This window comes from Moorella humiferrea (assembly GCF_039233145.1).
Taxonomy (GTDB): domain Bacteria; phylum Bacillota; class DSM-521; order Neomoorellales; family Neomoorellaceae; genus Neomoorella; species Neomoorella humiferrea.
This window is the reverse complement of the sequence record NZ_CP136419.1, coordinates 2,096,226-2,211,568: the sequence shown is the minus strand read 5'-3', so window position 1 is coordinate 2,211,568 and position 115,343 is coordinate 2,096,226. Positions and strand designations below refer to the sequence as shown.

104 protein-coding genes, 2 pseudogenes and 2 riboswitches (2 of these 108 cut by a window edge) are annotated in these 115,343 nt (G+C 54.4%); of the genes and pseudogenes, 87 read left to right on the top strand and 19 right to left on the bottom strand.

Annotated elements, in window-relative coordinates:
- The 4 genes and pseudogenes from MHFGQ_RS11400 to MHFGQ_RS11385 form a co-directional block, all read right to left on the bottom strand.
- Positions 1-111 carry the 5' portion of a GmrSD restriction endonuclease domain-containing protein gene (locus tag MHFGQ_RS11400; RefSeq protein WP_106004845.1) on the bottom strand. The gene continues 1,653 nt to the left of window position 1, outside the view, so only the first 111 of its 1,764 coding nucleotides appear in the window; the start codon lies at positions 109-111; its stop codon lies beyond the left edge, outside the window.
- Positions 108-1,631 (bottom strand): annotated as a pseudogene (locus MHFGQ_RS11395) (type I restriction-modification enzyme R subunit C-terminal domain-containing protein); the annotation flags it as partial. The pseudogene MHFGQ_RS11395 and the gene MHFGQ_RS11400, both read right to left, overlap by 4 nt.
- 131 nt (positions 1,632-1,762) lie before the next feature.
- Positions 1,763-2,888, bottom strand: a protein-coding gene (locus tag MHFGQ_RS11390) for an IS3 family transposase (RefSeq protein ID WP_106004846.1) whose coding sequence is annotated in 2 segments (ribosomal slippage) — positions 1,763-2,620 and positions 2,622-2,888 — 1,125 coding nt in all. Because the reading frame shifts where the segments join, the coding sequence is not laid out codon by codon here.
- 53 nt (positions 2,889-2,941) lie between these two features.
- Positions 2,942-4,099, bottom strand: a pseudogene (locus tag MHFGQ_RS11385) (DEAD/DEAH box helicase family protein); the annotation flags it as partial.
- A gap of 621 nt (positions 4,100-4,720) precedes the next feature.
- Between MHFGQ_RS11385 and istA the strand changes: the two are divergent.
- Both istA and istB read left to right on the top strand, forming a co-directional pair.
- Complete coding sequence (istA, locus tag MHFGQ_RS11380) at positions 4,721-6,208, top strand: IS21 family transposase (protein ID WP_106006222.1); 1,488 nt, start codon at positions 4,721-4,723, stop codon at positions 6,206-6,208.
- On the top strand, positions 6,205-6,963 hold the full coding sequence (gene istB / locus MHFGQ_RS11375) for an IS21-like element helper ATPase IstB (RefSeq protein ID WP_106006221.1): 759 nt from the start codon (positions 6,205-6,207) through the stop codon (positions 6,961-6,963). The genes istA and istB overlap by 4 nt, the downstream gene beginning before the upstream one ends.
- A gap of 617 nt (positions 6,964-7,580) precedes the next feature.
- On the opposite strand, the gene MHFGQ_RS11370 is transcribed toward istB, so the two are convergent.
- Complete coding sequence (locus MHFGQ_RS11370) at positions 7,581-7,760, bottom strand: MerR family transcriptional regulator (RefSeq protein WP_343105557.1); 180 nt, start codon at positions 7,758-7,760, stop codon at positions 7,581-7,583.
- A 916-nt stretch (positions 7,761-8,676) separates the two neighbouring features.
- On the opposite strand from MHFGQ_RS11370, the gene MHFGQ_RS11365 reads away from it, so the two are divergent.
- The 11 genes from MHFGQ_RS11365 to MHFGQ_RS11315 all read left to right on the top strand — a co-directional run bounded on the left by MHFGQ_RS11365 (position 8,677) and on the right by MHFGQ_RS11315 (position 20,553).
- Complete coding sequence (locus tag MHFGQ_RS11365; RefSeq protein WP_106006206.1) at positions 8,677-8,886, top strand: hypothetical protein; 210 nt, start codon at positions 8,677-8,679, stop codon at positions 8,884-8,886.
- 51 nt (positions 8,887-8,937) lie between these two features.
- The gene (locus MHFGQ_RS11360) at positions 8,938-12,057 is read left to right on the top strand and encodes a S8 family serine peptidase (RefSeq protein WP_146127173.1); all 3,120 of its coding nucleotides are present in this window, start codon (positions 8,938-8,940) and stop codon (positions 12,055-12,057) included.
- 596 nt (positions 12,058-12,653) lie between these two features.
- On the top strand, positions 12,654-13,481 hold the full coding sequence (locus MHFGQ_RS11355) for a GGDEF domain-containing protein (RefSeq protein ID WP_106006204.1): 828 nt from the start codon (positions 12,654-12,656) through the stop codon (positions 13,479-13,481).
- Positions 13,482-13,514: 33 nt separating this feature from the next.
- Positions 13,515-13,616, top strand: coding sequence for a sigma 54 modulation/S30EA ribosomal C-terminal domain-containing protein (locus MHFGQ_RS11350; protein ID WP_245907900.1), 102 nt, complete (start codon positions 13,515-13,517; stop codon positions 13,614-13,616).
- A gap of 153 nt (positions 13,617-13,769) precedes the next feature.
- A complete protein-coding gene (locus MHFGQ_RS11345; RefSeq protein WP_211292939.1) occupies positions 13,770-14,648 on the top strand; it encodes a tyrosine-type recombinase/integrase in 879 nt (292 codons plus the stop codon).
- Complete coding sequence (locus tag MHFGQ_RS11340; RefSeq protein WP_343105508.1) at positions 14,645-15,040, top strand: hypothetical protein; 396 nt, start codon at positions 14,645-14,647, stop codon at positions 15,038-15,040. Before MHFGQ_RS11345 ends, MHFGQ_RS11340 begins: the two co-directional genes overlap by 4 nt.
- Before the next feature lie 306 nt (positions 15,041-15,346).
- The gene (locus tag MHFGQ_RS11335; RefSeq protein ID WP_245907898.1) at positions 15,347-15,679 is read left to right on the top strand and encodes a hypothetical protein; all 333 of its coding nucleotides are present in this window, start codon (positions 15,347-15,349) and stop codon (positions 15,677-15,679) included.
- A gap of 233 nt (positions 15,680-15,912) precedes the next feature.
- Complete coding sequence (locus tag MHFGQ_RS11330; protein ID WP_106006203.1) at positions 15,913-16,476, top strand: Uma2 family endonuclease; 564 nt, start codon at positions 15,913-15,915, stop codon at positions 16,474-16,476.
- 203 nt (positions 16,477-16,679) lie between these two features.
- Positions 16,680-17,513, top strand: a complete 834-nt coding sequence (locus MHFGQ_RS11325) for a Ku protein (protein WP_106006202.1) — start codon at positions 16,680-16,682, stop codon at positions 17,511-17,513.
- The gene (gene ligD, locus MHFGQ_RS11320) at positions 17,510-18,463 is read left to right on the top strand and encodes a non-homologous end-joining DNA ligase (protein WP_211292938.1); all 954 of its coding nucleotides are present in this window, start codon (positions 17,510-17,512) and stop codon (positions 18,461-18,463) included. The genes MHFGQ_RS11325 and ligD overlap by 4 nt, the downstream gene beginning before the upstream one ends.
- An 83-nt stretch (positions 18,464-18,546) precedes the next feature.
- Entirely contained in the window at positions 18,547-20,553 is a 2,007-nt protein-coding gene (locus MHFGQ_RS11315) for an FAD-dependent oxidoreductase (RefSeq protein WP_106006201.1), read from the top strand.
- A 60-nt stretch (positions 20,554-20,613) separates the two neighbouring features.
- Here the strand turns inward: MHFGQ_RS11315 and MHFGQ_RS11310 are convergent, their stop codons facing one another.
- Complete coding sequence (locus MHFGQ_RS11310; RefSeq protein WP_106006200.1) at positions 20,614-21,606, bottom strand: serine hydrolase; 993 nt, start codon at positions 21,604-21,606, stop codon at positions 20,614-20,616.
- Between the two features lie 168 nt (positions 21,607-21,774).
- A riboswitch (purine riboswitch) is annotated at positions 21,775-21,877 on the top strand.
- Between the two features lie 191 nt (positions 21,878-22,068).
- On the opposite strand from MHFGQ_RS11310, the gene purE reads away from it, so the two are divergent.
- From purE to MHFGQ_RS11175, 27 genes are all read left to right on the top strand, one after another.
- The gene (gene purE, locus MHFGQ_RS11305; RefSeq protein ID WP_106006199.1) at positions 22,069-22,593 is read left to right on the top strand and encodes a 5-(carboxyamino)imidazole ribonucleotide mutase; all 525 of its coding nucleotides are present in this window, start codon (positions 22,069-22,071) and stop codon (positions 22,591-22,593) included.
- Positions 22,590-23,885: an adenylosuccinate lyase gene (gene purB / locus MHFGQ_RS11300; RefSeq protein ID WP_106006198.1), complete on the top strand. Its 1,296-nt coding sequence runs from the start codon at positions 22,590-22,592 to the stop codon at positions 23,883-23,885. The genes purE and purB overlap by 4 nt, the downstream gene beginning before the upstream one ends.
- A gap of 27 nt (positions 23,886-23,912) precedes the next feature.
- Complete coding sequence (gene purC / locus MHFGQ_RS11295) at positions 23,913-24,638, top strand: phosphoribosylaminoimidazolesuccinocarboxamide synthase (RefSeq protein ID WP_106006197.1); 726 nt, start codon at positions 23,913-23,915, stop codon at positions 24,636-24,638.
- A 27-nt stretch (positions 24,639-24,665) separates the two neighbouring features.
- Positions 24,666-24,941 carry a phosphoribosylformylglycinamidine synthase subunit PurS gene (gene purS / locus MHFGQ_RS11290; protein WP_106006196.1) on the top strand — a complete coding sequence of 92 codons (276 nt, stop codon included), beginning with the start codon at positions 24,666-24,668 and terminating at the stop codon, positions 24,939-24,941.
- A gap of 60 nt (positions 24,942-25,001) precedes the next feature.
- Positions 25,002-25,712 carry a phosphoribosylformylglycinamidine synthase subunit PurQ gene (purQ, locus tag MHFGQ_RS11285; protein ID WP_106006195.1) on the top strand — a complete coding sequence of 237 codons (711 nt, stop codon included), beginning with the start codon at positions 25,002-25,004 and terminating at the stop codon, positions 25,710-25,712.
- Positions 25,702-27,903, top strand: a complete 2,202-nt coding sequence (purL, locus tag MHFGQ_RS11280; protein ID WP_106006194.1) for a phosphoribosylformylglycinamidine synthase subunit PurL — start codon at positions 25,702-25,704, stop codon at positions 27,901-27,903. Before purQ ends, purL begins: the two co-directional genes overlap by 11 nt.
- Complete coding sequence (gene purF, locus MHFGQ_RS11275) at positions 27,867-29,324, top strand: amidophosphoribosyltransferase (RefSeq protein WP_106006193.1); 1,458 nt, start codon at positions 27,867-27,869, stop codon at positions 29,322-29,324. Before purL ends, purF begins: the two co-directional genes overlap by 37 nt.
- A 28-nt stretch (positions 29,325-29,352) precedes the next feature.
- Entirely contained in the window at positions 29,353-30,402 is a 1,050-nt protein-coding gene (gene purM / locus MHFGQ_RS11270; RefSeq protein WP_106006192.1) for a phosphoribosylformylglycinamidine cyclo-ligase, read from the top strand.
- Positions 30,403-30,417: 15 nt separating this feature from the next.
- A complete protein-coding gene (gene purN / locus MHFGQ_RS11265; RefSeq protein WP_106006191.1) occupies positions 30,418-31,035 on the top strand; it encodes a phosphoribosylglycinamide formyltransferase in 618 nt (205 codons plus the stop codon).
- Between the two features lie 262 nt (positions 31,036-31,297).
- Positions 31,298-32,839, top strand: coding sequence for a bifunctional phosphoribosylaminoimidazolecarboxamide formyltransferase/IMP cyclohydrolase (gene purH, locus MHFGQ_RS11260; protein WP_106006190.1), 1,542 nt, complete (start codon positions 31,298-31,300; stop codon positions 32,837-32,839).
- Between the two features lie 15 nt (positions 32,840-32,854).
- A complete protein-coding gene (purD, locus tag MHFGQ_RS11255; RefSeq protein ID WP_106006189.1) occupies positions 32,855-34,123 on the top strand; it encodes a phosphoribosylamine--glycine ligase in 1,269 nt (422 codons plus the stop codon).
- A 141-nt stretch (positions 34,124-34,264) separates the two neighbouring features.
- Positions 34,265-35,938, top strand: a complete 1,674-nt coding sequence (locus MHFGQ_RS11250; RefSeq protein WP_106006188.1) for a spore germination protein — start codon at positions 34,265-34,267, stop codon at positions 35,936-35,938.
- A 1-nt stretch (position 35,939) separates the two neighbouring features.
- Complete coding sequence (locus MHFGQ_RS11245; RefSeq protein ID WP_106006187.1) at positions 35,940-37,037, top strand: GerAB/ArcD/ProY family transporter; 1,098 nt, start codon at positions 35,940-35,942, stop codon at positions 37,035-37,037.
- Complete coding sequence (locus tag MHFGQ_RS11240; RefSeq protein ID WP_106006186.1) at positions 37,034-38,335, top strand: Ger(x)C family spore germination protein; 1,302 nt, start codon at positions 37,034-37,036, stop codon at positions 38,333-38,335. Before MHFGQ_RS11245 ends, MHFGQ_RS11240 begins: the two co-directional genes overlap by 4 nt.
- Positions 38,336-38,347: 12 nt before the next feature.
- Positions 38,348-38,575: a hypothetical protein gene (locus MHFGQ_RS11235; protein ID WP_106006185.1), complete on the top strand. Its 228-nt coding sequence runs from the start codon at positions 38,348-38,350 to the stop codon at positions 38,573-38,575.
- 78 nt (positions 38,576-38,653) lie between these two features.
- Complete coding sequence (locus tag MHFGQ_RS11230; RefSeq protein WP_106006184.1) at positions 38,654-38,950, top strand: YerC/YecD family TrpR-related protein; 297 nt, start codon at positions 38,654-38,656, stop codon at positions 38,948-38,950.
- A gap of 149 nt (positions 38,951-39,099) precedes the next feature.
- A complete protein-coding gene (gene hisZ, locus MHFGQ_RS11225) occupies positions 39,100-40,269 on the top strand; it encodes an ATP phosphoribosyltransferase regulatory subunit (RefSeq protein WP_106006183.1) in 1,170 nt (389 codons plus the stop codon).
- 15 nt (positions 40,270-40,284) lie between these two features.
- Positions 40,285-40,968, top strand: coding sequence for an ATP phosphoribosyltransferase (gene hisG, locus MHFGQ_RS11220; protein WP_106006182.1), 684 nt, complete (start codon positions 40,285-40,287; stop codon positions 40,966-40,968).
- A gap of 10 nt (positions 40,969-40,978) precedes the next feature.
- Entirely contained in the window at positions 40,979-42,259 is a 1,281-nt protein-coding gene (gene hisD / locus MHFGQ_RS11215) for a histidinol dehydrogenase (RefSeq protein WP_343105556.1), read from the top strand.
- The gene (gene hisB, locus MHFGQ_RS11210) at positions 42,237-42,827 is read left to right on the top strand and encodes an imidazoleglycerol-phosphate dehydratase HisB (RefSeq protein WP_106006180.1); all 591 of its coding nucleotides are present in this window, start codon (positions 42,237-42,239) and stop codon (positions 42,825-42,827) included. Before hisD ends, hisB begins: the two co-directional genes overlap by 23 nt.
- A 293-nt stretch (positions 42,828-43,120) precedes the next feature.
- Positions 43,121-43,753, top strand: coding sequence for an imidazole glycerol phosphate synthase subunit HisH (gene hisH, locus MHFGQ_RS11205; protein ID WP_106006179.1), 633 nt, complete (start codon positions 43,121-43,123; stop codon positions 43,751-43,753).
- Positions 43,731-44,462: a 1-(5-phosphoribosyl)-5-[(5-phosphoribosylamino)methylideneamino]imidazole-4-carboxamide isomerase gene (gene hisA / locus MHFGQ_RS11200; protein WP_106006178.1), complete on the top strand. Its 732-nt coding sequence runs from the start codon at positions 43,731-43,733 to the stop codon at positions 44,460-44,462. Before hisH ends, hisA begins: the two co-directional genes overlap by 23 nt.
- Before the next feature lies 1 nt (position 44,463).
- Positions 44,464-45,228, top strand: coding sequence for an imidazole glycerol phosphate synthase subunit HisF (gene hisF / locus MHFGQ_RS11195; protein WP_106006177.1), 765 nt, complete (start codon positions 44,464-44,466; stop codon positions 45,226-45,228).
- Positions 45,229-45,231: 3 nt separating this feature from the next.
- A complete protein-coding gene (gene hisI / locus MHFGQ_RS11190) occupies positions 45,232-46,053 on the top strand; it encodes a phosphoribosyl-AMP cyclohydrolase (RefSeq protein WP_106006176.1) in 822 nt (273 codons plus the stop codon).
- Positions 46,054-46,204: 151 nt separating this feature from the next.
- On the top strand, positions 46,205-47,863 hold the full coding sequence (locus tag MHFGQ_RS11185) for a methyl-accepting chemotaxis protein (protein WP_106006175.1): 1,659 nt from the start codon (positions 46,205-46,207) through the stop codon (positions 47,861-47,863).
- A gap of 72 nt (positions 47,864-47,935) precedes the next feature.
- Positions 47,936-48,271, top strand: a complete 336-nt coding sequence (locus tag MHFGQ_RS11180) for a hypothetical protein (RefSeq protein WP_106006174.1) — start codon at positions 47,936-47,938, stop codon at positions 48,269-48,271.
- Between the two features lie 502 nt (positions 48,272-48,773).
- Positions 48,774-49,997 (top strand): S8 family peptidase, encoded by a 1,224-nt coding sequence (locus MHFGQ_RS11175; protein WP_106006173.1) that lies wholly within the window; start codon positions 48,774-48,776, stop codon positions 49,995-49,997.
- A 115-nt stretch (positions 49,998-50,112) separates the two neighbouring features.
- On the opposite strand, the gene queF is transcribed toward MHFGQ_RS11175, so the two are convergent.
- The 3 genes from queF to MHFGQ_RS11160 all read right to left on the bottom strand — a co-directional run bounded on the left by queF (position 50,113) and on the right by MHFGQ_RS11160 (position 52,102).
- Positions 50,113-50,493, bottom strand: coding sequence for a preQ(1) synthase (gene queF / locus MHFGQ_RS11170; protein ID WP_106006172.1), 381 nt, complete (start codon positions 50,491-50,493; stop codon positions 50,113-50,115).
- A complete protein-coding gene (locus tag MHFGQ_RS11165; protein WP_211292937.1) occupies positions 50,490-51,170 on the bottom strand; it encodes a queuosine precursor transporter in 681 nt (226 codons plus the stop codon). Before MHFGQ_RS11165 ends, queF begins: the two co-directional genes overlap by 4 nt.
- A 134-nt stretch (positions 51,171-51,304) precedes the next feature.
- Positions 51,305-52,102, bottom strand: coding sequence for a DUF5714 domain-containing protein (locus tag MHFGQ_RS11160; RefSeq protein ID WP_422879855.1), 798 nt, complete (start codon positions 52,100-52,102; stop codon positions 51,305-51,307).
- 307 nt (positions 52,103-52,409) lie between these two features.
- Between MHFGQ_RS11160 and MHFGQ_RS11155 the strand changes: the two genes are divergently transcribed.
- The gene (locus tag MHFGQ_RS11155; RefSeq protein ID WP_211292936.1) at positions 52,410-53,543 is read left to right on the top strand and encodes an amidohydrolase; all 1,134 of its coding nucleotides are present in this window, start codon (positions 52,410-52,412) and stop codon (positions 53,541-53,543) included.
- Here MHFGQ_RS11155 and hepT read toward each other — a convergent pair.
- The 3 genes from hepT to MHFGQ_RS11140 all read right to left on the bottom strand — a co-directional run bounded on the left by hepT (position 53,516) and on the right by MHFGQ_RS11140 (position 54,813).
- Entirely contained in the window at positions 53,516-53,947 is a 432-nt protein-coding gene (hepT, locus tag MHFGQ_RS11150) for a type VII toxin-antitoxin system HepT family RNase toxin (protein ID WP_106006170.1), read from the bottom strand. The two genes, MHFGQ_RS11155 and hepT, sit on opposite strands and share 28 nt — an antisense overlap.
- Positions 53,937-54,359: a type VII toxin-antitoxin system MntA family adenylyltransferase antitoxin gene (mntA, locus tag MHFGQ_RS11145; RefSeq protein ID WP_062284302.1), complete on the bottom strand. Its 423-nt coding sequence runs from the start codon at positions 54,357-54,359 to the stop codon at positions 53,937-53,939. Before mntA ends, hepT begins: the two co-directional genes overlap by 11 nt.
- A gap of 106 nt (positions 54,360-54,465) precedes the next feature.
- Positions 54,466-54,813: a cupin domain-containing protein gene (locus MHFGQ_RS11140; protein WP_106006169.1), complete on the bottom strand. Its 348-nt coding sequence runs from the start codon at positions 54,811-54,813 to the stop codon at positions 54,466-54,468.
- A gap of 204 nt (positions 54,814-55,017) precedes the next feature.
- On the opposite strand from MHFGQ_RS11140, the gene MHFGQ_RS11135 reads away from it, so the two are divergent.
- Positions 55,018-56,241, top strand: a complete 1,224-nt coding sequence (locus MHFGQ_RS11135) for a DUF438 domain-containing protein (RefSeq protein ID WP_170066379.1) — start codon at positions 55,018-55,020, stop codon at positions 56,239-56,241.
- A 121-nt stretch (positions 56,242-56,362) separates the two neighbouring features.
- Here the strand turns inward: MHFGQ_RS11135 and MHFGQ_RS11130 are convergent, their stop codons facing one another.
- The gene (locus MHFGQ_RS11130) at positions 56,363-56,935 is read right to left on the bottom strand and encodes a hypothetical protein (RefSeq protein ID WP_106006167.1); all 573 of its coding nucleotides are present in this window, start codon (positions 56,933-56,935) and stop codon (positions 56,363-56,365) included.
- Between the two features lie 117 nt (positions 56,936-57,052).
- On the opposite strand from MHFGQ_RS11130, the gene pcrA reads away from it, so the two are divergent.
- The 35 genes from pcrA (at position 57,053) to argF (ending at position 97,636) form a co-directional block, all read left to right on the top strand.
- Positions 57,053-59,239 (top strand): DNA helicase PcrA, encoded by a 2,187-nt coding sequence (gene pcrA / locus MHFGQ_RS11125; protein WP_170066378.1) that lies wholly within the window; start codon positions 57,053-57,055, stop codon positions 59,237-59,239.
- A gap of 46 nt (positions 59,240-59,285) precedes the next feature.
- Positions 59,286-61,289 (top strand): NAD-dependent DNA ligase LigA, encoded by a 2,004-nt coding sequence (gene ligA, locus MHFGQ_RS11120; protein ID WP_106006166.1) that lies wholly within the window; start codon positions 59,286-59,288, stop codon positions 61,287-61,289.
- 55 nt (positions 61,290-61,344) lie between these two features.
- Positions 61,345-61,602 (top strand): CopG family transcriptional regulator, encoded by a 258-nt coding sequence (locus MHFGQ_RS11115; RefSeq protein WP_106006165.1) that lies wholly within the window; start codon positions 61,345-61,347, stop codon positions 61,600-61,602.
- Complete coding sequence (locus MHFGQ_RS11110) at positions 61,592-62,041, top strand: PIN domain-containing protein (RefSeq protein WP_106006164.1); 450 nt, start codon at positions 61,592-61,594, stop codon at positions 62,039-62,041. Before MHFGQ_RS11115 ends, MHFGQ_RS11110 begins: the two co-directional genes overlap by 11 nt.
- An 80-nt stretch (positions 62,042-62,121) precedes the next feature.
- Positions 62,122-62,406, top strand: coding sequence for an Asp-tRNA(Asn)/Glu-tRNA(Gln) amidotransferase subunit GatC (gatC, locus tag MHFGQ_RS11105; protein WP_106006163.1), 285 nt, complete (start codon positions 62,122-62,124; stop codon positions 62,404-62,406).
- A 17-nt stretch (positions 62,407-62,423) separates the two neighbouring features.
- Complete coding sequence (gene gatA / locus MHFGQ_RS11100; RefSeq protein ID WP_106006162.1) at positions 62,424-63,887, top strand: Asp-tRNA(Asn)/Glu-tRNA(Gln) amidotransferase subunit GatA; 1,464 nt, start codon at positions 62,424-62,426, stop codon at positions 63,885-63,887.
- Position 63,888: 1 nt separating this feature from the next.
- Entirely contained in the window at positions 63,889-65,319 is a 1,431-nt protein-coding gene (gatB, locus tag MHFGQ_RS11095; RefSeq protein WP_106006211.1) for an Asp-tRNA(Asn)/Glu-tRNA(Gln) amidotransferase subunit GatB, read from the top strand.
- Positions 65,320-65,356: 37 nt separating this feature from the next.
- Complete coding sequence (locus MHFGQ_RS11090; protein WP_170066377.1) at positions 65,357-66,034, top strand: HAD family hydrolase; 678 nt, start codon at positions 65,357-65,359, stop codon at positions 66,032-66,034.
- Between the two features lie 54 nt (positions 66,035-66,088).
- Positions 66,089-66,844, top strand: coding sequence for an XdhC family protein (locus tag MHFGQ_RS11085; RefSeq protein ID WP_106006161.1), 756 nt, complete (start codon positions 66,089-66,091; stop codon positions 66,842-66,844).
- Between the two features lie 136 nt (positions 66,845-66,980).
- Positions 66,981-67,307 (top strand): XdhC family protein, encoded by a 327-nt coding sequence (locus MHFGQ_RS11080; protein ID WP_106006160.1) that lies wholly within the window; start codon positions 66,981-66,983, stop codon positions 67,305-67,307.
- Positions 67,301-67,837: a cupin domain-containing protein gene (locus tag MHFGQ_RS11075; RefSeq protein WP_106006159.1), complete on the top strand. Its 537-nt coding sequence runs from the start codon at positions 67,301-67,303 to the stop codon at positions 67,835-67,837. The genes MHFGQ_RS11080 and MHFGQ_RS11075 overlap by 7 nt, the downstream gene beginning before the upstream one ends.
- A 239-nt stretch (positions 67,838-68,076) precedes the next feature.
- Positions 68,077-68,928, top strand: coding sequence for an FAD binding domain-containing protein (locus MHFGQ_RS11070; RefSeq protein WP_106006157.1), 852 nt, complete (start codon positions 68,077-68,079; stop codon positions 68,926-68,928).
- A gap of 10 nt (positions 68,929-68,938) precedes the next feature.
- On the top strand, positions 68,939-69,433 hold the full coding sequence (locus MHFGQ_RS11065; protein WP_343105507.1) for a (2Fe-2S)-binding protein: 495 nt from the start codon (positions 68,939-68,941) through the stop codon (positions 69,431-69,433).
- A 14-nt stretch (positions 69,434-69,447) separates the two neighbouring features.
- Entirely contained in the window at positions 69,448-71,760 is a 2,313-nt protein-coding gene (locus MHFGQ_RS11060; RefSeq protein ID WP_106006155.1) for a xanthine dehydrogenase family protein molybdopterin-binding subunit, read from the top strand.
- A gap of 56 nt (positions 71,761-71,816) precedes the next feature.
- A complete protein-coding gene (locus MHFGQ_RS11055) occupies positions 71,817-73,031 on the top strand; it encodes a branched-chain amino acid ABC transporter substrate-binding protein (protein WP_106006154.1) in 1,215 nt (404 codons plus the stop codon).
- Positions 72,973-74,031, top strand: a complete 1,059-nt coding sequence (locus tag MHFGQ_RS11050) for a branched-chain amino acid ABC transporter permease (protein WP_170066376.1) — start codon at positions 72,973-72,975, stop codon at positions 74,029-74,031. The genes MHFGQ_RS11055 and MHFGQ_RS11050 overlap by 59 nt, the downstream gene beginning before the upstream one ends.
- Positions 74,032-75,264 carry a branched-chain amino acid ABC transporter permease gene (locus MHFGQ_RS11045; protein WP_106006152.1) on the top strand — a complete coding sequence of 411 codons (1,233 nt, stop codon included), beginning with the start codon at positions 74,032-74,034 and terminating at the stop codon, positions 75,262-75,264.
- A 3-nt stretch (positions 75,265-75,267) separates the two neighbouring features.
- On the top strand, positions 75,268-76,032 hold the full coding sequence (locus tag MHFGQ_RS11040) for an ABC transporter ATP-binding protein (RefSeq protein ID WP_106006209.1): 765 nt from the start codon (positions 75,268-75,270) through the stop codon (positions 76,030-76,032).
- A 4-nt stretch (positions 76,033-76,036) separates the two neighbouring features.
- Positions 76,037-76,747 carry an ABC transporter ATP-binding protein gene (locus tag MHFGQ_RS11035; protein ID WP_106006151.1) on the top strand — a complete coding sequence of 237 codons (711 nt, stop codon included), beginning with the start codon at positions 76,037-76,039 and terminating at the stop codon, positions 76,745-76,747.
- Between the two features lie 140 nt (positions 76,748-76,887).
- Positions 76,888-78,186: a dihydroorotase gene (locus tag MHFGQ_RS11030; protein WP_343105506.1), complete on the top strand. Its 1,299-nt coding sequence runs from the start codon at positions 76,888-76,890 to the stop codon at positions 78,184-78,186.
- A gap of 62 nt (positions 78,187-78,248) precedes the next feature.
- Positions 78,249-79,217, top strand: coding sequence for an aspartate carbamoyltransferase (gene pyrB, locus MHFGQ_RS11025; RefSeq protein ID WP_211292904.1), 969 nt, complete (start codon positions 78,249-78,251; stop codon positions 79,215-79,217).
- A 51-nt stretch (positions 79,218-79,268) separates the two neighbouring features.
- A complete protein-coding gene (arcC, locus tag MHFGQ_RS11020) occupies positions 79,269-80,207 on the top strand; it encodes a carbamate kinase (protein ID WP_343105505.1) in 939 nt (312 codons plus the stop codon).
- A 52-nt stretch (positions 80,208-80,259) separates the two neighbouring features.
- Positions 80,260-82,605, top strand: a complete 2,346-nt coding sequence (locus MHFGQ_RS11015) for a xanthine dehydrogenase family protein molybdopterin-binding subunit (RefSeq protein WP_106006223.1) — start codon at positions 80,260-80,262, stop codon at positions 82,603-82,605.
- Positions 82,595-83,485, top strand: coding sequence for an FAD binding domain-containing protein (locus MHFGQ_RS11010; protein WP_106006224.1), 891 nt, complete (start codon positions 82,595-82,597; stop codon positions 83,483-83,485). The genes MHFGQ_RS11015 and MHFGQ_RS11010 overlap by 11 nt, the downstream gene beginning before the upstream one ends.
- 2 nt (positions 83,486-83,487) lie before the next feature.
- Entirely contained in the window at positions 83,488-83,961 is a 474-nt protein-coding gene (locus MHFGQ_RS11005) for a (2Fe-2S)-binding protein (protein ID WP_106006225.1), read from the top strand.
- Between the two features lie 166 nt (positions 83,962-84,127).
- Entirely contained in the window at positions 84,128-85,747 is a 1,620-nt protein-coding gene (locus tag MHFGQ_RS11000) for a PucR family transcriptional regulator (RefSeq protein ID WP_106006226.1), read from the top strand.
- A 37-nt stretch (positions 85,748-85,784) separates the two neighbouring features.
- On the top strand, positions 85,785-86,819 hold the full coding sequence (locus tag MHFGQ_RS10995; RefSeq protein WP_106006227.1) for a molybdopterin-binding protein: 1,035 nt from the start codon (positions 85,785-85,787) through the stop codon (positions 86,817-86,819).
- An 85-nt stretch (positions 86,820-86,904) separates the two neighbouring features.
- Complete coding sequence (gene yqeC / locus MHFGQ_RS10990) at positions 86,905-88,284, top strand: selenium cofactor biosynthesis protein YqeC (protein ID WP_106006228.1); 1,380 nt, start codon at positions 86,905-86,907, stop codon at positions 88,282-88,284.
- A 79-nt stretch (positions 88,285-88,363) separates the two neighbouring features.
- Positions 88,364-89,155: a selenium-dependent molybdenum cofactor biosynthesis protein YqeB gene (gene yqeB / locus MHFGQ_RS10985; protein WP_106006229.1), complete on the top strand. Its 792-nt coding sequence runs from the start codon at positions 88,364-88,366 to the stop codon at positions 89,153-89,155.
- A 97-nt stretch (positions 89,156-89,252) separates the two neighbouring features.
- Positions 89,253-89,720: a phosphatidylglycerophosphatase A family protein gene (locus MHFGQ_RS10980; protein ID WP_422393066.1), complete on the top strand. Its 468-nt coding sequence runs from the start codon at positions 89,253-89,255 to the stop codon at positions 89,718-89,720.
- 139 nt (positions 89,721-89,859) lie between these two features.
- Entirely contained in the window at positions 89,860-91,215 is a 1,356-nt protein-coding gene (locus MHFGQ_RS10975; protein WP_170066384.1) for a PLP-dependent cysteine synthase family protein, read from the top strand.
- 83 nt (positions 91,216-91,298) lie between these two features.
- Positions 91,299-93,860, top strand: a complete 2,562-nt coding sequence (gene xdh / locus MHFGQ_RS10970; protein WP_106006231.1) for a selenium-dependent xanthine dehydrogenase — start codon at positions 91,299-91,301, stop codon at positions 93,858-93,860.
- Positions 93,861-93,932: 72 nt separating this feature from the next.
- The gene (locus MHFGQ_RS10965) at positions 93,933-95,183 is read left to right on the top strand and encodes a threonine synthase (RefSeq protein ID WP_106006232.1); all 1,251 of its coding nucleotides are present in this window, start codon (positions 93,933-93,935) and stop codon (positions 95,181-95,183) included.
- Positions 95,184-95,208: 25 nt separating this feature from the next.
- Positions 95,209-96,564, top strand: coding sequence for a dihydropyrimidinase (hydA, locus tag MHFGQ_RS10960; RefSeq protein WP_106006233.1), 1,356 nt, complete (start codon positions 95,209-95,211; stop codon positions 96,562-96,564).
- A 91-nt stretch (positions 96,565-96,655) separates the two neighbouring features.
- Entirely contained in the window at positions 96,656-97,636 is a 981-nt protein-coding gene (gene argF / locus MHFGQ_RS10955; protein ID WP_106006234.1) for an ornithine carbamoyltransferase, read from the top strand.
- A gap of 65 nt (positions 97,637-97,701) precedes the next feature.
- Here argF and MHFGQ_RS10950 read toward each other — a convergent pair whose 3' ends face one another.
- The 4 genes from MHFGQ_RS10950 to MHFGQ_RS10935 form a co-directional block, all read right to left on the bottom strand.
- Positions 97,702-99,531, bottom strand: coding sequence for a hypothetical protein (locus MHFGQ_RS10950; protein WP_106006235.1), 1,830 nt, complete (start codon positions 99,529-99,531; stop codon positions 97,702-97,704).
- Positions 99,532-99,579: 48 nt separating this feature from the next.
- Positions 99,580-100,482, bottom strand: coding sequence for a decaprenyl-phosphate phosphoribosyltransferase (locus MHFGQ_RS10945; protein ID WP_106006236.1), 903 nt, complete (start codon positions 100,480-100,482; stop codon positions 99,580-99,582).
- 113 nt (positions 100,483-100,595) lie between these two features.
- Positions 100,596-100,814, bottom strand: coding sequence for a hypothetical protein (locus MHFGQ_RS10940; RefSeq protein ID WP_106006237.1), 219 nt, complete (start codon positions 100,812-100,814; stop codon positions 100,596-100,598).
- A 17-nt stretch (positions 100,815-100,831) separates the two neighbouring features.
- Entirely contained in the window at positions 100,832-103,408 is a 2,577-nt protein-coding gene (locus tag MHFGQ_RS10935; RefSeq protein WP_106006238.1) for a heavy metal translocating P-type ATPase, read from the bottom strand.
- Positions 103,409-103,906: 498 nt separating this feature from the next.
- Here MHFGQ_RS10935 and MHFGQ_RS10930 point away from each other — a divergent pair, with 498 nt between their 5' ends.
- From MHFGQ_RS10930 to MHFGQ_RS10920, 3 genes are all read left to right on the top strand, one after another.
- On the top strand, positions 103,907-104,716 hold the full coding sequence (locus MHFGQ_RS10930; protein WP_106006239.1) for a HesA/MoeB/ThiF family protein: 810 nt from the start codon (positions 103,907-103,909) through the stop codon (positions 104,714-104,716).
- A gap of 6 nt (positions 104,717-104,722) precedes the next feature.
- Complete coding sequence (locus MHFGQ_RS10925; RefSeq protein ID WP_106006240.1) at positions 104,723-104,887, top strand: hypothetical protein; 165 nt, start codon at positions 104,723-104,725, stop codon at positions 104,885-104,887.
- Between the two features lie 81 nt (positions 104,888-104,968).
- Positions 104,969-106,159, top strand: a complete 1,191-nt coding sequence (locus tag MHFGQ_RS10920; RefSeq protein ID WP_106006241.1) for a M20 metallopeptidase family protein — start codon at positions 104,969-104,971, stop codon at positions 106,157-106,159.
- A 73-nt stretch (positions 106,160-106,232) separates the two neighbouring features.
- Here MHFGQ_RS10920 and MHFGQ_RS10915 read toward each other — a convergent pair whose 3' ends face one another.
- The gene (locus MHFGQ_RS10915; RefSeq protein ID WP_071522710.1) at positions 106,233-106,472 is read right to left on the bottom strand and encodes a DUF2933 domain-containing protein; all 240 of its coding nucleotides are present in this window, start codon (positions 106,470-106,472) and stop codon (positions 106,233-106,235) included.
- Positions 106,473-106,704: 232 nt separating this feature from the next.
- On the opposite strand from MHFGQ_RS10915, the gene MHFGQ_RS10910 reads away from it, so the two are divergent.
- From MHFGQ_RS10910 to MHFGQ_RS10880, 7 genes are all read left to right on the top strand, one after another.
- Positions 106,705-107,982 carry a double-cubane-cluster-containing anaerobic reductase gene (locus MHFGQ_RS10910; protein ID WP_245907901.1) on the top strand — a complete coding sequence of 426 codons (1,278 nt, stop codon included), beginning with the start codon at positions 106,705-106,707 and terminating at the stop codon, positions 107,980-107,982.
- A gap of 80 nt (positions 107,983-108,062) precedes the next feature.
- A riboswitch (purine riboswitch) is annotated at positions 108,063-108,163 on the top strand.
- A gap of 29 nt (positions 108,164-108,192) precedes the next feature.
- Complete coding sequence (locus tag MHFGQ_RS10905) at positions 108,193-108,741, top strand: (2Fe-2S)-binding protein (protein WP_106006243.1); 549 nt, start codon at positions 108,193-108,195, stop codon at positions 108,739-108,741.
- A 1-nt stretch (position 108,742) separates the two neighbouring features.
- Entirely contained in the window at positions 108,743-111,034 is a 2,292-nt protein-coding gene (gene xdhA, locus MHFGQ_RS10900) for a xanthine dehydrogenase molybdenum-binding subunit XdhA (RefSeq protein WP_106006244.1), read from the top strand.
- An 18-nt stretch (positions 111,035-111,052) separates the two neighbouring features.
- Positions 111,053-111,937 carry a xanthine dehydrogenase FAD-binding subunit XdhB gene (gene xdhB, locus MHFGQ_RS10895; RefSeq protein WP_106006245.1) on the top strand — a complete coding sequence of 295 codons (885 nt, stop codon included), beginning with the start codon at positions 111,053-111,055 and terminating at the stop codon, positions 111,935-111,937.
- Positions 111,930-112,391 carry a xanthine dehydrogenase subunit XdhC gene (xdhC, locus tag MHFGQ_RS10890; RefSeq protein ID WP_106006246.1) on the top strand — a complete coding sequence of 154 codons (462 nt, stop codon included), beginning with the start codon at positions 111,930-111,932 and terminating at the stop codon, positions 112,389-112,391. The genes xdhB and xdhC overlap by 8 nt, the downstream gene beginning before the upstream one ends.
- Positions 112,392-112,426: 35 nt before the next feature.
- Entirely contained in the window at positions 112,427-113,752 is a 1,326-nt protein-coding gene (ssnA, locus tag MHFGQ_RS10885; RefSeq protein WP_106006247.1) for a putative aminohydrolase SsnA, read from the top strand.
- A 19-nt stretch (positions 113,753-113,771) separates the two neighbouring features.
- Positions 113,772-114,662, top strand: a complete 891-nt coding sequence (locus MHFGQ_RS10880; protein ID WP_106006248.1) for an FAD binding domain-containing protein — start codon at positions 113,772-113,774, stop codon at positions 114,660-114,662.
- A gap of 641 nt (positions 114,663-115,303) precedes the next feature.
- On the opposite strand, the gene MHFGQ_RS10875 is transcribed toward MHFGQ_RS10880, so the two are convergent.
- On the bottom strand, positions 115,304-115,343 hold the 3' end of the coding sequence (locus MHFGQ_RS10875; RefSeq protein ID WP_211292901.1) for a transposase. Its footprint extends 1,301 nt past the window's final position; the window shows 40 of its 1,341 coding nt (coding positions 1,302-1,341); the start codon falls outside the window, past its right edge; it ends in the stop codon at positions 115,304-115,306.

Here is a 115,343-nt window from a genome sequence, read left to right as displayed (position 1 = left end):
TGGCCAGACAAACGGTCTCTGAATCTCCGGCAGCCCGATATCTCCCTGCTCGACGTAAGCGATTAAATTCCCCAGCGTGTAGTCCACTTTTTTGAAAACCATCTCGCTCATACAGCCACTTCCTCCGGATAAATTTTCTGCTGCATCGTGAGCAGGGTGGAACGCAAGCGCTCAGTTCCGCCAAACCAGCGGCTGATAGTAAAGGCCCCACCCCATTCCCGGAAGGGCGAGACACTGAAAACCTCGGGTTGCAATTGCTCAATGCCGCCGGCACGGTATTTTTCCAAAAGCTCGAGGATGACCCGGCGAGCATTTTCCCCAAAGGCTTGAATGAAGGCTTGCTCCCGGTTGCGAAAAGCGCTGGCCCGCTCGCTGCGCGTGCGAATGGGAACACCAAAGGCCAGGTGAGCGAGGAGATCGAAGGTGTCCGCTTCGGATTGATCCATGATCTCTGCTAACACTTCAGGGTGGATGCTTTGGCGGCGCAAATCCTCCAGGAAAGCGCGGCGCCTGGGTGGATCCACCCAAATCGCCCGCAGGGTCTTGAGGGTGGGAGCAGTTTGGGTAATGTGCCGCCGCGTGTAGTCCTTGTACTCGCTCAACGTCAACTGCTGCCCAGTCTCTTCGATGAGGAAGACCGCCTCATCGGCAATGGTAACTTCCAGCCCTTCTACACGGATCTTGCCAGCGCTTTTGGCTTGAGGCTTAAGCGGCACTTCTACGACGACCGTTTCATCGGCGAGAGTTTCAACGCGCAGTTCGCGAGGGGTAAAGCCCGGCGCGTTGCAAATTAAAGTGAGAGTGCCTACAGGCAAATTACTGAAGGTAAAGGTGCCATCTTTGTCTGTAAGGATCGGACCCTGCTGGGTGTTGGGGCCGGTGCGCACCGCAACCCGTGCTCCGACGATGCGTTCTCCGGTCTGAGCGTGGAAGACGTAACCGGTCAAGGTGGCGGTGAATGGTCCAACAGGTGGCTGCGGCGGTGGCCCTGCAGGGCGGTCCCATTGGTCGAAGAGGCGCGTAGCCCCGGTAAAGTCAATGATCCGGAACCAGTATTTCTCCGTTGCTTGGTCAACGCGGCTGCCCCGTCCAATGATTTGCTTAAAAAGAATTGGCGAAGAAAGAGTCTTCATAAAAACGATGTTTTTGCAGGCGGGGATATCTACGCCGGTGGAGAGAAGTTCTGCTGTAGTGGCAACCACAGGTGTCTTTTTGTCAGAGTCCGCAAAATCCTCCAGCCAACGACGTGCCTGTTCGCCTTCCTCGGAAACAATGGGTACGGCATAGTTATCTAGTCCGGTTTCCGGGCCAAATTCATCCTGCAGGAGGCGCGCCACCAGCCGGGCATGCTCGGTGTCCACGCAAAAAACCATGGTTTTATCCATAGGACCGAAACGGCGCATGAGTTTGGCCAGGTGCTGGACCATGGCGCGGGTACGGTCCGGAAGGGTAATCTCGCGTTCGAACTGGGGGGTAGTATAAAACTCGCGTGGCTCAACTTCTGCGGGAATAAAAACCTCGGCTCCTTGCTCGATGGCGTCTTGCAGGTGCAAACCAGTTTTATCCACCGTGGTGCGGACGCGGTGGACCTTATAAGTGGCGAGGAAGCCGTCTTCGATGCCCCGCCCTATAAGGTGGACCCCTTTGTCAAGACACGATTTTTAAAATTTTAAGCGTGGAAAGATAAACCTAGTATAGTGAATAGTGGTATGGTATAGTTTATGAACAAATTTTTTAGATTCCATATTTGGCATAAAATGTATTAATTCTTTCCATAATAAACTTCTGCCGGCGTTTTATATCTTAAGGACTGGTGAGGCCGGCGGTAGTTGTAAAACTCTAGATATCGAGAGATACCCTGCCTGGCTTCCCGGGGACTTTGATATTCGTTGAGATAGACTTCTTCGTATTTCAGGCTCCGCCAAAGGCGTTCGGTGAAAATGTTGTCGGTAGCCCGGCCTTTGCCGTCCATGCTAATCCTTATGCCCGCTCCTTCCAGGAGCTTTATGTAGTCCGGGTCAGTAAACTGAGCTCCCTGGTCGCTATTCATTATCTCCGGCTTGGCCAGGGAAAAGGCTGCTTCCACTGCCCTAAGGACAAAGGTTGTTTCCAGGCACTGGTCCAGGGCCCAACTTACCACAAAGCGCGAGTACCAGTCCATGATGGCGACTAGGTACATCCATCCCCGGATTAGCCTGATGTAGGTGATGTCTATACCCCAGACCTGGTTGGGGTAACTAATAGAAAGGCTTCGCAGCAAGTAGGGATATACTCGATGCTCATGGTTTCTTTTGCTTAAGTTAGACTTAGGATAGATGGCGGCTATACCCATTTCTCGCATATGGCGCTGGACGGCTTTGCGGTTGACCTGGAATCCCTCCCTTCGAAGCTGGGCCGTAATGCGCCTGGAACCATAAAAGGGAAATTCGGTATATATTTCGTCAATGCGGTGTTTTATGGTTATTTCTTCTGGGGAAGGGGGCACTGGGTGGTAGTACAAGCTAGAGCGGTTTAGGCTTAAGAGCTCCGCTTGCTTCTTGATAGATAGTTCTGGATGACCCCACTCCACAAGAAGAATACGTTCGTCCCGGCTAAGCTCAGAGGCCACTCTTTTTTTTAAGCCAGGTCAGTTCTGTAGTTAAACGACCGACTTCCGCGTAGAGGTCTTGGATTTTTTTCTCGTATTCGGATTTCATGTTCTCCAGATTTTTCGTTTCATCGGTGAAGAGGGAAGGCAGTTTCTCTACTGCCGTATTTCTCCACCGGTTTAGGACAGAGGGGTGGATACCATATTCGGAGGCGATTTGGGCGATGGATTTTTCTTCCTTGAAAATTTCCAGTACGATTTTAGCCTTAAGCTCGGCTGGATAATGTTTCCTAGTACCCATGTTGACGCTTAGGACCCCCATTTTTCGTGTCTAAAATCCTGGGTCCATTATACTAGGCTATACTGGTAGGCCGGCGGGCGCCAAGTACCGCGCTCCGGATGCTCAGGATCAATAGCTACTTCCGGTTCCTCAGCGCAGAAGTAGGCGTAGGTGTCTACATTCTCATCTTGCTTGGGTGTTGCCGTCATTCCAAGGTGGATGGCGCTACCGAAGTGATCGAGGATCTCCCGCCACGTGCCCCAACCCGAACGGTGGCACTCATCAATGATGACCAGGTCGAAAAAGTCGCGCGGGAAGCGCTCGAATAGACGCACACCTTTTTCATCTGGACTCCACAGCGTCTGATAGATGCCGAAGTAGAGGTCGCGGTTGAGGTTGGGTGGGTGGCCTTCAATGCGGTAGCGTGGGTCGCTTGTGCCGTCAGCAAAGGGGGAAAAAACATTGTAAGCCTGGTCGCGCAAGACCACCCGGTCGGCCAAGAAGAGAACCCGGGCGGGGCGGTCGGGGTGGCGGAGTTTCAGCCAGCCGGATTTAATGAGTTTCCACACGATTTGGAAGGCGACAAACGTTTTTCCCGTCCCGGTCGCCATGGCCAAAAGCACGCGGCGTTGCCCGCGCATCAGTCGCTTAATAACTTCTCGGATAGCCACTTCCTGAAAATAGAAAGGCCCCCGACCACAAACGGATTCGGGGCAATAAGGATATAAAAGCGGGTTACCCTTCCACCGCTCTCCCGAAACGCTATAAGCTGCTCTCTCCTCCGCAACCTGGTATGGTTGTTGTGGCGATGTTAAACCGGTATTGAGGCTCCACCGTTGCCAAAGTTCCTCTGGTCGGGGAAAATTTGTTAGCATCCTGCTTGAGTAGGTGAAAAAATCGTACTCAATAACGGAGCGACCGTTCGTCGAGTAGGCGAATGCTAAGCCCAAATCTCTCGCGTATTCTTTAGCTTGTTCCAGCCCCGCTTCAGCCGGTTCACTTTCGGCCTTCGCCTCCACCACGGCAATGGGAAAACTTTCACTGATGCGAAGAAGATAATCTACTTTACGTGGTTTGCCGCGGTGAACCCGGTCACCAACGAGAATGATGCGTCCCTTTGTGTACTGGTAATCTCGATTATAGTAAAACTCGCGGGTGACTTTCTGATCTGTCCAACCGGCAGCTTTGAGTTTGGGTTCGACCAGCGTTGCCAGTGTATCCGCTTCGTTCATACCTTCACCCCCTCTTCCAGTGCATATCCCATCCCATATTGCGGGATCGCGGAGTCTATACGGTGCCCTCCAAAGGTGGTCTTCAAGACTCGAAAAATCCGATGTGTATCCCAGTCACACGTAACCCCGTTTTCGCTTAAATTTCACTCAAACAATTCTTCTAGTATCCTGCCTACGGATTTCCCCACAGACCCGCCGCCCACCTTCTTTGCAAGGGCCTATGGTACTCGGCTCGCGGCTTGGAATCGTCTAGTGGGCGGGTGAATGCGTGAAGAAATTTTGTCACTACAAGTTCTTACGCAATGCTTATAAAAACCTAGCCTGGTGAGAACGGCATAACTTTCAGGTTTAACTTTCGGAGAAACTTCTCCTCTTCAGATAAGGAAATGGGTTTGAACCTGAGAACGGTCCCTTCTGGCAAGTCAAGGTCGTATTTTCTCTTTTGAAGTCTAATTACAAATGGACACGATGCTTTATACCTCTGTCTGAGACTATCCGTATAAAAAATCCTTACTTGTAGATCGTAAAATAGAATTGACCCTAGATCGTCAAATAAAACTGACCCACCTAATCTTGTGATAAAATCCCCCCTGAGAGGGGGAGGAACAAGAGGTGGTCAGCATGTACAAATGGCAGCGCATCAAGGCACTGCATGCTCAAGGGGTCGGCATCAGGCAAATAGCCAGGGATGTTGGGGTGTCCAGGAATACCGTCAGGAAGTACCTGAAAGAAGCCGGCCCGCCCCAGTTTAAAGCTAGGGAGTACGTTAAAGAACTGGACAAGTTTCTGGAAGAAATCAAGATTATGCTTGCCAAGGGATATATCGGCACAAGGATTTACAAAGAACTGAAAGATAAGGGCTATCAAGGCTCCCTAGCCAGCGTCCACCGTTATCTTAGGTCCATAAAGGCAGAAGATAATGCAGCTAAATTAGCTACCACCCGGGTGGAAACCGGCCCGGGTAAGCAGATGCAGTACGATTGGAAGGTGTGGACGTTACCGGTAGACGGGAAGCCCCTGAAAATATATCTCCACGAGGTGGTCTTATCCTTTAGCCGGATGAAATTTTATACCTTCTCTTTAAGCATCACCACCGCCGACGTGATCCGGGTTCTGGTTGAGGCCATTGACTTCTTCGGCGGTTATGCCCCGGAGTTGGTGATAGACAACGGCAAGCAAATGGTCATCACCCACCAAAAAGACGGTATCGTCCGGTACAATGATGAGTTCCTCAAATTCTGCGGGCTATATGGCATCCAGCCTTCGGCTTGCGCCAACTACCGTGCCCGGACCAAGGGAAAGGTGGAACGCCCCTTTTACTATGTCCAGGAACACCTGCTACGGGGCCTGGAGGTGGGGGACTTGAACGAATTCGCTGTAAAGCTTTCCGAGTTCCAGGAAGCCTACAACAAGAGGCCCCACAGCAGCTTAGGCCGACCGCCGGAGGAGATGTTTGCCGAGGAAAAAGGATGCCTTCTCCAAATACCTGCTGTCGAACCGGCCTTCTTACACCATAAAGAACCCCGGAAGGTGAGCAATGACGGCTATATATCCCATGACGGCAATCTCTACCCCGTACCTATGCGCTACTGCTTAAGGAGGGTGTGGGTCGAAAACATCTACGGCCGGCGCCTGAAGGTATATGACGAGGCAGGTGCGCTTTTAGGGGAGTTCGACCTTGACCTTAAAAAACAAACCGCCCGTCCCCTTCACCCCGAACACGAAACCATCAACCGTCAATACCAGGAAAAGAAACTGAAACTGCGCTCGGCCCTGGTGGAGAAGTTTATCAGCGCCTTCGGCGAAGACGGCCAAAGGTATCTGGAAGGCCTGCGTGATAAGAACGGGGCCAACCTGTACTGGCACCTGGCAGAAATCTTAAGCTACCAAGACATATACAACCGGGAAGATATCATAGCAGCCATCAAAGAATGCTTGAAAATCGGCTCTTATCACAAAAACAGCGTAAAAAGGCTCTTAGAGCAGAAAGCAGTCGCCCCGCTTTCTTATACTTGTGACCCCGCAAGTGTCAATATGCCGCCAGGTAAAATCAAACGGGACCTCTCCTGTTATGCCCTAAAGGAGAGCGAGGTGGCGGCAGTATCATGAGCAACAAATTAACCTGTTATCTGGAAAATCAGATGCAGGCCTTAAAACTAAAGGGGATGCTCGCCCATTACCAGGAGGTAACAGAGAAGGCTTCGCAAAACAACCTCTCTTATACCGAATACCTCTCCCTCCTCTTTGAAGAGGAGTTAAAAAGGAAAAACGAAGGCACGGTCAAGACGAAAATCAATAAAGCACGTTTCCCCTTTATCAAAACCCTGGAGGAATTTGACTTTAGCTTTCAACCATCCATCCGGGAAAAAGAAATTATCGCTTTAGGCTCCCTGGATTTTGTGGAGAAAAAGGAGAATATCATCTTCCTGGGTCCCCCTGGGGTCGGCAAGACGCATCTGTCAGTGGCCTTAGGTATCAAGGCCTGCATGGCTAAATATCGGGTAGCATTTATCACGGCCCAGAAGCTTTTAGAAGAACTACTTTTGAGCGCCAAAGACGGCAGCCTCCTCGACAAGCTGCTGAGTTACTCCCGGCTGAACCTTTTAATCATCGACGAACTCGGCTACATGCCCGTAACTAAAGAACAGGCCAACCTCCTCTTCCGCCTGGTCTCCATGCGTTACGAGAAGGGGAGCATTATCCTGACCAGCAACTATAACTTCAACGAATGGGGGGAGATATTTTCCGACCAAGTGGTGGCTGCGGCCATAATTGACCGGCTTGTGCATCACGCCCGCATTTTCTATATTAACGGCACTAGCTACCGGCTCAAAGGTAAACTGAAAGCAGCCAACGACCGTTAATTCGGCAGCGAGACTATACCTTCATTCCCTTTGGCGCATGACTTGAAGCTTATTATTTTTGTTCCCAAGTGGGTCAATTTTATTTGCACATAGTGGGTCAATTCTATTGACAATCAACACTTACTTGGCCCTTCAATTGTTCTATACTAGGGAGAAACCGGAGGTTGAACCTCTTAGAACCCGGAAAATTCTTTTCATAAGATACTTCATCTGCGTTAGGCCAATACGGTATTTCTACCCAAGGGTTTGGTCCGTTACTTATGATTAGGGTAAAAAGATTTCTTTCTTCCCTGCCGTCCACCCACCGTATATATTCACTTCCGACCCATACCTTTACATCGAAAGCTCTGCCGAGGCCAACATTGTGGATTGTTAACGCAATTTCCGTACTAGAGCCATAGGTTATCGTGTGTTGGAGTAGAAAAGCCGGAGCCCACCTATGCGTTCGCTCTTCGCGTTGTAGGCGAACCATCTCGGCTGTTTCTCGGGCAAGCATATAAGTGTAGAAAGCTACTACAAATGAAGCAAAAACACTCCCCGCAGTAACGAATCCGAACCAATCCACAAAAGCCCGCCTCTTTTCCTTGCTTCGCAATTTTTGTAGTTTAGTCTACCACTTACCCCTGCAACGGCCCTTTTCTGAACGAGCACGCTCCTAGCAACGCCTCCACTTCTTCCCTCCTGTACCGCTTGTGGCCCGAGGGGAGGCGGACGGGGACTAGAACGCCCTTCCGCTCCCAGTTCCGGAGGGTACGAACGGTGACCCGGAAGATGTTGGCAACTTCGCGCGGCAGCAAGAGGTCTGCCTGGCTAGCAACCAAACCACATCCCTCCCGAAATTACTTTTATTCTACATTTTTCCTCGTCCTTCCTCCTTGACATGGGAAACTTTGAAGCACAAAAGCAAAAGGCAACTTATCGAGGCAATGTGCCTTGCCTTGATGAAAAAAGGCGTTCAAAAGGCAAAACTAGACCCGAAAAGTAGTGCTAAAGCCTAAAAAATAATCAAGGCAACACGAAAGGTTTATCCGCAGACTTAAAAGAATTAAAGGAAATTGTCGGTGGTATACGAGTTCGACAAATTTCCCCTTGACCTTTTTTTGCAATCCAATTATCTAATAAGAGAATAAGAGAATAAGAGAATAAGAGAAAGTACAAAACCCTAGAAGGGTACTAGGATTAAAGGTTAGTGTTTTACATGCCAATTTTAACTTTAATCGATATCAACCAGAAACTGCTTTAGCAACTCCTTTTTCAACCAGCCTTTCAATCTCGAGGGGTGTTAAAAACGTAAAGTTCTTCAGCGGGATCATTGTGGGAGAAACCACATTAGTGGCAGATCCTGTATCAACTGGGACGAAAGTGGTTGTCCACAATACCACGTCCTTTACTGTAGGAACAGCAAACCAAAATTGAGATGTTCTTAGGAACCTGACGTAACAGCAAGCTTGCTGAGCAAGCACCAATCTTTAAAAGGTTGGTGTGCAACTCCTTGCTGAAGGGAGAAACCCTAAAAGGCGTGCAGCCCGCGCGTAAGCGGTTGCCGTCAGGAACGGGGAGTAATCCAATTAACACTGAGGAGGTGTGGAAGGAATAGGATTGTCTCGTCTTCGGTTCTGCCGTACTTGTTCCAGAGGATACCTCAAGTTTTAGAACCCCAAATAAGTAGCCGCAACTTATTTACTGGGTATGTCGCATGGGGAGGCGTCGAAATTGAAGAAGAGGGTATATTGGGGGATTATAACAATCCTGGTGATATTGGCCTTACTTGGAACACAGGCATTTCCTGCTTTTGCAGCGGTGAGGGGGAGCGGGCCGCTTAACGGCGGTACTTTAAAAGACTACATTTTTGCGAACGAGAGGCTGAATTATGTTTCGGATGAAGTGGTCGTCAAGTTCAAAGAAGATGAAGTAAAAAAGTAAAGCTTTACAGCCGCAGCAGCGGATATTGCTTCAAAATACGGAGTGCTGGGCTTGAGAGTAGCACAAGAATTGCCCCAGAACGCCGCTTTATTCAAAGTGACATCAGGAGTACCACAGGCTATTGAGACACTTAAAAGCGACCCGCGAGTGGAATACGTTCAGCCTAATTTTATCTACCATTGCCGTACCAACGATCCCCTGTACTCCCAGCAGTGGGGCTTGGTTGACGCGGTCTACGGGGTGGGCGTTGAGGACGCCTGGCATTACACCCAAGGCTCATCAGAAATTATTGTCGCCGTGCTGGATACCGGCGTGGATTTCCACCACCCTGACCTCAAGGACAGCATGTGGTACGACCCCGCGACCGGAGCTGTAGGCTACGACTTCGCTTACAACGACCCCAACCCCATGGACTATAACGGCCACGGAACGCACGTGGCGGGCATCATCGCCGCAGCGGCCAACAACGGCTTGGGCGTGGCCGGAGTGGCCCCGGGGGTAAAAATTATGGCGGTGAAAGTCCTTTGGGATACGGGGCAAGGGGATACCGCTGCTGTGGTTCAGGGCATCAATTACGCCGTTGCGCACGGGGCGAAGGTCATCAACATGAGCCTCGGTTATGCGGGCCAGCCTGATCGTTTGCTTTACGATACAATTAAGGCTTACCCGAACGTATTGTTCGTCGTTGCCGCGGGCAATGAAGGGGCGAATAACGATGATACCTTTAATAACCCGGCCAGCTTTACCAAAGATTGGCCGAGCTACGGGATAACCGCTTTGCCAAATGTGGTGAGCGTGGCCGCGGTGGCCAGCCCCGATAGCCCAAACAAAGGAATGCTGGCGCAGTTCTCTAACTTTGGCCCCTCGTCAGTTACGCTGGGTGCACCGGGAGAAAGTATTTGGAGCACGGTGCCCGCTCCACCCGCGGGCGGCGGCGTCGCGCTGGCTGTTTACGGCGAAAGCGGGGACAAGGTTATGTTCTGGGGGTTCGGAGCAGAGGACATGGACGATCCTTCCGAGGGCAAGAGTACAGCTGGCGCAGTGTACGATAGCATCGTCCGGGTAGTTTACGGCTTTTTCGGCCTCACCCCGGCTGAAACCCAGACCAGGCCGCTCCTGGTGGTGGATGACGACCAGGCGGGGAGCTACCCTGTGGATAACGAGCACAAGCTGGTATTCCCTGAGGTCAGCACTTGGTACATGAACGCCCTCAGTACCGCCGGATACGTTTACCGCCTTTACACAGTGCCAAACGACGCTGACGGCCCGGCGGTTGACAGCAGCGTCTACAGCGGGGTCATTTGGTTTACGGGATACGCTTTCCTTAGCAACCCCGCTACGGCAAACTTCTTTGATCCAAACACATGGCACCCTAATCTTACGCAAAGTGACCGGAGCAACCTGACTCAGTATCTGCAGGCTGGCGGGAAGCTCTTCTTGGCAGGCCGCAGTGCTGGTTTCCTCATCGAGCAGGACAACTTTTATCACACCTTCCTGGGTGCAAACTTTGTCTACGCATGGGAAGGCCCCAGCGTCCTGGAGGGCGTGTACGATCCCATGACGGGGAAGCAGTACCCGCTAAACCGCGCTGTGGTGGGACGCTTTATAGACGTTTTGTTGCCCGCCAGTAACCAGGCAAAGGTTGTTCTAACCTACACTCCGTACGAGGCGTGGTCGGGTACTTCTATGGCAACCCCCTTTGTATCGGGTGGAGCGGCCTTGGGTTATAGTTTACGGCCCGACCTTTCCCCCGAACAGATAATAAGCTTTTTGAAGCAAGGAGTTACTCATCTGTCTGGCCTTGAAGGTAAAGTGGCCTCCGGTGGCACCCTTAACCTGGGCCAACTGCTGGCTGCAGTCAGCGCTCTGCCTGCACCGGGGAGCGGTAGCGGTACCGGTAGCGGAGGTAGTAGTGGAGGCACCGGAGACGGTGGAACTGGCGGTGCTGGAGGGGGTGGAGGCGGAGGTGCTCCGCCTCAGAGCAAAGGAGAAACCCCTGGCCTGGCCGAGATCACGGTGACCGGAGAAAAGCAGGAGGTCTCAACACACGATGGCAAGGTAGTTATGGAAATACCGGCTGGAGCTCTTCCGATAGACGCAAAGGTGTCGGTGAAACTTCTAGCCGATACTCCGGATAAGGTGCCGGCTGGTGCAGTTCCTTTAAGCCCGGTAGTTAGTATCGAAAGTAGCGCTGAGATTTCCGCACCGGTGGTCCTGTCGCTAAAGTTCGACCCGGCCAAGCTTGAAGGGCTCGACCCGCGTTGTGCGATGTTGTTCCGCCAGGAGCAAAACGGTTCGTGGGTACCCGTGGGCGGGAAACTCGACCGGAGGAACAACGCCATCGTTGTAGAACTCAATCACTTTTCCAACTATGCAGTCATGGGCCTCGCACAAACTTTCGGGGATATAAAAGGGCACTGGGCTAAAAACTCTATCGAACTTCTGGCGGCGCGAGGCATAGTACACGGTGTAGCGCCCGACCGTTTCGCGCCCGAAGAGCCGGTAACCCGCGCTCAGATGGCGGCTCTTCTGGCCAATCTCAAGGGCCTGGCACCGGTGACGCCGGCTGCACCTACCTTCCGTGATGTTGATCCTGCTTCCTGGTACTACGGCGTAGTGGAGGCAGCAGCCATGGCGGGCCTTATGAAGGGCTACCCGGACGGCACCTTCCGGCCTGAAGATACCATTACCCGGGAAGAAATGGCAGCCCTGGCGGTACGTCTGGCGGGATTAAAAGAGGTTGCCGAAGAGGTGCCGTTTGAGGATAAGGAGAGTATTTCTCCTTGGGCGCGGGCAGCAGTGTCCACCGCTTATGCCCGGGGGCTGCTCAGAGGAGTGTCTGCTAATCTCTTTGCACCTCAGGGTGAAGTAACCCGGGCACAGGCGGCGGCTCTGTTAGTCCGGTTGGCGGAGAGGCTCAGGCTTTTTGAAGTAACAGTTGAAGTTACGGGGACTCTCACCTGGAGCACCGTGGAAAAACCTCACTGGGAGATTCAGACAGAAAAAGAAAATTACGTACTGTTGATTGACCCGGGGGACAAAACTGTAGTGAGATTGCTCAAATCCTTAGAGGGCCAGAAGGTGAGCGTGACCGGTTACCTGGTTGAGGAACCGAACATCTACATGCGCGGTCCGGTTCTCAAAGTCTTAGAACTAAGACTTGGGGAATAAAGGAAGCCTATAAGAGGGCTCGGGGTCTAAAGCCTCGGGCTCTTTCTCTTGTTAAGGACAATGTCTTCCAATATTGCTACTTAGTTCTCCCCCAGGAAAAGGCCTCTGAAAACATCGCGCGGTCCTAAGTCATAAGAAAACTAAGTCGCTACGGGGTAAGATACTCTCGCCGGATTACTGGAAAATGTCGCGCCCGCCGTCAAAAACCGTGCTCCTGGTGGAAGGGTCGACCCTCGACAGGCTGACCTACAAGGCCGTGCTGGAGGAAAGGGGCTACTCCGTGGAGGAGGTCGCTACGGGCCGCGAGGCCCTGGTAAAGCCGTCTCCGCGGTGTACGCCGTCGTGGGCTGAATCTCCGCCTCCGGGAGATGAGCGGCCTGGGGCTGCTGGAGACCCTCAGAACCCTCCCCGGTTAACGGGCGGTGCCGATCGTCGTCCCAGCCGGAGGGGGTGACGCCGCCCTGGGCAGGTGGGCCGCGGAGCGGGAGAACACGAGCTGCCTGCTCGAACCCTTCGGGGCTGAAGACCTGGCACTTTGGTGGACAGCATTATCCGTCACGACCCAGAACGATAAAGCACGGTTGAGGAGATAAATAATGGCACTCGAAAGGATCCAGGTTGTAGACTGGCTGCGCGTGGCCTGCAAGGCCAGCAAGCTCGTTATCTATTTAGCTTCCATGATCTGGCTGGCTTGGTTCTCCCGTAGGCCGAGGCCCGGCTGCCAGGGAACGATGCTCGCAGGCATGATGACCGGTCTTGCACTCGCCCTGACCGGGCTGTCGGTAGACCTCCTGGGCGAATTTTTCGCAATCCCCTACATTGTAAAGAGAGTGGTCGGAGAGCTTATACTGTTCAATTTGGGCACCTTCCTCATCGCGTGGTCGGCGGCTACAATGCTCACGGAGCTGGCCCGGGCCTCGTGCAGGTACCAGCACGAGGCCGAGCGGGACCCGCTCACCAGCCTGTACAACAGGAGGGCATTCTTCAGTGCCGCGGAGCGCGCGTTTGCAAAGGCCCGGTCGTCGGGCCGCATCCCCGCCGTGGCCGTCCTCGACCTGGACGGGATGAAGGCGATCAACGACACCTTCGGCCACCAGTGCGGCGACGAGGCACTGAAGCAGGCCGCAAGGGCGATCCAGAAGAGCGTCAGGGAGGGCAACGTGGTGGCCCGCTACGGCGGCGACGAGTTCGTCGTCCTCTTCCCCAGCAAGGGGCCGCGGGAGGAGACCTTGCGGTCCAGGCTGGACAAACACCTGAAGGCGGTGTGCTTCTCGGGTGAGGAGATACCCTTAAGCCTCTCGGTGAGGCTGGCCCGGTTCCCGGCGGACGGGGAGAGCGTGGACGCCCTGCTCGCCGTGGCCGACGCCAGGATGTACGCTGATAAAGAGGCCAAGAAGAACAGTAAGGGAGGCTATCGGGTGTAAGGGAAGCCGTACCGTAGAAGAACCTGTGTGGACATGATTTCCTTGTTTTTTGCCAATGCCGAGACGGAAAAGGTGAATGTCCTCTACCGCCGCAAAGACGGCCAGTACAGACTTATTGAACCAGAGTTCGATTAAAGGGAGAGTCCCGAACCCTACCCCTACGAATTTACTGTCGGCAGCCCCCGGGAAGAGCAAACAGCTCTCACGGGGGCTCCTGCGTTTTAAAGACTGGAAAGGCCAACTCCAAAGCCCCAAAAACGTAATTCCGCACAGAAAGGAGTGATTGCCGTGACCGAAATCTTCGACCGCTACCTTTCCTACCTCAAAGAAACCGACGCATCCACCCACACCGTCTCCGGCTACCGCAAAGACCTGCGGGCTTTCTCTGAGTGGTACCGGGACACTTACGGGGAGGAACCGGAGCCAGAGAAGATGACCAGCATCGACCTCCGCGAGTACCAGTCCTGGATGCGGAACGTAAAGGGCCTCAAGCCCAACACCGTCAACCGCCGCATGAAGGCCGTAAAGTCCTGGCTCTCCTGGTGCGTGGACCGTGGCCTGGCCCCCAGGCTGCCGGACTTCCCCAGGGGCGTGCCGGAAGCCAAGGGCGCGCCGGAGGCCCTGGACAGGGTCGAAGTAAACAGGCTTCTGCGGGAGGTGGAAAAGGAAGGGAACGCCAGGGACGCCGCCCTGGTGAGGCTCATGCTTTCCTGCGGGCTGAGGGTGTCCGAAGCCGTAACCTTGCAGGTTGAAGACGTGGACGTGGGGGAAAGGCACGGGGTGATAGTGGTAAGAAACGGTAAAGGCGGCAAGTACCGGGAAGCACCGGTTCCTCCGGCCGCCAGGAAAGCCATCAGGGAATGGCTGGCCGTTCGAGAGAAAAAGCACCCCGGTTCGCCCTGGCTCTTCCCGGGGGCTTGCCCGGAAAAACACCTTACCGCCTGCGCCGCCTGGCGGGTGGTGAAAAAGTACGCCTGGAAAGCGAGGATACCCGATTTGCACCCCCACACCTTAAGGCACACCTGCGCCACCAACATGCTGCGGGCCGGGGCGAACCTGGTGGAAGTGGCATCTGTCCTGGGGCACGCCAGGCTGGACACCACGGCGGTCTACACGAAGCCGTCCATGGCCGAGCTGGCCCGGGCGGCGGAAAGGGGGGAAGTATGATGTATGGCAAGCCGACCGCCATCGAAAGGCTCCTGAACGCGGTCATCGCAGGGAGCTTCTCCCTGGCCGGGAGCTTCTTCATGGTGGACTTCAAGGCGTTCAAGTCCTTGCCCCTGAGCGTGCGGCAGCTTGCGGCCCTGGCCCTGGTTGTCGTCCTCTCCCTCGTGCTGGCGGGCGCGCCGGCCGGGTGGCTGGCGAGAGGCTTCGCCTGGAGGACCATGCTCCCCTTCGGGCTGGCCTGCGCCGGGGCCTACCTCACACCGGCGCTGGCGTGGTTCGCGGGCCTGGAGCCGGCCTGGCCGATATGCTGGCCGGCGGCGTTCGCCCTGGCCTTCGCGGGGAGCTGGGCCGGGCTGGGGCTGCTCCTGGGGCGGAGGCGCGGAGAATCATAAAAAAGTCCTGCCGAAAGGCGTGCTTTAACGGTCTGAGAAAAACTTTCACACACACTTCCTGGATGGCTGCAGCGTTGGCGGCCGGCGGAACGTGGGCGCGGGAAAAAATTTTTTCCTGCGCCTTTTTTTATTTTTTAGGGGAAGGGAAAGCCCCAAAAAAATCGAAATAAAGGGGGACGGAGATGTACACTGAAAGAAAGCGCCCAGGGGAGAATGGTCCCCGGGGAACGAAGGGGGTAACGGAGGTGCGCGTAGTGTACGCCCAGCCTTTATCCCCGCTGGACCTTCCTGGAAGTCACGGCTGCCATGGGATACCTGGCGCAGCTCATTGTCCAGGTTTACCCCCGCAAAGCCACCACCGAACACCTTATCCAAAAGCGCCGGGACAAAGTCTACCTGGATTACCTGCAGAATGTGCGGGGGCGGTCCATGGCCTTTCCCTACAGCCTGCGGCCCCTGCCCGGGGCCCCGGTTTCCACCCCGCTGACCTGGGAAGAAGTGGCGGAGAAGAAGATTGCCCCCGGAGATTTTAACATCCATACCATCCGGGGCCGGCTGGAGAGGTACGGCGACCTGTACCGGGACCTCCTGGAGCGCCCCAATGATTTAACACCTTTGTTAGAATTAATAGAGGATTGATGGGCCGAGCCCTGCTAAACTTTGGCCAACGGGCAGTTTATGTTGTATTTTAGCGACATCGTAGGCGGTAAAAGAATGGCAAACCGAACTTAATCCTATGGGGAAAAAGCGATCTTAGCTAACCGAGCTGCCGGAAGCGGGTACCCTTATGCTTGTTTACGTGGCAATTTTCGGATAGAATAAAGAAAAAACTGCCAGTAAAAAGGACGCCAAGGGAACGGAGGTGCAGGAAAATGAGCGCAATTCTGGCGGAACTGGCGGCGGGCCGGGGACGGTACACTTATGAAGATTATTGCCGCCTCCCGGAGGGGTCACCCTATCAGCTTATCGGGGGGGAACTGGTAAGGACACCTTCGCCGACACCCTATCATCAAATGGTATCAATGAAACTGGAATTAAAAATGGCGGGTTTTGTCCTGGAAAAAGGGCTGGGCATTGTTTTAGATGCACCCCTGGACGTCTACCTGGATGAAACAGAGACCTATCAACCGGATATAATTTTTATTTCCAAGGAAAGGTTATCAATTATAGAGGAAAAACGTATCAACGGCGCCCCGGACCTGGTGGCGGAGATACTCTCCCCCAGTACGGGTTATTACGACCTGCGCAGCAAGTACAAGGTTTATGAAAAGAAAGGCGTCAGGGAATATTGGATTGTCGATCCCCAGCATAAATCGGTGCAGGTTTTTTTAAGGCAGGAAGGAAAATTTGTCCTCGATCAGGAAGCCGAGCAGCAGGGGACGGTAAAGTCGTGGGTGATAGCTGGCTTTGAAGTCCAGGTAGAAAGTATCTTCTAAAATTTATCCTCAGTACAGCCTTCATATACCGGCCCGGGGGCCGGATTTTTATTTTAAGCACGGTGGGGCGGCAATGGAACTGGCTCACACCGGCGTATTGCCTGCCTACCGGGCGGAGATACTACAGGCAAAGCCCGGGGCGCCAAGGATGCTGGTGCCGGGAGCGGCCCGGGTTACCGCTGGACAACCTCGAGGTGAGAGCCGTGCGCCCCCTCTGGAAAGGCGCCATCAGCTTCGGCCTGGTCAACGTGCCGGTAAAACTATACAAAGCCACCGAAAGCAGCGATCTCAAATTCAACTACCTGCACGCCAGGTGCAGGACGCCCATCCAGTACCGCAAATACTGCCCCTACTGCCAGGTAGAGGTTCCCCCGGAGGAGATCGTCCGGGGCTACGAATACGAAAAGGGCAAGTATGTAATTTTGCAGGAGGAAGACCTGGAAGGAATTCCTCAAGAGGCGACCAGGAGTATTAACATCCTCGACTTTGTCGACCTGGAGGAGATTGACCCCATTTATTTTGACAGGGCTTATTACCTGGTACCAGGCGAGATGGGGCAGAAAGCCTATGCCCTGCTGCGGCAGGCCATGGAGGCTACAGGGAAAATTGCCATAGCCAGGGTAAGTTTAAGGACCAGGGAATCCCTGGCGGCGGTAAGGGTTTCCGGCAGGACCCTGGTAATGCACACCATGTTTTACCCCCGGGAGGTCAGGGCGGCAGAGCAACTGCCGGAATTAAACTTTGATGTCAAGCTCCATGAAAATGAGGTCAAAATGGCCGTCACCCTGATTAACAACCTGGCGGCCCGGTTTGAGCCGGAAAAATATACCGACGCCTACCGGCAGGCCCTCCTGGAGATTATCGAAGCTAAGGTCGCTGGTGAAGAGGTGGCGGTACCGGCGCGGCCCGCAGCAGGGAAAGTGGTCGATCTGATGGAGGCCCTGAAGGCCAGCATCGAACTGGCCAAAAAGGAAAAGGCCGCCGGTGCCGGGGATGAAGAAGCCAAGAAACCGCGCCGGCGGCGCAAGACCTCATGACGGGGGAGAATGGCGGCCGGCTTCCGGTATTTCAAATCAAGCCCATGCTGGCTGTGGCCGCCCGCCCCTTTGATTCCCCCGACTTTATTTATGAGGTGAAATGGGACGGTTACCGTTGCCTGGCTTACCTGGACCGGAAAACCATCCTCCAGTCCCGCAACCTCCTGGACATCACCCCGGCTTTTCCCGAACTGGCCGGCCTGCACCTGTGGGTCGGGATGCAGCCGGCGGTCCTGGACGGGGAGATAATTATCCCGGGAGAGGAAGGCCGGCCCTCCTTCAGCCGCCTCCAGGTCAGGGGGAGGATTACTGATCCTGTGAAGATCAGGCAGGCCGCTCGGCAAAACCCGGCCGTTTTTGTCGCCTTCGATCTCCTTTACTGCCGGGGCGAAAACATCATGCCCCGGCCTCTGTACTGGCGTAAAGTTTTGCTCCAGGAAGCTGTGCGGCCGGGGGACAACCTGGCCCTCTCCAGCTTTATTGAAACCTGCGGCATTACCTTTTTTGCGACCTGCACCAGGCAGGGCCTGGAGGGAGTTGTGGCCAAGGCCAAAGACAGCCCCTACCTTCCCGGACGGCGTTCCTCCCACTGGCGCAAATTCCGGCATACTCGCGCGGAGGAGTTTATCATCGTAGGGTACGAGCCCGGGAGCGGTGAGCGTATCTTAAGGGCCCTCATCCTGGGCGAGTACCGGCAGGGGCGGCTGGTCTACCGGGGCAAGGTGGGAACCGGCTTTGACCGGGAGGAAGAGAGGCGGTTGCTGGCGGAGCTAAAAAAACTCAAGGCTGTGCCGCCGCCCTTCGGAGAACCCGTACCAGGCCTGACCCGGCCCCGCTGGGTGGAACCGCGCCTTCTCTGCACCGTGGAGTACCTGGAGCAGACCCCGGACGGGTGCCTGCGCCATCCTGTTTACCGTGGCCTGCGGTGGGACAGGGAGCCGGGTGAATAGAAAAGAGGCGCTAATAAATGGCTGATATTGGTGCACAATAATTACCGTGAGTACTAATAACGGATAAAAGCAGGAGGTTAATTATTGTGGCAGCCTATACCAGACTTTTTGAACCCGTCAAGATAGGTAAGGTAGAAGTAAAGAATAAAATCGCTATGGCTCCCATGGGTGTCCTGGGCCTGGTAACCCCGGACGGCTGCTTCTCAGAACGGGCCATAGATTATTATATTGAACGGGCCAGGGGGGGCACCGGGTTAATCATCACCAGTGTGACCAAGGTTGAAAACGAGATTGAAGCGTTTAAGCCCGGGATGGTTCCCACCGTATCCGTAAACCCGCCCCACTTTATCGCTACGGCAGGCGAGCTGACGGAAAGGGTACACGCCTATGGAACCAGGATATTCCTGCAGCTGGGTATGGGTTTTGGCCGGGTGGCCTCGCCGGTTATGCTGGCGGGAGAACCTGTCGCCCCTTCAGCCATTCCTAATTTTTGGGAACCGGCTATAACCTGCCGGGAGCTGGCAACCCGGGAAGTCGAAACACTGGTTCGGAGGGCCGGCGAGGCGGCGGAAATAGCTGTAGAAGCCGGGTTTGACGGGGTAGAGATTCATGCCATGCATGAGGGCTATCTCCTCGACCAGTTCACCATCGCCCTGTTCAACCGCCGCACGGATAAATACGGCGGCGACTTGCGGGGCAGGCTCACTTTCCCCATCGAAATAGTGCAGGAGATTAAAAAGAGGGTGGGGAAAGAGTTCCCCGTCCTCCTCAGGTTCAGTATCAAGAATTTTATCAAGGACTGGCGCCAGGGGGGACTGCCCGGGGAAGTGTTTACCGAAAAAGGCCGCGACGTGGAAGAAGCGCTGGAGGCCGCCAGGATCCTGGAAGCAGCAGGTTACGACGGCTTTGACGCCGACGCCGGTTCCTATGACGCCTGGTACTGGGCCCACCCGCCCCTCTATCAAGAGCACGGCTGTTACCTGCCTTTAACCCAAAAGCTAAAAGAAGCGGTTAAGGTCCCGGTGATCGTCGCCGGCCGGATGGATGAGCCGGACCTGGCGGAACGTGCCCTGGTTGAAGGCAAGGCGGACATGATAGCCATCGGCCGGGGCCTGTTAACAGATGCTCAATGGGCCAGCAAAGCGATGACGGGAAGGGTTGACAGGATCCGGCCCTGCATTGGCTGCCATGACGGCTGCCTGGGGCGGGGTTTCCTGGGCCGGCCCCTATCCTGCGCCGTGAACCCTGCCTGCGGCCGGGAAAAAGAGTACGGCATCGAGCGGGCGAGTTCGGCCCGGAAGGTAATGATTATCGGCGGCGGCGTGGCCGGCATGGAGGCGGCCCGGGTGGCCGCCCTGAGGGGACACCAGGTAACCCTTTACGAAAAGAGCGATCAACTGGGCGGCCATGTAATCGCTGCCGCCGTGCCGGAATTCAAAAAAGACGACGCGCGCCTGTTGCAGTGGTATAAAACCGAACTGCGGGAACTTCAGGTCGAGATCAACCTGAACCGGGAAGTTACCCCGGAACTGGTCCTGGAGCAAAACCCCGACGCCGTTGTTGTGGCCACCGGCTCCAAACCGGCCATGCCCGACGTCCCCGGCATTGACAAAGAAAAAGTAGGCACGGCAACTGATATTCTTTTGGGCAAAAAGCAGGCCGGCGATAAGGTGGTGATCATCGGCGGCGGGCTGGCCGGGTGCGAAACCGCCCTCTGGCTGGCCCGGCAGGGCAAGCAGGTGACGATAATTGAGATCCTGGACGACCTGATGCGGGCCGGCATCCCCGTCCCGTATATGAACCGGATCATGCTCATAGAGATGCTCCGCTATCAAGGGGTGGAATGGCGAACCGGTACCAGCCTGCTAGAGGTAACTGACGCGGGCGTTATCCTGATTGACAGGTCCTTCCATAGAACAACCCTCCCTGCCGATACGGTAGTCGTGGCGGCAGGGTTTACGCCCGAGCAAGGACTTTACCGCGCCCTGATGGGCAAAATGCCTGGCCTTTATCTCATCGGCGACTCCCGGGAACCCCGGAACATTATGGGAGCCATCTGGGACGCCTACGAGGTGGCGCGGAACATATAGAACTGCGCTGCCAGTTAAAGCCCCCGGTTGCGCGTTAAAGCGCCGGCCGGGGGCTTTTGATCATAGGTTTTCCTGGTAGTCATACATCATTCTCGTGATGGTTGCTATATTGGCAAAGCCCTGGTCGGGATCGTCTACGCCTTGGGAAAGAACAGTGACGATAAAGGGCCGGGAACCGAAGACGACGCCGACATCATCCGGGCTGCCCCAGATAAACCCTTCCTTGTGGGCCACGGTAACGCCGTCGGGGATCTTTAAGGGTATGCCTTCATTGTAAATACCATTGGCCATGTCGTCCAGCAGCCGGCGGCCGTCGGGGTTAACTTTAGCAAAGTCCAAGGCGGCCTGGACATAGGTTGCCATATCCCGGGCCGTGCTTAAGTTCTGTCCGTTGGGGAATACGGTCTGTCCGCCCAGGCTCCGCATGAAAGCGGCAACGCTCTCCTTGCCTACAAAATTACGAAGCATGTTGTAGGCGATATTGTCGCTGGTGGTAATGGCCAGGGTGGTCAAGGTCCTTAGCGTCAGCCTGTCCCCGTCTTTGACGCTGAATTGCAGGATGCCGCTGCCGCCCTGGTAGTCGGTGGTGCTGTTGTAGGTCAGCTTTTGCTGCCAGTCCAGGTTGCCCTGAGCGACCAGGTGATTGATAAAAAGCACCGTAGGCAGTTTGACCGTGCTGGCCGCCGGCAGAGGCATATCGGCATTGATGCCGAAGGACTGGCCAGAAATGAGGTCTTTAAAATAAACGCCGTAGGTTCCCGCCTGTGTTGCCAGGAAGTCCTCGATTTGCTTTTTCAGGGAAGAATAATCAGGGGCATTGGCCGGAACACCATCGGGAATATACAGTTTCTGGCCTGGATAAATGGTATCGCCGCTTAAATTATTATTGTTTTTTATAATGTCTATGCTTGTACCAAAACGCCTGGCAATCTGCCACAGGCTGTCGCCGGGCTGCACCTGGTAGGTCATGGCCAGGGCTGCCAGGGGAAAGATGATGACCGCGACAAGGGCCAGAACGAGGAACAACAATTTTCGGTTATGACGACGGAACATCAAAGCACCTCCTGAGAATAAAAGAAATAACCACATCTATAATTAAATCATAAAAGTTACGGTGAAATATTAAGAAAGTATAAGTTTGACCGGCGTAATTTTTGCCGTTTGAGGAAAGTTTTGCGGCAGCCATTGACAGCCATTGCTCCATTTGGTATTATGGGGGCGAAAAGTGAATATGGTGGGGACTGTATAATTGGGGGAATAGGGCTCCCAAGTTTCTACCGGGCAACCGTAAATTGCCCTGGCTACAGCCTGAAAGTGTACCTCAGGGTTCCGCGCGAAAATTTCGCGGTCAGGTCCGAGTGGTACAGGCACTTTAGTGCTACACCGGAGGGATAAAAACCCAGGCGGGTAGGTTTCAGTGTTGCGCGACCTACCTCCTGGGTTCTTTAATTTAAACGGGAGGATAAAGGAAGTTGATAAAATGAATGCTAATTTTAAGGAGGGAGCGGTTTATACATGACGAAACCATTAGTTGGTATTGTAATGGGCAGCGATTCCGATCTGCCGGTGATGGCCCAGGCCGCAAATTTTTTGGAGCGCTTTCAGGTACCGTATGAAGTACGGATCCTGTCCGCCCACCGTTCACCCGATGCCGCCCTGGATTACGCCCGTAATGCCGCCGGTCGGGGTCTTAAAGTCATCATCGCCGGGGCCGGGGGTGCGGCCCACCTGGCCGGGGTCCTGGCCGCCGTGACGGTCCTCCCGGTAATCGGCGTTCCCATAAAGACGGCGTCACTAGGAGGGGTAGATTCCCTCTACGCCATGGTGCAGATGCCTAAAGGCATCCCGGTGGCTACGGTGGCCATCGACGGGGCGGCCAATGCCGCAATACTTGCGGCCCAGATCCTCGCCGTTCACGATCCAATACTTCAAGACCGCCTCAAGGCCTTTAAAGAAGAGCTGGCCCGGGAAGTGGCGGCCCGGGATGCTAGACTGGCGCAACTGGGTATTGAAGGATATCTACGGGAGGGGAAAAAATGATAGAACGCTATACCCTGCCGGAAATGGGAAAAATATGGGAAGCAGAGCATAAATTCCGGACCTGGCTGGCCATTGAGATCTACGCCTGCGAGGCCTGGGCCGAGCTGGGCCAGATTCCGCTGGCTGCCCTGGAAGAAATTAAAGCCAAGGCGGATTTTGACATTGACCGGATCAACGAAATCGAAGCCACCACCCGCCACGACGTCCTGGCCTTTCTCACGGCCGTAGCGGAAAAGGTGGGCGACGCCTCCAAGTATATTCACCTAGGCATGACTTCTTCGGACGTCCTGGATACCGCCCTGGCGGTGCAGATGCGGGACGCCGCCGATCTGCTTCTTAAGCGCTTACAGGATTTAAGGGCCGAACTGGTCAAAAAGGCCCGGGAACATAAATACACCATCATGATTGGCCGCACCCACGGCGTTCACGCGGAGCCCACTACCTTCGGCCTGAAAATGGCCCTCTGGGTCATGGAAGTGGACCGGCACATCAAGCGCCTGGAGGAGGCCCGGGAAATGATCGCCGTCGGCAAGATTTCCGGCGCGGTGGGCACCTTTGCCAACGTAAACCCCAGGGTAGAAGAACACGTCTGCCGGCGTTTGGGGCTTAAACCGGCTGAAGTATCTACCCAGATCATCCAGCGCGACCGCCACGCCCAGTTCCTCACCACTCTGGCCGTCATCGGCAGTTCCCTGGAGAAAATGGCTACGGAAATCCGGAATCTCCAGCGGACGGACATTCTCGAGGTGGAAGAACCCTTTGCCAAGGGGCAAAAGGGTTCCTCGGCCATGCCCCATAAGCGCAACCCCATCATGTGCGAGCGGGTGGCGGGCCTGGCCCGGGTTTTACGGGGCAATGCCCTGGCGGCCATGGAAAATGTCGCCCTCTGGCATGAACGGGACCTTACCCATTCCTCCGTGGAGCGGGTGATTATCCCCGACAGCACCATCCTCTTGGACTACATGCTGGTCAAATTCACCGAGATCATCGCCGGATTAAACGTCTATCCGGAAAACATGCGCCGCAACCTCGAGGCCACCCACGGCCTGGTCTTTTCCCAGCGGCTGCTCCTGGCATTGGTAAACAAGGGCGTTTTGCGGGAGACGGCCTATGCCTGGGTGCAGCGCAATGCCATGGAGGCCTGGCAAACCCGCCGGCCCTTTAAAGATCTCGTCTTAAAGGACAAGGATATTACGGCCCACCTGGATCCGAAGGAAATTGAGGCCCTGTTTGACTACGACTACCATCTGCGCCACGTGGATTACATCTTCCGCCGCGCTGGATTGGAGTAAATATAGTTAGCAAAGGAAGGGATTGCTATGACGGCTAAAGGCGAACTATTATATGAAGGCAAGGCCAAGAAGGTCTTCCGCACTGACGACCCCGACCGGTACCTGGTGGAATTTAAGGACGACGCTACTGCCTTCGACGGCCTGAAAAAAGGTACCATACGGCGCAAAGGCGAGATCAACGCCCGGCTATCGGCCCTGTTTTTCCAGATGCTTTCCCGCCGGGGCATTCCCACCCATTTTATTGAGCAGACAGGACCGCGGCAGCTCCTGGTAAGGGCGGTGGAGATCATCCCTGTGGAAGTGGTAGCCCGCAATATCGTCGCCGGCAGCCTGGCCAAGCGTTTGGGTCTGGAAGAGGGAACGGTCCTCAAACGCCCGGTCCTGGAGTTTTACTACAAATCCGATGAACTCCATGACCCCATGATTAATAACTACCACATTGCTGCCCTGGAGCTGGCCACCGAGGCCCAGATAAAAGAAATGGAAACTTATGCCTGGAAGGTTAATGAACTGCTGGTGGAATTCCTGCGGCCGGCCGACTTGGTCCTGGTGGACTTCAAGCTGGAGTTCGGCCTGCACCACGGCTCTATTCTCCTAGCCGATGAAATATCTCCAGACACCTGCCGCTTCTGGGACGGCACCAGCGGGGAAAAGCTGGACAAGGACCGCTTCCGCCGCGACCTGGGCGGCGTCGAGGACGCCTATGAAGAAGTGCTGCGGCGGGTAGAAAAACTTATCGGTGAAAATTTGTAAGAAACCTCGTGCAAAGGAGCCTGGTCCATGCTGCTGGCCAAAATTTACGTTACCTTAAAACCCGGCGTCCTGGACCCCCAGGGCGAGGCCGTCATGGGCGGCCTGAAGGCCATGGGGTATGAAGGGGTAACGGCGGTGCGTGTGGGCAAGTACCTGGAAGTACAGCTCGATATGAAGGACCGGCAGGAAGCCGGGCGGCAGGTGGAGGAGATGTGCCGGCGCCTCCTGGCCAACCCGGTGATTGAACAGTACCGCTATACCCTGGAAGAACCTGCCGCCCCCTTCACCAACGAGACGCCCTGACGCCCCCTGGGGGACAATTAAAATTTGCCTATGTACAATTCTATTTCCGGAGGAACAACCATGAAGTTCGGCGTCATCGTCTTTCCCGGCTCCAACTGCGACCAGGACGTCTACCACGCCCTGGGGAACGTCCTGGGCCAGCCGGTGGACTACCTCTGGCACGGTGATACAAGCGTTAGCGGTTACGACTGCCTGGTGCTGCCCGGCGGTTTTTCCTACGGCGATTACCTGCGGGCCGGGGCCATCGCCCGCTTCGCCCCCATTATGCCGGCCGTCATCGAATTTGCCCGTGCCGGCGGGTTGGTCCTCGGCATCTGCAACGGTTTTCAGATTCTCCTGGAGGCCGGTCTCCTGCCGGGGGCCATGCGGGTAAATGACTGCCTGCAATTCCGCTGCCAGTGGACGTATTTACGGGTAGAAAACAGCAAGACTCCCTTTACCAACCGCTTCCGCGAAGGCCAGGTCATCCGCATCCCCATTGCCCACGGCGAAGGCAACTATTATGCCGACGCCGCCACCCTGGCAGAACTGGAAGCCAACCGCCAGATTGTTTTCCGCTACTGCAATGAGTACGGAGAAGTGACACCGGCGGCCAATCCCAACGGTTCGGTGGGCAACATCGCCGGCATCATCAACCGCGAAGGTAACGTCCTGGGCATGATGCCCCATCCGGAACGATGCGCCGAAAGCATCCTGGGCGGCACCGACGGTAGGGAACTTTTTGCTTCCATAATCGATTGGTGGCAGGGGAGGGAACGCCTTGGAGCCTGAAGTATACCGCCAGATGGGCCTTACGGACGCAGAATTTGCGCGGATAAAAGAGATTCTGGGCCGGGAACCGAATTATGTGGAATTGGGTATGTTTGCCGTCATGTGGTCCGAGCACTGCGGCTATAAACACTCCCGTCCGGTTTTAAAACTCTTTCCCACCAGAGCTCCCTGGGTCCTTCAGGGGCCAGGGGAAAACGCCGGCATTATTGATATCGGCGATGGTCTGGCGGTGGTATTTAAAATCGAAAGCCACAACCATCCTTCGGCCATAGAGCCGTTCCAGGGAGCGGCCACCGGGGTGGGGGGCATCGTCCGCGACATCTTTGCCATGGGCGCCCGCCCCATTGCTGTCTTGGATTCCCTCCGCTTCGGCCCCCTGGACAACCCGCGCAATCGTTACCTCATGAACGGCGTGGTGAGAGGCATCGCTTTTTATGGCAACTGTTTGGGACTGCCCACGGTAGGCGGGGAAGTTTATTTCGAACCTTCCTACAGCGGCAATCCTCTGGTCAACGCCATGGCCGTCGGCCTTATCGAACAAAAAGACATCCGCCGCGGCCGCGCCGCCGGGGTGGGCAATGCCGTCATGCTGGTGGGCGCTCGTACCGGCCGCGACGGCATCCACGGGGCCACTTTCGCCTCGGAGGAACTTACGCAAGAATCTGAGGAACGGCGACCATCGGTTCAGGTGGGCGATCCCTTCCGGGAAAAACTCCTCATTGAAGCCTGCCTGGAAATAATTAAAGAAGATTTAATCATCGGCATGCAGGATATGGGAGCGGCCGGCATCACCAGTTCCTCCAGCGAAATGGCGGCCCGAGCCGGGACGGGAATGGAAATCGACGTTGCCCTCGTCCCTCGCCGGGAAGAAGGCATGACCCCTTATGAAGTGATGCTTTCGGAATCCCAGGAACGCATGCTCTTGGTGCCCAAAAAGGGAGCTGAAGAAAGGGTAAAGGCCATCTGCCGGCGCTGGGGCCTGGAAGCGGTGGTCATCGGCCGCGTTACCGATGACGGCATCATGCGTATCAGGGACGGCAGCCGGGTGGTGGCGGAAGTACCGGCCCGGGCCTTAACGGAGGAGTGCCCGGTCTACCAGGTGGAACGGCGCCGGCCGGATTACCTCGATAAGCTGCAGAATATGGATCTGAGCCGCCTGCCGGAGCCGGCGGATTACGGAGAAACCCTTTTAAAACTTTTGGCCGCCCCTAACATAGCCAGCAAGGAATGGGTCTATCGCCAGTACGATTATATGGTGCGTACGGACACGGTGGCAGGACCCGGCGGCGATGCTGCGATCTTAAGGGTCAAAGGCACCGCCAAAGGGCTGGCCCTGACGGTGGACGGCAATGGCCGTTATTGCTACCTGGATCCGGAAACGGGGGGAGCCATTGCCGTAGCCGAGGCGGCGCGGAATCTTTCCTGCGTCGGCGCCCTTCCCCTGGGCCTTACCGACTGCTTAAACTTCGGCAACCCTGAAAAGCCGGAAGTCGCCTGGCAGTTCTACCAAACCGTTGTAGGCATGAGCCGGGCCTGTGAGGTTTTGCAGACGCCGGTTACCGGCGGCAACGTTAGTTTTTATAACGAAACCGAGGGCGAGGCCGTCTATCCCACCCCTGTGGTTGGTATGGTAGGTCTGTTAACCGATTTGGAAAAGCGCTGCTCCTGCGGCTGGCTCCGGGAAGGGGACGTCTTGATCCTTTTGGGGGAAACCTTGGCGGAGCTGGGAGGCAGCGAATATCTGGCCGTGGTCCATGGAAGGGTCGCCGGCAGGCCGCCGCGCCTTAATCTCGAGAGGGAAGCAGCCGTGCAGGAAGTGGTGCGGGAAGGCATTGCCGCCGGTCTGGTTGGGGCCGCCCATGACTGCGCCGAAGGAGGATTGGCCGTTACCCTGGCCGAAAGCGCTATGGCCGGCAGGACGGGTGCCGTAATTGAACTTCAAGGCCATCTTCGGCCGGATTATCTCCTTTTCAGCGAAAGCCAGTCGCGGGTGGTGCTGGCGGTCCGGCCGGAGGCCTTAGACGGGATAATGGCTTTGGCCCGGGAGAAGGGAGTGCCGGCGGCGGTTATCGGCCGCACCGGCGGCTACTCCCTCAAGGTAAAGGTAAACGGTCGAACTCTGTTTAATCTCGGCCTGGAGGAGATGGAGAAGCAATGGCGGGAGAGCCTTCCGGCATTAATGGCGAGATAGAAGTACGTAGTCTTTTCCGGTGGCGGTCGTCCTGGCACGAAGAGTGCGGTATTTTCGGCGTTTACGCACCCGGCAAGGATGTAGCCCGCTTGGTCTATTACGGCCTTTTCGCCCTGCAGCACCGGGGCCAGGAAAGTGCCGGTATTGCCGTGTCCGACGGCCACCATATCGCCGTCCACAAAGGCATGGGATTGGTGGCGGAGGTCTTTAACCAGGACAACCTGCGGGCCTTAAAGGGGAATATAGCCATCGGCCATGTGCGTTATTCCACCACCGGGGCCAGTTCCCTGGTCAATGCCCAACCCCTGGTCTTCCGCTACCTGAAGGGAATGTTGGCCATTGCCCATAACGGCAACCTGACCAACGCCGGTCCTCTGCGGCAGGAGCTGGGGGCCAGGGGGTCTATCTTTCAATCTTCCACCGACAGTGAAGTTATCGTCAACCTCATTGCCCGTTATAGCCAGGAGTCCATTGAGGAAGCCCTGCTTCGCTGCCAGAACGACCTAGAAGGCGCCTATTCCCTGGTGGTGATGACGGACGACAGGCTCATCGGGGTGCGCGATCCCTTCGGTGTCCGTCCCCTATGCCTGGGCAAAATGGGGGAAGCCTGGGTGCTGGCCTCGGAGTCCTGTGCCCTGGATACCATAGGTGCAGAATTCTGCCGCGACGTCGAACCGGGGGAGATTCTGATCATCGACGGCGGGGGAGTACGCTCCCTTAAAGGCAGGCGGGCTTCCCACAGCGCCCACTGCATCTTTGAACACGTGTATTTCGCCCGGCCCGACAGCGTTTTAGACGGCCGGGCCGTCAACCTGGTGCGGCGGGAAATGGGTCGTATTCTAGCCCGCGAATACCGGGTGGCGGCCGACATAGTGATCCCTGTGCCGGATTCCGGCACCGCCGCCGCTGCCGGTTATGCCGAGGCCGCCGGTTTACCCTTCGTCGAAGGCTTAATGAAAAATCGTTACGTGGGCCGCACTTTCATCCAGCCTACTCAGGAAATGCGGGACCTGGGCGTACGCCTCAAGCTCAATCCCATTAAATCCATCCTCAAGGACAAAAGGGTAATCATCATTGATGATTCCATTGTCCGGGGCACCACCAGCCGCCGCATTGTGGCGATGCTGCGCCAGGCCGGGGTGCGGGAAGTCCACCTTATGTCGGCCTCGCCGCCGGTCTTATACCCGTGCTACTACGGCATTGACACCAGCGCCAGGGGCGAGCTCATTGCCGCCCAGTATTCCCTTGAGGACATCAGGCGGTACATCGGGGCCGACAGCCTTTATTATTTGAGCCTGGAGGGATTGTTTCAGTCGGTGGGCGGCAATGGGGAAAATTTCTGTGCCGCCTGCTTTTCCGGGGACTATCCTATCCCCATACCGCCTCCGGAGGAAGCGACCAAATACAGCCTGGAGGGGTAGGGGTGAAGGTTTAACAGGAGGGGACATTATGGCAGCTGGCGATGGCCTGACCTACGCCGCCGCGGGAGTAGATATAACGGCGGGCAACCGCGCCGTAGAGTTGATGCGGGAGCACGTCCGCCGCACCTTCCGCCCCGAAGTCCTGGGGGATGTGGGCGGCTTCGGCGGCCTCTTTGCCCTGGAACCAGCGCGTTACCGGCAACCGGTGCTGGTGGCGGGAACGGACGGCGTGGGGACAAAGCTGAAAATTGCCTTCATGATGAACCGCCATGATACCGTCGGCATCGATGCCGTGGCCATGTGCGTGAACGACATCTTAGTCCAGGGAGCAGAGCCCCTCTTTTTCCTGGATTACCTGGCGGTGGGTAAAATGGTGCCAGAAAAGGTGGCCCAGATCGTCGCCGGGGTGGCCGCAGGTTGCCGCCAGGCCGGGTGCGCTTTAATCGGCGGCGAGACGGCGGAAATGCCGGGCTTTTACCCCGAGGATGAATACGATCTGGCCGGTTTCGCCGTGGGCATCGTCGAGCGGGAGGAGATTTTAGACGGCAGTCGTTTGCAACCCGGCCAAGTGGTCCTGGGCCTGGCCTCCAGCGGCCTGCACTCCAATGGTTTCTCCCTGGTCCGCCGGGCGCTCCTTGTCGAAGGAGGTTATGACCTCGAGACGGAGCTGCCGGAGGTGGGCCCCCTGGGGGAAGAACTCCTTAAGCCGACGCGCATCTATGTAGCTTCACTGTTACCTTTAATCAGAGAGGGTTTAATACAAGGCTTGGCCCACATCACCGGCGGCGGATTGGTGGAAAACCCGCCCCGCATCCTACCGGAAGGCTTAAATATGCGCCTGGACCGGCGCGCCTGGGAAGTTCCGCCCATCTTTAACATCATCCAAAAGGTCGGTAAGGTACCGGAGGCGGAGATGTACCGCACCTTCAATATGGGCCTGGGCATGCTGGTGGTGGTCGATGCCGGGGACGCCGACCGGGTAAAGGGCAGCCTGGAGGCCGCCGGGGAAAGGGTTTTTGTTATCGGCGAAATAACACCCGGTAGGGGAGAAGTGGAGTTTGTTCCGGAATTGAAGTAAACACTAGGGGAGATAATGGTGGTCAGAACATTACCCATCGGCATTCTGGTATCCGGCCGCGGTAGTAATATGGAAGCCATTGCCGACGCCATAGCCTGCGGTCGCGTTCCCGCCCGTATTCAGGTGGTGGTCAGCGACAGGCGGGAAGCCCGGGCCTTGGAACTGGCCCGTCGGCGGGGGCTCAAGGCCTTGTACCTTGCGCCCGGGGATTACCCATCACGGCAGGCCTACGATCGGGCCCTGGCGGAGACTTTAAAAAAGGAAGGGGTGGAGCTTGTAGTCCTGGCCGGTTTTATGCGGCTCCTAGGCCGGGATTTCCTCGACCAGTTTCCTAATGCCGTCATCAACATCCATCCCTCATTGCTGCCAGCCTTTCCCGGCCTCAACGCCCAGCGCCAGGCCTGGGAATACGGCGTAAAATTTTCCGGCTGCACCGTGCACTTTGTCGATGCCGGTATGGACACGGGACCCATTATCGCCCAGGCGGTGGTACCGGTAAAGGACGAAGACACCCCGGAAACCTTGGCGGCCCGCATTTTGGTAGAAGAACACCGCCTTTACCCCGAAGTCATAAAATGGCTGGCCGAAGGCAGGGTGACCCTCCATGGCCGGCGGGTGTCACTAAAAATTTAAAGAGGTCCCAGGGGGGCTGGTGTTCCCGCCGGGGGTCAAAGAAAATTTGCCGTGAAGTTGGGCGGAAATATGTCCCGGAGCCGCGAATAGTGGAGCGAAGGTCAAAAGGACAGGCGAGGTGAGGCAACCGCTACCGGAGCCGAGGACGCCTGAGCGTACTTTTGTTAGGAATACAATGTTGTCGGCGCGTAACTTCTGAGCGGCGGAGGGACATATTCCCGCCATAGTTATCATTTGTAGTATTAGGAGGCGAGCTATCCGTATGCCGAAAAGGGCTATCTTAAGTGTGTCCGATAAGACCGGCCTGGTGGAACTGGCCCGGGGTCTGGTAGAGCTGGGATGGGAACTCATTTCCACCGGCGGCACCGCCCGCACCTTAAGGGAAGCCGGACTGCCGGTCACCGAAGTGGCGGAAGTCACCGGTTTTCCTGAAATTCTGGACGGTCGGGTCAAAACCCTCCACCCCAAAATCCACGGCGCCATCCTGGCCCGGCCCCTGCCGGAACATATGGCTGAGCTTCAGGAACAGGGCATCGAGGCCATCGATTTGGTGGTGGTCAATCTCTATCCCTTCCGGGAAACCATTGCCCGGCCTGGCGTAACGCCGGAAGAAGCGATAGAAAACATCGACATCGGCGGGCCGGCCATGGTGCGGGCGGCGGCCAAAAACCATGAACGGGTGGCGGTGGTCGTCAATCCGGCCGACTACGGCGAGGTGCTGGCTGAACTGCGGGAGAAGGGGAATTTAAGCCCGGAAACCCGGCGTCGCCTGGCGGCGGCGGCCTTCGCCCATACGGCCGCCTACGATGCAGCCATCGCCGCTTATTTCCGCCGCCTGATACGGGGAGAAGAAACCTTTCCCACCCATTTCATTATGAGCGGTGAAAAAGTTCAGGACCTGCGCTACGGAGAGAATCCCCACCAGCAGGCCGCCTTCTACCGTTTACCTATCGTTCCTTCCGGCAGCCTGGCCGGAGCGCGGCAGCTCCAGGGTAAAGAGCTCTCCTATAACAACCTTATGGATCTCGATGCCGCCTGGAACCTGGTGGGCGACTTTAGCGAGCCGGTGGCGGCCATCATTAAGCATACCAACCCATGCGGTGTGGCCCGTGGTAGGGATATTTCCGAGGCCTACCGTCGGGCCTATGGGGCCGACCCAGTTTCCGCCTTCGGTGGCATCGTCGCCCTCAACCGGCCGGTGGACGCTGCTACGGCCGCAGAAATGGCGGCCATATTCCTGGAAGCCGTCATCGCCCCCGATTTTACTCCGGAGGCCCTGGAAATTCTGGGGAAAAAAGCAAACTTGCGTTTGCTGGCCGCAGGGGAAAGGCCTGTCAACTACGTTAAAGAATGTCAGTTAAGGCCGGTGAGCGGCGGTTTCTTAGTCCAGGAACCGGATTATCATATAATAAATCGGGAAAACCTCAAGGTGGTCACTGCACGTAAACCTACTGACGAAGAAATGGAAGAGCTGCTTTTCGCGTGGCGGGTTGTGAAGCACGTCAAGTCCAACGCCATTGTCGTCACAAAGAACGGCGTTACCCTGGGCGTTGGGGCCGGTCAGATGAACAGGGTCGGTGCGGCGCGTATCGCTTTAGAGCAGGCGGGAGAACGGGCACGGGGTGCCGTCCTCGCTTCCGATGCCTTCTTCCCCTTTGCCGATACCGTGACTCTGGCGGCAGAGGCAGGTATTACCGCCATCATCCAACCGGGCGGTTCCATTCGTGATGAAGAATCGATTAAGGCGGCCGATGCCGCCGGTATGGCCATGGTCTTTACCGGGATACGCCATTTCCGCCATTAAAGGAGGTGCCGTTCCATGCGCGTTCTGGTTGTCGGCGGCGGCGGCCGCGAGCACGCCCTGGTGTGGAAGATTGCCCAAAGCCCCCATGTTTCTGAAATCTACTGCGCTCCGGGCAATGCCGGGATCGCCAGGTTGGCCACCTGTGTGCCTGTTGCTGCCGAAGACATTGAGGGTCTGCTGGCCTTCGCCCGCCGGACAGGCATCGACCTCACCGTGGTAGGCCCGGAAGCACCCCTGGTGGAAGGCATCGTCGATGCCTTCCAGGCGGCAGGACTTACCATTTTCGGACCTTCGCGGGCGGCGGCCAGGCTGGAGGGCAGCAAGGTATTTGCCAAAGAGTTAATGGAGAAGGCGAATATTCCCACGGCCCGTTACGTCGCCTTTACGGAACCGGCTGCGGCCCTAGCCTACCTGGAAGAACATTCAGGGCCAGTGGTCGTCAAGGCCGACGGGCTAGCGGCCGGTAAGGGAGTGGTGGTGGCGGAAGACACGGCGGCGGCGCGGGAAGCCGTAGCGGCCATGTTTGGCGGCCGTTTCGGCCCGGCCGGGAAAAGGGTAGTCATCGAAGAACGCCTGGAGGGCGAAGAAGTCAGCGTCCTGGCCATCACCGACGGGGAAAGGGTGATACCCCTTCTGCCGGCCCAGGACCACAAACGGGTGGGGGAAGGCGATACCGGACCCAATACCGGCGGTATGGGCGCTTACGCCCCCGTACCCTTTTATACTCCGGAAATGGCCAGGGAGGTTGAAGAAAAGATACTTAGGCCAACAGTCCGGGCTATGGCCGCTGCCGGCTGCCCCTACCGCGGCGTCCTTTATGCCGGACTGATGCTCACCTGCGAGGGGCCTAAAGTTTTGGAATTTAACTGTCGCTTCGGCGATCCGGAAACCCAGCCCCTCATGCTTCTTCTTAAGAGCGATTTGGTGGAATTGATGCTGGCCGCTGTAAAAGGAGAGCTGGCGGGCGTAAAGGTTGACTGGTATCCCGGGGCGGCAGCCGGGGTGGTCCTGGCGGCAGGCGGTTATCCCGGGCCTTTTGCGAAAGGTGACGCCATAACGGGCCTGGAGGCAGTGCCCCCGGGTGTGGAGGTTTTCCACGCCGGTACGGCCCTGGTGGACGGGCAGGTAGTGACTTCCGGCGGCCGGGTGCTTTGCGTCACCGCCCGGGGCATAGATCTGCAGGACGCCCTGGACAGTGCCTATAAAGGTGTAAAGGTAATACATTTTAAAGGAATGCATTACCGCCGCGATATCGGCTATCGTGCCCTGCAAATATCTGGGTAATAGGACAGCTCGACTATATCTTCAGCCCGGCATTATGCAAGCCGGGCTGTTATTATGATGATTTACGCATAAGGTTTTCTTCCCCGGTTAAAGCTAACCAATGTCGGTTCGCCTCAGGTTAACCTGGAAGGGGGAAGGATTTTGACCGGTCCCTATCGTAAACCTTTACGGGCGGCCCTTTTCCGACGCTGGAAGCAGCAGGGACGGCAAGATAAACAGGGCCAACAACACGGCCAGGCATTTAACAAAAAGACCCAGAAGACGATCTACCCGCCCCTGGATGAATACCAGCTGACTGCCGATCTAAAGCTCAACCTGGAGCAGCTGCAGCAAATCTTTGCCAAGTGCAGCGACGTGGTCCGCCGCGATTTTTATTGCGGTCAGATGGTAAAAGTCGCCTTGATATATATCGACGGCATGGCCGATAAAAAACTCATTGAAGACACCCTAGTGAGGACCCTGCAGCAGGCGTCTCCGGAATTGGCCCGGGAACTGGTGGACAGGAGCCGTGATCTGGCCACAGTTATGGAAAAAATCATGCCCATGACCGATGTGGCTGTGGTTGACAACATGGCTTCCTTAGTTAAACATGTCCTGGACGGGGATACGGTCCTGCTCCTGGATGGGTATAACAGAGTCCTGGCCCTAAGCACCCGCTCCTGGGAACACCGTACTGTTGATGAACCTATTGCCGAGAGCGTGGTCCGGGGCCCGCGGGAAAGCTTCATTGAGAGCTTGCGTACCAATACGACCCTTATCCGCCGGCGTTTAAAGACCCCTTCCCTTAAAATGGAAACTATATGTTTGGGCCGCTACACTATGACCAATGTGGTCATTACTTATCTTGAAGACCTGGCTGATCCGGCGGTAGTGCGGGAGGTGCGCCAGCGGCTGGAGGGGATTCAAATTGATGGTATTTTGGAAAGTGCTTATATTGAAGAACTTATCGAAGATAATCCCTCTTCCCCCTTTCCCCAGATCGATCATACGGAACGGCCGGACAAGGTGGTGGCCGCCCTACTGGAGGGCCGTGTAGGGATACTTGTGGATAATACTCCCTTTGCCCTCATCGTACCGACCATTTTTATCCAATTTATCCAGGCCAGTGAAGACTACTATGAGCGCTATTACCTCTCCAGTTTTTTAAGGATAGCCCGGTTTGTCGCCTTAAACATCGCCCTGCTCCTGCCGGCGGCCTATGTTGCCGTCAGCACCTTTCATCAGGAAATGTTGCCCACCAATTTGCTTATCAGACTGGCCTCTCAGCGGGAAGGCATACCTTTCCCGGCTGTAATAGAAGCGTTGATCATGGAACTAAGTTTTGAACTCCTGCGGGAAGCCGGGGTACGCCTGCCGCGCCAGGTTGGCCAGGCGGTGAGCATTGTCGGGGCCCTGGTAATTGGGGAAGCTGCGGTAAGCGCCGGCCTGGTTTCCCCGGCCATGGTCATTGTCGTGGCCCTGACGGGGATCAGCTCTTTTGCCCTACCTTCCTTCGCCATGGCCATCACCCTACGCCTCCTGCGTTTTATCATGCTCATACTGGCCGGCACCTTGGGCTTTTACGGCATTATGCTGGGGCTGCTGGCCATCCTGGTGCACCTGAACACCCTGCGTTCCTTCGGAGTGCCTTACCTGGCTCCTGTCACCCCATGGAATTTCAGCGATTTTAAAGACGCCCTGATCCGGACACCACGCTGGGCCATGAACTCCCGGCCCAGCCAGATCGGTTATCGCGATCCGGTGCGTCAAGGAGCCGGCTTGAAGCCCACACCGCCGGCTAGTTCCAATCCACGGCCGGGGGAGGGTAAATCTTAGAATGCGGGAAGAAGGATATATTAGCCCTCGCCAGGCGGCGGTCCTGCTCTGGTTTGCTGTCCTTCCTACGGCCATCCTTTTTCTGCCGTCCCTGCTGGCCCTGCGGGCGCGCCATGATGCCTGGCTAGCCGTCATAGGAGCCACCCTGGCGGCCGCTGTCGTGGCCCTGATTGTCTACCTGCTGGCCCTGCGTTTTCCCCATTATACCCTTTTCCAGTACTGCGAGCTGATTTTGGGCCCTGTGGCGGGTAAAATGGTGGCCATGGTTTTTGTCCTGGCCTTTTTCCTCCTGGATGCGGTGGTCATCCGGGAGTTCAGCGAGTTCATGGTCACGGCGGTCATGCCGGAAACGCCGGCTTTGTTTTTCAGTATAACTATCGTGGCCGTAGCCGTTTATGCCGCCCGCAACGGCCTGGAAGTCCTTGCCCGGTGCACGGATTTTATCCTGCCTCTGATGGTGACTTTCATTGCCATCGTCCTGCTCTTTGCTATGCCGGAAATGATGCCCCGCAACCTCCTTCCCATCCTGGAAAACGGCTTCCGGCCGGTTCTGGGGGGAATCCTGGTGGCCTGGAGTTTCCTGGGCCAGGTAGTTATCCTGGCCGCCTATGGTGCCTTCGTTAATCCCCCCCGGGCCCTGAAGGCGAGCCTCACCAGCGGGCTGCTGGGGATAGCCTTTTTTCTCACCCTGGTGACCATGGGCACCATTTTCGTATTCGGCTGCTGCGAAGCCGCTCGCCAGACCTTTGCCGCTTATGCTCTGGCACGGGTGGTTTCCCTGGGGCAGTTTTTTGAACGCATTGAAGTCCTGTTCCTGGCCATATGGGTAGGAGGAGTATTTATTAAAATAACCCTTAACCTTTATGTAGTGGCCCTGGGCCTGGCCACCGTCACCGGACTTAAAGAATACCGGGCCCTGGTGGCTTCCCTGGGAGCGTTAAGTGTAGCCGTCTCGCATCTTCTTTACCGGAATGTCGCCGAGATCCGCCATGACCTGCTAATGGTAGAACCGGGATGGACCTTGGCGTGGCAGCTCCTTTTACCGCTCTTTTTGCTGTTCGCGGCCTGGGTGCGCGGCAAAAGGAGGACGGGAACATGACTTCCTTGCTGCGCCGGGCCCTTCTCTACTTTTTCCTTGTTCTGGTATCGTTTTTCCTGACCGGCTGCTGGAGCCGTCATGAGATTGAAGAGCTGGCAATTATAGCCGCGGTAGCCTTGGATGCCGCTCCCGGGGATCAGGTGCGGTTGAGCGTTTATGTCATTATTCCCCGGACCGTAGCCGGCGGTCCGTCCATGGGAGGCGGTGGCGGTGGCGAGCCGGCCAGGGCCGGAGAAGTGTTTTCCGCGACAGGTAGTGATTTCCTCCAGGCGGCCCGGCGGCTGGAGGAAATGGTACCGCGGCGCCTGCTCTGGTCCCAGAACCGGGTGTTGATTTTGGGGGAAGAATTAGCCCGGCGTGGGTTATCTTACCTTGATTTTTTTACAAGAGAGCGCCAGATGCGCCTGACGACACCGGTATTGATTACCCAGGGCGAAGGGCGCAAAGTGCTGGAACTGCCGCCGGGAGTGGAATTAACGACTGGGGCGATTTTAACCGGTATCCAGCGCAATCGGACCACCTTTAAGATAGAATTGAAAGATCTCCTGGCCATGTGGGAAGCGCCGGGGGACAATCCCGTATTGCCGCAGGTGGTTATGACGCCGACGCCGGAACTGGAGAGCCAGGAGGTAAAAAGCGGCGGCGATACCGGGGGCAAAGATGGCGGCCAGAAGGGAGAAGAGGAAAAGAAACCGCCCGAGGCCGTTGCCATTAAAGGGGCTGGGGCTTTCCGCGACGATCGCCTGGCCGGCTGGCTCGATGAAAAGGAGACCAAAGGCCTTATGTGGCTGCGGGGTGAAGTGCAGGAGGGGGTAATTACAGTAAAGTTGCCGGACCGCGGCGGGGATAAGGGTACAGGTCAGGCTTCAGTTATCTTTCATCGTGCTGGTACGCAGGTTAAACCCCTGGTGGAAGGCAACCGGTTAACTTTTAATATAGAAATCGGGGGCCAATGCGAGCTGGCAGAGGCCTTAATAAATCTGGACCCTGACCGGCCCGAAGATTTGCTGGCCATCCAGGAGGCCGTCAACAGGGCCGTGGAAGAGCGCGCCCTGGCTGCCATACGCAAGGCCCAGCAGGAATTCCAGGCGGACATTTTCGGTTTCGGCGAGACCCTGCACCGCAGCAATGTACGCTACTGGCGTCAGGTCCAGGATCACTGGAATGAAGAATTCAGCCGGGCCCAAATACAGGTCAAAATCAACCTACACTTGAGTCGGCTGGGCATGACCAACAAGACGTCGGGTAAAAGCCGGGAAGTAGGCGGCAAGGGCGCTTCCCAGGGTAGTACCAGGTAGGGGTGTGACGGTATGCCTGTTTTAATCCTCATCGCTTTCCTGGTCATCGCTTACCTGGACGCCACCCACCTCTGGCAGAAGAAGAGCTGGCGCGAGCTGGCTGTCATGGGCGTTGTTTGGTGCCTGGGCCTGGCCTTAAGCCTGGCCCTGGCTCTTAATTTGCCGGTTCCCAGCCCGGCCCAAATTTTAGCCCGAGTCTTCGGGCCGGTGACAGAATGGCTGACCCGATTGATCGGCTGAAAGGGCGAGATGCTGTGGAGGAAAAAACAGCCTGGTGGCGAAAAGGTTTTTAAAATTATTTTCGGGGGAGGGTACGGGATGAGCCGGGACAAATTGCAAGATCCCATGGTTGATGAACTCTTCCGCGCCATTTTAGCCCTTGAGAACCTAGATGAATGTTACCGCTTTTTTGAAGACCTGTGCACTACCGCTGAAATCAAGGCTATGGCCCAGCGGCTGGCCGTAGCCCGCTATTTACGCCAGGGGGTTACCTATTCGGCCATTGCCGCCGCCACCGGGGCCAGCACGGCTACTATCAGCCGGGTTAAGCGCTTTTTAAACTATGGCGCCGACGGGTACAACCTCATTCTGGATCGCCTAGATAAAAAAGAGTAAGCCGGCGCCCGGAATAACCAGACGGTGATAAACCCAATTGAGCCGACGTGAAGGCCCTAGAAGATGGTCGGCGGCCTTTGGCAAGAGATATTTGTCGTGTTATTATTACGTTAACGTATTAACATGATAAAGCAATGGAGTGAAGGCTGGTGACCGGCAACCGGAATCTCCAGGTACCTGCGGGTGTGCGGGATCTCCTGCCGCCGGAGGCGGCCGCCCTCAGGGAACTGGAGGAGGAACTGGTGGCCTTTTTTAAGGGTTGGGGTTACCGGGAAGTGTTGACCCCGACTTTTGAATTTGTAGAAACCTTCCAGGCCGGCTCTCCCGCCGGGGAGGAAGGGAGCCTCTACAAATTTATCGACCGCGAGGGACGGGTCCTCGCCCTGCGGCCGGAGATGACGGCCCCTATTGCCCGCTTGGTGGCCACCTCCTTGAAGCGGGAGGCCGTACCCCTCCGCCTGTGTTACCGCGCCGGGGTTTTTCGTTATGAGGAGCCGCGGGCTGGGCGCCTACGGGAATTTCACCAGGCCGGGGTGGAGCTCATTGGCGTCGGCGGTGAAGCGGCCGACGCCGAAATTATCGCCCTGGCGGTAGAAACCTTGTTAAAGGCCGGTTTGCAGGAGTTTCGCATCGGCATCGGCCAGGTGGCCGTCACCAAGGGGGTCCTTCAGGACCTGGCCCTGCCCCCGGAAGCGGTGGCCCGGGTTAAAGGGGCCCTGGCCGGCAAGGATCTGGTGGGCCTGGGGCGCCTTATCGACGAGTACAATCTGCGGGGGAAAAAAAAGCGGCGCTTGGAGCTCCTCGCCACTTTACACGGGGGTAAAGAAGCCCTGGAAGAAGCCCGGGCCAATTTTGACCAGGGCGGGGCAACGGCCGCCCTGGCGGGCCTGGAACGGGTATGGGAGGCCCTGGCGGCCTGTGGCCTGGAAAAGTGGCTCTTCATCGATTTGGGAATACTGCGGGACTTTGACTACTACACGGGCATTGTTTTTGAAGGCTATGTTCCGGGTCTGGGAGCCCCCGTCTGTGGCGGCGGCCGCTATGACGACCTGCTGGGCCGGTTCGGTTATCCCTGCCCGGCCACCGGCTTTGCCGTAGGATTGGAGCGGCTCCTCATGGCCCGGGGCGAAATAAAGGGGAACGGACAGGATAAGGGTTACCTGGTGGCGGGTCGGGACTTGGCGGCGGTTTTGCGGCGGGCGCGGGAATTGCGCCGGGAAGGGATTACGGTTATTATCGACGGCCAGAGCGAAGATCGCCGGCAGGCGGCAGCCCGGGCCGCCGCCGGAGGATTGACCCTGGTTTGGGTGGAACCGTAATGGGGTGATATTTCAATGGTCAACACCATGCTGACGCTGGCCCTGCCCAAAGGCAAGCTCGGCGATGATGCCCTGCAATTGTTGGCCAAGGCAGGGTTTCCCGTAGAAGGTATGGCCGCCGAATCGAGGCAGCTCGTTTTTTCTTTCCCGGCGGAAGGGATGCGCTATATAATCTGCCGGCCTACGGATGTGCCCACCTATGTGGAACACGGGGCCGCCGACCTGGGGATTGTCGGCAAGGATACCCTGGCGGAGGCCGGGGCCGATGTCTTTGAGCTGGTGGACCTGGGGTTCGGCTACTGCCGTTTTGTGGTAGCGGCGCCCCGGTACCGCTGGGAGGAAGCCGGCCGCTCCTTAGAAACCTTACTGGCCGGCAGCCGCCGCGTGGCCACCAAATTCCCCAGGGTGGCGGCCGCCTTTTTTCAGGAAAAGGGGCTTCCGGTAGAAATAATCAAGCTGCACGGCAATATCGAGCTGGCGCCCTTGGTGGGACTGGCCGACCTGATTGTGGATATCGTATCCACCGGCCGGACGCTAAAGGAAAATGATTTGGTGGAAGTTGCTGCCATCTTTCCCTCCACCGCCCGCTTGATTGCCAACCGCGTCAGTTACCGGATCAATTACCAGCGTTTGCGGCCGGTAATTGAAGCCTTAAAGGCGGCCGCACAAGGAGGTGCCGGTATTGCTATCTGTACTTGAGGGTGAAGAAGTGCGGCGCCGCTGGGCCGGCCGGCTTCTGGCCCAGGCCGATGCGGCCGCGCGGGTACGGGAGATCGTCGCCGCGGTCAGGGATGAAGGCCAAGCCGCCGTAGCGCGTTACACCCGCGCGTTCGATGGAGTGGATTTACAAGGGGCCGGCTTCCGGGTCACGGACCGGGAGATAGAGGCGGCTTATAAGGCCGTAACCCCGGAACTCCTGGAGGCCGTGCGCCGGGCCCGGGACAATATCGCCGCCTACCACCGCCGTGAGGTGCGGGGTTCCTGGATGGAGGCGGACGACGACGGCACCATCCTGGGCCAGATCTGCCGCCCTTTAAAGCGGGTGGGCCTTTACGTCCCCGGCGGTACGGCCGCATACCCTTCGTCGGTTTTAATGACCGCCGTGCCGGCGCAGGTAGCCGGGGTTGCGGATATAGCCCTGGCGACGCCGCCGCGGCGGGACGGTACCCTGCCGCCTCTCCTCCTGGTGGCGGCCGCCGAAGCCGGGGTGCGGGAGATCTATAAAATGGGCGGGGCCCAGGCCGTAGCCGCCCTGGCCTACGGGACGGAAGCAGTACTGCCGGTGGAAAAAATCGCCGGGCCGGGCAATATTTATGTCACCCTGGCGAAAAAGGAGGTCTACGGCGTTGTCGATATCGACATGCTGGCAGGCCCCAGCGAAATTGTGGTCGTTGCCGACGCCTCCGCCCGGCCGGACTGGGTGGCAGCCGACCTCCTTTCCCAGGCGGAACACGATGCCCTGGCCGGCGCGGTCCTGATTACGCCGGAAGAAGCCCTGGCCCGGGCGGTGGTGGAGGAAGTCGCCCGCCAACTGGAAACCCTGCCCCGGCGGGAGATAGCCGCCCGCTCCCTGGAAAACTACGGGGCGGCCGTGGTAGTACCCCATCTGAAGGCCGCCGTGGAGCTGGCCAACGCCCTGGCTCCGGAACACCTGGAATTATATGTGGCCGACCCCTGGGCCTGGCTGGGCCGGGTGGAAAATGCCGGGGCCATATTCCTGGGACCGTACAGCTCCGAACCCCTGGGCGACTACTGGGCCGGACCCAGCCATGTTTTGCCGACCGCCGGCACGGCCCGGTTTTACTCGCCTTTAAGCGTAGCCACTTTTATGAAAAGAAGCAGCCTCATCGCCGCCAGCCCAGCCTCCTTGCAGGCGGCAGGCAGGTTTATCCAAGCGCTAGCCCGAGCTGAAGGCCTGGAGGCCCATGCCCGGGCCATTGGGCTGCGGCTGGAGGAAGGGGTTAAAGATGAACCGCGAAGCCTTGATTGAACGCCGGACCGCAGAAACCTGCATTCGCGTTAAGCTCGACCTGGACGGCAGCGGCAAATGGCAGGGGAGCAGCGGTATTCCTTTTTTTGATCATCTACTGGCCCAGCTGGCCCGCCACGGTCTCCTGGACCTGGAAATCCAAGCCGAAGGGGACCTGGAAGTTGACAACCATCACACTATAGAAGATATTGGGATCTGCCTGGGACAAGCCGTTAAACAAGCCCTGGGGGACAAGGCCGGTATTAACCGTTACGGCCATACCCTGATCCCCATGGATGAGGCCCTGGTTCAGGTAGTGCTGGATTTAAGCGGCCGGCCCTACCTTGCTTATAACCTGGACCTGGCTCCAGGCCGGATTGGTAGCCTGGAGACGGAGCTCCTGGAGGAATTCCTGCGGGCCTTTGTCAACCACGGCGCCCTGACCCTGCACGTGCAGAAACTGGCCGGGCGCAACGGCCATCATATTGCCGAGGCCCTCTTCAAAGCCCTGGGCCGGGCCATCAGGGAGGCCGCCAGCCGCGATCCCCGGGTAGAGGGAATTCCGTCTACCAAGGGAAACTTGGTTTGAGAGAGTTACTTAGAAGAATTAGTGCCTCCAGTAATTGCATAATGAAAATTACTGGCTGGCATTTGTCTGAAGCGAGCGACTTGGTCTGAGCGGCAAAGCGGCCGCAGGCTGTGCCGAGGGATGATAAGCGGGGCCGAGGACAGGATGTCCGAGCCGGATTCTAAAGGCAAGGACGCCGAATAGGCCGGGAACCCCGCCTTAAGCCCTGGTTGAGCCGTAGGCCGCTCCGCGAGGACTATGGAGCGAGCCAGACAATGCCAGCCCGTGACAAAGTTATTTTCGGAGGAACTAAAATGCGGCCGTTAGCTATTATCGATTACGGTATGGGCAATCTCTTGAGCGTCCAGAAGGCCCTGGCCAAACTAGGTTACCCGGCGGAGATAACCTCCGACCCAGAGGTGGTGGCGGCTGCTCCCGGCGTCATCCTCCCGGGAGTAGGCGCCTTTGCCGATGCCATGAACAACTTGCGGCAGCGGGGCCTGGTGGCAGCCGTCCGGGAAGCGGTGGGGCGGGGCGTGCCCTTCCTGGGCATCTGCCTGGGGTTGCAGATACTTTTCAGCGCCAGCGAAGAAGGGGGTCCCGTGGAGGGTTTAAACCTGTTGCCGGGTGAAGTGAAACGCCTGCCGCCGGGAGTGAAGGTTCCTCATATGGGGTGGAATCAGGTGCAAGTGCTAAAGCCGGAGGGCATTTTTGAAGGGATTCCTGCAGGTACGCACTTTTATTTTGTTCATTCTTATTATATTGACCCGGCTGATAAAGGTGTGGTTACCGCCACTACCGATTACGGTTTAACCTTCGCCGTAAGCATCCAGCGGGACAACCTCTTCGGGGTCCAGTTCCACCCGGAAAAAAGCAGTCGCTGGGGCTTAAAGGTTTTAAAAAATTTTGGGGAGCTGGTTAGACGTGCTGATCCTGCCTGCCATTGACCTGCGGGAAGGGCGCTGCGTACGCCTTTACCAGGGGCGGCCGGAAGCCGAGACTATTTACTCTACCGATCCCGTGGCCGTAGCCCGGGGTTGGGAAGCGAGGGGGGCCCGCTGGCTCCATGTGGTGGACTTGGACGGGGCCTTCGCCGGCCGGCCGCGGAATATGGAGGTTATCGCCGCCATCATCAAAGGGGTCCGCATCCCCGTCCAGGTGGGGGGCGGCATCCGCACCATGGAAAGCCTGAAGGCCCTTTTTGCCGCCGGAGCGGCCAGGGCCGTCCTGGGGACGGTAGCCATCACCAATCCGGAGATAGTTGCTGAGGCGGTGGCACGCTACGGCGACCAGGTGGCTGTCGGTATTGACAGCCGCGAGGGAATGGTGGCCGTGGAAGGCTGGGCAGCAACGGTAGAAGAGGAAGCCCTGGCCTTTGCCGGCCGCATGGCCGCCCTGGGGGTAAAGCGGGCCATCTTTACTGATATCAGCCGTGACGGCACCCTTCAGGGTCCCAATATTGCCGCCACCAGGGATATGGCACGGATGAGCGGGCTTAAAATTATCGCCTCCGGCGGCATTGCCAGCCTGGACGACATCCGCGCCCTGCGGGACCTGGAGAAGGACGGCGTAGAAGGGGCCATCCTCGGACGGGCCCTTTATAATGGCAATTTTACCTTGGAGGAAGCTCTCGCCGTCGCCGGAAAGGGGGATTGAGATGTTAACCCGGCGGATAATTCCCTGCCTGGACGTCGATCACGGGCGGGTAGTTAAAGGCACCAATTTTATCAACTTGCGGGACGCCGGAGATCCGGTGGAGCTGGCGGCGTTCTACGACCGCGCTGGAGCCGATGAGCTAGTCTTCCTGGATATTTCGGCTTCGGCCGAAGGCCGGGAGATTATGGTCGACGTGGTGCGGCGGACGGCGACGGAAGTTTTTATCCCCTTTACCGTAGGAGGCGGCCTGCGCACCCTGGAGGACATTCGCCGCATGCTGGCCGCCGGAGCCGACAAAGTGTCCTTGAATACGGCCGCCGTAGAAGACCCTGATCTTATAGCCAGGGCGGCCCGGCGTTTCGGCAGTCAGTGCATAGTGGTGGCCATCGATGCCCGCCGTACCGGGCCCGGTTCCTGGGAGGTCTATACCCACGGCGGCCGCCGGCCGGCGGGAAAAGACGCCCTGGAGTGGGCCCGCCGGGTGGAAGAACTGGGGGCGGGGGAGATCCTCCTTACCAGTATGGACTGCGACGGCACCTTGGCTGGTTACGACCTGGAGCTGACGGCGGCCGTCAGCAGCGCCGTCAATATTCCGGTAATCGCCTCGGGGGGCGTAGGAAAGCTCGAGCACCTCTACGACGGTTTGACGGCCGGCAGGGCCGATGCCGTACTGGCGGCCTCGATTTTTCACTTCGGTACCTATACGATCGCCGAAGTTAAAAACTATCTGGCGGCGCGGGGCGTTCCCGTGCGTTTGGAGGAATAGACCGTGGGAGTGACGATACCGGCGGAATTACGCTTTAATGAAGACGGCTTAATCCCGGCCGTTATCCAGGATGTAGAAAGCGGCCAGGTTTTGATGCTGGCCTATATGAACCGAGAGGCCCTGGCCCGCACCCTGGCCACCGGCGAGACATGGTTTTACAGCCGCAGCCGCCGGGAACTCTGGCACAAAGGGGCCACTTCGGGCCATCGCCAGTACATTGTCAAGGCCGACTACGACTGCGACGCCGACGCCCTCCTCTTCCAGGTCCGCCAGGTAGGGGTGGCCTGCCACGAAGGGGAGTTTTCCTGTTTCCATAACCCCCTACCCCTGCAGGTTAGCAGGCCCGGCAGCAACAGGCAGGTAGCGAAAGGGCAATCAGAGGGGGGGCAGACTGATGGCGGGTCGGTTGAACAGGACGGGGCAGACCTGCCCGGCGCCCGGCAGGTTTTTCCCTACCCGGCGACCCCGGGCAGCCGGGAAGAAGCCTTCGGCCCGGCTTCTGCCGATCTGGGAACAATCCTGGCAGAGGTCTTTCGCATTATCAAAGAGCGCCAGGCTACCCGGCCGGAAGGGTCTTACACTTCCTATCTCTTCGATCACGGCCAGGACAAAATTTTAAAAAAGATCGGGGAAGAGGCTGCCGAAACCATTATTGCTTCCAAGAATGACAGCCGGAAAGAAATTTTATACGAACTGGCCGACCTGTATTACCACACCCTGGTTCTTTTGGCCTACCACGACTTAACCCCGGAACAGCTGGCCGCCGAATTGGCCAAACGCCTCCCCCAGCCGAAAACCTCCACCGAACCTGCAGGCGAATCCTAATTTGTTTGATGCAACGTCCGCGGGGCGGCCGGAACATCCGGGCTTCAGGATTCGTCCGGCCGTCCGACCATCATAGGATCGACCCGGTTTATTCTAGGCAAAAGCCAAAAAATATGGTAATATAGAAAATAATGCCGGGAGGTGGGGAAAAATGGTACTTAATGCTCGCACTAAAATTTTTTATTTTATACTTTTACTATTTCTTGCCCTGGGACCTGGCACGGTGGGAACGGCCCTGGTGGCCGTCCAGGGTATTAGCTGGCGACTGCTCCTTTTACCGGCGGTAGTGGCGGGAGCGGTGGGATTAATTTTGAGCTTGGTTATCCTCCTTAATCTTTACATAAAATGGATGCAGCCCCTGCAGCGGGTTATGCAGTTCCTCAATCTCCTCGGCGAGGGCGATCCCGTACGGGCGGAAAAATCCCTGGCCGGTGCTCGCTTGGGAGAAAGCTTCCAGGGGCCAGTGACGGCCGTCCTGGACAGCTTCTACCGCCTGGTGGGTCGTATGCAGCGCACCGCCGACGAGCTTTCCTTTTTTTCCCAAAACCTACAGGAAAGCGTCAGTACCAGCTACCGCAACCTGGAGGAGGTGACGGCTGCCATTCAGGAAATCGCCGGCGGGGCCGACGAGCAGGCTGGTGCCGCCCAGAAAGTGGCTGACAATATAAAGACCTTACATAACCTGGCGGAGGATATCAGCGACCGGGCCCAATTGGGTACGGAATATGGGATGGAAGTGAAGGGCAAGGAAGAAGAAGGCCGCCGGTTGCTGGAACAATTGCTCCAGGAGATCAAGACCGGGGCTGCGTCTATCCAGGAAGCGGCCGGACGTATGCGGCAGCTGGAAACTAAAATGGAACAGATTAACACCCTCGTTCAGGCGGTCACGGCCATTGCCGACCAGACCAACCTGCTGGCTTTAAATGCGGCCATTGAAGCCGCCCGGGCCGGAGAGCAGGGCCGCGGTTTTGCCGTGGTGGCCGAAGAGGTGCGTAAACTCGCCGAACAGTCGGCGGCGGCCGCTCGGGATATAACCTCCCTGGCGGCGGCCATTAGTGAGGAAGCGCGTCAGACGGCGGCCCAGGTGGATAAAAACGTGGAACTGGTTCAGAACAACCTCCTGCGGGGAAGCCAGGTGCGGGAGAATTTCTTGGCCGTCAGTCAGGCCATTAACCAGGCTGCCGAGGTCATGCTCAACATCAGCCACCAGGCCCAGAATCAGCTGGCCAGGGTAGGCGAAGTAAACGAGGCGGCCACCCGCATGGCGGCCGTGGCCCAGGAAACGGCTGCCAGTATAGAAGAGGTTTCGGCGGCCACCGAGGAACAAAAGGCGACTATGGCCGTGGTGGAAGAAAATACCCGCCGGTTTAGCACCATGGCCGAGAATTTCTTCAATATGGCCGCTTCCTTCACCAAGGACGGATGGGACGAGGAGCTGCGCCGGGAACTCGTTAACCGGGGTTACGCCGTAGTTGAAAAGTTGGCGGCCGATCCCGCCGTTAGGAAAATGGAAGCCGGTACCCTGAAAACTCTTTTAGATGCCGCCTTCGACCAAAATGCCATTATCCAATCCTTGATTGCCACCCTTGCCGATGGGACGACTGTATATAACCGCCCGGATGCCGGGATTAAGAACTGGTCCTTCCGGCCGTGGTTCCAGGCGGCCATTAGGGGTGAACGTTATGCCAGCGAACCCTATGTAACCCAGAGTTCCAACCGGGTGGCCATCACCGTCTCCGTTCCCGTGTACGCCGAAGACGGGAGAATCGCCGGCGTCCTGGCAGCCAATATAGCCCCGGCGGGAAAATAACTGCTGGCCGGCACTAAAGGAAACCGCAGGGCATATAATGATCAAGGGTAAATTTTATGCGAGGTGAGGCCCATGAGTGCTGATCTAGATGCCCTGCGCCAGCGCGTCGTTGAAGCAGTTACAAGCGGGAAATCCCTGGGACAGGTTTTTAAAGAAATTGGCATAACGCCCGATAACCCTGCTGTCGTGCAAGAAATAATGGCTCAAGCGGGTATAGACCCTGCTGCCATGTTCCCTGATGGCCAGGTAGATATGCCGAGTTTTGTTAACAACATGACCAAAGATCTGAGCCCGGAGATGAAGAAGCAGCTTGCCCAGCTAATTGAAGGGATGGCGGGGGAGATTAATAACGGCCAACCCTTGCCGCCGGATATCCAGGAGTTTCTCAAAAGCTGGCAAAAAAGTTAAATACATTACCAGAGCGGTAACGGTACCGCCTGCAGTATAAAGGAGCCCCGGGTGGAAAGCCCGGGGCCTTTATATTAAAACCCCGGCGGGGCCGGGGTTTTCCCGCTCATGCATTGGCTGCACTGAGAGGGATGAAGAAGATAAAGAAAATGGGGATGATGATAATCACGATAATAGGAATAAACAACCACCAGAAGTTAAAACCATGGCCGCCCATTAAAAATTCCTCCTATTTGGCATTTAGTGGGAACAAGAAGAACAGGAAGATGATGGGGATGATAATGATAACCGGGATGATGATGATAAACCACCACAATAATTCTTGTGTCATTCAAGTACCCTCCTTTTCCCTTTGCAGGGACCTTTTCTAGACCTAGCATATGCAGTTCCAGGGCAGGTGGTTAATAAAAGAAAAGGAGAAAATATTTTCTGCCGGCCTGGTCGTATTTTTTGAACTCCTTCCAGCGGCAATACATAGAATGGAGCATAGGAGGGGTTAACCATGTGGCCTGTTTTGCTGGCTTATTATGCCGGCGTAGTAGCGATGGCCGGCGTTTCCCTGTCCCGGCTGGGTAGCGATAATTACGGCAGCCGGAAAATTATCATGTTCCGCAAGCACCGGCCCTTGAGCAGTTGTCATGAAACAGTCCTGAAAAAGGGCGGGCGGGTAGTACGCGAATTACCCCTGGTGCATGCCCTGGCAGTCCGGATACCGGAACGGGGCCAGTCCCTTGCAGAGCTGGGCTTACACCCGGATGTCCTTTTAATTGAAGACGATTTCCAGGTCCAGACAGTAGCCATGCCGGCGGCCAGATTGCGGCAGGGAGAGCAGGTCGTCCCCTGGGGTGTGGAGCGTATCGGCGCACCGCAGGTATGGGAAGAAACGGCCGGGGAGAAGGTGAAGGTTGCCGTCCTCGATACGGGGATTGATGCCAGCCACCCCGACCTTAAAGCTAACATTCGTGGTACCAAGAATATCAAATTTCCCGGCTGGCAGGCCGGGGACGGCAACGGCCACGGCACCCATGTTGCCGGGACCATTGCGGCCCTGAATAACAATTTCGGGGTAGTCGGCGTGGCGCCGCGGGCGGAGATCTATGCCGTCAAGATTTTTAACCGCCAAGGCAACGGTTATATTTCCGATATCATTGCCGGCCTGGACTGGGCGTTGCAAAATAAAATGCAGGTCGTCAACATGAGCTTCGGCACCACCCGGCCGAGTCAGGCCCTGGAAGAAGCCGTCCGCCGGTGCGTCCAGGCCGGCATGGTCTTGGTGGCGGCTGCAGGCAATGAGGGGAAAGAGAATAGCGTCATGTATCCAGCCCGTTACCCCGGTGTCATCGCAGTTTCTGCTATTGACCGGAAAAATAACCTGGCGAGCTTCAGCAGCCGGGGTCCGGAAGTAACGGTAGCTGCTCCGGGCGTTGATATTCTTTCCACCTACCCGGGCGGTAAATACCGAACCATGAGCGGCACCTCCATGGCCTGTCCCCATGTTGCCGGGGTTGCAGCCCTGGTGCTGTCCCGGGATGGGCACATATCCGGCAGGCAGGTAGTAAAGACCATCATCAGCACCGCCACCAGGCTGCCGGGTTTAACCCCCGAAGAACAGGGGTCCGGGTTGGTGAATGCCTCCTTCCTGGCAGGCGGGAACCGTTTTAATGATGAGGCCAGGGAAGGCCCGGCAGTTACTTCTTTAAGTGTGATACCTTCCATGACAAGTTAAATAAAAAGCGACCTGGTTTAGTTCCAGGTCGCTATTACATTTATGGGCTGCGCCTCTAATTACGGGCCTGAAGAACAGAACCGCCTGCTCGAAATCAGAGGGTTTTCCAGGGGGGTTAATTGCCCTCGCCGTAAAAGGCAGAAGCAGTTATTTTTATCCCGCCACGCGGCTTCTGGATTACAGTTACTTTGCACCAGTGGGGCGAGCAAGCCCGGTAAATGTCCCTGGCAATGGTATCGGCCAGGGCTTCACAAAAGACGCCTTCCTCCCGGAAGCTCCACAAATAAAGCTTGAAACTTTTAGATTCAATACAGTATTTGTCGGGGGCGTATTCCACGATTACCGTTTCCCAATCCGGCTGCCCCGTTACCGGGCAAAGGCTCGTTACTTCGTCGGATTCGAGTATGACGGTTTTCACGTTTGCCGGCTTAGGAAATACTTCCAACTTTTTACGCGGCTCGCGGACGTCCTTTCCTAATGCTTCAAACTCCATCATCTTAAATCCTCCATAGTTACCATAAAGGGATTAAAGTTGGTTTTAAAATCATAGTAATCCTCGTTTTCCACCCTTTTAAGCCAGGCAGTAACAGCGTAGGTCAGGGGTGTTGCCAGGACCTCGTAGGTGGTCTTGAAGAGATAATTGGTCATTATCAGGCGCAGGAGCGCGGTTTCCGGCATAATGCCCGCAAAAGCGATGGTGATAAACAGGACGGTATCCACCAGCTGGCCGGCTATGGTGGAGCCGATCGTCCTGGTCCACAGCCACCGGCCCCGGGTCAAAATTTTTAGTTTTGCCAGGATATAGGAGTTGATAAATTCACCGCAAAAATAGGCTGCCAGGCTGGCCATGACTATCCTGGGTGTTTGCCCCAGGATCCGTTGATAAGCTTCCTGGCCTCCCCAGGGAAGGGCGGGAGGAAGTATCCCTACCAGCCAATAGACAAAGGACATAAACAGACAGGCTATAAAACCCGTCCATACTACTACCCGGCTGCGTTTGTAGCCGTAAACTTCAGTTAAAATATCACCGAAGATATAAGAGACGGGAAATAAAATTACGGCGCCGTCGAAAAAGAAGGGTCCAACTTTTGCTACCTTGACGGCTACCGTGTTGGAGAGGAGCAAGACCACCACGAAGGCAACCATCACGAAGGGAAAAAGTTTGTAACGCAAGAAAATCACTCCTTGTTTTGTTCAGGCGGGTGACTGCGACCGCCAGCCTGATGGGCTATTCATACATTAACAGACGCGGGAGGGTGAGTCAATATCCGATTAAATATGCAACTTAACATAACGTTATCTTAAACTCAAATCGGGCTATTTGAGTTGATGGGACTTTCCTGCTCTATAAGGTAGTAGTTGCATTTGTTTTTTCTACAACCGTGGGGATGACGGTGACTATCCTGGCATACTATTTTTTCGGTATGCGCCAACTCAATCCCTAGATACTCTTTAGCTAACTGGCAACTCAGAGTTAATGCTGTCCGTACGAAGTTTTTACAGCAACAGGGGCCGGTTTGGTCGGCGATAGCTTCTATGACCCGTGAGACAACACGCATGGTGGTGGCGGTTTCCTGGTCCTTTGGGCAGGCGGCGCCGAGAATAACACTAAAGGAAGCCCCAATCGCCGGAGCTACACCGCAAACGCCCGTCAGGCCACAAAAGGCACCAATGGCTTGCCTACGGGTCCGGTTGAGTGCTTCGTTAATTTGGCCATTTGTGACTTCGATTTTTCCATGATTTCTTATGGCGGACAAAAGGGCTCCGGCAGCAATCCAGGCATGCTCGCATCCTAACATGGGAAGAGGAACATGTTTAATAATTTCTTCGGCTATGGACAAAGGATTAATACCTTCTGCGGAAAGTGTTAAATTTAAAATAGCGTTAAACAAATTTTCACCGTGGCAATTATTACAGATATAATGACCTCCCGGACAATAAACATAACCCGTCTCTTTTGCGCCGCATTGCATGCACGTAAATTCCTTGCCAAATTCAAGGTATTCCAGTTTCCCGCCGCAAACTAGACAATTTTCAGTATTTGCTTCCTGGTGTTGACCAACACCTTCTCCGGCTGGGTTTCAACAGCTACTTCCATGGTCCATTTGTTTGTAATCACTTCCTTCTCCAACCTTTAACAAACCCTGCTGCTGCATCTCTTCCGCGGTTAATTCCAGTTTGTAAATCATTCGTTCCACCTCTCGGGGACTATTTGTATCGTACTAACATATTATACCATATTTTTGGAGCCGGGAGAGACTTTGCGAAAAACCTTCCGGTCGGGATGGTACCAGCGTTGCCCTGTCGGTCCAGATGCGCGGGACAAAGTTTTAGAGGCCATGAATGGTCAGTAAAAGTTTGCCCCTTGAACAAACGGAGCATTGAGTTTAAGCTTAGGGTGGGGGGATAAACATGCATCAGGAAACGATCCGTCGCCAGGGATATGTGGACGCCCACTGCCATGTATGGGAGTTTTCCCTTTTTAATCGCTTCGCCAGCCTGGAAAAATGTGCAAACCTTGAAGAGCTTGTGGAAACCCTGAAGTCATGCCTGATTAACGGATGGGCTGTAGGGGTGCGTTTCAACCAGGAAAGCCTGGTCGAAAAAATAATTCCTGAAAGGGCCTTCCTGGACCGTGCCTTTGGAACGACGCCGGTTGTAATAGTCCGGACCTGCCTGCATGTGGTTGCCGCCAACACGGCCGCTATGCAGAGGCTGGGATTCTTTGCGGAGAACGGGCTCTTTTACGAAGCTAAAGTTTTTAACCTTCTTAAGACCTTGGTGGCCAGGCTAAATCTGGAACCGCGGGACGTTCTTTCCCAGGGTTTAAGGGAGTTGAAAAAGCTGGGATTTGTTCAAGTCATCGACATGGGAATGGATCGGCAGAAGCTGCCCTTCTTTGAAGGCCTTGATGAAGGCGTTAAAGTGGATTTCTATACGGTAGATTTGGGACTTCTTGATGACGCTTTGGGGTTCAAGGTATTCCTGGACGGGGGCCTGGGAGCCCGGACCGCCGCCCTGACGGAGGAATACGCCGACGATCCCGGTAATTACGGCCTGCTTAACCACAGTGATGCCGGCCTCCTTTCCCTCGTTGAAAGGGTACATCGTAAAGGCAAACCTATAGCCGCCCACGCCATTGGAGACAGGGCCGTGGATCAATTCCTGCGCGTTGTCCGGCAGAGCCGCCATCCCCTGGATCGCCTGGAACACGTTCAGTATGCCCGGGAGGATCAGTTGGAGGCCCTGGCCGAATTGAAAATTCCCGTCTGTATACAGCCCGTCTTTTCCCGGGAAATGTCCTGGGCCGTGCGCAGACTGGGCCCGGAGCGGATGCAAACAGCCTATGCCTGGGGGCTCATGAGGGACAAAGGTATTCGCCTGTTGGCCGGTTCCGACGCCCCCGTGGATCACCCCGATCCCCGGGAAGCGGCTGCTGCGGTTGCCCCCTTGAAAGGCGGGCATCATCTGGATTTCGAGGAGGTTTTGGACCTTTTTGCCCGCGCCAACCGGGAATTTTATCTTGGGAATTGCCTCTCTAGGTAATTCACAATATGTTGACAGAACAGCGTAAAGTCCCCCAGGCGGTTTTGCAGGATTTCATATAGTTCTTCCGGTGTCACCTTGTTATATTCATGGACAAGACGATTGCGGTAACCGGCCATGCCCATAATCTGGGTGGCAAAATCTGCGGGTAGTATTTGACCGTCCTTCAGCTTTTCGATTATCGCCCGATAGTCCTGGGGGACGCCAAGGCCTGATTTTACCACCAGGTGGCGGCCCAGGTCAAACAATGCTTCCAGGGCCCGGCGCAACCTGTTTTCAGCAATATCCACAGCATCTTCGTCTTGCAGGAATTGTTCCCGTGGCATGCGTGCCAGGAGCTGCAACCTTCTTATAGCGCTTTGAATAATATCCAGCCTTGCGGCTATTAGTTCCTCATTGAACAAGGGATGAAGCCTCCCTTATTGCTTCATATAATTCCCGCCTGCCCTGGTGTAGATGGTAATTATAATCAAGATATAAACCGGAAATAACGTATTCAAAGTCTGTCCGGCGCTCCTCATCAGTACAATAAATAACCTCGCCGGTATTAATCACTTCAAAAGCTATAGGCACGGGCGCGCAATTTAAAAAGAGCAGATCCACTTCAAGAGGCGAAAAAATTTCTCCCAGCTTTGAATAAAGATGCATATAGTAGTATGTTATCCTACTTTCCGTTGTTTTGAGAAGAATTGCCAGGTCCACATCCCGCGCCCGCTCAGGCTCGTTTAAATATGAGCCAAATAAATATACGGCAACGACATCCGGTAAAGAGGCAAATATAGGTTTAAGCGTTGATAAAAATTTTTTCTCCTGCATCTTTACTCCGACCCGCATAGATAGTAAGGTATATGAGGATTATACCACAGCGAGCCGCCATAATGACCCTGGGGGTCATTATGGCGGAATTTTTTACATGGTTCTCTCAGGACCGGATCATGGTCAGGACCATCTTGAAATTTGTTAGCGCCCGCAGGGCGTGGGGCTGGTTGGCGGGCATGATTACGGCCTCCCCCGTTTTTACATGGAGAGGCTTGCCGGCAATGGTAATTTCCACTTCCCCGTCCAGTACGTGCACCAGGGCGTCGTAGGGCGCCGTGTGCTCGCTCAGGCCCTGGCCGGCAGCGAAGGCGAAGAGGGTTACCGTACCTGTCTTTTTATCAATAATCGTCCGGCTGACGATAGAGCCCTCCTGATAACCGACCAGCTCGCTTAAAACGGCCGCCCGGGCTTCAAGGGGCCTGCTGTCAGCCTGTTTCTTATCCGACTCCATTTCCTTCACCTCTACTTTGTTGTGAGATTTTTACTGGTTTATTATACCACCGGGAAGGAAGGAATAAAATAACAAAATAGTGCGAACAGTGCCCGGCGCCGGCCCTGGCGTGCAAGTAAAGAGGTTTTTTTGAGTGCAAAGATGCATAACCCGGACTTTGGCCAGGGAAACATTTTAGTAAATAAGCGAAAAGGAGAAATGGTCGTGAGTGAACTGCTGGATGCCCGGGAAGAGCGCCAGGAAATTTTAAAGGGGATTATCCGGGATTTACATGCCGGTAAGGACCTGGAAGAGCTGAAACAACGCTTTGCTAGGCTGATTCGTAACGTCAGCCCGGGTGAAATCGCGGCCATGGAAAGCCGGCTTATTGCCGAGGGCATGCCGGAAGAGGAGATCAAGCGCTTATGCGATGTTCACGTCGCCCTGTTTAAAGAATCCCTGGCCGAACAGCAGGTTGAACCCACCCCACCCGGCCACCCCGTCCACACCTTCCGCCTGGAGAACGAAGCCATACGCGGCGTGGTGGAGGCCCTGAAGAAGCTCCTGGGGGAAATTAAGGCGGCAGATAAGGAAGGCCGGGAAGTTTTTCGACAGCAGAAGGAAGAAATCAAAAAAGAGCTGACCCGCCTGGCGGAAATCGACAAACATTACCTCCGCAAGGAGCACCAGCTGTTTCCGCTGCTGGAACGGCGGGGAGTATACGGCCCGCCCAAGGTCATGTGGCAGCTCCACGACGATATCCGGGCTATGTTGAAAAAGGTAACCCGTGCCGTGGATGAAGATGATCTGGCTACTGTTATCAACCAGGGAAACGAACTGCTCACGGCTATAGGGGAAATGATTAATAAGGAAGAAAGCATCCTCTTCCCCATGGCCCTGGAAAAACTTACACCCTCCGACTGGGTGGAGGTACGCCGGGGTGAAGAGGAAATAGGTTATACCCTAGTTACTCCCGGGAATGTATGGAACCCCCAGGGAGAAGGGGAGCAGAGCGCCGGGGGACAAAAAAGAGAGACCGGGACGGAGGAGTTGGAATTGGCCACGGGCAGGCTTACTCCCGAACAGGTGAACCTCCTCCTCACCCATTTACCCGTTGACGTAACTTTTGTCGATGAAAATGACGTCATGCGCTATTATTCCGCCGGTAAGCACCGCATTTTTACCCGCAGCCCGGCTATCATCGGCCGTAAAGTGCAGAACTGCCACCCCCCGGCCAGCGTTCATGTGGTGGAGAAGATTCTGGCTGAATTCCGCGACGGTACCAGGAGTGAGGCTGAATTCTGGCTAACCATGAACGGCCGCTTCATTCATATTCGTTATTTCGCCGTGCGCGACGCTGAGGGCCGCTACCGGGGCGTGGTGGAGGTCACCCAGGACGTGACAGACATCCGCGCCCTGGAAGGAGAAAAGCGCCTGCTGGATTGGTAGGCCGGAGGAGGACTATTTATATTTAGAAGAGGCAAGGTATAATCTCACCAGATCCTAAGTCTGGCGACCAAAATATCACCGGCCCGCGTAGGGCCTTTTGTCAAAGGAGAAAGCTCTGGCTTTAGCCAGAGCTTTCTCCTTGCGGGGGCGGGTTGAGGCCCATCTTTAGGACCTGGGCCAGCATACGGCCGGTAAATTGCTGGAATTCCGGGGTACGAATGAGATTCCACACTAATTGTAAGGATGAAGCCGGTATATGCATAGAAGTGGTGCTGGCGGTACTGGCGGCTGAAGCCAGGCCCAGTTCCTTTTCCAGGGTACCTTTGGCGATGTTAACAATGTTACCGGCAGTCTCGATACCGGTATCGGCATACATCAAAAAAGCCCTGATTTTCTCGATCCATACCCGCAACTCGTCCAGCACCTGGTTAACGGTGCCGTTTAATATAGCTTCCCGGAAGAGGGCCTGGCTGTGGGCGGCCAGGGTCAGGGGCTGGTTCTGGTCTTGGCCTGACGTTGGGTATGGCGGGTCTTCTTCTGCGGCTTCAGGGGTACTGCCAGCCAGCTGGCTGGAGACATTTTTCTCGCCTTCCTGGTAATCTTCTTCCAGGTCGGTCAGGGCAGCCTCAATGCCTATCTCTTGCTGTGGAGCCTTCAGGCTGATTTTTTGCTTCTCGGCGTCCCTTATGAACAATTTGTTCACCTCACATATACTTTATTCTCTGCTGCATTATATGCAACCCTTCCCTGGATGGAGAGAAAGAAAAGAACCGCGTAGCAGGTTTTTTATCTATGGGGGCGAATATAAGTTATGTTTGGGAGTGTGAAGATCTTGGCAGACTTTATGGCTTTACTTAACAAGCCCCAGCAAGAAGCCGTAAAGCACCGCGGTGCGCCCCTCCTGGTGTTGGCCGGTGCCGGAAGCGGCAAAACCAGGGTTTTGACCTACCGGGTAGCCTCCCTCATCCAGGAAGGGGTGGCGCCGGAAAATATCCTGGCGGTGACCTTTACCAATAAAGCGGCCCAGGAAATGAAGGAACGCCTGGAGGGGCTGGTGGGTAACGCGGCCCGGCGCCTCCAGGTCAGCACCTTCCATTCGGCCTGCGTGCGTATTTTGCGGCGGGACGGACACCTCTTGGGTTACCGGCCCAATTTCACCATTTACGACACCGACGACCAGCAGGCCGTCCTTCGCGAGGTTTTAAAGGAACTAAACCTGGATGAGAAAAAGTTCCCGCCCCGCTCGGTAGCCCATGTTATCAGCAATGCTAAAAACTCCTTGCAGACACCCGAACAATACCTGAGCTGGAGCGCTACTGTAAAAGAACAGCAGCAGGGTATTATCTACCGTCGCTACCAGGAGCGGCTTAAAGCCGCCAATGCCATGGATTTTGATGACCTCATCATGCAGACGGTAGCCCTGTGGCAGAATAACCCCCTGATTTTGCGTTACTACCAGCAGCGCTGGCAGCATATCCTGGTGGACGAGTACCAGGATACCAACCATGCCCAGTATGTCCTGGTGCGCCTGCTGGCCGGTAAAGGTGAAAACCTCTGCGTCGTCGGCGACCCGGACCAGGGCATTTACGGCTGGCGCGGGGCCGACATCGGTAATATCCTGGCCTTTGAAGAGGATTTTCCCAATGCCCGGGTAATCCTCCTGGAGGAGAATTACCGCTCCACCCAGCCCATCCTCAAGGCGGCCAATGCCGTTATCCAGCATAATGTGGGCCGCAAGGAAAAACGGCTCTGGACGCGGCGTCGGGAAGGGGAACTGCTGCACCTTTACAGCGCCAATGATGAACGCGATGAAGGTAATTATATTGCTGCTGAAATTTACCGCCGCCACACCCAGGAAAGCCGGCCCTTCAGCGATTTTGCCGTTCTCTACCGTACCCATGCCCAGTCGCGGGCTTTAGAAGAGGCCTTCCTCCAGGCGGGTATTCCCTATGAAATCGTCGGCGGCTTGAAATTCTACCAGCGGAAAGAGATCAAGGACATCCTGGCCTACTTAAGGGTGATAGCCAACCCCGATGACGCCACGAGCCTCTTAAGGATTATCAATGTCCCGCGGCGGGGTATCGGCGAAACCTCCCTGGCCCGCCTGGAAGCCTTTGCTGCGAGCAGGGGGTTAAGCCTTTACCGGGCTTTACAGCAGTTGGAGAACATCCCCGGTATTCCCGCTAAAGGACGGCAGGCCCTCCAGGAAATGATAACCCTGCTGGATAACCTGCGCCAGCAGCAGGAAAACTTAACAATAACGGCTATGGTGACCGCCATTTTGCGGGAAACCGGTTACCAGGCCGAGTTAGAAGCGGAGAAAACGCCGGAAGCCCAGGCGCGGCTGGAAAACTTAAAGGAGTTCCTGACGGTCACCAGGAATTACGACCAGGGTAGTGAGAAAACTGAGCTCGCCGATTTCCTGGCCCAGGTGGCCCTGGTGGCCGAAAGCGATACCTACAGCGGCGGTAACGCCGTGGTCTTCATGACCATGCATACGGCCAAGGGCCTGGAGTTCCCGGTGGTCTTCCTGGCGGGCCTGGAGGAAGGGGTTTTCCCCCACTTTCGCTCCCTGGAGGACCCGGAGGAAATGGAGGAAGAACGCCGTCTCTGCTATGTGGGTATGACCAGGGCGAAGGAAGTCCTCTACCTGACCCATGCCTGGACCCGCAACCTTTACGGCAGTACCATGAGCAACCCTCCTTCCCGTTTCCTGGCGGAAATACCGCCTGATTTAATTGCCAGGGATGGACAAGCCGGGCCGGCAAATCCCGGTGGTGGTATGACCGGCAGCCAGCAGAGCCGGCACGGGAGCGAGACGGCTCCCCGGGTCCAGTATGACTGGCAACTGGGGGATAAAGTCCAGCATAATAGTTTTGGCCTCGGCGTTGTTGTAAAAATCAGTGGCGAAGGCGAGGATACAGTTATCAGCGTAGCCTTCCCCGAAAAGGGTATCAAGCACCTCATGGTCCGCTACGCTCCCGTTAGAAAGGTGTAGAGGCATAAATATCAACCTGGCGATTTTCGTATAAAGGGGAGATTGTATGGATCTGGCTGAGGCCCGGCAGAGGGTAGAAGAACTGCGGCGCCTGATCGAAGAACACAATTACCGCTACTATGTCCTCGACCAGCCGGTGATCAGCGACCGGGAATACGACACCCTGATGCAGGAATTAATAGCCCTGGAAGAAACCTACCCGGAACTCCTGACACCGGATTCTCCCAGCCAGCGGGTAGGCGGAGCGCCCCGGGAAGAATTCAACCCCGTCCGGCATCCGGAAGTTTTATTGAGTTTAAATGACGCCTTCAATGAAGGTGATTTGCTGGATTTCGACCGCCGGGTGCGGGAAATAACCGGCGGAGAGGTGTCCTATCTTATCGAGCCCAAGATAGACGGCCTGACGGTGGCCCTCACCTATATTGACGGGGTTTTTAGCCTGGGGGCCACCCGGGGCGACGGCCAGGTGGGAGAAGAGGTAACGGCGAATCTACGGACCATCCCGTTGCTTCCCCTGCGCTTGCGGCGCCCCCTGCCCTACCTGGTAGTGCGGGGGGAAGTCTACATGCCCAAGGCAGCCTTTGCCCGCCTGAACGCCGAACGGGAAGAGGCCGGGGAGCCCCTCTTCGCCAACCCCCGCAATGCCGCGGCCGGATCTCTGCGCCAGCTGGATCCCAAAGTTACGGCCAGCCGCAATTTAAGCCTTTTCGTTTACCAGGTTATCAGCGTCACCGGGGCACAAGTTGCTACCCAGGCCGCCGCCCTGGACTTCCTGGCCGAACTGGGTCTGCCCGTCAACCCCTACCGCTTCCTGGCCCGGGACATCCAGGCTGTGCTGGCAGAAATAAAGGCCTGGACACCGGAGCGCCGTGCTGCCTTGCCCTATGAAATCGACGGCCTGGTGATCAAGGTTAACGACCTGGCCCTGCATCCCGTCCTGGGCGCGACGGCCAAAGCACCGCGCTGGGCCGTGGCCTATAAATTCCCGGCCGAGCAGGCTACGACCCGGGTGGAAGAGATTATCCTCCGGGTAGGGCGCACGGGCGTCCTGACACCAACAGCTGTATTAACGCCGGTGCGCCTGGCCGGAACTACCGTCAGCCGGGCTACCTTGCATAATGAAGACTACATCCGGGAAAAGGACATTAGAATCGGCGACACGGTGGTTATCCAGAAGGCCGGCGACATCATCCCGGAAGTGGTGGAGGTACTGCCCGAATATCGTACCGGAGCGGAAGAGGTTTTTACTATGCCGGAGAAGTGCCCGGCCTGCGGCGCGGCAGTAGTTCGCCCGCCGGGAGAAGCGGCCCACCGCTGTACCGGGGGTTTAGCCTGCCCGGCCCAGGTCCTGGAAGGGATCATCCACTTTGCCTCCAGGGGAGCCATGGACATCCAGGGCCTGGGCCCTGCCATCGTCGCCCAACTCCTGGAGGCCGGCCTCATCCGTGATGCGGCCGACCTCTACTACCTGCAAAAGGAAGACCTGTTAAAGCTGGAGCGCTTTGGCGAGCAGTCGGCCGGCAACCTCATTGCGGCCATTGCCGCAGCCAAGGACAGGCCCCTGGAACGCCTGCTTTTCGGCCTGGGCATTCGCCATGTGGGCGAGCGGGCGGCGCGGACCCTGGCCAGCCACTTCGGCTCCTTGGAGAAGCTAATCGCGGCCTCAGAGGAGGAATTGACCTCCCTGCCCGATATAGGCCCCCGTATTGCTGAGAGTATTCGGGAATTTTTTGCCGAACCGAGAAATCTGGCCGTCCTGGAGAAGCTGAAAAAAGCCGGGGTACGAATGGAAGCTGAAAGAGCGGCCGCTCCGGCCGGGCCTTTAAGCGGCAAGACCTTTGTCATCACCGGTACCCTGCCGGGCCTTACCCGCCAGGAAGCAGAAGAGCTCATTACCCGCGCCGGGGGCAAGGTTGTAAGCAGCGTGAGCAAAAAGACCGATTACCTGGTGGCCGGCGAAAAGCCGGGCTCCAAGTACACCCGCGCCCGGGAACTGGGGGTGCCGGTGATAGATGTTACAGAGTTAAAGGAATTATTGAAGGAGGTATAGTTGAATTAGCAGATAATGTATAATATAATGTACAAACGAAAGAGGTGAAAAACTAATGGAACGTATGATACGTAAGCAGTTATATCTCAATGCTGAACAGAATTTTATTCTAAAACAAAAGGCCAAGGAAATGGGGATAACAGAAGCGGAACTGGTCCGCCGTGCAATTACCAGTCATATAAGTACCGCTAAATGGCAAAAAAAAGATGTTAGAGCGTGGGAGGAAGAAAAAAAATTTATCCAGCAATTAATTAAACAAGGACCGGCTAAAGGACAGCGCACATGGAAGCGGGAAGATCTGTATGAACGCTAGCATATTTGTTGATACCAATGTTATGGTATATGCCTATGATCGTTCTGAACCAGAAAAACAAGTAAAGGCCCTACAAATCCTTGATTTATTAGCGACCAGGAAGATAGGTGCCATCAGTGCGCAAGTTCTGGCAGAGTTTTTTGTTACTGTAACCCGTAAAATTAAAGAACCATTAACTTTAGAACAGGCACAAAAACGGATTCAAAATTACCTTGCTTCTTGGACCGTTTTAGATGTAACGCCGTTAATTATAATTGAAGCCGTACGGGGTGTTCGCGAATATCAACTATCATACTGGGATGCCCAGATATGGGCTACGGCCCGTCTTAATCAAATTAGTACTGTTTTTAGTGAGGATTTTGCCACTGGTTCTATTTTAGAAGGCATCTCTTTTGTTAATCCCTTTGCAGCAGATTTTGAACTCGCCTCATGGCTTTAAAACTTTTAACTCGCAATTGCTCCCTGATGCCCCGTTTGTTATAATTAGGCAAAATCCTTAAAAAGGTGGTTATATTATATATGCCTATCACGACAGCCGAGGTAGAACACGTCGCCCTGTTGGCCCGCCTGAAGCTCTCTCCTGAGGAGAAGGCGGCCTACACCGAGCAGCTAAATGCTATCCTGGAATATATGGACAAATTGAACGCCCTGGATACCACGGACGTGGAGCCCACGGCCCACGTACTGCCTTTACGCAATGTATTCCGCGAAGACGTGGTACGACCTGGGCTACCCCGGGAGAAGGCCCTGGCCGGGGCACCGGCGGCCAGTGAAGGCCAGTTTAAAGTGCCGCGGGTAGTTTAGACCTGGAGGTTAGGAAAATGGATTTACATAATTTGACCGCCCATGAAGTGGGCGATCTTTTGCGGCGCCGCGAGGTGAGCGCCGTTGAAGTCACCGAAGCCATGCTGGAACGCATAGAAGTTGTAGACGGTCGTGTCCGAGCCTTTTTAACCCGGACGGCCGAACAGGCCCTGGAGCAGGCCAGGGCCGTTGATGCGGCCCGCGCCCGGGGCGAAGACCCTGGTATTCTTGCCGGCGTGCCCATGGCCTTGAAGGACAACCTATGCACCGAAGGAGTGCGGACGACCTGCGCTTCCCGGATGCTGGCCGAGTGGATACCGCCCTATGACGCCACGGTGGTCAATCGCCTTAAAAAAGCCGGAGCGGTAATCCTCGGCAAGCTCAATATGGACGAGTTTGCTATGGGTTCCTCAACGGAAAACTCAAGCTTCTTCCCTACCCGGAACCCCTGGGATCTGGAAAGGGTGCCGGGGGGGTCCAGCGGCGGTTCGGTAGCGGCCGTGGCCGCCGGAGAAGCTTATTATACACTGGGATCTGATACCGGGGGCTCTATCCGCCAGCCAGCCTCCTTCTGCGGCGTCGTCGGTATGAAGCCGACCTATGGGCGGGTGTCGCGTTACGGCCTGGTGGCCTTCGCCTCGTCCCTGGATCAGATCGGCCCCGTCACTCGGGACGTTACCGACTGCGCCCTGGTCCTGGGGGTCATTGCCGGTCACGATCCCCTGGATTCCACGTCAGCCGACGTACCGGTACCTGACTACCGTGCCACCCTGTGGCCGGATATAAAGGGTTTAAAAATAGGTATACCGCGGGAGTATTTCGGTACCGGCATAGAACCCGAGGTGGAAAATGTCGTCCGCCGGGCCATTAACAAACTGGAAGAATTAGGGGCCGTCTGCGAAGAGACTTCCCTGCCCCATACGGAATATGCCCTGCCGGCTTACTACCTGGTAGCCCCGGCGGAGGCTTCCTCCAACCTGGCCCGTTACGACGGTGTAGGCTTTGGCCTCCGGGTGCCGGGTAGGGATATTGTGGAAATGTATATGAATACCAGGAGCCAGGGCTTTGGACCGGAGGTCAAGCGGCGTATCATGCTGGGCACCTATGCCTTAAGCTCAGGTTATTATGACGCTTGTTACTTAAAGGCCTTAAAGGTCAGAACCCTGATCCTTAAAGACTTTGAAAACGCCTTTACCAAATACGATGTTCTGGCGACTCCCACTTCACCGACGGTGGCTTTCCGCCTGGGAGAAAAGGCGGGGGATCCCCTGGCCATGTACTTGTCCGATTTGTGCACCATACCCATCAACATGGCGGGACTGCCGGCTATTTCCTTACCCTGCGGTTTCAGCCAGGGTCTGCCTGTAGGTCTGCAATTGATAGGTAAGGCCTTTGATGAGGCAACCCTTTTGCGGGTGGCCTACGCCTTTGAACAAGCAACCGAATATCACCGGCGGCGGCCGGAACTGGGAGTGGCTTAAAGTGGAATACGAAGCGGTAATCGGTCTAGAAGTCCATGTAGAATTGAAAACAAATGCCAAGGCTTTCTGCAGCTGTACTACGGCCTTCGGCGGTGAACCCAACACTCATGTCTGCCCCGTCTGCCTGGGGCTGCCCGGGGTGCTGCCGGTCATTAACCGGCGGGTGGTGGAGTTCGGCCTGAAAACCGCCCTGGCCCTGAACTGCCAGGTGGCAAGCTTTTGCAAGTTCGACCGCAAGAATTATTATTATCCCGATCTGCCGAAAAACTACCAGATATCCCAGTACGACCTACCCCTGGCCAGGGGGGGATATTTGACCATCAATGTTGACGGTAAAGAACGGGTCATCGGTATTACCAGGGTGCATATGGAAGAAGATGCTGGCAAATTAATCCACGTCGACAGCCCCGACGGGGGCTATTCCCTGGTAGATTACAACCGGACGGGGGTGCCCCTTTTAGAGATCGTTTCTGAACCGGACCTGCGTTCGCCGGCCGAGGCCCGGGCCTATATGGAAAAGCTGCGTACCATCCTCCAGTATCTCGACGTGTCCGACTGCAAAATGGAAGAAGGATCGCTGCGCTGCGACGCCAATGTGTCGGTGCGGCCCCGGGGAAGCCAGACCTTCGGTACCAAAACGGAAGTGAAGAACTTGAACTCCTTCCGCTCCCTGCAACGGGCCCTGGAGTACGAGATCGAACGGCAAATAGCCATCCTGGAAAGCGGCGGTCGTGTTGAGCAGGCTACCATGGCCTGGGATGAGAGCCGCAATGTAACCTACGTCATGCGAACGAAAGAAGAAGCCCAGGATTACCGGTATTTCCCCGACCCCGACCTGGTACCCCTGGAAATCGACGCTGCCTGGATCGAGCGGGTACGCCGGGAACTGCCGGAGCTGCCCGACGCCCGTTGCCGTCGCTTAATTGAAGATTACGGCCTGCCGGCGTACGATGCCGGGGTGATTACCAGCTCCCGGGACCTGGCCGACTATTTTGACCGGGTGGTTGCCCTTTACCCCGACGCCAAGACCGTCAGCAACTGGCTCATGGGGGATTTCTTACGCCTGTTAAACGCCGCTGACCTGGAACCGCGGCAGTCGCCCGTACCTCCGGAAGAACTGGCGAGTCTCCTGCAGTTACAAAAGGACGGGACCATCAGCGGAAAGATAGCCAAACAGGTCCTGGAGGAAATGTTTGCCAGCGGTAAAGGGGCGCGTCAGATCGTTGAAGAAAAGGGGCTAGTCCAGATCAGCGACGAGGCCGCCCTGACCCGCATCGTGGAGGAGGTTCTGGCCGCCAATCCGAGCGTAGTCGAGGACTACCGCAACGGCAAAGAGAAGGCCCTGGGCTATCTGGTGGGACAGGTAATGAAGGCAACTAAGGGCAAGGCCAATCCCAGCCTGGTAAACCGGCTGTTGAAAGAGCGCCTGTAGGAAAAGGACGGCAGAATGAGTGAAGGCGGGGTCGGTTATGGCGACAATGTTTTCCGGCGTATTGTTTGATTTCGACGGCACCCTGGTTGATACCACCGAGCTGGTGATCAAGTCCTTTCAACATACCCTGAAACCGTATCTGGGCCGCACTGTAAAACCGGAGGAGGTGTATCCCTATTTCGGTATACCCTTAAGGGACGGCCTCCTAGCTTTTATGCCGGACCGTCCCGAACTCGTTAACGAAATGATCGAAGTTTATCGCCGCTTCAGCGAAGAACACTTCGACGACCTGGTACGCCTCTGCCCCGGGGTGCGGGAAGGATTAGAGTACCTTAAGGCTGCCGGCATCAAACTCGGTATAGTTACTTCCCGCGTGCGGGATACCACCCTTTACGGTCTTCGCCTTTTTAACCTCAAAGACTTTTTCCCAGTAGTGGTCACCATGGAAGACGTCGGCAGCCACAAGCCCGATCCGGAGCCCGTCCTGCGCGGCGTTGAACTGTTAGGTCTTTCGCCGGCGGCAGTGGCCATGATCGGCGACAGTCCCCACGATATAATGGCTGCCCGGGCGGCGGGGGTCACTAGTGTAGCCGCCACCTGGAGCAAGATCCCCAGGGAACTGCTCCTGGCCGCCCGACCCCATGTTGTAGTCGACACCATGGCGGAGTTTGTGGATTTCTGTATTGATGGAAGCCGGCAGAAATATGTGGAATAGTTTAAGGGCCGCCATGCAGAGGTATGCCCTAAAGGCGGGAGGTAGTACGGCCTGATGACTCAGGATAAATTGGCTTTTTTCCGGCGGCTGCTGGATACCCTGGAAGCCGGGGGGCAGGCTGTAGCCGCAACGGTGGTCGGAATAGAAGGAAGACCAACGGGAGTGGCGGTAGGGGATCATTACCTCTGGACAGCCGCGGCTCATCGTGGCAGTCCGGCCTCGTCCCGGTTGGATGACTATCTAGGGGAAGTGGCATCTCAAGTTTTAGCCGAACGCCGTCCCCGCCTGGAAAGGATAGAGACAGGGGAAGGGGCGGTCACCCTGTTTCTAGAACCGGTGCTGCCCGAACCGGAAGTGGTCGTTTTAGGTGGTGGGCATGTGGGCCAGCAGGTGGCGTTTCTGGCTAAATTCGCAGGTTTTAGGGTAAGCGTCATCGACGACCGGCCCGACTTTGCCAGCAGGGAACTTTTCCCGTCTGCCGATAGAATAATCTGCAATAACTTTACGGCGGCTCTGCAAGAAATCCCCATAACGCCTTCCACCTATATCGTCATCGTCACCAGGGGCCACCGCTACGATTATGAATGCCTGCGGGAGGTAATCGCTTCCCCGGCGGCCTATATCGGCATGATCGGCAGCCGGCGGCGGGTTCAGGGGGTCAAAGAACGCCTGAGGGAAGAAGGTGTCGCCTTAGACTTGCTGGAACGCCTCCACGCCCCCATTGGGCTGGCCATAGGGGCGGAAACCCCGGCGGAAATAGCCATCAGCATCATGGCCGAAATTATTCGTGTTTATCGCCTTGGTCGTTGAAATTCCTTTATTTAAGCAGCGGCATATTTCAACAGTAAAAATAAAGAGAAAAATAGTCGATGGGGCAGGAAAAAGGGTAAAAAACGTTGTACTTAATACCTGATGCGATTGTCGTTCAAACAGGGGGGCGAGGAAATTGGACCGGGAAGTTTTGCATAAGGCCGTTGAGTTAATGGCCAAGGGAGAACCCTGCGCCCTGGCCACCGTCATCAGGGTCAAGGGGTCGGCCCCCCGAGAAGCAGGGACCCAGATGCTGATTACTGGCACGGGCCAGATATATGGAACCATCGGGGGCGGCTGCGCCGAAGCTGCCGTTCGCCAACGGGCCTTGCTGGTTATGGCAAAAGGAGAGGCGGAGGTATATCACCTCGACCTCACGGCCGATACGGCTGCCGATGAAGGTATGGTCTGCGGTGGAGTAATGGATGTATTTATCGAGTCGCTGGGAGGGCAAAGATGTTAGGCGAGAAGATACGCAATTTACGTCGAGAACGGGGCATGAGCCTTAAGGATGTAGCCGAAAAGACCGGTCTTACGTCCAGTTTTTTGAGCCAGGTGGAGAGGGATCTTGCCGACCCTTCCATCACCTCTCTACGTAAAATCGCCGAGGCTTTGGACATTCCCATTTTTTACTTTCTGCTAAATCACGAAGACCACAGCCCGGTGGTGCGCAAAAACGAACGCAAAGTCCTGCGTTTCCCCCGTTCCCATTTGACCTATGAGCTCCTCTCGCCGGACCTAAATCGCAAAATGGAAGTCATGATGGCCCGCCTGGAGCCGGGAGCCGTAAGTTGTGACGAGCCCCTGGCCCATCCTGGGGAAGAATGCATCGTCGTCCTGGAGGGCGTTATGGAAATCGACATCGGCGGGGAAGTTTACCGGCTGGAAGAGGGGGACAGCATATATTATTACGCTTCGATTCCCCATAAACTTTGGAGCGTCGGCGACAAAGATCTGGTGTTCATTTCGGCCATAACGCCGCCCCAGTTTTAAATCCTTATGGGATGGGGGAGGCGAAAATCTGGCTATGATAGGGGCGAGATGCAAAACTCGTCCCTTATTTGTGGGGCTTTATATAGTTTACTTAACGCAAGAATATTGTCCTAAGATTGATTTTGGTAAACGTTTTATAATTATTACCCAGGCCTTTTGTGAAATAAAACAAAGGAAAATTCTTTTTGAAAAGAGAAAAAGTATGTCGAAAATATTAAACAGAGGAGGCGGGTCTGGGTGTGAATAGCTTTAAATATATTTCACCTAAAACAAAAGAAGAAGCGTTAAAAATTTTAGATGAGTTAGGAGAAAAAGGCAAAATTGTTGCTGGAAGTACAAATGTTTTGCCTGACATAAAAGCCAAAAAAATATCTAGTTGTGTTTTAGTAGATATCAGTAACCTTAGTGAACTTAAAGGTGTTAATGAAGTAGGAGATAAAATAGCTATTGGTAGTTTAACAACTATAAATCAATTGCTGCAATCAAATATTATTGCTAGAGAAGCACAAGTGTTGTGGCAGGCTTGCCGTAATTTCGCCGATCCATTAGTCCGCAATAGAGCTACTATTGGTGGAAATATTGTAAATGCTTCACCTGCGGCCGACGGAGTTATTCCATTGTTAGCTTTAGATGCGACAGTATGTATTGAAAGTTTTGCAAATGGCAAAAAAGAAGCACCTTTATCTGAGTTTTTTAAAGGCCCGGGCAAGACTATTTTACAATCCGGAGATTTAGTTACTTCAGTGAACTTTCCTAAAGCATCGGGGATGAAAAGCGCATTTATTAAATTTGGGTTAAGAAAAGCCATGGCCATATCCTTGGCTAATATTGGAGTTGTTTTGCAAATAAATGAAGATACAATTACTGAGGCGCGTATAGCCCTTGGCGCTTTAGCACCCACTCCTTTACGTGCTAGGGAAACCGAGAACTATTTGAGGGGAAAACAGATTAACGATGAAGTTATGGCGGAAGCTTCGCAAATAATTAAAACAGAAATTAAACCCATTAGTGACATACGGGCTTCACAAGCTTACCGTCAGCATCTTACCGGTGTACTTCTTAGGCGGGCAATTAAAGCCGCTATTGCTTAGGGAGGTAAAGATGATGGATATATTGTCGGAAGTTGCTGTCACTATCAACGTCAACGGCAGGCCTATTAAAGCTACAGTATCGCCGGAAGAATCACTCCTCGATTTCCTGCGCTACCGGGCAGGGGTTACGGATGTAAAGTGCGGCTGCAATAAAGGCGACTGTGGCACGTGTACGGTAATTTTAGAGGACAAGGCCGTAAAATCTTGTCTGGTTCTGGCCGCCCAGGTTGACGGCAAGCGTGTTTTAACCTTACAGGGCTTCGAAGAAGATGCATTAATGCAAGCGTTACAGAAGAGTTTTGCTACGCATGGGGCAGTACAGTGTGGTTTTTGTACCCCGGGCATGCTTCTAACAGCAAGGAATTTCCTTGAGCATAATCCTAAACCCGAACGGACCGAGATTAAAGAAGCCATCTCGGGTAACCTGTGTCGCTGTACAGGTTACAAAAAAATCGTTGATGCAGTTGCTGCAGTTGTAGATAACGAAACGGGCGAAGGTGCTTAAGGAGGGGTGACGAAATGGAAATGAATGTAATTGGCAAGGCAATACCGAAGGTTGACGCCTGGGCTAAAGTTAAAGGGAAAACTGTATATGCTGACGATTTTAGCATGCCGGGCATGCTTTATGCCAAAGTATTGAGGAGCAAATATCCTGCAGCTAAAATATTGGCCATTGATACTAGTAAGGCAGAAAAGCTTCCAGGGGTACATGCTGTTTTAACGGCAAAGGATGTACCCAATAATAACCTGCGGGCTAAATTTGGCCAGAGCACTGATGTGGGTGCCCAATTTGAGGGGTTATATCGAGTTCTTGCCGAGGGAAAGGTACGGTTTTTAGGTGAACCTGTAGCTTTAGTAGCAGCTGAAAGCTTGAAAATTGCTGAAGAAGCCCTAGAGTTAATAGATGTTACTTATGAACCTTTGCCAGGCGTTTTTGATCCATTGGAGGCATTAAAACCGGATGCTTATCCAGTGGGTGAAAATGAAAGCAATATTGTATCCCAGTTTAAAATCCGCAAGGGTGATGTAGAAAAGGGTTTTGCAGAGTGTGATGTAATAATTGAAAATACCTATCGTGTACCTTTTGTTGATCATGCCTATCTGGAACCAGAATCAGGCGTAGCCTGGATGGATGAAGATGGAGTAATTAACATTAGGGTTTCAACCCAGGTAATAGAACATTTCCGCACTGTAGCTGAAGTTTTAGGATTGCCGCAAAATAAGGTGCGAGTTATTGGCACATGGCTTGGAGGAGGCTTTGGTGGGAAAGAAGATATTACTGTAGAAAGTTTTCTCGCCTTATTGGTCTGGAAAACGGGAAGGCCGGTTAAATTGACATATACCCGAGAAGAATCACTTTTAGCCCACAGCAAAAGGCATCCGTTTATAATGAAATATAAAACCGGCGCAACTAAAGACGGTCGCATAATCGCTTTAGAAGCAGAGCTTATCGCTGACGCCGGAGCCTATACCTATCTAACCCCTTGGGTGTTACTTTATGCGACAGTAAATGCTGCAGGCCCTTATGATATACCAAACGTTAAAGTGGATAGCGTTGCTGTTTTAACCAATAATCCCTTTACCAGTGCCAACCGCGGTTTCGGAGCCATTCAGCCAAATGTAGCCTATGAGTCTCAAGTGGATGAATTGGCAAGAGTGTTAAGAATGGATCCGCTCACTATCAGGCAGAAAAACTGCCTGCGCGAGGGTGGTTCGCTAGCCACAGGCTTTACGTTCGATCGCTATGTTGCTTTACCTGAAGTGGCAGAAAAAGCGTGGCAGGCCTTGGGTCCGATTAATGAGAGCAAGGATCCGCACATCCGCATCGGCCGTGGTTTGGCCATTGGCATGATGAGTTATGGTCGCCTAACTTTCCTCCATGATACTTCTCGTTCCTATGTAAAGCTTGAACTTGATGGTAGTGCCATTATCCGTTGTGGTGTTCCCGACCTTGGTGGCGGGCAGGCCCAAGCCCTTTGCCAAATAGTGGCTGAAGAGTTGGGTATACCCCTAAACAAAATAAAAATTTATATCTCCGACACGGCCTTAACACCCTTAGCTGGAACAACAACGGCTACGAGACAGCTGTATATGTCAGGTAATGCCACCTTAAAAGCTGCAAAAGAACTTAAAGAAAGGCTCCTTGATAAAGCATCAGTTATGCTTAATGTAAGAAAAGCATTTTTGAAAATAGAAAACGAAAAAATTATCAGCACTATAGACCCCAACAATTTTGTATCCTTAAAAGACGTAATTGCCCAGTGTTCTTCTGAAGGTATAGAGCTATTCTGCGAAGCCCAGTTTAACGCTCCATTTACAGACGTTCCCGCATCAGAATTGATAACAGGTCGCACCCACCCCGACTTTACTTTTGGCGCTTATGCCGTAGAAGTGGCTGTTGATGTTGAAACGGGGATGGTAGAAGTGCAAAGAGTGGTGGGTTGTTACGACGTCGGTAAAGCCCTTAATGTACTTAATGTAGAAGGTCAGATTGAAGGCGGCGCGGTATACTGCCTTGGATATGCTTTAATGGAAGACCTTATCGTTGACAAGGGTTACCTAAAAACACCGTCATTTTCTGAATACCTTATCCCAACAGCCTTAGACGTTCCAGATGTTCAACCTATACTGGTAGAATCAGGGACCGGGCTTGGACCTTATGGAGCAAAAGGAATAGGAGAACCGGCCTGCAATGCTATTGCTCCTGCTATTCTCAATGCCATTCGTGATGCTGTTGGAGTAAGGATAACGTCACTACCTGCTACACCTGAAAAGGTATTATTTGCTATGCAAAATAGAACCCCAACCAATAAGGAGGTGAGTAAAAACTAAAAAGAGTTTAACAACGTATATCACTATAGTAAATTTTGGAAACAGGAGGGAAAAACATGAAAAAAGGCAAGGTAAAATGGTTAGTTGTATTATTGGTACTAGGTATGGCTGTTACTTTAATGGCAGGTTGTGGTGGAAGTAAGGCTAAGGAAGAAAGCAAAACAGCGGGGACAAAAACTGTAAAAGTAGCTTTTCTTGGACCTCTAACCGGCCCGAATGCCATGCAGGGAGTTGGGGCCAGAAATGCTTTTAAACTTGCCATTGATCAAGCGAATTCTTCTGGCAAGCTTCCTTTTAAAGTGGAGGTAATCGATCTAGATGACGCCTCCAACCCCGGTACAGGTGCTTCAGCTGCACAGAAAGCAGTGGCTGATCCTGATGTAGTTGCTGCCAGCGGTCACTGGAATTCGCCTGTAGCGGAAGCAACAATACCCATCTTTAAGTCCGCGGGTGTACCACTAGTAATTTGGGGGGCGATTGGCCCAAAACTTACCAGTAAAGAAAATTATCCCTACATTACTCGTGTATGTCCGACCCAAAAGCAGGAGAACCTTCCTTTAGCTAATTTTGTAGTTAACACGCTGGGACGCAAGAAATGGGCGATTATTTCTGACACAACAACCTATGGTAAGAGCAACACTGAAGCCTGGAAGAGTGAAATCAGTAAGTATCCTGGTGCGGAAATTGTCTCTATAGATGAGATCCAGGTTGGACAAAATGACTTCCGGCCCATTTTAAGTAAAATTAAAGCTGCTAATGTTGATGGATTATATTTTGGCGGCGTTGTAATGGAAGCAGCTTTAGTAAGAAAACAAATGGTTGAATTAGGGATGAAAGATTTATTGATGGTGGGTATTTCCGGGATAGTTGATGATAAATTTATCGAAACTGCCGGGAAAGAAGCTGCTGAAGGGGTAATTGCAACTAAACCTGGTAAAAGCATTAACAAGCTTGAGGGTGGTAAAGCTTTTGAAGAAGCTTATCAAAAGGCTGGATTTAAGGAGCCGTATGGTGCATATGGGCCCTATGCATATGACGCTGCAAATATAATTGTTGAAGCTTTGAAAAAGGTCGGTCCCGATCGCGCTAAATTAGTTGATGCCATTGCTAAAATTAGTTATACCGGCCTGCTGGGCACAACAAGCTTTGACGAAACTGGCCAGACAACAAACGTTGCAAGCACTATTTATGTGGTTGAAGATGGCAAATGGGTTGATTGGGACGACTCAAAATATAAAGCCGGTCAACGTAAACTACCGGGTACAAAATAATAAATTAAGTAGTAATCCTTTACTGGCTGGCGCTAAAATGTTGCCAGCCAGTAAAGGATTAAAGGAGGTCAATTTTATGGAGCTATTATTGTCGCAAATAATAAATGCGATTATGTTAGGATGTACTTATTCACTGGTAGCAATAGGTTTTTCCTTATTTTTTGGTGTGATGGACATTGTCGTGTTTTGTGCCGGTGATGTAGCCATTTTTGCCGCCTTTTGCGTTACTGCTCTTGTGACGATTGCTGGACTTTACGCAGCCTTAAATCAGCTATTACCTCAATTTTTAAGTGCAATAATTATTGTAGTAACAGGAGCCATAACAACAGGTTTTTTAATGTTATTGCTTTACCGTTTTATTATAAAACCCTTTGAAAACAAGAGTTCGCTTATGCCTCTTTTAAGTACAATTGCCGCCGGTGTCGCCTTAAGGGAGTTAATAGGTATATTTTACCCCCAGGGTCGTAATCCCCAAAACTTCCCCCAACTGCTTCCTAGCGGTTTTTTATCAGACATAGCTTTGCTTTCTTGGAGAAATATAATTATTGTTTTAGCAACGGTAGTATTAGTTGCTTTACTATATTTATTTGTTAACAAAACTAAAATGGGAATATCTATTCAAGCGGTTTCACAAAATAGAGAAGCTGCGATAATGGTTGGAATAAATTGGCAGAAAGTGGTATATATTACTTTTCTAATCGGTGGACTTATTTTGGGTTTCGGTGGCGTTTTGGTTGCTTCATATTATGATGTTATACGTTTTGATATGGGGTCGATGTATGGGTTAAAAGGTTTTTGTGCTGCTGTAGTTGGTGGATTGGGCAATGTATATGGTGCAATAGTCGGGGGCATGATAATAGCTTTTATTGAGGTGTTTGTAAGCGCCTTTGTGCCCGGTGGTACAGCCTATGCAAGTGTGGTGGCTTTTTTGATGGTTGTTTTCTTTATTTTATTCAAACCTGAAGGTGTTATTGGTGAAAGATCCATAGAAAAAGTTTGATTGAAGATTAACAAGGTAGGTGCTAAAGCAGGAATGGTAAATAAAAGAACTACATTTAATGAAGGTGTATTAGCAGTAGCAGTAAGCATAGCAATTTGTCTAATTCTTTATGTTGCCTTAGTAAGCACATTACCTGTTACCCTTTTAATGCTGGCTTTAGGTTTATGCTTAATTATTGTAGGTGAGCGTAACAAAAGCATTGAAAAAGTTTACGAGGTAATGGAAAATCAAAAGGCTAAAGCTTTTATAGTTGTAATGGTTTTTGTTTTGATACTTCCGCTATTTGTGAGTGGTAATAGCTATATTATGCATATTGCGATTATGGCTGGTATCTATAGCATCATAGCTTTGGGCCTAAATTTTCAGTTAGGAAGCGCAGGAATGGTGAATTTTGCTCCTGCAGCTTTTTATGGTGCAGGTGCATATACTTCAGCAATTTTAGCGGTTAAATATGGTGTATCACCTTGGATCGGAATGATATTTGCTATAATTATGGCGTCTCTTTTAGGGTTTATTTTTGGATATCCTGCTTTAAAAACTCGAGGATATTATTTATCGTTGGTAACCATAGCTTTTCAAGTTATTTTCACGTTAATGATAATAAATACTGATTGGGTAGGTGGACCAAATGGTATTCCGGGTATTCCCGGTTATCAGATCTTTGGTTATTCCTTTCGTAAACCCTTAGAAATATTTACAGTAAAACTATCGTACCAGACAAATTATTTTTACCTTGTATTTTTATTAGTAGGTTTGGCTGCTATCGTGGCTTCACGTTTATATAATTCCCGTATTGGTCTTGCCTGGAATGCAATAGAGCAAGATGAGATTGTTGCATCAACTCAAGGCATAAATCTAACTAAAATAAAACTTTTAGCTTTTTCTCTAGGAGCTGCTTTTGCTGGTGTTGCTGGCGCCTTATATGCTCACTATATAAGCTTTATAGGAAACGAAGATTTCGATTTTAGCAAATCCCTGGTATTAATATGTATGGTAATCCTGGGCGGTATGGATAATGTATTGGGGGTAATCCTGGGGGCTATTATGTTGACTATTATGGATGAAAAACTACGCGATTTTGCTGACTATCGCATGCTAATGTATGCCATTATTTTAATCATTATCTTGCTTGTACGCCCCCAAGGATTGCTTCCTAAAAGGAACCGTAAATATGAAACAGGAGATGGGTTAGATGAAAAGATTAATATTAAGGCAGTTTTAGGGGGTAAATAGTAGATGGAGGTTTTAAGGACGGAGAACCTGACTATAAATTTCGGTGGTTTAAGAGCAGTTGATGGTGTCGATTTTACCATTGCTGATGAAATTGTAGGGTTAATAGGGCCAAACGGCTCAGGGAAAACTACTTTTCTTAATTTAGTAAGTGGTATATACAAACCGACAAATGGTAAGATAATTTTTCAGCAAGAGGATATCACAGGTGCCTCCCCTGATATCGTACGTCAAAAGGGTATTTCCCGTACCTTTCAAACAAATAGATTATGCCTGAAACTGAGTGTTTTAGATAACATGTTGTTAGGTCTTTATAGTAAACAAAAAACAAGCTGGTGGCAGGCCATTTTAAAACCTAATTACTGCCGCGCCGAGATCAAAGAGAGTATTGAGAAATGCTTTGAAATACTGGCACACTTTAATCCTGAACTTGTAAAAAAGTGTTATGAACCTATAACAACTATACCTCTAATTGACAGACGGCGTATAGAGGTTGCGAGAGCCATAGTGGGGGAACCCAGGCTGTTGCTTCTAGATGAACCCACAGCGGGACTAAATGCAGAAGAGACGATGCAAATGATAAAAGATATCAACAAAATAAGGGAGAAAAACAAAAAAATAAGTATTATCATTATCGAACACGACATGCAAGTTATTTCCAGTATTTCTGAGCGCGTGGTTGTTTTCAATGCCGGCAAAAAGATTGCCGAAGGAACTTTTAGCGAAGTTAGTAAAAATGAGCAAGTACGTAGTGCATATTTGGGAGGATAGAATTATGTTGGAATTACGGCAGGTTTATACTAAATATGGCCAGATACCAATGTTAATGGGTGTAAATATCAAGGTAAACCCCGGAGAGGCTGTATGTATGCTTGGTGCTAACGGTGCTGGTAAGACTACTCTGCTGAAAACTATTATAGGTATGGTTAAACCAGTAAAGGGCGAAGTTGTTTTTAATGGACAAAGGATTGATACTTTACCTTCGCATAAAATTATTCCTTTGGGCATTGCTATTGTTCCGGAAAGAGAAGGTTTATTTCCTAAATTAACTGTGGAAACAAATCTCCTTATGGGAGCCTATTACGAAAATGATAAAAAGAAAATTGCTCTAAGGATGGAAGAAGTGTTAAATATTTTCCCAAGGCTTAAAGAAAGATTTCATCAGAAAGCAGGAACATTGAGCGGCGGCGAAAGAAAAATGCTGGGTATAGCCAGGGCCTTGCTTGCCGATCCAAAGATTTTATTAATGGATGAGCCCTCTCTAGGATTAGCTCCAGCAACAGTGAACGAAGTTTTTTCTGTTATTAAAAGGATAAAGGAAGAAAAAAAGATTGCTATTCTCCTTGTTGAACAAAATGCACAAAAAGCACTTTCAGTCGCAGAACGTGGTTATGTACTGCAAAAAGGTAGCATAATTCTCGAGGGCTTAAAAGAAGAATTGCAGGAAAATAGCATTGTAAAGGAATCGTACCTTTCGGCCGGATAAATTATTAGCGGTTTATAAATGTATTCCTTTAAAAATGTTGATTTCATACAAAGGGAAGCACCATTTTTTTCGAGAATGATCATTTTTATAATCATGAATACTGTATACAAACAACAAAATATAAGGAGGTTAAATTAGAATTGTTAGGAAGCAAAATTCTCCTCAAAGGCGGCCGAGTAATCGACCCAGGCAACAAAGTAGACATAATAGCGGATGTGCTAATAGAAGACGGCAAGATTGCGAAGATAGATAAAGATCTAGAGGCGGGGACGGCCCAGGTAAAGAACGTCGAAGGCAAAGTAGTAGCGCCTGGGCTTATAGATATCCACTGTCACCTGCGCGACCCAGGTTACCCAGAAAGGGAAGACTTTAAAAGCGGGACGCGGGCAGCAGCGCGGGGCGGTTTTACGACACTAATCGCCATGCCCAACACCAATCCCGTATGCGATAACCCGGTTGTAGTTGAATATGTGCTTTCCAAGAGCAGACGCGAAGGCATAGTCAATGTGCTACCTTACGGGGCCATAACCCTGGGGCAAAAGGGCGAGGAGCTGGCACCCTTTGCCGAACTAATAGAAGCCGGATGCGTAGCCTTTTCCGACGACGGGCAGCCGGTAAGCAATGCCGGATTAATGCGCCAGGCATTAATTATCGCCGGGGCCCTAAACAAAGTACTAGCAGTGCACTGCGAAGACCGTACCATCACAGGCGAAGGGGTAATAAACGACGGCGAAGTCGCACGGCGTTTAGGAATAAGAGGGATACCGTACACCTCAGAAGCGGTAATGGTCGCGCGGGACATACTGCTGGCCGAAGAAACCGGCGGCAGGGTACACATCTGTCATGTAGGATGCGCACGGTCGGTAGAATTAATCCGCGAAGGTAAAAAGCGGGGCATAAAAGTCACAGGCGAAGTAATATCCCATTATTTAAATACGACAGAAGAAGATGTCCAGACCCTGGAAGGACGTTTCAAGATAAAACCGCCCTTTGGCAGCAAACGAGATCAGGAAGCATTAAAAGAGGGCCTGGTAGACGGGACCATAGAAGTTATTGCGACTGATCACGCACCTTACACGAGAGCAGAAAAAGAACGTAATTTTAAAGAAGCACCCTTTGGATTAATCGGCCTGGAAACAGCCCTGGGTGTAGTACTAACAGAAATGGTCCACAGCGGATTATTAAGTTTACCGGAAGCCCTGGCCAAGATGACGTGCAACCCAGCGAAGCTCTTAGGTTTAAATAAAGGCACCCTGGATATAGGCGGGGACGCCGATATAGTAGTAATCGATCCCGACCTAGAATGGCAGGTCGATGTCAACGAAAGCGCCTCCAAAAGCAGGAACTGCCCGCAGCACGGCCGCTGGCTAAAAGGCAAAGCCGTAATGACCATCGTCGGAGGCCGGATAGTCATGGAAGACGGAAGGCTATTGGTTTAACCCAAAAGGCAAAACAAAAATCGCTTATATTTCATTCTAAATATAGGAGGAATTCAACCCATATGCTGCAAAAACCCACCCCGGAAGAAATGGAACTATTAAAAGGCCAAGATGTATTATCTGCCAGGGACCTAAGCTTTGCCCAACTGCAACTGATCATGAAGACGGCAGCCTACTATGAAGACGCCCTGGTCAACAAGCGGCGGTTGTATGATATGGACGGTAAAATCATGGCCTCCCTGTTTTTCGAACCCAGCACGCGCACGCGCCTGTCCTTCGAAGCAGCCATGCAGCGGCTGGGAGGAAATGTTATCACAGTATCCGAAACGCCGCAGATGCAGACCTCGTCCACGGCCAAAGGAGAAACCCTGCACGACGCCATCAAAGTAGTCGACGGATATGTAGACGTAATCGTCGTCCGCAGTCCCATAAAAGGAGCAGCCCAGGAAGCGGCGGAAGCCGCCGAACACCCGGTAATCAACGCCGGGGACGGCACCGGGCAGCACCCCACCCAGGCCCTCTTAGACATTTACACCATTATCAAAGAGCACGGACATGTAGAAGGAATGAAGGTAGCCCTGCTGGGAGACTTAAAGTACGGCCGCACCGTGCACTCCCTGGTCTATCTACTAAAACACTACGGCTGCGACATGATCTTTGTCTCACCCCCGCAGCTAAAGATGCCGGAAGAAATAACTAACGAACTAAAGCAAGAAGGCATTAAAGTAGAAGAAACAGCAGACTTAAAAGCAGCGGTAGCCGAAGCCGACATCCTCTATGTAACACGCATCCAGCGGGAACGCTTCCCTAGCCAGGAAGAATACGAAAGCGTGAAAGACTCCTACATCGTCAACGACGAAATAGTAGCCGCCGCCAAAAAAGGCATGAGCATCTTACACCCCCTGCCGCGGGTAAACGAGATTGCCGTATCAGTCGACACCTATGCTGGTGCGGCCTACTTCCGCCAGGCCCACAACGGCGTACCCATCAGGATGGCATTACTAGCCCTGACCACGGGGAACGTACGCTAAGGAGGAACAAATTAACAGAGATAACCATAAATACGGGAGAGTGAGAGAGCATTGGGTAGGCTGGCAGTAATAGCCATAGGGGGCAATTCCCTGATCAAAGAAAAAAACCGGATAGGGCTAATGGACCAACTCGCCACGGTAAAAGAAACCTGTGCCAATATAGCCGAACTGGTAGAAAAAGGATGGAACGTAGCCATCACCCACGGCAACGGGCCTCAGGTAGGATTTTTAATCCGGCGGGCGGAACTGGCGGCAGGGGAACTGCCGCCGATCCCCCTGGAATTTGCCGTCGCCGACACCCAGGGCGCCATAGGCTACATGATCCAGCAGTCCCTGATGAATGAATTCCAAAGGCGGGGTATCAAGAGGCAGGCCGTAACGGTGGTAACCCAGGTAGTAGTAGATAAAAACGACCCGGCCTTCCAAAACCCCACCAAGCCCATCGGCAGCTTTATGACCAAAGAAGAAGCGGAGCGGCACGTCAAAGAAGACGGGTGGACGGTGGTGGAGGACGCCGGCCGCGGCTGGCGGCGGGTCGTACCTTCACCGGAGCCCCAGAGGATAGTCGAAAGCGAAGCGATCAAAGATTTAATAGCGAAGGGATATATCGTTATCTGTGTCGGCGGCGGCGGCATTCCAGTAATCGAAAAGGACGGCAATCTGGAGGGAATAGCTGCTGTGATCGATAAAGATTATGCTTCTTCGCTGCTCGCAACGGAAATTGGTGCCGATAGATTAGTTATTTCAACAGGTGTTAATAAAGTCGCTATTAATTTTGGCAAACCTGATCAAAAAGAGATAGACCGTATGACAGCGGCTGAAGCAGAATCATACCTGAAAGAAGGGCATTTCCCGCCGGGAAATATGGGTCCTAAAATTACAGCCATATTGCGCTATCTAAAAAATAATGGCGGTGAAGGGCTGATAACTTCGCCTAATGAAATTGTAGCTGCCATGGAAGGACGGTCCGGTACGTGGATAGTACCCTGAGAAAAGCAATATGAAACAGTGGGATAAGTGCAGGTAAAGGAGGGTAGCCAGCATGGATTTTCAGGTTATTGGTAAGGTCTTTCCACGTAAAGATGGCATTGCCAAAGTATGTGGACAGGAAGTATATCCAAGTGATGTTGTGATACCCAATATGCTTTATGGCGTAACTTTGCGCAGTCCGTACCCTCATGCTGAGATTTTAAGCATAGACACATCTGAAGCTGAGGCTATGGGGGCTATTGTCGTTACGCCAGATGATGTTCCCGATGTAATTTATAATGAGCGCACCGTTAGTATACCAGAAAAAACTTACCGTGATCGACGGGTGCTGCCTCGCAAGGCCCGTCATGTGGGTGAGGCCATTGTGGCCGTTGCTGCAGAGTCAGAAGAACTGGCTTTTCGCGCTATGCGGGCTATAAAGGTTGAATACAAGGTCCTTCCGCCCGTATTAGATATGGATAAAGCAGTTGAACCTGACGCGCCGGCTTTATATGAAGAAATTTATCTCGGTGACAATAAAATTGAAGTTAAGAATAATGTAGCCTGTGATCGCGTTATTGTTGTCGGCGACCCGGAAGCGGGGTTTGCAAAAGCGGACCATATAGTAGAACGAGAATACGAGTTACCACGCGTATATCATAACCAAATGGAAACCAAGACGGCTGTATGCCGTCCTGAACCAAATGGTGGAATTACCGTTTGGGCTACTACCCAAACGATCCATAATGTTCGTCAGCTTTTAGGACACATTTTCAACATTCCTCTAAGCAAAGTAAACGTGAAAAAATTAGCTATTGGCGGTTCGTTCGGCTCAAGCATCCAGATGAATTCAATAATCCCTATTTGTGTAGCACTGGCTTTGAAAGCTAAAAGACCGGTAAAGATGGTCAGTAGTCGTGAGGATGATATTTACGACCATACTAAATTTCCGGCTAGAATCAAACTAAAAGTCGGAGTGAAAAAAGACGGAACCATTGTTGCTGCCGATATGCGTGTCCTTGTAGATATCGGTGCCCACCAGATTAATGCCTATCCTCTACTCGGTTGTATGGCTGGGTGGTACGCGTCGCTTTATAAATGGCGCGATTTCCGCTATGAAGGCAAGGCAATATATACCAATAAAGTTCCTGCTTGTGCTATGCAGGGTTACGGTAATCCCCAGGTTAATTTTGCCGTTGAATCTCACATGGATATCATCGCGGAGGAATGCGGTTTTGACCCTGTAGAGTTCCGGCTTAAAAATTATATCGGAATAGGCGATGAGTTCTGGGGGCAGGGCCCGACGGTTAGATCGATTATTAAAAGCTGCGGCGTGGAGGAGATGCTGCGTGTAGGCTCAGAAATGATCGGCTGGTCTAATCGCCGTCCTCCCCAGGAAAAAACTGGCCGGTATAGAAGGGGTATAGGTATGGCCCGCGGCTTCCACACTTCAGGTACCGGGGGGCCAAAGCCGGGTGAAGTAATTGATTATTCTAGCGCAACAATTAAAATTAATGAAGACGGCACTGTCGATGTAATGACACCGGTCATGGATCTCGGCGGCGGCACGGGCGAGGCGGCAGTTAAAATAACAGCGGAAGTTCTTAAAGTTCCTTATGAAAGGGTAGAATTGTCTCCAGTAGATACAAAGACGACGGGATATGACGTCTGTACCCACGCCACTCGTGGCGTCTACTGTGGTTGCGGAGCAGTTTATCACGTAGCCCTGCAGGTAAAAGAGAAACTTTTGGAATATGCCGGTAGGATTTTAGAAGAAAATCCCGGCAATCTGGATCTGGCCTACGACGAAGCAAAGGATGCCACAATTATTCATGTTAAAGGATTTCCTCAGAAACATATAACAATAGGCGAGGTAGCCAAGCTGGCACAGATTTATAGTTGGGGTACGATTGCGGCTACAGACAGCCTGCGCCAGAAAAACTGCCCGCCCTGTTTTGTCGCTCATTTCATTGAAGTAGAGGTTGACACATTGACAGGTATAGTAAGAATACCACGGGCTATTCTGCTTTCAGACACGGGCACACCGATTAATCCCGATATGGTTAAGGGGCAGCTCATCGGCTCCCTGTCAAGAGGTATGGGATATGCCCTTTATGAGGAAACAGAATACGACCTGCAAACTGGAAAATTAAAATGCAACGGATTTATAACAGACAACAAGATCCCTACGACCTGCGAAATGCCCTATATTGACGATATTCAGGTCTATTTTGCTCACACTTATGAACCTACGGGACCGTTTGGCGCTAAGGGCATTGGGGAAGCAGCGCTTAATTCTGTGGCTTCGGCGATAGCCAATGCGATCTATAACGCGATTGGGATAAGATTTTACAAAACACCAATAACACCGGAGAGAATACTTGAAGCTTTAGAGGGGGGTGAAAAAAATGGAAACTAATACTAAGATACTGGCTGCCGAATTTCAATATTTAGAGAGCGAAAACCTTGATCAAGTCTTAAACTGGTTAGCAGAATACGGGGATAAAGCCAAGATCTTAGCCGGTGGCACCGACCTGGTGGTAAAAATGAAACTGGGGAGTGTCCATCCGGAATATATTATCTATGTCAAAAAGATTGCTGCGTTAAATTATATTAATTTTGACGACTGCAGTTTAAAGATAGGTGCTGCTACCACATTGAGTCAGGTTGAGCGGAATGAAGAAATTAAGCGCAGCTACAGTGCCCTGTACGAAGCTGTACGTTCTATGGCCGCCGTGGCGGTAAAAAATATGGGCACTATAGGTGGTAATTTAGGTAACGCCTCGCCGGCGGCCGACACCGCCCCACCGCTTCTTGTCTATGATGCAGTTATTAAAGCTGCCAGTAAAGAAGGCATTAGAGAAATACCTATAACAGAATACTTTGTTGGACCGGGAAAATCTGCCCTGGCATCAAGCGAAATAATAACAGAAATAAATATACCAAAAACGGACGCAAGCACAGGTAGTAGTTTTTTAAAGCTTGGGCGGGTAGCAGCTGATATTGCCAAAATTAACGTTGCCGTATGTTTAAAAAGAGAAGGACAAAGGTGTACTACCTGTCGTATTGCTTTTGGCTCTGTAGCGCCTACGCCTATAAGGGCATGGGAAGCAGAAAGAATTTTGGAAGGCAAGGAAATAAATGATGAGTTAATAGTTCAAGCTGCAAAAGCTGCCTCAGCGGAGATTAGACCCATCACTGATAATCGTTCTACCAGGGAATATCGTTTAAAGGTTAGCAGGGTTATACTTGAAGAAGCCCTGCGGGCAGCCTGGCAGCGGGCAGGAGGTGAGTTATAAAAATGGATAGAAGGTGGGTTAAGCTTAAGGTTAACGGTAAGGAAAGACAGGTCTATGTAAGGCCCAATGAATTACTGCTCAATGTATTAAGAAATGAGCTTGGCCTCATGGGTACAAAGTATGGCTGTGGGATTGGCGAATGTGGAGCGTGTACCGTCCTGGTCAACGGTCGAGCAATGTTATCGTGCATGATTTTGGCGGTTACTATGGAGGGACAGGAGATTACTACAGTTGAAGGGCTGGGAGATTATGACCGGTTGCACCCGCTGCAGCGCTCCTTTCTTGATGAGGGTGCCGTTCAGTGCGGTTTCTGCACTTCGGGAATGTTGCTGACGGCGAAGGCATTATTAGATGAAAACCCGTGCCCTACCGAAGAAGATATTCGGCAGTATCTTCGCGGTAATCTCTGTCGTTGTACCGGTTACACAGCCATAGTTAAGGCTGTTCAAGAGGCCGCTAAAGTGATGCAGGGCTAGAAAATTTAAAATGGCAGAGGAAATTTTCCTCTGCCATTTAAATAAATACTTAAGTATATTGTATACATAATGCAAATTACAACACAATTACTCCTATTGGGGAGGAACATGAATAAAAATGACGAAGTAATAAAGAAGGAGGGGATAATAGGGGAGAGGGGATGCAATGAATGAGCATTTTGGGATTAGAGTAGAAGATATATTAAAAATTCCTATATTTAAAAAGTGTCGAGTAGTAGGCGGGGTCGATGGTTTAAATAGAATCATTACTAACGTTAATGTAATGGAAGTGCCTGATATTTTGCCCTGGATAAGGCCCGGTGATTTTATTTTTACAACAGCTTATGCAATTAAAGATGACGTTGAAGCTCAGAAAATCCTTATCCCCCAGTTAGCTAAGCGGGGAGCTTCCGGGCTGGCTATTAAATCGCAACGATATATTGAAACAATTCCTAGATATATGATTGAAGCAGCCAATAACCTTTCCTTTCCTTTAATTGAATTACCTGTTGAAGTAAATTTTTCGGAATTAATTTCAAGTATTTTAACCCAGATAGTTAATCGTCAAGCTTCCTTTTTAGAACACAGTGTAAAAGTTCACCAACAATTTACTGACCTCATATTAAACGGCGGTCAACTTGATCAAATCGCTGAGGCATTAACAGAGCTTATTGATGCTTATGTTTGTTTAGAGGATCTTATAAATTTCCGTCGAGTTATTTATCCTCCAGAACTTCCTGGGCATATAATGAGTTTGTTTGAAAAAAATTACACTGATATACAAGATTTCTATCGCCAAGAAATAAATATTGAGGGAACAAAACTAGAAAGTGTTATTTTACCAATAATTGTAGAAGGCCAACAATATGGGTGGGTACAGGCAATAGCAATTGATAGAGATTTTTCTTTATTTGAGTTAACTACTTTAGAACGCGTATGCTCAATAGTGGCCCTTGACATTTTAAGGCAGCAAAATGTAACCCAAGTTGAGAATAGATATAAGGGTGAGTTTTTAAACCAACTATTGAGCTCTCCAGAACATAATGAAAAGGTTTTTATAGAAAGAAGTAAAACTTTCGGTTGGGACATTAGTAAAAACAATGCAACCTTGATATTTGAAGTTTTACCTGGCCATGAGAAAAAACTAAAAATAAAACAACAGGATATTAAAAGTCAAGCAGCTATTTTACTAAAAAACTATTGTGACAGAAATAAGTTAAGATATTTCTTGGTCAACAATGATGAAGGCATAATTCTTTTTCTCGAATCGGATTTGGTCTTTGCAAATAACAACATTATCCACCAATTAAAAGCGCTCCTTAATTATTGGCATGTAACTATAGGAATCGGAAATGGATATAGCGGCATAAAAGGTATTAAAAAAAGTTTTCGGGAAGCCAAATTGGCATTAGAAGTTGGCAAATATCTTTTTGGCAGCGGACAAGTTATTTATTATCGTGATTTAGGCGTATACAGTTTACTACTAAAGAACACGGATATAGCTGAGCTAAAAGATTTTGTCCAGGAAATGTTAGGCCCCCTTGAAATATACGACCTTAACAAAAAAGGAGAATTGCTAAAAACACTGAAAACATTTTTAGAGACCAATTGTAATGTTAAAGAAACGGCAGAAAAACTTTATATGCATTATAATACTGTCCTATATCGTGTTAATAAAATTAAAGAATTGATTGGTGTTGATTTTAATAATCCAGATCAGGTGCTCAACTTACAGGTAGCCATGCGTTTATTAGAAGTACTTGAACGATTTAATAAAACCACCTGAAAACAACATAGACAAAATCAATATGGAGGCAAACTGGATGCTACAAAGAGTCCGCGTTGAAGACAGCGTAGGCACGGTGCTGGCCCACGACCTCACCAAAATCGTCCCTGGAGAATTTAAAGGACGGCGTTTCAAGAAGGGGCATATTATTCAGGCGGAAGACATACCCGAGCTGCTAACCATGGGCAAGGAACACCTTTATGTAATGGCCCTGGGACCGGACGAGATTCATGAAGATGAGGTTGCCATTCGTCTGGCAAGGGCGGCGGCGGGCGATGGCGACCACGGTTTGGAGTTTAGCGAACCCCAGGAGGGAAAAGTAAATATAATCGCCGCCAGGGACGGCCTGTTAAAAATAAACATGGCTATTCTGGAGGATGTGAACAGCAGACCGGAGGTAATCCTGGCCACCCTGCACAACAACTATCCGGTGAGGGCGGGCCAGGTGGTGGCCGGAACGCGCCTCATACCCCTGGTGGGACCGCGGGCGGAGATTGAAAGGATAGAGGAAATCTGTCGCCTGGCCGGAGGGATTATCCGGGTGGCACCTTACCGCCGGCTGCGGGTGGGTCTAATCACCACCGGTAACGAGGTTTACAAAGGGCGGATAAAGGACGCCTTCGGTCCGGTTGTTCGGGCTAAGATTGCCGATTACGGTTCTAAAGTCGAGGGGGAAGAGATCGTACCTGACGATGCCGAAGCAATACGGCAGGCCATCACCGCCATGATTGACGCGGGGATGGAAATGGTAGTGTTGACTGGGGGCATGTCTGTAGATCCCGACGACGTGACGCCGGAAGGTATACGTCGCAGCGGGGCGGAGGTCGTCACCTACGGCGCTCCGGTGCTGCCGGGGGCCATGTTTATGCTGGCCTACCTTGGAGAGGTACCGGTAATGGGTCTGCCGGGTTGCGTCATGTATTATCGGGCGACGATATTTGATCTAGTGTTGCCACGGATTTGTGCGGGAGAAAGGCTTACGCGCAAAGATATAGCCGGGCTGGCGGCCGGGGGCCTCTGTCAGGGCTGCACCCAGTGCCGCTATCCCGCCTGTGCCTTCGGAAAAGGGTAAAGTCATAATCTGGACCCCCACGGTAAAATGGTTGATTCTCTTGGTAGAGAAGAAAGATAGGTTCAATTCCTTAGAGGGTGAAAACATGGCGGGCAATTTTGGCCTGTGCCAGGCTTTAGAACTTAGAGAACGGGAAATAGTGACCTTTGTAGGGGCGGGAGGCAAAACCTCGGCCCTTATTTGTCTGGCTCGGGAGCTGATGGATGCGGGGAAGCGGGCGATCGTGGCTCCCACGACCAAAATGCTCTTAAGCCAGCTCCGGCAGTTGAACGAGCCGGTCATCGCGGCGGCGACTGATGACCTCACGCAGGCGGTAGGTGCCCGCCTGGAAAAGGAAAATATAGTTACCTGCGGGCGGGCCGTTAATGGTGAAGGTAAGGTAATGGGCCTCAATGCGGCGGACGTAAGGGCCCTGGCAGCTCTTGATGCAGACTATATCCTACTTGAAGGTGACGGCGCGGCGGGGGCTCTGCTCAAAGTCCCGGCCGAGCACGAGCCGGTTGTCCCGCCGGAAACGACGTTAGTGGTGACGGTGGCCGGACTGCGGGCATTAGGCCGTCCCCTGGCCCCGCCCTTTGTCCACCGTTTCCAGCAGGCGGCCGCCCTCCTCGACCGGATGGTGGGGTCAACGGTTACGGCGGAAGATATGGCCGTCCTCCTGCTTCATCCCCGGGGAGGGCGCAAGGGAGTGCCGGAGGCGGCAAGGTGGACGGTATTATTGAATGGAGCGGAAGATTATGAATTGTTACATCAGGCCAGGGACATAGCCGCCAGGATAATTGAAGGAGGCGGGGCGAGGGTTATTGTAGGTGCTGTGGTCACCCCGGCGCCGGTGCGCCAGGTTATTGTAAGGGAAGGGGGAACGGTAGGGATAGTCGTCCTGGCCGCCGGCGCCGGCGAGCGTTTCGGCGGCGGTAAGCAGCTACTCCTCCTCGCCGGCCGGCCCATGGTGCGCCGGGTGGTGGATATAACTTTGGCGGCCGCAGAAGGGGAAGTGGTCGTGGTATTGGGCCACGAAGCCGGAAAGGTGGCGGCGGCCCTGGCAGGTCTCCCTGTGAATCTCGTTTATAACCCCAACTACCGCCTTGGCCTCAGCACCTCATTGCAGGCCGGGTTGACCGCCCTGGGACCGGAATGCCGGGCCGCCCTTTTTGTTTTGGCCGACCAGCCGGGGATTACCCCAGCAGTGATAAATAAGTTGATTGGGGCTTACCGGCAGGGGGATAAAAAGATTATAGTTCCCGTTTACCGGGGAAGGCGGGGCAACCCGGTCCTCCTCGACCGCGCCTTGTGGCCACAGGTTATGGCTCTTCAGGGGGATGTCGGCGGCCGGGAAATCATCCGGGCCTGTCCCTTTGAGGTACAGGAAGTGGTGGTCGACTGCCCGGGGATTTTACGCGATATCGACACCCCCGCCGACTACCGTGCCTGGCTGAAAGAAGAGGATAAAAATCCTTTGTTTTAGTAGTGGTCTTATGTACAATATAATTAAACATTATTTAAATCCGGGGACGGTCCCGGGCGGTGCAGGGAGGAAAAGGTAAATGAGGCAACTGGTAGTTATCAAAGGAGCCGGAGATCTGGCCAGCGGTGTGGCCCACCGCCTTTATAAGGCAGGTTTTGCCGTAATCATGACGGAAGTCCCGCGGCCCACGGCAATCCGCCGGACCGTAGCCTTTGCCGAGGCGGTTTACGCCGGCAGGGTTACCGTGGAAGGGGTTACGGCCGGCCTGGCGGCCGGACCGGAAGAGGCTCTGGACAAAACCCGAAAGGGAGAAATTGCCATCCTGGTTGATCCCGAGGCAAAGGTAATCAAAGCATTACGGCCGGAGATTGTCGTTGATGCCATAATGGCTAAAACCAACTTGGGGACGAGGATGGATCAGGCTCCAATAGTCATCGCCCTGGGGCCGGGTTTTATCGCCGGTCGGGATGCCCATGCGGTTGTGGAGACCAAGCGCGGCCATTATCTCGGTCGGGTCATCTGGGAAGGCGAAGCCCTGCCCAATACCGGCATCCCGGGCGAGGTCGCAGGTTTTTCTGAAGAGAGGGTTTTAAGGGCCCCGGCGGATGGAGTGTTTAAGGGATTGAAGACAATAGGTGTTGCCGTAACTGCGGGCGAGACGGTGGCCGTGGTGGGTAAAGTGCCGTTATACGCCCGGATCGACGGTGTGCTGCGCGGCATCCTCCACGACGGGCTGGAAGTGCATAAGGGAATGAAGGTCGGCGACATCGATCCCCGCGGCGAACGGGATTACTGCTTTACCATTTCCGATAAAGCCCGGGCCATTGCCGGCGGCGTACTGGAGGCCATCTTACACTTATTAAATTTATGATATAATTTAAGTACTTTTAGTAAAAGGGGGTTGGAGAGAAGTGAGTGTGGCCCAGCCTAAGGAAAATCAGTATACCGGTTCTCCCCTCCTCAAGCGTCTGGCCATAACCTGGTTGGAACGGCGGGGGGTAACCCTGGATGACATTGCTTCCCTGGTATATGAAGTCCAGCGCAAATACATCCCGCACCTTACCATGGCCGCCTGCCGCGAAAGCGTTGAGCGAGTGCTGGAAAAGCGGGAGGTCCAGAATGCCATCTTTACCGGCATAGCCATTGACGAGCTGGCGGAAAAGGGGCTTTTGGACGAACCTCTTTACACCATGCTGAAAAACGACGACGGCCTTTACGGCATCGATGAGATACTGGCCTTGAGCATCGTTAATATCTACGGTTCCATCGGTTTTACCAATTTCGGTTATCTGGACAAGGTCAAGCCGGGCATCATCGGCGTGGTCAACGGCCAAAAGAATGAGAAAGTCAATACCTTCCTCGACGACCTGGTGGCCGCCGTAGCCGCCGCCGCCTCCTCCCGCCTGGCCCACCGCGACCGCGACGGTTTACTGTAGGTAAAATAATCCCCTCCTTTTTAGCAATATTTTAGCTACAAAAGGAGGGTTTATTTTTTTTGCGTCGAACTATACAATAAGTGTGAGTGAACTTTTTATCACTCAATAACATTATATTTAATTCGGGAGGGTTACTACGGTGGGAAAGATCCCCTTTGGCCCGACATTTACGGAAATGTGCGATCCGTCGCAGATGGATCCGGCAATCAGGCAGCGGGCCCTCAAAGCCCTTAAGGAAGACGAGCTGGATCCCATCAACCTCTTCAACATTACCTGGAAAGATGAAAACAACCAGGTGCGGAAAATGGTATTACCCCCGGAAGTGACGGGCGTGGATGCCAATATCGTCGTCCTGTTGGGCCGGTATTTTCCATCCGGTTCCCACAAGGTCGGTCCGGCCTACGCCACCCTGATCGAAGGTTGTGTGGACGGCGTCATTAAACCCGGGGAACATACCATCCTGGGACCCTCTACGGGCAATTTCGGCATCGGCGTGGCCTATATCTGTAGGCTCCTCGGCTTCCGGGCGGTGGTTATCATGCCCGACAACATGAGTAAAGAAAGGTATGAGCGCATCCGCAAGTACGGCGGCGAGCTGGACCTTACCCCCGGCACGGAATCCGACGTCATTTTGACCCTGCAGCGCACCCATGAACTGAAAAAGGATCCCAGGAATTACGCCCTGGCCCAATTTGAGCTGCTGCCCAATTACCGTTTCCACCGCCACGTTACCGGCAATGCCGCCATCGAGGCCGTTCGGGGGATCGGCAACGGCCGCATCGCCTGTTTTGCTTCGGCTCCCGGTTCGGCGGGGACCCTGGCTGCTGGCGATCAGATCAAGAAGGCCTTCCCGGAATGCAAAGTGGCGGCCCTCGAGCCCTATGAATGTTCCACCCTTTTTAACGGCGGCCGCGGTCAGCACCGCATTGAGGGCATCGGCGACAAGATGTGCACCCTCATCCATAACGTCCTCAATACTGACTTTATCGTCCTCATCCACGACGAAGACACCGTTCGCGGCTTGAAGGTCTTCCAGGACGGTACCGAAGTGCTGATCAAGAACGGTGTTAAAGAAGCCGACGCCCTGGCTTTACGCGACAACTTCGGACCTTCCGGCATTTGCAATATTATCGGCGCCATCAAGATGGCCAAATACCTGCGTTTGGGCCCCGGAGACAACGTGGTGACCATAGCCACCGACGGTTTCGACCGGTATCATTCCGTGCTGGAAAACCTGGCCCAGCGGACTCTGGAAATCGAAGACTTCGTCTTAGAGCGCTGGTTCAAAGACATTTTCCTCAAGGCCCATACCCATCATATTATGGACACCCGCCGGCCGGAAGCCAAGGAACGCCTCTTCCAGCAGAAAGAAAAGGATTGGTTGCCCTTTGGCTATACCAAGGAATACCTGGATGCGATGAAGAGCCCTTCCTTCTGGGAGGACGAGTACGCTAAAGTAGAATATTATGACGCTAAAATAAAGGAGCTGCGCTAAAACCCTTGTACCTGTAATGGGAGCTGCACCTGGGGGTGCCGAGGGAACGGCACCGGGACACCAAGCCGAACGGGGGGAACGGCATGCGGATAGAATTACAGGTTAACGGCCAGCGACGGGCGGTCGAGGTTCGCCCCGATGCCACCTTGCTGGAAGTCTTGCGGGAAGATCTGCGACTGACGGGGGCTAAAAACGGCTGCGGCGAAGGTACCTGCGGCGCCTGTACCGTAATCATGGGCGGCAAAGCGGTCCGGGCCTGCCGCACACCCGTCGTCAAGGCGGCCGATCAGGAGATCATTACCGTCGAGGGCCTGAGCCCCCGGGAGAAGGAAGTTTACGCCTTTGCCTTCACGGCGGCCGGGGCGGTACAGTGCGGCTTCTGCACGCCGGGGATGGTCATGGAAGCCAAAGCCCTCCTCGACCGGCAGCCGGACCCGACGGAGGATGAAATCCGCCAGGCCTTCAAGGTCCATCTCTGCCGCTGCACCGGCTACCAGAAGATAATAGACGCCGTGCGCCTGGCCGGCCGTGTTTTAAGGGGTGAAATCGAGCCATGGGCAGGGGAGCCCGCCGGCATGGGCAAAGCCTTTTTCCGGCCGGACGCCAGGGCCAAGGTTTTGGGCGAAGCCATCTTTGTTGACGATATGCAGGTTTCGGGGATGCTTTACGGCGCCGTTTTCCGTCTGCCCTGCGCCCGGGCGAAGGTGAAAGCCATTGACGTTACGGCAGCCAAAAAACAGCCCGGGGTGGTGGCCGTCCTGACGGCAGAGGATATACCGGGAGAACGCTACCAGGGACACATCTTTAAAGATTGGCCGGCATTGATAGCCGTAGGCGAAGAAACACGTTATGCGGGCGACGCCCTGGCCCTGGTGGCCGCCCGTACCCTAAAGGAAGCCAGGGCGGCGCTGGACTACATCAAAGTAGATTACGAAGAACTGCCCCCCCTGACTACGCCCGCAGAGGCCATGGCCCCGGGAGCTCCGGCCCTGCACCCGCGCGGTAATATCTTGAGCGAAACTGTGGTCAGGAAAGGCGATCCGGAAGCGGCGTTAAAATCCTGCGCCCACGTGGTAACCCGTACCTACACCACGCCCTTCACGGAACACGCCTTCCTGGAGCCGGAAAGCGCCCTGGCGGTGCCGGAAGAAGACGGCATTACTGTTTATACCGGCACCCAGGGGGTTTATGAGATTCATACCCAGCTGGTCTCCCTCCTGAACCTGCCGCCGGACAAAGTGCGGGTGGTCAACAAATGTGTCGGCGGCGGTTTTGGCGGCAAGGAGGATTTGAGCGTGCAGCATCACGCCGCCCTCCTGGCCTGGGCAACCCGGCAGCCGGTGAAATTGACCTGGACGCGGCGGGAAAGCATCCTCTGTCACCCCAAACGCCATGCCATGACCATAACCATGACCACCGGGTGTGACGAAAAAGGCAATCTGGTGGCCCTGGTGGCCGATCTGGTGGCCGACACCGGCGCCTACGCCTCCCTGGGAGCCCAGGTGTTACAGCGGGCCTGTACCCACGCCACCGGTCCTTACCGCATACCCCATGTATCCATTCGCGGCCGGGCCGTTTATACCAACAACCCCCCTGCCGGCGCCTTTCGCGGTTTCGGGGTGCCCCAGTCCAACTTTGCCATCGAGAGCCAGCTGAATATCCTGGCAGAGGCCGTCGGCCTTTCCCCCTGGCAAATCCGCTGGCAGAACGCCCTGGAACCGGGGGACACCTTAGGCACCAGGCAGGTGGTCGGCCCCGATATCGGTCTGAAAGACACTCTGCTGGCCGTCAAGGAAGCCTTTGAGAGCAGCCCCCATGCCGGCATCGCCTGTGGCTTTAAAAACGTAGGTTTGGGGGTAGGGACCAAAGACGTGGGCAGGGCCCGCCTGGAAGTCAGGGACGGTCGGGTAAAAATTTACTCCGGCGCCGCCTGCATGGGGCAGGGTTTGGAGGCGGTGCTTATCCAAATTGTCGCCGAAACCACCGGCCTGTCGGCCGACAGCATCGATTGCATCCTGTCGGATACGGCCCTTACCCCCGACGCCGGCTGCACCACGGCTTCCCGCCAGAGCCTTTTTACCGGGGAAGCGACTCGCCGGGCGGCGGCCGAACTGGCGACGGCCTTGAAAGGCCGTAACCTGGCCGAACTGGAGGGGCAGGTTTTCCACGGGGAATTTTCCGGCGTTACCGATCCCCTTGACTCCGACAAGGAGCATCCCGTGACCCACGTCGGTTACAGCTACGCCACCCAGGTGGTCATCCTGGATGAGGAGGGACGGGTGGCGAAGGTGGTGGCCGCCTATGACGTGGGCCGGGCCGTCAATCCCTTGAACCTCGAGGGCCAGATTGAAGGCGGGATCGTCATGGGCCTTGGTTATGCCCTGACGGAAGACTTCCCGGTAAAGGACGGCATCCCCCTGCGCCAGACCTTAGGAAGATTGGGACTCTTGCGCAGTCATCAGATACCCAGGATGGAGGTACACCTGATTGAAAAGGGTGGTACCCCTTACGCCTATGGCGCCAAGGGTATAGGCGAGCTGGCGACCATACCTACAGCGGCCGCCGTCGCCGGCGCCTACTACCGCCGTGACGGCAAAGTGCGTCTCTCCCTCCCCCTGGAGGATACGCCGTATACGAGGAAATAAGACGCTCCCCGGTGCGGGCGCGGCCATACCGTGACCGGGGCGCGAGGAGAAGCCTATAAGGAGCTGACTAGGGTGAGCAACGTTAGCCAGTTACGCTGTATCAACTGCGGCCGGACTTATCAGCCCCGTCCCGGCCTGTATACCTGTCCCGCCTGCGGGCCGGTCGACGGCATTCTCGATGTGGAATATGATTATGATTATATCAATAAAGCCATATCTAAAAAGAACCTGGCGGCCGACAGGGAGCCTTCCATGTGGCGCTACCGTCCCTTTCTGCCGGTGGCCCAGGAAGGAACCCTGCCGCCCCTGCGTGTGGGGTGGAGCCCCCTCTACCGTGCCGGGCGCCTGGCGTCGGAGCTGGGCTTAAAGGAGCTATACATTAAAGACGACGGTATCAACCCTACCGCTTCTTTAAAGGATCGTCCCTCGGCGGTGGCCGTGGCCCGGGCCCTGGCCGAAGGAGCGAAGGTTGTTGCCTGTTCTTCCACCGGCAACGCCGCGTCCTCCCTGGCGGGGGCGGCGGCTTCCGTGGGTCTTAAGGCTATGATCTTCGTCCCCGGGCGGGCGCCCCAGGGCAAGGTGGCCCAGCTCTTGATTTTCGGGGCTACGGTCATCAGCGTCCAGGGCACCTATGAGGACGCCTTCCGCCTGTCAGCGGCGGCCATTGCCGAACACGGCTGGTATAACCGCAATGCCGCCATCAATCCCTATCTGGTGGAGGGGAAGAAAACCGTCTGCCTCGAGGTGGCTGAACAGCTGCAGTGGGAGGTGCCCGACTGGGTGGTCCTGGCGGTGGGCGACGGCTGCACCATGGCCGGGGCCTGGAAGGCCTGGGTAGACCTGAAAAAGGCCGGATGGATTGACAGGCTGCCGCGGATGCTTGGTGTCCAGGCCGAAGGCTGCTGCCCCATCACCCGCGCCTTCCGGGAGGGCACCAGGGTGCGTCCCATGGAAGAAAACACCCTGGCCGACAGCATTGCCGTCGGCGTACCCCGTAATCCGGAAAAGGCCCTGCGGGCGGTGCGGGACTCCGGCGGAACCATGATCAACGTCAGCGACGACGAGATTCTGGCGGCCATGGGGGTTCTGGGCCGCACCTGCGGCGTTTTCGGCGAACCTGCCGGGGTGGCCGGCACGGCCGGCCTCATCAAGGCCGTTCGGGAAGGCATCATTAAACCGGATGAAAGGGTCGTCGTTCTGGTGACCGGCAACGGCCTCAAGGATGTGGCCAACGCCATCAAGGCCGCCGGTGAACCCATCCGGGTGGAGCCCTCCCTGGAAGCCCTGCATAAAGCACTAAAGGATCTAAAATTGCCCAATTAACTCTGCTTTTGGGGGAGGGGTTAAAGTGGACCTCGTGCTAAAGGGCGGGTTGGTGGTCACCGCCGAGCGGGTCGAGGAGGCCGACGTGGCCGTTAAAGACGGAAAAATTGCCGCCGTGGGTCCGGATCTGCCGCCAGAAGGCGCGGAAGTTCGGGATGTGACCGGTAGATATCTTTTTCCCGGAGTTATAGATGCCCATGTTCACTATTGGATGGCCATCGGCGACCTCGTGACGGCCGACGACTGGTTCACCGGCACGCGGCTGGCCGCCTGCGGCGGTGTGACTACCGTTATCGACTATGCCGAGCCGGCAAGCCCGGCGGAACCCCTTACCGCCTCCCTGGAGAGGCGCCTGAAGGAAGCCGGGGAGCAGGCCTGCGTCGATTACGGCCTGCATCAGGTGGTCCTGCCCGGCCATGAAGATGATGAAAGGGAGCTGGCGGCCGTCGTCGCCAGGGGTGTTCCCAGCTTCAAGGTCTTTACCACCTACAACCAGCGCTTGAGCCTCGACGCCATCGGCCGCCTCCTTGAAAAAGCGCGCCGCCTCGGAGCCCTGGTAACGGTTCACTGCGAAGATCACGGGATCATTACCGCCAGGAAAGAAGAGCTGATCGCTGCCGGCAAGACAGATCCGGCCTACCATGCGTTAAGCCGCCCGGAAACGGCGGAGGTCAAGGCCATCCGGGACGTCATCGCCCTGGCCGGAAAAGCGGGGGCTTCCGTATATATCGTCCACGTCTCCACCGGCGGCGGCGCGGCGGCCATTGCCGCCGCCCGCGGGGAAGGACGGCCGGTCTACGGCGAGACCTGCCCCCATTACCTGCTCCTGACCGCGGAGAAGTATGCCGGGCCGGAAGGCCGCCTGTACCTCATGTGCCCGCCTTTGAGGACGGCAGGCGACAACGAGGAGCTGTGGCGGCACTTGGCCGCCGGTTCCCTGCAGGTGGTGGCCACCGATCACTGCAGTTATACCCCGAGGCAGAAAAATGCCGGTACGGCCTTTTATAATACCCCCTCCGGAGTACCCGGAACGGAAACCCTGTTACCCCTCCTTTATTCCTTTGGCGTCCGCAGTGGCCGCCTGACCCTGCCCCAGATGGTAAAGGTGCTGGCCACCAACCCGGCCCGCCTTTTCGGCCTCTACCCCCGGAAAGGGGACCTTGCCCCCGGCAGCGACGCCGACATCGTCGTTTTCAACCCCCGCAAAGAAGTCGTTCTTACGGCGGCGCATCTGCATTCGGCGGCCGGTTATACTATCTTTGAAGGTTTCCCCCTGCAGGGCTACCCGGAGGCGACCTACCTGCGCGGCCGGCTTATTTACGAAGGAGGACGGTTCCTGGGCCGGGCCGGGGACGGCTGCTTTATCCCCGGGAGGCGCTGAAATTTTTATCGAGGTCTTGAAGGATTTTATTAAAAAAAGTTGAATTAAATTAAACGAGATTTAACCAACAAAATTTTACGGGGGGTACCATATGAAAACCGATTTACGGGGTAAGCACCTCATTACCCTGCAGGAATGGACCAAAGAAGAAATCGATACGGTGCTGGATATCGCCTATGATTTAAAAAGGCGCAAAGCCCTGGGAGAAAAACACCGCCTCCTCGAAGACAAAACCTTCTACATGCTTTTCTTTGAAAACTCCACCCGCACCCGCAACGCCTTCGAAACCGGCATGACCCAGCTGGGCGGGCACGCCATATTCCTGACTCCTTCGGAAACCCAGATTGGCCACGGCGAGACGGCCAAGGACACGGTGGAGGTTTTAAGCCGCTTTGGCGACGGTCTGGGTGTGCGCTACTGCACTTATAAAAAAGGTAACGCCTATATCCGGGAGCTGGCCAAACATTCCCGCATCCCCGTCCTCAACATGCAGTGCGATATGTACCATCCCACCCAGGCTCTGGCCGACATCATGACCATACAGGAGAAGTTCGGCAAAAACACCAGGGGCCTCAATTTCACCATCAGCTGGACCTACGCCCCCAATTACATCCGTCCCCTGTCCATGCCCCAGTCCCTGATCCTGTTGATGCCCAGGTTCGGCATGAACGTCACCCTGGCCCATCCGCCCGAGTTCCACCTGCTCCCGGAGATCGTGGAACAGGCGAAGAAAAATGCGGAAGAGAACGGCGTAGAGTTTCGCATCGTCCACGACATGGACGAAGCCTGTAAAGGCGCCCACGTTATTTATGCCAAGAGCTGGGGTCCCATCGCCTATACCGGCAGCAGGGAAGAAGGCCTAGACCTCATTGAAAAATACAATACCTGGGTCATGGACGGCCGCCGCATGAAGTTGGGCCAGAAGGATGCCATCTACATGCACTGCATGCCGGCCGACCGGGGTGTTGAAGTGACGGAAGAAGTTATGGACGGCCCGCAGTCGGTAATCTACGACGAAGCCGAAAACCGCCTGCACACCATTAAGGCCCTGCTGGCGGCCACTATGGGGTAAAGGTTAAATCTCGGCCTTTATGCGAGGGAAGGAGGCCGCCCTGCCTCGAAGTTGAGGCGGGGCGGTTATTTTATCACCTCGTAGGCAATATAGTCGCCGTAGGCAAAGAAGGGACGGAGAAACTGGGGGTTGTTCTGCGCCCAGCGGTAATAAAGGGAAGTGGTGGTGGTAAAGAAATACTCCGCGTTCCAGGCCTTAAGCTGGGCCAGCATGTCCCCTTCCGAGGCGGCGATAATAAGTTTTATCCGGTTTTCCAGACGGGGACCGAAGAGCAGGTAGGGGAAGGCCGTCTCCGTAAAAGCGATGCGCGAACCGGCAGGCACTTTCTCGACCCAGGCCAGCTCGTCACCCCAGGGGGTGAGCTGGAAAAAGGTGCGCCCTTCCGGCGGCAGGGCTAGAAAGCGCGCTATAACCTGGGGGTTGAAGTAACCGTGGGTTAAACTACCGGCCATGGAGATGAGTACCAGGCATAAAGTGGCGGTCCGTAAAGGTTTTGCCCAGAAGCGGGGCAGCCTTTCCTCCAGATAAGCCAGGCTTATAGCACCGGCGGCGACAATAAAAATGGTATAGCGCGTCCACCAGCGGGAAGGCTGGAGCCAGAATAGGAGAATAAGGGGCACCAGAAGGAGAAGGAGGGGGCGTTGCCGCCGTATAGCTGCCAGGACAGCGGTTACGAGGACGGCCGGCCCTTCCAGGTAAAGCCACTGGGGGCCGAAGCCTCCCAGGCGCTGGTCGAAGGTGTACGGCCCGACGGTTTCCCGCCAGGAAACCAATAACTGCCGCCAGGCGGGCAGACCGACCAGTTCCGGTGGGGTGTTTTTTACCATAATCATGTCAGTTATGCTGCCCTGGCCCGGCCAGAGGGTATACCCCAGTATTTTAAAAGTAAAGGGGAAAAGGGGGTTGCCGTAGGCCAGCCAGTTGCGCAGATACCAGAAACTGCCCCAGATGAGAAGGGCTCCGGCAAAAACGACCGTCGAAAGGAGGACGCCCTGCCTGCAATGACGGTTATCTGCCTTCCTTACAGCCAGGTTGCCCGCGATGATGAAGAGAAAAATCACCGCTACATAGGGAGCGGCGGATGCCTTTATTCCGAAGGTCAGCCCGCTGGCCAGGGCGGCCAGGAGTAAATAGATGCGCCGCGGCTCATGGTAATAGCGGTAAGCAAAGAAAAAAGCAACTAGAAACATACCCGCAAAGGCGACATCCACATAGCAGGTTTTGCTTTGCACCAGGACAATGGGTGTCAGCAAAAAAAGGCAGGCGGCTACCGCGCTGTTGGTCTGTCGCAGACCGGTTGCGCGCCCCAGGGCATAAACGGCCATTCCTCCGGCCAGGGCAAAGGGGAGCTGGGTGAGGTCGACGAGGAGGTCGCTGCCGGCCAGGAGCATGTTCCAGGCAAAGACAAGTTCGGTGTTCATGGGGTACACGTTGGCCCAGAGGGTATAGGGGCTTAATACAATCCTGCCGGCCTGGAGCCAGGTGGCCGCTGCCGTCAGGTGATAATAAAGGCTATCCCAAGCATAGGGAGGAAACAGGTATCCCAGGAAGATGAGCCAGATGATTTCCAGGAATACCAAAAAAAGCAAAAGTCTGGACCAGAAGTTACTTCCCCAATCGGGTTCCAGACGCGGTCGCCGGAGGCGGTCGGAAGCGGGAAAAAGGCGCCTCAACGGGACGGCGGCACCAAGGAGGATTAAATTGACCACGAGTAGGGTGACGGTTGTCAGGTGCAATAGGGTGCCGCTCAAGAGCATGGTAAAAACGATCTGCCCCGCAGCCAGGGTAAAAACGGCAAGGACGGTTTCCACAGGGGAAAGACCGCGGCGGTGAACCAAAATAATAGCCGTGAGCAGGACGATTAAATTGCCGCAGATGAAAGCCGGCCAGTTCAAAATCAAAACCTCCGGTCGCTGCAGGGTATGGGTGCCGTATAAATGCGCCTACAAGTAGAGGATGGCGAAACAGCCAGCCACCCACAGGAGGACGGTGGCTGCCAGGGGTTTATCTTTGAGGACCAGGCTTTCCGGTTCGCCGCCGTCCTGGCGGTGGTAGGTCAGGTACAGGTACCGGCAGATGCCGAAGAGGACCAAGGGTACGGTATACATCAGCTGGGGCCGGGCGGCGCCGATAAAGGTATAGATGGCATAGACGACAACGGTAGCCGAGGTGACGGTGGCGATGAGCTGGTCCAGGAGTCCCATGGAATATTCGGCCAAAATGCCCCGGTGGTCGGTCGCGTTGTCCAGGAGGAGCAGTTCATGGCGGCGTTTACATAAAGCCAGAAAGAGGGCCAGAAGGATAACGGTAATGAACAACCAGGCCGAGACGGGGACCATAACGGCCGCCGCCCCGGCCGCTACCCGTAAAACAAAGCCTAGGGCGACTACAAAAACGTCGACGAGGACCATATTTTTAAAATAAAAGGAATAGGCCACCGTCTGCAGGGCATAGGCGAGGCTTACCAGGCCCACTTGCCAGCTCAAAGCGAAGGCCCAGGCGAGGCTGCCGGCCAGGGTGATGGCGGCCGCCGCGGCGGCCGGCAGGGGAGCCAGCAGGCCGGCGGCAATGGGACGGTGCTTCTTGCGGGGATGGTAGCGGTCCCTTTCCCGATCGACCAGGTCATTAATTATGTAGGTGCCTCCGGACAGGAGGCAAAAAATAACAAACACCTGGATGGTGCGTACCAGGAGGGGGATGTCCAGCAGGTGACGGGAAAAAAGGATGGCGGCAAAGACAAAGGCGTTTTTCGTCCACTGTTTGGGACGCAGACTCAAAAAAAGATAGCGCCAGAAGTAGCGGCTCATTATAGCCTGCGCTCCGCCGGAGGTTTCCAGTAGGCCCATCGATTTTTCGACCTCCACCTTGGTGCTTTGTCCCTACCTATTTTATCCTATTTTCCATGGTCGAAACAACTTTTGCATAAAAAAAGACGGGCGACGCCCGTTATACGTTCTTTTTAGCCCATTACCCTTTTCTTTACGTAAGGTATAACTATGGGCATGGTAATAATCATAGATAAGATGAAAACCCATATCGTTCCGCCTATCCGCGCTACGGCGGTATAGGATTTGCCGTTAAAGAAAGTTATAAGCAGGAAAATCAGGGCCAGCGCCAGCGAGATCCCGGTGTAAATTATAGCTGCTTGTTTTGCGGTTTTCGCTTCCAGATCTTGCAACCTGTATTACCTCCCCATCAACCCATTTGGTGGGCCGGCTGCCCGTGATGCTTAACTTTGCCGCCATCTTTCCGCAAGGACGGCTGGAAACGCTTTAAGAGGAGGGTATTGAGGGTAACCGACACGGAACTCATGGCCATGAAGAAAGACGCCAGCTCGGGGCTGACAATCAGCCCGGTAAAGGGGTACAGCAGGCCGGCCGCAATGGGAATACCCGAAATGTTATAGATAAAAGCCCATACCAGGTTCTGTTTGATCTTGCCCATGGTGGCACGGCCGATTTCGAGGGCTCCTACCACATCGCGAATATCGTCTTTGATGAGGATGATGTCACCCGTTTCCTTGGCCACGTCGGTCCCGGAGCCGATGGCAATCCCGACGTCGGCCTGGGCCAGGGCCGGGGCGTCGTTAATGCCGTCACCCACCATAGCCACTTTAAGACCCTGGGCCTGGAGTTTCTTCACTTCTTCTGCTTTATCCCTAGGCAGCACCTCGGCCATGACGGTTTCGATACCGAGCTCCCGGGCGATGGCCGCGGCCGTACGCCGGTTATCGCCGGTAATCATGGCCACCTTAATGCCCATCCTATGTAACCGTTCAATAGCGACTTTCGCGTTTTCCTTCAGGGTATCGGCCACGGCAATAATCCCGGCGGCTTTACCATTTACGGCCATCAGCATAGCTGTTTTGCCCTGTTCTTCGAGTTTTTCCATCTGCGCAGTCAGGTCGCCCACATAGATGTTATGTTGCTGCATCAAACGGCGGTTGCCTAAAAGGATTTCCTGACCCTGGTAAGTGGCTTTGACACCATGGCCTGGAATGGCTTCAAAGTCCTGTACTTCCTCCAATCCTAAGCCTTCCTCCCTGGCGCTGCGGACAATGGCCTCGCCCAGGGGATGCTCGGAGGGTTTTTCGGCCATGGCGGCCAGCCGCAGGACCTCGCGTTCATCAAAACCGGGGGCGGCGATCACATCGGTGACCGAAGGCTCGCCTTTCGTCAAGGTTCCCGTTTTATCAAAGACGATGGCATTCAGCTTGCTGCACGCCTCCACCGCATCGGCTCCCTTAAAGAGGATGCCGTTTTCGGCCCCTTTACCCGTACCGGCCATAATCGCACTGGGAGTGGCGAGACCTAAGGCACAGGGGCAGGATATGACCAGGGTGGTTACCGACAACAGGAGGGCGAAGCCAAAGACACCCACTCCGGCCAGGCTGTAGGGTGAAAGGATAAAGTGGCTGCCAGGCCGGAAAAAGGCATCGTAGCCAATAAAGAACCAGAAGAGGAAGACGACCAGGGCCAGGACGTGGACGCCGGCGATGAAGTGGCCGGCCACAAAGTCGGCAAGTTTTTGAATGGGAGCTTTGGAAGCCTGGGCCTCCTCCACCATCTTGATAATCTGGGCCAGGGCCGTTTCGCTCCCGACCCGGGTAGCCCGGAACTTGAAGGAACCGGTCTTGTTGATGGTCGCCCCCACGACCTGGGAACCCGGACGTTTTTCTACCGGAATACTTTCGCCGGTAATCATAGATTCGTCCACGGCCGAATAACCTTCGATGACTTCTCCGTCCACCGGGATGCTTTCGCCGGGACGGACCACGACAATATCCCCTACCTCAACTTCATCGGCAGCAATCTCCATTTCCCGGCCGTCCCGGATAACCCGGGCGGTTTTGGCCTGCAGGCTTATGAGCTTGCGGATGGCTTCGGAAGTACGACCGCGGGTAATAGCTTCCAGGTAACGGCCCAGGACGATGAAGGCGGTTAACATGGCGGCCGACTCGAAGAAAGTGGCCCCGCGCCCCCCGAAACCGGCCTCAGGCCAGAGGGTATTGATGGTGGCGATGATATAGGCTGCACCAATACCCGTCGCATAGAGGAGGTTCATATCCGTAGTTCCGCGTTTAAGGCCGTTCCAACTGTGGACGAAAAACTGCCAGCCGGGGATAAAGGTGACAGGTGTAGTTAAAGCCCACAGCACATACACGTTCCCCAGCCATTCTGGTACAAAGTAGGGGAAAATCCACACATCGCGGAACATACCGAGCATCACCAGGGTTGCCAGGGGCCAGGCAATCCACATATTGCGGCGCTGGAACCGGATCTCCCTCTCCCGGGCCTCTTTCTCCTGGTCCAGGGCGGCCTGGCCGGAGAGTTTCTCTGTAGCTTCATACCCCAGGGCGTTGATTTCCTTTTTAATGCGACCCTTGTCCACGGCCCCGGGGTAGAACCGGACCCGGGCCGATTCTGCCGGCAGGTTCACTACTACCGAAGTTACGCCGGGCAGGGCTTTAACGGCTTTTTCCACCCTGGCCACACAGGCGGCGCAACTCATCCCCCTTACCGTCAGGAGAACTTCCTCTTCCGGTACCTCATAGCCGATCTCCTGGATAGTTCTGGCCATCTGGGGCACGCCGACCTGGTCCGGGAAATATTCCACGGTAGCCTTCCCGGCAACCAGGTTGACACGGGCGTCCACTACACCCGCCATATTTTTCAGAGCCTTTTCCACTTTGGCCACGCAGGCAGCACAGCTCATACCCATAATGGGTAAATTTACCTGGACTACGCCGCTCTTTTCGCTGGCAGGCACCATCTTTCACCCCTTTTATTCTACCTTACCCTTCCCCTGTCAATCTTATAACCGGGTGTAATATGTAAAACTACCCCCCACCCGTATATCTTTACCTCGATTATATTTTGCTGGTCACATGCTGTCAATGAAATTCACAAAAACTACAAATGACACCTGCGTTTTTGGGGGATTAACCGGCTATTTGGTGCATTATAAAAGCCTTCCCCTTCCGTAGAGAAGGGGAAGGCCGGCTAATTGGGTTGCAACTAACGGGCAGTTTAACGTCATGCCCAGGACTAAATTCAGCAACCCTCTTTGCAATGGGCAACTGCCCTCAGCATCCAGCGCTTACGAATCAATTTACACCCTCCCCTCTGGTCGGTTTAATATTTAGTATACTAAAAACTTTTCTCATGTCGATAGGCTATGGCCGTTATCGATACATCCTTGACCGCTTATTTAAACGCTGCTATAATCATAGAAAACCGATATGGATAGTAAAGAATGGAGGGTGGGATAATGACTCTAACCAACCAGGAAATCGAACGCTACAGTAGGCAGATTATTATAAAAAACATTGGCGGCCGGGGGCAGGAAAGGCTTAAAAGAGGCAAAGTATTGATCGTTGGAGCCGGCGGGTTGGGTTCCCCGGCAGCTTACTACCTGGCGGCTGCCGGTGTAGGTAAAATCGGTATAGTAGACAGTGACGTAGTAGACATATCGAATTTACAGCGCCAGATCCTTCACAGTACTGAACGCCTGGGGCGGCCTAAAGTAGAATCGGCCCGTGAGACATTGCTGGCCTTAAATCCTAACCTGACAATTAATACTTACCATTTACGTTTGGGTAAAGATAATATTCTAGACATCATCCGTGACTATGACGTGATTGTTGACGGCGTCGACAACTTTCCCACCCGCTATTTACTAAACGATGCCTGTGTCATGACCGGCAAGACCATGGTCGAGGGCGGGGTGCTGCAATGGGACGGGCTAGTCATGACCATCAAACCCGGACAGGGGCCATGTTACCGCTGTATTTTTCCCGACCCGCCCCCGCCGGGAGCCGTACCTAGTTGCCAGGAAGCAGGGGTTATAGGTACAGTACCGGGACTTATCGGGGCAATCCAGGCCACGGAGGTAATCAAGATTTTACTTGGGGTTGGGGATACCCTGACCGGCCGGCTCCTGATTTACAATGCCCTGGAGATGCGCTTCCGGGAAGTTAAGGCCGAACGCAATAGTAATTGCCCTGTCTGCGGCGACAGCCCGCGCATTCGTGAACTGGAAGAGTATACCTTTGTCTGTGCCACAAAATGCGAAAGGTGAAACACCATGAACCTGGATTTTCATGAACTCAAAAAGGGCGGCTTTATCAAGCAGCAAGGCCGCGATCTTTTCCTGATGCGCCTGCGGACCATTGGCGGGTATTTAACCTCAAGGGATCTGGAGAATATCGCCAGGATTGCGGCTAAATATGGCCGGGGGGAGGTCCAGTAGAACTTGTCTTAAATATGGGCGGGGGAGTATAATGAAAAATGTAAATGCGCAAATCAATCGCGGAATCAAGGTGACCCCCTGTTGGTAGAAAGAGATTACTACCTGGCAGAAGCTGAAAACCTCAAACCGCAGCTGGTCGCCTGGCGGCGGCAGCTGCACCAGTACCCGGAACTGAGTTTTGAGGAAAAAGAAACAGCCGCCCTGGTGGCCGGGGTGTTAGAGCAACTGGGTTTGAAGGTCAGGACAGGTATCGGTGGTACCGGGATTATCGGAATCCTGCACGGGGCGAAAGAAGGCCCCGCCGTGGCCTTAAGGGCGGATATGGATGCCTTGCCCCTCCAGGAGGCTACGGGGGCGGAATATGCTTCCCGCTGCCCGGGCCGGATGCATGCCTGCGGCCATGATGCCCATATGGCCATCGTTTTAGGGGCGGCGACGCTGCTAGCAACCCACCGCCGGGAACTCCCTGGCCCGGTGGTTTTCCTTTTTCAACCCGGGGAGGAATTACCCCCTGGCGGGGCTCGTCTGCTGATTGAAGCCGGAGCCCTGGCCGATCCACCGGTCAAGGCCGTCTTTGGCCTCCATGTAACTTCTGCCCTGCCAGCAGGTACGGTGGGCGTCAGATCGGGAGCTGCTATGGCCTCGGCCGATAACTTTACCATTAGGATCAAGGGGCGTACCAGCCACGGTGCTGCACCCCACCTGGGCGCGGATGCCATCGTCGCTGCCGCCCAGGCGATTCTGGCTTTACAGTCTATTGTCGCCCGCCGCATTGATCCGGTGCAGCCGGCCGTTCTGACCATCGGCACTATTAATGGTGGTGAGAAAGAAAATATTGTTGCTGGTGAGGTAACTATGACGGGCACTACCAGGGCCTTAAACCAGGTTACCAGGCAGCAGCTGGAAAAAGATATGCGGGAGATTTTGGCCGGGGTGGCCGCCGCCAGCGGGACGGAGATTGAACTTGATTACCTGCTGGGCTACCCGCCCCTAATAAACGATGCCAGGCTTACCGAACTGTTTCGCCGGGTAGCCGGAGAACTCCTGGGACCGGGAAAGGTATTCGAACTGGCAGCCCCTTCTATGGGTGCCGAGGATTTTGCCCGCTATGCCGAAAAGGTCCCGGCAGTATATTTTAACCTCGGGGCAGCCATCCCGGGAGAGCCTCCCTATCCCTGGCACCATCCCCGGTTTAATATCAACGAAGATTGCCTGCCCATTGGCAGTGCCCTGCTTTCCTGGCTGGCCTTCAAAGCCCTGGCCGATTTCTAACAGCTTACATCGGCCGCGGACACCGTGTACAAAAAGCGCAGCAACCTCGTGATGCGGTTGTTGCGCTTTTTGTTCATCCTGCGTCTTCACTTTTACCGGGATCCTTTTGCTCCCCATGCTGACATTCACCGTGATTGTGCCCGCCCATCATGAAAAGGTGCATCAGGGGACAAAGCAAGAATAACAGCCAGGCCCAACTACCACCGGCGGTGCCGTCGCTTGCAGCTGCACCGCGGGTCAGTAAGAAAAATACGGCCACTATCATCAGGCCACAACCCAGGAGCATTAGCAAGCCATGCTTTCTGTGATTCATGCGCATCTCTCTCCTTGGAAGTGAATAAGATTTAAGTCTAGTCCCAGCATATTACCCTATATGGGTATATGTCAAGAAGAATATGCGATCTTTCAGACTTTCTTCATATTTTCTTCATAATGTCTTCACAGCCGACGACAAAAATAACAAAATGGAATATATGTTATAAAGGATAATGATGATAAAAAGCGAAAATATACCAAGATAAAATTACTTGAAGGAGTTGATCCCTTTGAGCAATGCTTACCGGGAGATGTGGCGGGATTTAGGGCTGGACCTGGAAAGGCACGATGCCTTTTTGGCGGCGTTGCCCGGGGCCTTTAGCGAGGTTTTTTTACAACAAGATAACCGGCCGGCGGGTATGGCATATTTTGATAACCTTTTAGGTGAGGCCCATGGCAGGAGGGTCGAAGAAATTTTGGCCCATAAAAGAGCCGGGCGGCTGGTGGCCGGTACCTTTTGTGTTTTTGTGCCGGAAGAACTTATCCTTGCCGTCGATGGGGTTAGTGTCGGGCTCTGTGCAGGAACCCAGTTTACCGTTCCTGCCGGGGAACAAATTTTACCGCGTAACCTGTGCCCCCTGATTAAGTCTCTGGTTGGCTTTAAACTGGAGCGGATTTGCCCTTACTTTCAGGTCGTCGATTTTCTTGTTGGCGAAACTACCTGTGATGGGAAAAAGAAGACCTGGGAAATCCTCAATGATTATGTTCCTACTTACGTAATGGAATTGCCCCAGCGTAAGGAAGCGGCCGACCTGGCCCTCTGGGAAGGGGAAATTTACCGATTTAAAGAAGAAATTGAACGACGGTCGGGACAAAAAATCGATAGTGAGAAATTAAATGCCGCTATCAAGAAGGCCAATGCCCGCCGTGCGGCCCTGCAGCGCCTGTATCAAGCCCGCCGGGCCGACCCGGTTCCTATTAGCGGAAAAGACGCCCTGCTAATTTCGCAACTGGCTTTCTTTGATGACCCGGATCGTTTCACGGCTCAAGTTAATGCCCTTTGCGAAGAACTTGAGGATAGGATTGCCCGGGGTGAAGGTGTTACCAGTAAAGGAGCACCGCGTCTCCTGGTAACGGGGACACCCATGCCTTTACCTTACTGGAAGCTACACCACCTGGTGGAGAAGTCAGGGGCGGTGATTATCGGTGAAGAAACATGTACCGGCAGCCGTTATTTCGCCGGGATGGTGCCTGAAGACGGCGAAACCTTATCCCAGCAGGTAAAAAATTTGGCCCGGCGATTGCTGGACATCAACTGTGCCTGCTTTACTCCCAATACGTCCCGGATGGAAGACATCCTGCGCCTGGCCAGGGAAGGAAAGGCCGACGGGGTGATTTATTATTCCCTCCAGTTCTGTCAGACTTATGCCCTTGAAGCCCGGCAGGTGGAAAAAGCCCTGCGGGAAGCGGGGCTACCGGTTTTATGCCTGGAAAGTGATTTCAGCGAAAAAGACGCGGCCCAGCTCCAGACCAGGATAGAAGCCTTTTTGGAAATGATAACCTCTTAAATTTATGGCAGCCCACGTGGCTGCCATAAAAATATCAGGAAGAAAATTAAATTTTCAGCAGGATTTAAGATATATTTGCCGAATATAATTCTCAATAAACTCGTATAACCCCGGCGATGGGGCCGGGGGTATCTACCAGGTGACCGGAAATCGCCTGACTACGAGTCGGGTCCGGCAGCTGGTTTTTTATGTTGTCAGGGGGTATGTGCCGTGCCGGGGATCAAACTTACCGTCAACGGCCGTCTTTACCAGGTGGATGTGCCGGCTGATACGACTCTGCTGGAACTTTTGCGGGATTATTTGGGACTTACCGGTACCAAGGAAGGGTGCGGCAAGGGGGAATGCGGCGCCTGCACGGTGATCATGGACGGCCTGGCCGTGGATTCCTGCTTGATACCGGCGGCCAAGGCCGACGGTGCCGAAATTCAGACTGTCGAAGGTCTGGCTTCCCCTGACGGTCGGCTCCATCCCCTGCAGGAAGCCTTCATCGGCGAAGGGGCCGTCCAGTGCGGTTTCTGCACCCCGGGCATGATCATGAGCGCCAAGGCCCTCCTGGACCGGAACCCCAATCCTTCCCGGGAGGAAATAAAAGACGCCCTGGCGGGCAACCTGTGCCGCTGCACCGGTTATGCTAAAATTATAGCTGCGGTAGAAAAGGCGGCCGCCGTTATGGGAACCCCGGCCGGGGGCGGCCGGATTGAAGGGTCGCGTTCCGGGCGAGGGGCGGCGTTATTGTCTTCGCAGGAAAGGGAGGAATAAAATGGCTTCTGCGGTAGTGGGTAGGAGCATAAGCCGGGTAGACGCCGTGGCCAAAGTTACCGGGAAAGCCAAGTATACTGCCGACTTTTTTACCAGGGACATGCTGGTGGGGAAAATTCTGCGCAGTCCCTATGCCCATGCCCGCATTAAAAATATCGATGCCGATAGGGCAAGGGCGCTGCCCGGAGTGGAAGCGGTTTTGACGTATAAAGACGTCCCGCAAATAAAATTTGCCACCGCCGGGCACCCTTATGCCCTTGATCCCAAACACAGGGACAAGGCCGACCGCACTATTTTAACGGACAAAGCCCGCTTTGTGGGGGACGCCGTTGCCGCCGTTGTGGCCAGGGACGAACTGACCGCATTGGAAGCTCTGAAATTAATAGATGTAGAATACGAAGTGCTGGAACCCCTCCTCACCCCTGAAGCGGCCATGCGGGAAGGGGCGCCCCGGATCCACGAAGACTGTGAGGGCAACATCTTAAGCTCTTTTGGTTATGAAATCGGCAATATTGAAGAAGCCTGGCAAAAGGCCGACTATATCTTTGAAGACGAGCTGGAAACTAGTATCGTCCAGCACTGCCAGCTGGAAAACCACACTTCCTACGCCTATGTCGATAGCGACGGCCGTATTGTCATTGTCACCTCCACCCAGATACCGCATATAATCAGGAGAATCGTCGGTCAGGCCTTGGGGATACCCTGGGGCAGGGTGCGGGTAATAAAGCCTTACGTGGGCGGCGGCTTCGGCAGCAAGCAGGACGCGTGCCTGGAGCCAATAGTTGCGGCCATGACTTTGGCCGTCGGCGGGCGGCCGGTGAAGCTGGAACTGTCCCGGGAAGAGTGTATGATCGACACCCGGACCCGTCATGCCATTAAATATAAGATTAAGACAGGGGTCAGCAAAGACGGGAAGCTCATCGGCATGCATATCAAGGCCGTCGCCAATACCGGTGCCTATGCCTCCCATGGCCATTCCATCGCCATGGCCGGCGGCACGAAGTTCAGGATCCTTTACCCCATGGAAGCTTTGAAATACGAACCTTATACCGTTTACACCAACCTGCCCGTCGCCGGCGCCATGCGGGGTTACGGCTCGCCCCAGATAACCTTCGCCGTGGAAAGCCACCTGGACGCCATTGCCCGGAGGCTCAATATGGATCCCATTGAACTACGGCTGAAGAATCTGGTAACGGAGGGTTATGTCGACCCCTTAAACGGCAACAGGGTCAGGAGCTGCGGCATTCGCGAATGCATAATGAAGGGGAAAGAGTTAATCAAATGGGACGAGAAAAAGGAGCGCTATAAAAATCAAACCGGCAGCAAACGGCGCGGCCTGGGAATGGCCTGTTTCAGCTACGCTTCCGGGACCCATCCGGTAGGGCTGGAAATGGCCGGAGCAAGAATCGTATTGAACCAGGACGGCTCCGTCCAGCTGCAGGTCGGAGCCACCGAAATAGGGCAGGGGAGCGATACGGTTTTTGCCCAGATGGTGGCGGAAGTCCTGGGTATCCCCGTCGATATGGTGCACGTCGTTTCCACCCAGGACACCGATATCACCCCCTTCGATACCGGCGCCTACGCCTCCAGACAAACTTATATCACCGGCATGGCCGTGGCCAAAGCGGCCGCCGAGGTGAAGGCCAAAATTTTGGATTTCGTCTGGGGTATGACCGACATCCCCGCCCACGCCCTAGATATTAAAGACCGGAATATTGTCTATAAGCACTCCGGGGAAGTCGTCATGCCCCTGGAGGAAGTAGCCCTGCACACCTATTACGATACCGTTTTCGCCAGCCCCATAACGAGCGATACGTCCAACAACGCCCGGATTAACGCCTTTGTCTTCGGCGCCACCTTTGCCGAAGTGGAGGTGGACCTGAAAACCGGGAAAATAGAGATCCTAGAAATATACAACGTCCACGATTCGGGAAAAATCATCAACCCGCAGCTGGCGGAAGGCCAGGTCCACGGCGGCGTAAGCATGGGCATCGGTTATGCCCTGGCGGAACAACTACTCTTTGATGAAAAGACGGGAAGACCTTTGAATAACAACCTGCTGGATTATAAAATACCGACCATCATGGACGTGCCGGAAATCGGCGTGGCCTTCGTGGAAACCCACGAGCCGACAAGCCCTTACGGCTGCAAGGCCCTGGGCGAGCCGCCGGTAATTCCGGTGGCCCCGGCCGTCCGCAACGCCGTGTTCGACGCTACCGGCGTGGCCTTTAACAGGTTGCCCATGACTCCCCAGAAGGTCTTCGAGAAATGCAAAGAAGCCGGGCTCATATAGGAAGGCGGTGAGGAATTTATGTACAATTTTCAAGGATATCATGAGGCGACAACCCTCGCCGAAGCCCTGGCGCTCTTGGCAGCCAACCCCCGCCTGACGGTAATCGCCGGCGGCACCGATGTTTTGATAAAGCTGCGGCACGGTGTTATTGAGGGTGCGGAGCTTTTAAGCATTCGTCACATAAAATCCCTTGAGGGCGTGCAGAAATTAGAGGACGGTACTATCGCCATCGGCCCCTTGACGACCTTCAGCCGGGTGGCCGAAGACCCGGTAATTAAAGACCATATCCCCGTCCTTGCCGAGGCGGCTCTCACCATAGGCGGCCCCCAGATACGCAACGTTGCCACCATCGGCGGCAACCTGTGCAACGGAGCCACTTCGGCCGACAGCGCCCCCACCCTTTTTGCCCTGGGCGCCAGGTTGAAACTAAAAAATAATACAGGTGAACGGGTAACACCCATCCAGGATTTTTACCTGGGCCCCGGAAAAGTCGCTTTAAAACCCGGCGAACTCCTCACCCAGATTCTCATTTCCCCCGAGGATTACCGGGGCTACGGCGGGCATTACATTAAATTCTCCCAACGCAGGGCCATGGATATTGCCACCCTGGGCGTGGCCGTTGTTTGTAAAGTAAAGGAAGGCAGGATCCTGGAGGACGTGCGCATCGGTCTGGGAGTGGCGGGCCCGACGCCGCGACGTTGTCCGGAAGCGGAGGCCTTTGCCAAAGGCAAAGCCATAACAAGTGAAACAATAGCGACAATCGGCAAACTGGCGGTTAAAGCTGCCCAGGCGCGAACCTCCTGGCGCGCTTCCAGGGAATACCGGGAGCATTTGGTGGAGGAACTCACCCAGAGGGCCCTGCGGGAAGCGATAGTCAAGGCGGGGGGTGAAGCCATTGCTTAAAAAAATATCCTTTACCGTAAACGGCCTTCAGGTCGCCCTGGAAGTAGACGTACGCGAGTCCCTCCTGGAGGTTTTGCGGGAACGCCTGGGGTACACCGGAGTTAAAAAAGGATGTGAAGTCGGAGAGTGCGGTGCCTGTACCGTCCTCATCGACGGCACGCCTGTGGACTCCTGCATTTATTTGGCCGTTTGGGCCGACGGTAAAGATATAGTTACCATAGAAGGTATCGCCAAAAACGGGGAGCTTTCCAAGGTGCAGAAGGCCTTCATCGAAGAAGGGGCCATCCAGTGCGGTTTTTGTACGCCGGGTTATGTCCTCACGGCAACGGCCATGGCGGCGAAGGGTAAAAAGTATACGCGAGAGGAAATAAAAAGGGAGTTGTCCGGCCACCTCTGTCGCTGTACCGGTTATCAGAACATCATCAAAGCGGTGGAGAAGGCCCTGGCGGATTAGGCCGCGTAAAAAACAGAGTATGGAGGTATAAATATATGCTCCTTGTTGGCAATGGCCATCTGCTGTCCTTAGTACCGGAGCGGCCCTACCTGGCAGACGGAGCCGTGGCCGTTGAGGGCGACCGCATCGTCGCCGTGGGAGCGACGGCCGAGCTTAGGCGGCGTTATCCTGAAGCCGAATGGCTCGACGCCCGGGGCATGGTAATCATGCCGGGCTTGATAAACAACCACATGCACCTTTACAGCACCTTCGCCCGGGGCATGGCCCTGAAGGAAGCGCCGCCCACCAATTTCCTGGAGATTTTACAGCGCCTCTGGTGGCGCCTGGATAAGGCCCTTACCCTGGAGGACGTTTATTACAGCGCCCTGATTCCCCTCATTGACTGCATTAAGAACGGCACCACCACCATCCTGGACCATCACGCCAGCCCTTGCGCCGTTCGCGGCAGCCTGGAGATGATCGCCCAGGCGGCTGGTGAAGCGGGTGTGCGCACCTGCCTGGCCTATGAGGTTTCCGACCGCGACGGCGAGGAAATTATGCGGCAGGGTATTGCGGAAAATGTAGAGGCCATTAAAAAATACCGCGGCGGGGAAGGTTTGCTCAGCGCCACCTTCGGCCTCCACGCCTCCTTTACCCTCTCCGACGCCACCCTGGACGCCTGCCGGGAGGCTGCGGAGGAGGTGGGCAGCGGTTTTCACATCCACGTGGCGGAAGGCATCCAGGACGTAGAAGACGCCTTAGAGCGCGAGGGTAAGCGGGTGGTGGAGCGCCTGGCTGACCACGGCATTCTGGGCCCCGATACCGTCGCCGCCCACTGCGTCCATGTGACGGAAAGGGAAATAGCCATCCTCAAGGAAACGGGTACCCTGGTGGTCCACAATCCGGAATCCAACATGGGTAACGCCGTCGGCTGCGCTCCGGTGGGAGAAATGCTTGCGGCGGGGGTGGTCGTCGGCCTGGGGACGGACGGCTATACCAGCGATATGTTTGAATCCCTGAAGACGGCCAATGTTCTGCGCCGCCTCGTTTCCGGCGATCCCAATGCCGGCTGGTCGGAAGTCCCGGCCATGGTCTTCAGCAACAACTCCCGCATAGCGGAGCGGTTCTTCGCCCACCCCGTGGGGCGTCTCCAGGAAGGGGCCTATGCCGACATAATACTGGTGAATTATCATGCACCTACCCCGATAACGGCCGATAACTGGTTCGGCCACCTCCTTTTCGGCTTCAACGGCGGCCTTGTGGACACGACCATCATCGGCGGCAAAATCCTCATGCGCGCTCGAAGGCTCCTGCACCTGGATGAGGCGGCCATTGCCGCCAGGGCCAGGGAGCTGGCGGTCAAGGTTTGGGAAAGGTTCTAATTTTTTAAGGAGCGATACCATGCCGCAGGAGTACCTTATTGCCAACTCGACGGAGGAAGCCCTGGCCATGCTGGCCGCCCGCCCGGGGGCGCGGATTATCGCCGGGGGCACCGACTTGGTAATCGATCTTAAAGAAGAAAAGCGGCAGGTTAATACCCTGGTGGACGTTTCCCGCATCCCGGAGTTAAAGGTCATTGAGGAAAAAGACGGGGAGATAATCCTCGGCGGGGCGGTCACCCACGCCGAGGCTGCCGCCGCAAAGCTTATCCGGGAAAAACTCCCGGCCCTGGCGGCCGCTGCGGCGGCCGTCGGCTCGCCCCAGATCCGCAACGTCGGCACCCTGGGGGGCAATGTAGTAAACGCCCAACCGGCGGCCGATACGGCGGTAGCCCTGGTGGCCCTGGGGGCAGTGGCCACCATCCTAGGGCCGGCAGGCGAGCGTCGGATGCCGGTCGAAAACCTATATGAAGGCGTCGGTCGTTCCAAGGTAGATGCCGGTAGGGAGATATTAACCCATTTTAGTATTCCCATATGGGGTGAGGGAGAGGGTTCGGACTTCAAGCGCCTTTCGCCCCGGCGGGCCCTGTCCCTGCCGATGCTCAATACTGCCGTGCGGGTCCAAGTAAGGGGGGGCAGATGCACTCGGGCGCGCATCTGCATCGCCCCGGTGGCCCCGCGGCCTTTCCTATGTGAGGAAGCGGCTGCGATCCTTGTCGGTGTGGAGCCGTGCCCGGAGGTGATTGCCCGGGCCGCAGCGGCGGCTAAAGAAGCTGCCCGGCCTCGGGACAGCCTCCTCCGTGGCTCCGGCGCCTATCGCAAAGATATAACGGCCGTCCTGGTTAGCCGGGCTTTGACCGCAGCTTTTTTTCGGGCCACCGGCAGGAAAATAGAGATTGATGTCGAAGAATAAGACTCCCAGAGGCAAAGACGTCTACAGGGGGGTTAACAAACCCTCAGGTAGACGTTTTTTTAAAGCCCCAAAAACCATGGCCTTTCTCTATAGCTCTTTGACAACCGCGGCAATTTATCCAGGGCCTTTTCGATGTTCTCCACCTTGTTTAATCCGGTCATTTAGTTCCAGCAGGATTTTAAAAAATAGCGGCGAACTTATTATACAAGCTGGAGCCTTTTCCTATAGTCTTTGCATAGTTTCCGGTAGTGGAACCGGGAGTATATACCAGGTGACCGGAATTCCTTGACTACGAAGGTGATTAGCAATTGTCACGCTGCGGGAGCCTGGTTTTTAATTTGCTCCAAAACCTGGCAGGAGCCAGGTCCGGGAGAGTTCCCCGGTGATTTGTCATGCCGGGAGTTACATTAACAAGGGGGGAGTTATAGCGGGAAAGAGAAAAGCAGCGACGGCCTCGATTGAAAAAACATCTAGGCGCTTGCAAAACTAACGTTCTTTAAAAATCAAAAAGAGCCCTTATGCAAAGTCAGGTTCTTCTACTTACAAATAATGGATTTAAGGTACCTGTTGTACCGAGTTTCAAAGAAAAAGATAACCAAGAGGCGCGGCTATATGGACAAGATAGGGAAGCAAGTTCTGCCCTAAGCAACAAGCCAGCGTATAGACCTTACTTTATCATTG

Coding starts and splice junctions, on each gene's coding strand:
- istA (WP_106006222.1), top strand. CDS start 4,721: ATGTACAAATGGCAGCGCATCAAGGCACTGCATGCTCAAGGGGTCGGC.
- istB (WP_106006221.1), top strand. CDS start 6,205: ATGAGCAACAAATTAACCTGTTATCTGGAAAATCAGATGCAGGCCTTA.
- MHFGQ_RS11355 (WP_106006204.1), top strand. CDS start 12,654: ATGGCACTCGAAAGGATCCAGGTTGTAGACTGGCTGCGCGTGGCCTGC.
- MHFGQ_RS11350 (WP_245907900.1), top strand. CDS start 13,515: ATGATTTCCTTGTTTTTTGCCAATGCCGAGACGGAAAAGGTGAATGTC.
- MHFGQ_RS11340 (WP_343105508.1), top strand. CDS start 14,645: ATGATGTATGGCAAGCCGACCGCCATCGAAAGGCTCCTGAACGCGGTC.
- MHFGQ_RS11335 (WP_245907898.1), top strand. CDS start 15,347: ATGGGATACCTGGCGCAGCTCATTGTCCAGGTTTACCCCCGCAAAGCC.
- MHFGQ_RS11330 (WP_106006203.1), top strand. CDS start 15,913: ATGAGCGCAATTCTGGCGGAACTGGCGGCGGGCCGGGGACGGTACACT.
- ligD (WP_211292938.1), top strand. CDS start 17,510: ATGACGGGGGAGAATGGCGGCCGGCTTCCGGTATTTCAAATCAAGCCC.
- MHFGQ_RS11310 (WP_106006200.1), bottom strand. CDS start 21,606: ATGTTCCGTCGTCATAACCGAAAATTGTTGTTCCTCGTTCTGGCCCTT.
- purE (WP_106006199.1), top strand. CDS start 22,069: ATGACGAAACCATTAGTTGGTATTGTAATGGGCAGCGATTCCGATCTG.
- purB (WP_106006198.1), top strand. CDS start 22,590: ATGATAGAACGCTATACCCTGCCGGAAATGGGAAAAATATGGGAAGCA.
- purC (WP_106006197.1), top strand. CDS start 23,913: ATGACGGCTAAAGGCGAACTATTATATGAAGGCAAGGCCAAGAAGGTC.
- purS (WP_106006196.1), top strand. CDS start 24,666: ATGCTGCTGGCCAAAATTTACGTTACCTTAAAACCCGGCGTCCTGGAC.
- purQ (WP_106006195.1), top strand. CDS start 25,002: ATGAAGTTCGGCGTCATCGTCTTTCCCGGCTCCAACTGCGACCAGGAC.
- purF (WP_106006193.1), top strand. CDS start 27,867: ATGGCGGGAGAGCCTTCCGGCATTAATGGCGAGATAGAAGTACGTAGT.
- purM (WP_106006192.1), top strand. CDS start 29,353: ATGGCAGCTGGCGATGGCCTGACCTACGCCGCCGCGGGAGTAGATATA.
- purN (WP_106006191.1), top strand. CDS start 30,418: ATGGTGGTCAGAACATTACCCATCGGCATTCTGGTATCCGGCCGCGGT.
- purH (WP_106006190.1), top strand. CDS start 31,298: ATGCCGAAAAGGGCTATCTTAAGTGTGTCCGATAAGACCGGCCTGGTG.
- purD (WP_106006189.1), top strand. CDS start 32,855: ATGCGCGTTCTGGTTGTCGGCGGCGGCGGCCGCGAGCACGCCCTGGTG.
- MHFGQ_RS11245 (WP_106006187.1), top strand. CDS start 35,940: ATGCGGGAAGAAGGATATATTAGCCCTCGCCAGGCGGCGGTCCTGCTC.
- MHFGQ_RS11240 (WP_106006186.1), top strand. CDS start 37,034: ATGACTTCCTTGCTGCGCCGGGCCCTTCTCTACTTTTTCCTTGTTCTG.
- MHFGQ_RS11235 (WP_106006185.1), top strand. CDS start 38,348: ATGCCTGTTTTAATCCTCATCGCTTTCCTGGTCATCGCTTACCTGGAC.
- MHFGQ_RS11230 (WP_106006184.1), top strand. CDS start 38,654: ATGAGCCGGGACAAATTGCAAGATCCCATGGTTGATGAACTCTTCCGC.
- hisG (WP_106006182.1), top strand. CDS start 40,285: ATGGTCAACACCATGCTGACGCTGGCCCTGCCCAAAGGCAAGCTCGGC.
- hisB (WP_106006180.1), top strand. CDS start 42,237: ATGAACCGCGAAGCCTTGATTGAACGCCGGACCGCAGAAACCTGCATT.
- hisH (WP_106006179.1), top strand. CDS start 43,121: ATGCGGCCGTTAGCTATTATCGATTACGGTATGGGCAATCTCTTGAGC.
- hisF (WP_106006177.1), top strand. CDS start 44,464: ATGTTAACCCGGCGGATAATTCCCTGCCTGGACGTCGATCACGGGCGG.
- MHFGQ_RS11185 (WP_106006175.1), top strand. CDS start 46,205: ATGGTACTTAATGCTCGCACTAAAATTTTTTATTTTATACTTTTACTA.
- MHFGQ_RS11180 (WP_106006174.1), top strand. CDS start 47,936: ATGAGTGCTGATCTAGATGCCCTGCGCCAGCGCGTCGTTGAAGCAGTT.
- MHFGQ_RS11175 (WP_106006173.1), top strand. CDS start 48,774: ATGTGGCCTGTTTTGCTGGCTTATTATGCCGGCGTAGTAGCGATGGCC.
- queF (WP_106006172.1), bottom strand. CDS start 50,493: ATGATGGAGTTTGAAGCATTAGGAAAGGACGTCCGCGAGCCGCGTAAA.
- MHFGQ_RS11155 (WP_211292936.1), top strand. CDS start 52,410: ATGCATCAGGAAACGATCCGTCGCCAGGGATATGTGGACGCCCACTGC.
- mntA (WP_062284302.1), bottom strand. CDS start 54,359: ATGCAGGAGAAAAAATTTTTATCAACGCTTAAACCTATATTTGCCTCT.
- MHFGQ_RS11140 (WP_106006169.1), bottom strand. CDS start 54,813: ATGGAGTCGGATAAGAAACAGGCTGACAGCAGGCCCCTTGAAGCCCGG.
- pcrA (WP_170066378.1), top strand. CDS start 57,053: ATGTTTGGGAGTGTGAAGATCTTGGCAGACTTTATGGCTTTACTTAAC.
- ligA (WP_106006166.1), top strand. CDS start 59,286: ATGGATCTGGCTGAGGCCCGGCAGAGGGTAGAAGAACTGCGGCGCCTG.
- MHFGQ_RS11115 (WP_106006165.1), top strand. CDS start 61,345: ATGGAACGTATGATACGTAAGCAGTTATATCTCAATGCTGAACAGAAT.
- MHFGQ_RS11110 (WP_106006164.1), top strand. CDS start 61,592: ATGAACGCTAGCATATTTGTTGATACCAATGTTATGGTATATGCCTAT.
- gatC (WP_106006163.1), top strand. CDS start 62,122: ATGCCTATCACGACAGCCGAGGTAGAACACGTCGCCCTGTTGGCCCGC.
- gatA (WP_106006162.1), top strand. CDS start 62,424: ATGGATTTACATAATTTGACCGCCCATGAAGTGGGCGATCTTTTGCGG.
- MHFGQ_RS11090 (WP_170066377.1), top strand. CDS start 65,357: ATGGCGACAATGTTTTCCGGCGTATTGTTTGATTTCGACGGCACCCTG.
- MHFGQ_RS11085 (WP_106006161.1), top strand. CDS start 66,089: ATGACTCAGGATAAATTGGCTTTTTTCCGGCGGCTGCTGGATACCCTG.
- MHFGQ_RS11075 (WP_106006159.1), top strand. CDS start 67,301: ATGTTAGGCGAGAAGATACGCAATTTACGTCGAGAACGGGGCATGAGC.
- MHFGQ_RS11065 (WP_343105507.1), top strand. CDS start 68,939: ATGATGGATATATTGTCGGAAGTTGCTGTCACTATCAACGTCAACGGC.
- MHFGQ_RS11060 (WP_106006155.1), top strand. CDS start 69,448: ATGGAAATGAATGTAATTGGCAAGGCAATACCGAAGGTTGACGCCTGG.
- MHFGQ_RS11055 (WP_106006154.1), top strand. CDS start 71,817: ATGAAAAAAGGCAAGGTAAAATGGTTAGTTGTATTATTGGTACTAGGT.
- MHFGQ_RS11040 (WP_106006209.1), top strand. CDS start 75,268: ATGGAGGTTTTAAGGACGGAGAACCTGACTATAAATTTCGGTGGTTTA.
- MHFGQ_RS11035 (WP_106006151.1), top strand. CDS start 76,037: ATGTTGGAATTACGGCAGGTTTATACTAAATATGGCCAGATACCAATG.
- pyrB (WP_211292904.1), top strand. CDS start 78,249: ATGCTGCAAAAACCCACCCCGGAAGAAATGGAACTATTAAAAGGCCAA.
- MHFGQ_RS11015 (WP_106006223.1), top strand. CDS start 80,260: ATGGATTTTCAGGTTATTGGTAAGGTCTTTCCACGTAAAGATGGCATT.
- MHFGQ_RS11010 (WP_106006224.1), top strand. CDS start 82,595: ATGGAAACTAATACTAAGATACTGGCTGCCGAATTTCAATATTTAGAG.
- MHFGQ_RS11005 (WP_106006225.1), top strand. CDS start 83,488: ATGGATAGAAGGTGGGTTAAGCTTAAGGTTAACGGTAAGGAAAGACAG.
- MHFGQ_RS11000 (WP_106006226.1), top strand. CDS start 84,128: ATGAATGAGCATTTTGGGATTAGAGTAGAAGATATATTAAAAATTCCT.
- MHFGQ_RS10995 (WP_106006227.1), top strand. CDS start 85,785: ATGCTACAAAGAGTCCGCGTTGAAGACAGCGTAGGCACGGTGCTGGCC.
- yqeC (WP_106006228.1), top strand. CDS start 86,905: ATGGCGGGCAATTTTGGCCTGTGCCAGGCTTTAGAACTTAGAGAACGG.
- yqeB (WP_106006229.1), top strand. CDS start 88,364: ATGAGGCAACTGGTAGTTATCAAAGGAGCCGGAGATCTGGCCAGCGGT.
- xdh (WP_106006231.1), top strand. CDS start 91,299: ATGCGGATAGAATTACAGGTTAACGGCCAGCGACGGGCGGTCGAGGTT.
- argF (WP_106006234.1), top strand. CDS start 96,656: ATGAAAACCGATTTACGGGGTAAGCACCTCATTACCCTGCAGGAATGG.
- MHFGQ_RS10945 (WP_106006236.1), bottom strand. CDS start 100,482: ATGGGCCTACTGGAAACCTCCGGCGGAGCGCAGGCTATAATGAGCCGC.
- MHFGQ_RS10935 (WP_106006238.1), bottom strand. CDS start 103,408: ATGGTGCCTGCCAGCGAAAAGAGCGGCGTAGTCCAGGTAAATTTACCC.
- MHFGQ_RS10930 (WP_106006239.1), top strand. CDS start 103,907: ATGACTCTAACCAACCAGGAAATCGAACGCTACAGTAGGCAGATTATT.
- MHFGQ_RS10925 (WP_106006240.1), top strand. CDS start 104,723: ATGAACCTGGATTTTCATGAACTCAAAAAGGGCGGCTTTATCAAGCAG.
- MHFGQ_RS10915 (WP_071522710.1), bottom strand. CDS start 106,472: ATGAATCACAGAAAGCATGGCTTGCTAATGCTCCTGGGTTGTGGCCTG.
- xdhA (WP_106006244.1), top strand. CDS start 108,743: ATGGCTTCTGCGGTAGTGGGTAGGAGCATAAGCCGGGTAGACGCCGTG.
- xdhB (WP_106006245.1), top strand. CDS start 111,053: ATGTACAATTTTCAAGGATATCATGAGGCGACAACCCTCGCCGAAGCC.
- ssnA (WP_106006247.1), top strand. CDS start 112,427: ATGCTCCTTGTTGGCAATGGCCATCTGCTGTCCTTAGTACCGGAGCGG.
- MHFGQ_RS10880 (WP_106006248.1), top strand. CDS start 113,772: ATGCCGCAGGAGTACCTTATTGCCAACTCGACGGAGGAAGCCCTGGCC.